Consider the following 115,343-nt stretch of genomic DNA (forward strand, 5'->3'; position numbering starts at 1 on the left):
TCGTACCAAATACCCATATTAACCTATATCAGCTTATTTGGATAGTTCGGTAAGGTCTGCTTTGGAGAATATATGTTCTCCCTTTAGATAGCTATTTGCATCTTTCAGGTAGATATAAATTATTTTTCTAGCTTCTGGATTAGGCAACTTGTATAAGTTATGTACCAGAAACTCTTTATCCCGCAATCTGTCTTTACTATAATTCAAAAAGGATGGTGCATGTGTCTGTACACTCCAACGGATAAAACGTAAATCAATATTATCAGGATATTTGATGATAACCGATTCCAATAATTTCTTACCTTTTTTAAACTGGCCCAGCTTAGAAAAGGGGTTCCCCATATGCTTTGCCCAAAGAATCTCATAAGCAGCAAGATACCCTTTTTCTGTTGCTGTATTTGCGGCTGCTTCCAGTGTTTTCAAATTGGCCTCGCAGAGTTTTTTATCTTTAAATGAATTTAAAGATAAAATGTATCATCATATTAACCAAACAAATCGTTGTGTTCATATAAAATTCATCCTCAGACCATACTCAGTCTTATTCTAGTTCATATAACAATATTTTAAGCGCAAGAGTTTTCTTATTTTTTTCTTTCATCAGAAACCGCTGTCTCATTTTGCCCATCTAAAGCTCATCGCAAACTAGCCTTCCCTTCCCCTTAATTCTGACTTCAATACACATTTATTCTTCAAACATTCTTGCATCATAACTTTTGATCACAAAACCACCATACAAGTATCTCGCTTTTCTCGTAATTTTCCTCCCATCCGATTGGCGATAAAAAGTGTAAGAGATTTCCCTGTTTTTTGCATCGAATTTTATGGGTATTGGTGGATAGGATTTTAAGTGATCCTTACTCGATTGATCACTTTCAAGAGTAGATTTGTTCTGCAACGGGCTTTCATCAACATTTGTCCAGCTACACACAGATAAAAAATGTTTATTCGAATCAACCACATCCAAATTATCTTCATACAGGTAAGCCTTATAACAAGAAAAAGATAACTCATCCATTCTTTTGATTAGTAGGTAATGATGCTGATCAAGCAAATGGAGCTCATAGAAGTAATCAAAGGTTCTTTCTTGCCTATTGATCACATGTTTATTTTTCAACACATAATTCCAGTGCTCAAAATTACTTCGGAGGGTGAACAGCTCATACGCTCCGGATTTTTTCAAGCTAAAATCTGAATTTAAACTATCCAACACCTCTCTAAAACTCTTAAAATTTATTATATCATCTTGCTCAAGTGTTTGAATTAATCGTTCACCAAATTCTTCACAAAGTGCTCTTTTGGTCATCGAATCTTGACTGGAAATCGCTGCATTAAGATCAAGAAATGACTGCACAAGCCTTAACTCTTGGTCGGTCTGTCCATAGGACCCCTGCGTTACTTGAAGTAATAACGTGAACAGCACTAATTTAAGCAGTTTCATCTGTTAGCGTTTCTATCCATTGAGATTCGTAAGACGCGACAGCTCATCAAACTCTGCGGTGATCGTGTCCCCTCCTTTTGTTGCTATGAACTGGGCTCCTTGTTCCGATATTTTATAACCTTTTTTTTCCAAATACCACTGCAAAGCAATCTTATGGTTCATTTCAAATTGGGAAATTAACTGTGGAAAGACAGACAGTATCCGAAGATGATCATCTTGATATTGACGGTCTAAAACATTACTTTTGATCGTCACCAGCATTGCCCCCTGTCCATAATCAGCAATATAATAAGCGCTCGCGTCAAACATTCCGGAGGCGATCAAACCAATGCGGTGCAACTCATCTTTGGAAAAATCAAAGCTATTGTTGCTGAAAAGATCAATCCCTTGATCTTCACCATATTTTTTTAGTTGAAGAGCCTGCTGCGTAATATTTTCAGAAAGACCAGATTTGGTATTTGCCCATGCCCAAAGCCAAGTTTCGGACGAATGCGAAAAAGTCCCTAAGACCTGAATCGGAAAATCAAGGTTTGGCCCAAAACTAATCTCCTCTTTGGTCATATCAATATTCCAATTATTATTACTGATGACCGTTGCAAAATCATACTGTTTATCAAAAGCAATTCCACCAAATCTTTCAATCAATTCCTGTTCTGTGCAACAGGCTAAGCTATTTTCTGGCCCCTTTGTAGACGTAACCTGTTCTACTTTAGCACCTTGCTCTATCTTAGCTCCTTGTTCTGCTTCGGTACCCTGTCCTATTTTAGTACCCTTTCCAAAAAGTTTGTTTAAAAATCCCATAATTGTTTCTCTATTTTTTCAATTCAGCCAGCAATTCTGCCCTTCTAAAACTCTCCCCATTAATTGTCAGTACGATTTCATCGATCTGTTTTAAATCAGCTACTATTTTAAGCAATTCATTTTTTCTATCTATTTTGATTTTCTTATTGATAAAAAATTCATGAATATAAAGTGTGTTCAGTTTGGGAATGGTCTTTAACTCAGTCAGATCTTTCAATTGAAACATATTGGTTAACCGCAATTCGACTAATTGATCCAATTTAGCAAAATCAACTAATTTTTTTGAATTGAGTTCAAACAAAGCAATACGTTCGAGTCCGGAAAAATCACGCAAGAAAGATAAATCACCCATCTTTGATACAGAGGAAATTTCGAGATTTCGTAATGAGGGTACATGAGGCATGATTAGATAATCACTTTTGGAAGTAAAACCTTCCAGTCGCAGCGACTCTAGCTCCAGTTCCTCCACAAAATCTAATGTATTTACTGCTCCCTTCGTACTAATAAACAATTGCTTAAGTGACTTACAATTGGCTAGCGGAGATACATCCTTAACAGTTCCCGCAATTGACAAGTGTTGCAAATTCGTGATTTTCTCGATAAATTTTAGCGAAATGCTCGTATAAAAAAACAGTTCCAATTTCTCAATCTGGTCGATAGGTTGATCTTTGAGAACATCCAAATCTTTTGCGCTATTGATCTCAATCGCTAATTCCATAGTACTTATTTTTATGCTTAACTCAAATATACTGAATGCACTAACCAACCTAATTATGCATTTACAATCCGTCAAAATCGTTTATGATTCGTGAAATTATCGAATATACTGACCGGCGATCTGTATCACATATTGAAAAAAACAGCACAAATTGTAAATGAATAAGATTTTTTTACTCACAATTATTATTTTTACCGAACAGAAAAGTTTGAAAAATGATAACAGTAGCGATAATAGAAGATGAACCCGCTGTCCGTAAGGAAATCAGTTACCTCATACAAGAGGAAACCGACACAGAACTAATTGGTTGGAGCGACAGTGTCAGAACTGCTGTAAAACTAATTGAAGAAAAGAAACCGGATGTGATCCTAATGGACATTCAACTTAAGGATGGTACAGCGTTCGATCTGCTAAAAAAACTCAATGTTATCCCACAAAACGTCATATTCATCACAGCGTATAATCATTTTGCCATCAAAGCGATCAAATATGGTGCTTTAGACTACTTGTTAAAACCTGTTGATCAAACCGAATTAAAAGAAGCATTAGAACGCTACCGTCGTCGCAGCGATAATAATCCGCAATGGATGCAGCAGTTAAACATGGCACAGAATGCAATGCACCATGGCGATTTACCAGAAAGTATTGCCCTGACATCCATTCATAATGTACGTATTGTTGCTGTTCACGACATTGTATACTGTAAAGGTGATGGTCCATATACTTTTTTCTTTCTGAGTGATGGTTCCAAGGAGCTCATATCCAAACCGTTGAAATATTATGAGGAATTGTTACCCGCTCCATATTTCCTACGCACCCATCAGTCCTACCTGGTAAACCGTAAGTACATAACCGGTGTTAACCGTTCTGAGTATATTGTATTGAAAAACAAAGAAGAAATACCTATTTCATCGCGAAGGAAAAACATAATTTTAACCCAGCTTTTCCCAGAGAAATGAGATATCTGTTACAATGTATTTTCTTTTTGCTACTTATTTTACATATTGTAGCTTGCGACAAAAGACCGACTTTTTCTTCCCGAGACCATGATGCTGTTTTAGCACAGATAAAGGAGCTCGAAGACAAAAGGTTGACACCCACGAACGGCGACTCACTCAAAAGAGCCTGGCGACAGCTTGGCGAAAATCCTGATGTAAAAAATGACACCGTATTCTTTGCAAAAGTTAAATACAATACCGCTAGGCTATATGCCATGCTTCAGCAAGATTCCGCAGGCTTTTTTGTAGAGCAGGCACTTGAATTGATCGAACCTACCACCGGTAATCTAAAGTATAAAGCACTTATCTATAATGGTATTGGCAATATCCGCAGTGCCGAAGCAAAAGAACGCGAAGCCGGCTATTACTACAACAAAGCAGCTGCGATCGTTCTCTCGGACAGCACCGCAGGACTTTCTGCAGAAGCGAAATCGGCTATATTGCTCTCTGCGGCACAAAATAACCTAAGTTCGTTTCAATACAATCTCGCTGAAAAAATGAATCGGGCGGCCCTCCATCTCTCAGATTCGCTTCCAAAGGAGCATATCAATCGTCAGCGTGTATTCGTGCAGATGATTTATACACTAAATTCGTTGCAGAGGCCTGCCAAAGAAATAGCGCCATACCTCCACAAACTAGAGCAACTCCACCGACTATTTCCCGATAAGTATAATATCAGTTTTTTATACGATTCGAAAATACAGTACTTTGAAACAACACAGCAGCAAGATTCCTTGCTACATTATCAACTACTGAAAATAGAAATTGATGAGCGACTGAGCAATATCAAAGAGTCTTCTGTCTTGATGAATAATCTGTTTGTAAACTACTGTAATGTTGCAGCGATTTATGTGCTATTTAAGAAGCCCGTGCAAGCAGCTCAATATATTGTAAAAGCCAAACAGCTTAGAACACAATTCTCCAAATTGATCTTTCCGCATAATGAAATACTCTTTCAAAAAAGCTTAGCCGAGCTGTACCGTTTACAGGGCAAAAAGGAAGAAGCAATAGCCGTCCTCAATAATATTGTTCAATTACAGAGAAATGTCTATCATTCGGAAAACACACAAGCTATTGCCGAAATGAATGCATTGTACCAACTACAGGCCAAAGATCAATCCATTCGCACATTGAATGAAAGCATTAAGATCAATAAACTACAGTTACAACAAAATCGCCTGTGGCTGGTAATATCCTCTTTGGGCCTTATCTTATTGATTATTATATTATTCTTTCTATACTATAGTTTCCGTCAGCGACGCCTAAGCCAGGAGAAAGAAAAAGTCCTACTACAACAGCAATTACTGCGCACACAGATGGAACCACATTTTATTTTCAACACCTTAGCAGCAGTACAGAGTTTTGTGCGATTAGATAAGAAAGAAAGCGCCATCAAATATCTCAATCGCTTTAGTCGTTTGTTGCGGAGCAATCTGGAGTTAAGTCGAGAGAATCTAGTGCCTTTAAATGAGGAGATCGAAACACTGGAAAACTATCTGACCTTACAGCAAATGCGTTTTGAAGATGCTTTTACCTATCACATTACTCAGCCAGACGAGCAGGATCTTAGTGCCATCATGTTGCCTCCCATGTTGATACAGCCTTATGTCGAAAATGCCCTACTACATGGTATTGACCTCGAAACCTGTAAAGGCAATATCGACATTCATTTTCAATTGGATGGAGATATTTTATCTGTAGACATCCTTGACAGTGGCAAGTCTGAACCAAATATCCAAGAAACTCCACATCGCTCGCTCTCCGGAACAATCAGTCATGAACGGTTGCAACTCCTTGGCAGGAAAGCAAGCATAAAAATCACGAAAAATCCTGAAGGCGGGACACTGGTCAAATTACAAATACCTGTTACATCCTGACTTTTTTTTGATCGAACTATGCCTGCTCATTACCTTGCTATTTTTTGCAACGAAGGTCGATGCAATGAGTTTATTTCAACAAACGAGCACATAGACCACATATCAAATCTGTAAGATTGATATGTGCGAATCGTAAAAACTATTTACGATTCGTAAATATCACAGTTTTAGCAAGCATTCCTTTCTTAGCTTTGATAAATCAGCAATGGTCTATACATGAAAAATACATTCTCCAATATCGCATGCTTTAGACGAATTATAAGTTTCACTATCCTTATTGTTATAACTAGAAATATTATGGCACAAGAAGTCAATCATTATATCGCAACCGGTAAAGACAGATCCAAAACGATCAGCGGACAATATGGTGATCTCAGTGGCATCTGTCTCTTTGAAGATGGCAAATTCATGTTATATGGCTATGCTACCATGGTTTTTGGATCCTATGTCTTTGAAAAGGATTATCTCCTTTTCTATCCAGACCAGTTACCGCAATTTCAATTATATGCAAACCATAACCCCACTTTAGGAGATACCGTATCTGTCAATTTTAGAGGCTTCGAAGAGGGAAAGACTTTTGTACAGTTTGGAGATGACAATGTGCAACCAGTTTTCAACGATGGGGCCAATTGCTTCGATTTCCCGTATCTCTATGAGCAATCACTCCCGATGTCACAGTTGAAATTCGTTGTACAAAAAGAAGATTTTGATGCAGGTCCTGCATACCAGACATTCCACTATCAAAATGACCAACACCTCAATGACTTCATCGCAATCTATAATAAACCACAGCGAGCGCGGACGAATTTCGCTGCCTACCTGTATCTAACTGAAGATAAAAAGCTTGCCATAAGTCTTTCTAATTATGGCGGCAGGAAGGGTTTTTTAAGAGAAAACCAAGTAGACCCAACGCAAAAGCGCTGGTTTGAAATATTAGCAATGAAAAAAGAATACGAAAATGCGGGAAGCATTGAGTTGACCGCAATATTTTCCAATGCAGAGTATAACATTTCCTATCCCGACCTAGAGGAATATAATTTCGATAAAGCAACAAATCAATACATCAGCAAGTCCACGAAGGATAATGACCAGGAGAGTGATCCGCATGATCGCTATCTGCGTCAATATACCAAACAGCCATTAGTACCCAAGCCAGATAAGTTTGATACCAAAGCTGTCGCTGCCGTAAGTTTATTTTTTACCAGCTGTAGCCAACCTGACGAATCATACAATCACATAAAAAGAAGAAAAGACTAAATGATCAAACAAAGTTTATACCTCATCCTATTGCTATTACTCTCTACGAGTAGTTATGCACAGTTAAATTTGCGAAAAGCGATTTTGCAAAGTGATTTGATTATTTCTATCAATAACCATCGGCAGGACAGCATTTGGGAAAATAGTTTTAACAGCGACACCAGTTCCGCGGATTATATCTTGTGCAATGCATTGACATCCGAAAAGTTTGAAAAATATGAAAAAAGAGATATTATGGTACATTTACTAAAAGTCGCAAGTGAATGGTAATAAGCAATGGTATCAAGTTTGCTTAGCGTAATGAATAAAAAACAGTGATCGACCATGCGTATCCTGAGACGAGTTATTATATTAGTTATATCATGTTTCACCCATATCGTTGCCTATGGACAGCAGCGTACGGTCGAACAGATCGTAGATCAGGTGATTCATTCATATAACAACAAAGACAGTCTCGCGTTTAATGCACTTCTTAACAAAGAGCTTGGTCTCTATTTCATCACCACTTTGGGAGTCAATAATCGTTGGACACATACATCAAAAATTTCTTTTAATCACCATACAGATTGTTCGATCAACAACCCTTACCAAGACTTTCTGGCACAGGATCAGATCTCAATCCCAAAATCAAAAAATATAACGTATAGCGATCGACCTTTTTTCGAGTGCGAAACAATCTACAAAAAAGGCGTATTTGTCGCCAATAAAGGTAAATACCATACCTTATCCGAATCTATTATTTTTTATAGAACACACTATTCAGGCATTATCGGTGAAGAAATTACGTCGAATAAAGCGCAAGAACTAGACCATCTCTATAGCCAGGTAAAGCGTATTGAAAATCAGAGTCGACGCATTATTGTCAACAGCGACACAGGCACTTTTATTTTTTATATTACCAAAATTGACACACAATGGTGGCTAACAATGATAGATTTTGCCAGCGCCGATTGCAGTGTGTAATTGTCCGCATCTGAACAAGAAATGTTCGAATACGAACAGTCCCTCCGCACAACACCAAAACATAAACAACTAAAAATCAAACAACTAAAACAATGGCAAATCAATTGCAATTCTATTTTAACATAAAATAGTCATCTATTGATAATTGATACCGCTATGTTAAAAATCTACATAAAAACTGCTTGGAGAAGTTTAAAAAGTCAGCGCTTCTTCTCATTAATAAAAATAGGCGGATTTGCTTTTAGCATAGCAATCTGTATGCTTATTGTTTTGTACGTAAAGCATGAGTTGAGCTATGATAAATTTTACAAAGATTCCAACCTACTTTTCAGGGTAGTAGGCGTAATCAATAAAGACAATACTGTTCTAAAAGGATTATCGTTACCTGCTCCAGCGGGCGCTACTTTAAAAGAAGAATTTCCAGAAATTATTGCCTCCGGAAGATTATTAACAAACCCTCTTTTTGGTGCTGGAACCAATCAAGTCGCCACAACTGGGAATGCCGAACTATTTTCCGAAGAAGGTTTCTGTTTTGCGGATCAAGCGATCATGGATTTCTTCCCAACCAAAACAATATTTGGTTCATTAAGCCATGCGCTCGACAATCCAAAGACTATTGTAATCACCAAGCGGAAAGCAGCAAAACTATTTAAAGGAAATCCGATCGGAAAACGCATTTATTTAAATAATGAGAAATCAAATGAGTATTCCATTACAGCAGTCATTGACGATATTCCCACAAACTCCAATCTATATGGATTTGATTTCTTTATGACATTAAGTGGTCATGAACCTTATGAAGGTGAAAAATTAAATTGGCTCGCCTCCAACTATACGACCTATTTTAAAGTCAGAGAGGGCACCGATATTCAACAATTGGAAAAGAAAATCACAAAATCCTATATTCAGGATCATTATAAACCCGCTATGATTAAAGCAGGTATGACAGTTAATGAAGAGATTTGGAATACTGCAAGAATGACCTTACAGCCTTTGGAAAAGATTCATCTATATTCCAATGATGTCCAAACTCATAAAATTGAAAGTCAAAATCGTGGTGATATTCGATTGGTCTATATTTTTGGTGGAATAGCGACATTTATATTGATTATCGCAATGATCAATTTTATCAATCTGTCCACTGCCAATGCTGCTACACGTGCAAAAGAAGTTGGTGTCCGAAAGACAATTGGTTCCGGTCGAAAGGCCCTCATTATACAGTTCATGACGGAGTCTTTTTTATACAGTGGAATCTCGATCGCATTTGCCTTATTTTTCGCTGTGATTTTACTTCCCTTTTTCAATCAGATTGCCGGCAAATCCTTAGTTTTTCCTTGGACGACCTGGTATTTCATCCCCACCCTTTTCATCTTCGGTTTATTGATAGCTATTGTATCTGGAATTTATCCTGCGATGTATCTTTCTAAATTTAAGCCGATTGCTGTCTTAAAAGGAAACTTAAATTTAAAATCTAGCCGCAACTGGTTTCGAAATGGACTTGTTATCTTCCAGTTCGCAACATCTATCATCCTGATCATTGGCACCTTGGTCATCAACCAACAAATAAAATATATTTTAAATAGAGACCTAGGATTCAATAAAGAGCAAGTGCTCATATTAAGAGGAACGGGCACTTTGGATGGAAAGCAAAGGTTATTAAAAAACGAATTAAAGGAACTGTCCAGTGTGGCTTCTGTTTCTATAGGCGATTACCTACCAGTTACGATGGATGGCGTAAAACGTAACGGAAATTCATTTTGGAACGATGGTAGACAAAATCAAGACGTGGGTGTAGGCGGTCAGAACTGGATTGTTGATGATGATTATATCTCCACCTTCGGGATCAAAATCCTCGAAGGCCGTAATTTCAACATGAACATGCCAACAGATTCCGCGGCGATAATAGTCAATCAGAAGATGGTAAAAGAGTTGAACATCAAGAATCCAATTGGTGCAAAAATTCGAAATTATGCAACTTATACAATCATTGCTGTGGTCGAAGATTTTATCTTTGGAAACATGCGTAATGAAGATGTTAAACCGCTGGCATTGGTTATTGGTGGTAGTCCGAATATGATGTCCATTAGGCTTAAATCAGACAAAATGGAACAAAGTATTCAGGAAATTACGAACGTTTGGAATAAATTCTCTCCAAATCAAAAGATCCAATACACCTTCTTAGATGAAGGATTTGCCATGTTATATGCAGATGTACAACGGACTCAGGTTATTGTCTCAACTTTTGCAGGGTTAGCTATATTTATTGCCTGTTTGGGCTTATTTGGACTTGCCGCATTTGTGACCCAGCAACGGACAAAAGAGATCGGCATCCGGAAGGTGCTTGGCGCTAGTTTGCCAGGAATTATAAAATTGCTATCCGCTGATTTTATAAAACTTATTTTCATCGCCATTCTAATCGCCTGCCCTATTGGCTGGTGGGCAATGAACACTTGGCTACAGGACTTCAACTACAGAATCAATATCCAGGTTTGGACATTTATACTTGCGGGAATCTCAAGCATGTTAATAGCATTTGGAACCATCTTTTACCATGCGCTAAAAATAGGACGAATAAATCCGGTCAATAGCTTAAAAGACGAATAATTTCCCATTCATACATTTCATCGGCACATGGCATATTACATTGCTGTCGGTGAAATGTTGTTACTACAAAACCTCTCTTAGTAATTTCAATTAAATTACTTAACTTAGCATTTAGACCAAACGATTACGTTTTGAACACAATTCTTAAATTTATAGTTGCTTAGTTAGCCTCACAAACCACAGGCTAATCATTCTTTTATTTGGGTAATCCTATCCAAACAGGTTTTCATTTGATTTTATTATTCACCTTACCGCTGTAGCAAATATTTCCTTTTTGTTATGCAAGCTATCGATACCCTCGTGTTGTGATAGCAGAAACATCGTGAATAATTTCAAAAAAATTAACAAAGAATATTAAGCACGACTATAAATAATGCAACAGGAATATATATGGGCTGTCAGTCCAAACAATACACCACTATTAAAGAAATCATGCAGCCACTGCGATAGTAAACAATTTTATTGCAGTGAAAAATTCAGAATAAATGCACAGAAAAAAAACGTTGACGTATGGTTGATTTATCGATGTGTTAAATGCGATAGCACATACAATTTGACCATATTTTCACGTACTAGACCGACTACAATAGACAGTATATTGTTCAACAAATTTCAAAATAACGATACAGAACTGGCTTGGAAATATGCATTTTCCGAAGAAATGAGAAGAAAAAACAATGTTGATGCCGATTTAGCTACAGTAACCTATGCTTTACAATATGACCAGATTTCAAGCGATGAATTGCTGTCTTTGAATGAAATGATCTTAACATTCGAGGTTGACTATCCCTTTGACTTTCAACTTAGGTTATCATCCCTCATTCGTACCTGTCTCAACCTTTCCTCAAGGCAGCTCGATCAACTAATCATGCAAGAAGCAATTACGGTAACTCGAAAATACTTACAGAAAAAGCATAAGATAAAAGACAAAGATCGCATTGAAATTGATTGTAAAAAACTTAAAAGTGTACTATGTAAAAAGCCCTAAAGTATACGGTAATGGATTGATCTGATCGTTGATTATCTAAAAAAATAGCCTCAATTTCTGGATTTTTTTTAGAGAGCCATAGTCTATCACAAAAAAGGGAACCGTTGGTTCCCTTAATTTTTCATATTATAATGAAGTACTTTTTATAAGCTATTCATATATCTATTTTTGCTGAAGTTTATCCGATAGCATCTTCATATAAAAACCACCTACAACACTACGCGCCTTAAAATTCTCACGTATCCCTGTATTCGCATCGTAAAAATCATTTAGTGGAACACGTGATTCTGTTTGGATCGCGTGGTTGTAAACGGGATGCACCAAAGCTTCGAATTCTTCTCTAGTTGGTGCGAACGTTGCAGTCCACAAAATCCAGTCGTTTTTGGTATATGCTTTTCGGCTATCCAATGGTATTCCAAATCTACTTTGTTTGGTAAGGTAATACTTGATCTCCGTGTTGTAGACTTTCTGTGGAAATAGATTTAGTCCCAGCACCTTGTCCCAAATCAGATTATATTTTTGGCTCCAGGTGTTTTTATCGTCAAATGTCAGCGCGTAATGGTCTCCGGCATCTGCCATTTCCATCCATTTTGGCACCATCTCCTCCGCGATGGCACGATATTTCTTCGCCGTTTCAGTTTCACCGATAGCTTCAGCCATTTGCGCATAACAGGCAATCCCTACAATAGCCTTTACCGATAAGTTTACGTTACGGGCAAGATGGCCCGCAAAATCATCTGTACATAATTGCGTTTTAGGATCAAAACCATCCTTTACAAGATAGTCTACCCAAGTGGTGAGCGTCTTCCAGTGCTTACGTGCATAGCTTGCATCCCCCTGTACTTTTGAAATCGCAGCTGTCAAAATAATCATATTTCCAGACTCTTCGACAGGCATTGGCTCGCCATAAGTCTGTCCATTAGCCAATGGGTATGTACCTAGATCATGCGCCGCCCAAGGGTGAGGATATTTGCCACTTTCACTAAAGTAAAAGATACCAGTCAACATGCCTTTCAACAATTCCGGATTATAGATCAAGTATAAAGGCGCCGATGGATAAGTGACATCGACAGTATTAATAAAACCACCACTGTTGTTCTCTTTGGACAACCAGAGCAATTCATCCTGTGGACTTTTCACCAAGGTATGTGCAGCAATACTCTGACGATAAGCCAGTGTTGTTAAATGTGCATATTCCTTTCCGCCAGATTTTAGCGCATCCGTGTAGACCTGTTTGTCGAAAGCAACACATCTGCCCATTACTGAACGATATTCATTAGCTGCTAAGGTAAGCTGATTTTCAATGGTTTCCTTACCAGAATTATTCCACCAAGGCCGCAGATCTTTTTTGAAATATTGGATAGCATAAATCTCATCATAGCCAAGTTCAACAAAACGTTCGACTTCCTTGTCGCCCACTGTCCCAAAAGGAATGATTGTATTCAATGATAATGCTGTCCCCCTTGTACTTTTTGACTTTGTATTCCCTTTTCTAAAGTCATCCACAGCCGTTGCCATTGGACTTACAAACTGCTGCGACTGATCTTTTTTGAGTGAGGCAACATAAAAATAGCCCCAGTCAATACGCATATCATCGGCTCCTTTTTGCAACATAGGTTGTTCGACTGTTCCTGCTTTCAAAACAGCTAATTTGTCAGTCTCATATTTTTCAGCAACGACCTCTTGTGATGGTTTATAGACCGCAATGTTGGATGCCGCACTTAAAAAGACTTTTACAGCATGTTGCTTTCCATCATTTGCTTTTACCTGATAGGTAATATAAGACACAGGACGAGCCAATAGATTAAGATCATCCATCAATAGCGGCGATGTAAATGTAAGCTTCAGATCGACTTTGCCTGCCTGGAAGTTATATATGGTACGTGTGGCTGTTATTTCCACATCTTTCTGTATGGCAGTTTGTATTTTAGGTCCCCCCTCTTTGAGCCTATCTACTAGGCCAAAATCAAGAAAACGGCCTCCGGCAGTATTGCGCAGATGAATAGCGATCTGATTTTGACCCGCCTTTAGGTCCGACTTATTTATCGGCAAGTATTGGAAGCTGTTTGTCCAACCCGCCTTTTCATAAACCTTTTTCCCATTTAAAAACACTACGACATTATCATCATGATTCAATTTTAAGAAGAGTTCGTTGATGCCTTGGGGGTCGGTCACATTAAATGCACGACGTACCCAGATATCATCCGATTTCCACAAAGTCTTGACATGTTTTTGATCATCTCCTAGAGGAGCAGCACCTGATTTCCAGTCACTGGCTTTATAAGAAGAGGACTGCCACTCTCCTTTGGGTTTAGACTCCGTATATTGTACTGTAAAAGACTGATCTTCCGCAGTGGGAAGAATCGTTTTATAATTGGGTTCCTCCTTACCAAGAAAACGATAAATATTGCCGTCGACATTAATCAGTCCCAAGAGTGAATGATCCGCTTCGGTCCAATGTTTGGTGGTCGATGCATTCAGCTGATCCGTCATCGACCAGATACTAAAGTTTGGATTGTGGGTAATTAATGGGTAAGCTGGAGCTTTTCTTTGTTGCGCCTGTGCATCAAAAAAGCTCGATATACAAGCTAACAAGCAACAAATACTCACTTTTCCGAGTTTGTTCATCTTAAAAATAGATTTTTTAAAGGGTTTGATCATATATTTTGATAAAATTAGCGACGTAGCTGTTTTTCAGGCATAAAAAAATGAATCATTAAAAATGCGTTAAAAATAAACATGAGCTTCACAACAAATAACGTTGGAATAACTGACATTCAGCAGCCTCTTCGTATCATTTTATATGCAATTTATATCATATTGCTGCTGGTCCCCCAAAAGATTAGCGGATAAAAAAGGTAATCGAAAAAGATTGGAACATCCGATAACTGGGTTCCACAAAAAACATTATTATCTTTGGCTATCCGATCAGGATCAGATTGGTTACGCTGAGTGATTGGTATCAATTTTACCTTGGAGAATATGAGAAGATTTTACATTTTTTTCTTTACGATTATACTATGCTTTTGTTCAACAATCGTTGGGCTATATGCGCAAGAAAACGATTCAATCAATAAAAAAGAACTTGGTTTAAGCACCTTGTTAAATGATATCCGACAACAACAGATCAACGATTCACTCGAACGTCAGAAACTACAGCATGAAATCGCCAGTCTCAAAAGTCAGAATAGTCCCAAGAAAGAAAATTTAAAACAACAGCTCAATAATTTTGACGAAGAAAACAACCTGCGCAAGCAACAGTTAAAAATCAAAGTCGACTCGATCAAAAAAAACACCAAGCGTTATGCCGTCGCACCATTTAATGACACCCTTTTTTATATCTATAACAAATTAGGGTCATCACTGGCCAAAGATCGCGCCTACAATGTGGTCAACAGAATTGAGAATCTCTATGAAGATGATTTTGTAAAAGTAGATTCCTTCAAAATCGAAAACAACGAAATCAGCGCCGATATTGTTTACAAAGATCTGATCATTACTTCCATCACAGAACTTGACGCCCTACTGGAGGGTAAAAGTAAAGAAGAGATTGCCAACCAATACCTCAAACGTATCCAACAGGCCATCAGTCAGGAAAGAGCAGACAATAGCATTACCAAAGTGCTGATCCGTACAGGACTTGTCCTCCTAATCCTTGTGGTCTTTTCGATTTTGGTGTATTTTATCAATAGACTAAAAAAATATGGCACTAATCGCCTATTGACCGAACGTACAGCGCGGATCAAAGACGTTAAGATCAAAAATTATGTGTTCCTCACCTCCGTTCAGAAAACCCGTATTTTCATTAGCACAATCAATATTGCGCGTTGGGGACTGATTGTGTTAATCGCTTTCATTATGCTTCCCATTGTTTTCAGCGTCTTTCCCTTTACGCAAAGCTGGGCATCCAATCTGATCGGACTTTTTACCAAACCCCTGAAAAAAGCGGTCTTCGCCATTTGGGATTATATTCCAAATCTGATCACTGTTTTTGTCATTCTATTTGTCATGCGTTATGCGGTAAGGTTTGTAAAATATATTTTTAACGAGATTGATAAAGGTAAGTTAGAGGTCAATGGCTTTCACCGGGAGTTTGCTATGCCTACATTTACCATTGTCCGGTTTCTATTACACGCCTTTACATTGGTACTTGTATTCCCCTATCTCCCTGGCGCCAATTCAGACATCTTCAAAGGAATATCTGTTTTTATCGGAGTGCTATTTTCCCTGGGGTCATCCTCCGCCATTTCCAATATTATTGCAGGTCTTGTCATTACCTATATGCGGCCTTTTCGCATCGGTGACCGAATCACAATTGCGGATAAGACAGGTGTTGTCATTGAAAAATCACCCTTAGTAACCCGGCTAAGGACGATTAAAAATGAGGAAATCACCATTCCGAATTCCTCCATCCTATCGGGCAATACGGTTAATTATTCTACCTTTTCAGAAGAAGGAATATGTTTTCAGGTTGAACTCACAGTAGGCTATGAAGAACCTTGGCAACGGATACACGAATTGCTCTTAAATATTCCATCACGAATAGCACGGGTCAATCAACTTCCGGCACCATTTGTCTTACAAAAAAAACTAGACGACTTTTATGTCCTCTACGAGCTGAATGTTTATATTTCCAAATCAGGTGAAATTGAGCTGGCTAAATCCGAAATTTATCAACATATTCTCAATGACTTCCTAGCTGCAGGTATTGAAATGAATGGCCCACACCTATTTGCAAAAGTGGATCATGTACCACAATACCAGCATAAAAACACGGATACATCGTATTAAGGTATGTGATCTATCTCTGGATCAGTTTTATTGGCATGTAGCATCATTTTGGCTAGATTACCCAACTGTACCAGCGCAAAACGTAGTTCATCCGTCCAGGGTAGCCCTAAGCAGAGACGCATACAATTTTGAAATTGATTTTGCAGGGTGAACATTCTCCCCGGTGCAATACTCATGTTCTTTTTTAATCCGTAGTTGTAAAGCTTTGTCGTGTCAATACTTTTTGGCAATTCGACCCACAGCGCTAGCCCGCCCTGGGGTCTGCTGATCCGCGTTCCTTCCGGAAAAGACTCAGCGATCACATTGGAAAACCGTTGATAGTTTTCTTGCAATGTTTTCCGAAGATGATAGAGATGATGATCATATCTTCCAGTCATTAAAAAATTACCCACTGCCTCGTGAATTAATGTTGTAGACGACAAGGCATGAATTAATTTTAAGCGGAGAATCTGATCCTTGTATTTCCCAGCAGCAACCCAACCCACCCGGTAGCCCGGGGCCAATGTTTTTGAGACCGAGCCACACCATAACACATTGCCCTCTTCGTCAAAGGTTTTACAACATTTGGGTCGTTCGTTACCAAAATAGATATCGCCATAAGTATCATCCTCAATCAGTGGAACAGCGTGCTTAGCAAGTAACCTGACCACTTCCATTTTATTTTTATCGGGCATACAATAGCCCAATGGGGTATTGAAATTGGGCACAAGCAGACAAACATTGATCTCGGGCAGTAAGCGTTCGAGCGCAAGGATATCAATCCCCGACATTGGATTGCAAGTCAATTCAATAACCTTTAATCCCAAACTCAGAACCAACTGCAAAATACCGGGGTAGCAGGGGCTCTCCAACGCAATCGTATCTCCCGGCTTGGTCAATGCCATCAGACAGAGCGACAAAGCATGCATACAACCATTCGTTGTAATGACATCATCCGCTGTCAATCGACCATCCCAGCCCAAGGAACGAGCCGCTACCATCCTACGCAATTTCAAATTCCCCTGTAAAGGTTCATATTCAGCGCCAGCAGCATCTAATTCTCGGGTTGCAAGTACGATTTCCTTTTTTAATTTCGCCAAAGGCAGTAAATCCCCTGAAGGAACACCGATGGAAAACAAGGTGAGGTCTTTACGCCCCATATTCGCGTACACGCTACTGATCAGCTCATTGGGCTCAACACTATCCGCCATAAGCTTTATTTGACCTGTTTCGGGTAGTTGCAATTTATGCTGATTCAATGCGTTAACAAAATACCCTGACTGCGGTATCGAATAAATTAGTGATTGCGCTTCCAAATCGAGGAATACCCGCTTAGCTGTATTCATGCTGATACCATGTTCTTTGCTCAACATACGCACCGATGGTAACCGTTCATTGGGCCTGAGAACACCATTTTTTATTTTACTCGCTATATTTTGAGCCAAAACACTGTATAGAAAGTCTTTTCCCATTTTGTAAATATAACTGTATCCATCAATTAAACAAAAACTGTAACTGTACTCAACCTTAACTATTCACGAGATTTGTATCAAAATTTAGATAATCTGACAATGAGCATCAATACAAAAGTAACGGAATCATCAAATGGCTGGCTAAACGGTTTACTGGGCGTCATTATATTTAGTGGATCATTGCCTGCAACACGGATCGCGGTCTTAGATTTAGATCCATTCTTTGTGACCGTAGCCCGCGCTTCCATTGCAGGTTTGCTCGCCCTTATCGTATTATTGATCAACAAGGAAAAATTGCCTCAAAAAACACAGTTCTTATCCCTTGGTATTGTGGCTTTAGGCGTTGTCATTGGTTTCCCCTTATTGAGCGCATTGGCCCTACGCTATGTGACTTCCGCACATTCCATTGTCTTTGTAGGTATACTTCCCGTATCAACTGCTGTTTTTGGTATCATTCGTGGTGGCGAGCGCCCCCGGCCAGTATTCTGGATCTTTTCGATATTTGGCAGTCTTTTGGTTGTTGGATATGCCCTCAAACAGGGTATAGCTTCCTCTCCTATTGGCGATATACTCATGCTATTATCTGTTATTCTTTGTGGACTGGGGTATGCCGAAGGGGGCAAGCTTTCAAAGACATTGGGAGGCTGGCAAGTAATTTCCTGGGCATTGGTATTTTCATTACCAGTAGCTCTGCCCTTGACTTATATTTTTCTTCCAACCACGGTAGGGCATGTAAGCATCGGAGCCTGGATAAGTCTTGCTTACGTTTCCCTCTTTAGCATGTTTATCGGTTTTATTTTTTGGTATAAAGGATTAGCCCAGGGTGGAATCGCCTCTATTGGACAGCTACAGCTACTTCAACCCTTCTTTGGTCTAATCTTAGCTGCCAGCTTACTTCACGAAGAAGTAAATATCGGCATGCTATTCGTTACCATTGGCGTCATACTCTGCGTGGGTGGTGCTAAAAAATTTGCCAGCTAACAAGGTAAAATAAAACAGGCCTTGTTAGCTGACCATTATAAAACGAACACATACATCAGTTCGGCAGCGACAGTATCATCCGGCCATTCAACCTCACGAGAATGCGTATAGGTATTATCACTGGACTATCCACTTTATTGAATTTGGACCATTTATTCCCTTCACTTTAGCCCTATTTTTGTTGTGATCACAAAAACACCTTTGTATGTACGTACCCAAACATTTTCAATTTGAAGACTATACCGAACAGATCGCATTTATGAAACAATATAGTTTTGCAACTATTGTATCCATAAAAGACCATATCCCGATAGCGACACAACTTCCCTTCCAGATCAATGAACATGCAGATAAGCTATTTTTAAGCTCGCATTTTGCTGTTGCAAATGAGCAAGCAAAGTATATCGTAGAAAACACTTCGTTGGTTATTTTCTCTGAACCACATGCCTACATATCCCCTGTGCATTATGACAAAGAGGAAAGCGTCCCAACCTGGGACTATATCGCTGTACATGCCTACGGAACAGCACGAATTATAAATAATGAAGACGAAAAAATAGAAGTGCTTGAACAGATGATCAAGACCTATGACAGTGCTTATTTAGACCAATGGCGAGAGCTCTCAGATCGTTTTAAAAAGGGCATGTTACGAGGTATCGTCGCCTTCGAACTGGAAGTAACGGATCTACAGGGGCAAAAAAAGATTAGTCAGAACAAAACTGCTGTCGAAAGGGAACGTATCGCTACACATTTAGAGAAAGGGGGCAATTCTGTCGAAAAGAGCATCGCTAAATCTATCAGAAACTTACAGTCTTAATTTATTACACACAGCCACATGGACAAAAATTCAATAAACATAAAAATTCTCAAAGTGAAAATGACTGATATTGATCTATTGCAGAATATAAGTCAGCAGACCTTCATCGAGGCATTTTCCGAAGCCAATACAGCAGCTAATATGGCAAAGTACATGGCGGAAAAATTTTCGAAGGAAACACTATTGGCTGAATTAAGCAATCAAGGGTCGGAGTTTTATTTTGCGCAACTCGATAACAGGATCATTGGCTATCTCAAAATAAACAGTGAAAAGGCGCAAACTGAATTACACCATGAGCATGCACTGGAAATAGAACGTATCTATGTACTACAAGAATTTCATGGAAAAAAAGTAGGACAGCTTCTTTATGAAAAAGCATTGGATATCGCCAGGTTAAAAAATGTCGGGTTTATCTGGCTGGGGGTATGGGAGGAAAATCTTCGTGCAATCAGTTTTTATCAAAAAAATGGCTTTGTCGCCTTCGATAAACATATTTTCAAATTGGGTGATGATGAACAAACCGATATTATGATGAAAAAAAATTGGACCAACAATTAATTCAGAAACATGAATTCAACTATTATCGACAATATAAATGCTGTACGGCGTCGGATCAAAGAATCTTGCCAAAACAACGGCAGAGATCCACAAGAAGTAAAATTATTACTCGCAACAAAAACCGTAACAGCAGAGCGAATTAAAATAGCTCTACAGGCTGGACAGACCTTAATTGCCGAAAACAAGGTGCAGGAACTAAAGGAGAAATACGAAGATCTGAAAGAGCTTCCACACTGCAATCATTTTATTGGACACTTGCAAACCAATAAAATCAAAGAAATCCTTAAATATAATGTTTCCTGTGTACATTCTATAGATCGCTTCGATTTAGCTCAAAAGCTCCACCAGCGACTCACAGCTGAAAATAAAACAATAGATATACTCATTCAAGTAAACACATCTTACGAGGAGAGTAAATATGGTGTTGCTCCGGATCAGGTCATTGATCTTGTCAGACAGATTTCGGTTTTCCATACCTTACACATAAAAGGGCTGATGACGATTGGCCTCCTGAGTGCCGAAGCTGAACAAGTACGTAGGTGTTTCCAGTTGCTCAAACAGATTCAACAACAAATCATTATGCTCGATATTCCGAATGTATCGATGCAAGAATTATCCATGGGAATGAGTGGGGATCTGGAAATAGCAATTGCCGAAGGCGCTACTATTGTACGAGTAGGAACAGCGATATTCGGACAACGAAATACCCCCGATAGTTATTATTGGAACGAGAATTTGATTTAAAAATATAGCTTATGAATGTGCATTTTATACAGCATGAGGATTTTGAAGCTCCAGGAGCCTATTTGCAATGGGCACTAGCACGACACCATAAAACGAGTTTCTCTAGGGTATATCAATATGAAGCGCTACCACAAGACGGCACGATGATAGACTTATTGGTTATTATGGGTGGTCCTCAAAGTCCAGATTCCTCTCAACAAGAATATCCTTATTATGATGCGCGAGCTGAAATTGCCTTAATCAGGCAATGTATACATGCTGGAAAAGCCGTTGTTGGGGTTTGTCTAGGATCACAATTGATCGGTGAAGCCCTAGGGGCAACCTACGAACCTAGTCCGGAAAAAGAAATAGGCGTCTTTGGGATCCAACTTACTCAAGACGGTTTGGCAGATCCGAAAGTTGGGCATTTTGGCGAATTTCTACCTGTCGGTCACTGGCATAACGATATGCCTGGACTTAGCGCAGAAAGTCAAGTTCTTGCAGTCAGTGCAGGTTGTCCAAGACAGATCGTGAAGTACACCGATCTGGTTTATGGCTTTCAATGCCATATGGAAATCAATTCGGAAGTTGTCGAACGGTTGATTCAGGCAGAGAAAGATCTTCTACGCAGAAGCAAACAGCATAAATTCGTGCAGACTCCAGATCAAATCCGCGGTTACGACTACACCGAGATGAACAATAAGTTATTTCAGTTTCTCGATCACCTGGAAGTTGCATATCAACATACAAAAAACAATTTTTAGAACGGGTCACAGCAATCCAACCCTAATTCATCAGCCATACACAGCAATCCAACATTACAGCGCATGTACAACGGCGTTGAAAATGACCTACGGCACAGCGCCTGTAGCAGATTTAGCAGATTTTAAGAACGAGTTGTGAAAAAAAACTGTAGATTTAGTTATCAAACAAAACGTCGATGGATCTTACATTTAAGCATTTTTTGAGAACAACCACACTACTAATCTTCAGTCTTATCTTATTTTCATGTTCGGTCAAAAAGAATGATGAAAATCTAATTTGGTATGAAAACCAGGTTATTGAACAGGCAGTACCCGAACAAGATTCTGTTTACAGAATACAGATTGGTATGATGGCTTCTTCTTTTTGGTTGGATAACAAAGGTGACGAGCGGAAAGATCAGTTATCTCTTTTACAAGAAAGTCTGAAGCAACGGAATCTCCTTACTATTGGCGTTGAAAAAGGAACCAATAAAATCATTCGTGTCACTAAATAGCAATAAACAGCTAGTACTCCGTAACGCTAACACGAATGATTTCAACAGTTTTTAATATAAAAACGCGTCTGATCCCAGTTCAAATTATAAATTTTGTCATCCATATCGAGATGGAATCAGGCTATTTTTTCCATTAAGTAAATCTGTGGTGTCTCTTGCAGCTTCTCCTCAACCATTCGCCCAAATGCGAGGATATAAGGTTGCTGGTTATGTGCATCCAGTCCCGTCCGGCTTTCCCAGATTTCATAAAAGATAAACTGATTCTCATCTTCAGCCAGCTGATGCAGATCATACTGTATACAAGCAGCTTCCTTTCGGCTCTCTTCGACCATACGCTGCAATGTATGCATGACCTCGTTTCGAAATGCTGGATTTGCCTTTAAAATAGCCGTTATATAGATCTTCATGATAACTGAGTTTCAAAATAAAATACCTCTTCCAAATATGCTTTATATTCCTTTTCGTAGTTATCCACACGCTCCTGCGTTGCGCCTTTCTCCATATCATGGAAATGAAAACTTCCAATACTTTCCAGTCCTGCAAATTGATTCATCTTATGAAAGCCAAACAGAACACCTTCATCAACAGAATGCTGATCAAAAAACTCACCTTCCATCGTAAAAGCCGTATCTGGCGCGTTCCAACTTGAGGTTACAAAATACTTTTTCCCATGCATCAATCCACCGGTACCATAATTGATTGCAGGGTTCTTACGCGAACGGCCATCACTCCGATAGATTCCATTATTGTGTCCAGCTGTAAACACTTCATCTATATAAAGCTTTAGACGATTAGGCACCTGAAACCACCATACTGGAAAGTGATAAACAATGATATCCGCCCATTTAAAATTTTCAGCTTCGACCATCGCGTCAAACGCATCATTTACATTGGTCACACGGGTTTCAAATCCATTCTTAACCAAAGTTTGCTCCGTCCAATTTGTAATTGTGGTATTAAAAGAGCCACCTGAGTGTGCGAACTCCTGTCCGCCATTGATAATAAATATATTCATCTCTATTATTTTTATTATTGATAACACAAATTTCTATCATTTTTATGAATCACACAAATAATTTAAATTGTATATTTGTATCATTAAAATAATAGATATGAAATGGAACTTAGAATGGCTTCGTACTTTTAAGGCGATTTATGAGACCGGCACACTGTCAGCGGCCGCACAGGAATTATTTATTTCGCAACCTGGCGTGAGTCTACATCTCAACTCCTTGGAAGCCTTTACAGGGCACAAACTATTCGATCGGTCAGCACGCCGGATGGTACCGACAGAGAAAGGAAAAATTTTATATAATTATATTATTGATCCGCTTAAAAAGCTAGAAATAGGCGAACAACATTTTCACAATCGAGCTCTGGATGAACGTATTACCATCAGCGTTGGTATGTGTTTTGAAACCTTTCAATACACTCTTGAGGAGCATATTGCCCAGCTTCCCTTTAACCTCATTATTAAATTCGGCGAATATCCACAGATGCAACAGGATCTGGACAATGGATTACTCGACTTAATTATTACACCGCAAAAAGGCAATCAGCAGAATTTAGTCTATCAGCCCTTTTCGAAAGAGCGTATCGTGCTGATCGCAGGTTGCCAAACAGATACAACAGAATTGGAAGCTTTATTGCATGGCAATAAGATCAAAGAAGCTTCCGAGCTATTAAAAAAACAGCTATGGTACAGCACTGCCGCAGATATGGATCACCTCAGGAATTTCTGGTCAACACATTTTGGCGAACATCCCGATTTCAGCCCCAATTACATTGTACCCAATATCAGTTCCATTATACGCTGTCTCAGCAATAACAAAGGCTTTTCTATTGTTCCTGATTTTTTATGTGCAGAAGCTATTGCTTCCAGCAAAATAAAACTGGTGTGGGAAGGTCAATCTCCGGTTGAGAATACACTTTATTTTGGCACACGCAAGAAAACAATGTACCAAGAGGAAATCAGCAAATTGGAAACATTGCTACAGGAAAAATGGTAGATTTCCCTTACTGATTCAGCATCTTACTCAAAAATTCTGGGGTCACGCCAATATAGGCGGCCACTTGCTTTTGCGGAAGACAGGCTATTAAGCTAGGATAGCGTGTGCAAAATCGTTCATAACGCTCCTTTGCAGTCAAACGCAGATTTTCCATGGCACGGCTCTGGTAATATACCAGGGCGTTTTCTGCCAACACCCTGAAATAGATATTCAATTTTGGGATCTCCGTATACAATCTATTGAGATCTGTTTTTGCGATCATTGCAATTTCAGAATCAAATACAGCATCAACGGCAAGATATCCCGGTTTACCCGTGACTAGACTATACATATCTCCTATCCACCAACCTTCGGGTGCAAACTGCTGAATATATTGATACCCATTTTCATCTACACAATAACTGCGCAGACAACCCGAAACGACAAATAGCGCATAACGGCTCACATCCCCTTCCAACAACAAAAACTGTTTTTTCTTGACCTTTTTTAATTTGACAAAGGAAAAGAAAAGATCCATTTCCTCCATCGTAAGATCAATCTGTTTCAGGATGCTTTCCGCTAATATATGTTGATCCATGCGACAATACGAATTGATATTTAACAAATATAGTTTATCCCAAACCCCGAACCAAAGTTTCTATCAATTGTTTATTGTTTGCAGAAAGTCACCTACATGACCTTCTGCAAGTCAAATACAGTTAGATATTGATCGATGGTCGTCCTGATGCTATGACATGTGCTTCCTTCATTACTTCGGAATACGTCGGATGGGCATAAGAAATCCTGGCCATACTGTCTGCCGTAATTTCATATTCCAGCCCTACGACTGCCTGCGCAATAAGATCTGCAGCCCTTGCTCCCAGCACATGTACACCCAGCAGTTCACCGTAGACCGGATCCGCCAAAACTTTCACAAAGCCCTGAGTGTCCATTCCCGCACGTGCACGGGCATTGGCAGAAAATGGAAAGCTCCCAACAGTATATTTCATTCCCTTCGCGTTGAGTTCCTCTTCGCTGAAACCTACAGATGCGACTTCAGGCCAGGTATATACAACAGCAGGTATTCGATCATAATGTATATACGGTTTTTGCCCATTGATCTGTTCAACAACAAATATTGCCTCCTCCTCCGCTTTATGGGCCAACATCGCCCCACCGATCACATCTCCGATCGCATAAATATTGGAGGCAGCGGTCTCCAACTGATTATTCACCACAATTGTTCCCCTAGCATCCAATTGAACATCCGTATTTTCCAGCCCCAATCCTTCGGTATAAGCTTTGCGACCTACAGCCACCAACACATAGTCTGCCGTTATTTCCCGCTCCTGCCCAGAACGAGTTTTGAACGAGACCTGCGCGCTATCGCCCAAATTTTCTGCTTTATAAACAGCCTGTTGAAGCATTATGCTGATCCCTTCCTTTGATAGGATTCTTTTGAGCCCATCCCCTAGTTCATGATCCATATTTGCCAGGAGATGATCCGCATATTCGATGATCGTAACTTCAACGCCCAATCTATTGAATATAGAGGCCATTTCCACGCCAATCACACCACCACCAATTATAACCATGTTTTTTGGCTGCGTCTTTAGGGATAAAGCCTCTGTTGAAGTGATGATTCTTTCCTTATCAATCACTACCCCAGGAATAGTAGCCGGTTTCGACCCTGTGGCGATAATGATCTTATTGCCCTGAATAAGCTCAGTAACGTTGTCTTTCTTTACAATGCTCAATGTCGAATTATCCACAAAAGACGCTGCACCCTGCATCACCGTTATCTTATTTTTCCGCATAAGAAAGTTGAGTCCCTGCGTATTTTGCATAACCACTTGGTCTTTACGCGCATACAGCCGTCCAAAGTCTACTGACAAACCATCGACCGTAATTCCATGTGCCGCAAAATGATGCATAGCATCGTGATAATGGTGGGTGCTGTCCAAAATAGCCTTTGTCGGAATACAACCAACATTGGTACATGTTCCACCTAATGTATTGTATTTTTCAACCAATACCGTTTTATACCCCAATTGGGCAGCACGAATCGCCGCAACATATCCGCCGGGTCCAGAGCCAATAATGACTAGATCATATTGTTCCATATCTCAAATTATTTTTATACTTAATTCCTATTTATCACGCTAATACCTGCCTTTTTGAGCTACCTACATTCGACACTAAATAATAATACCATTCGGTATATAAATTATCAAAAAAATCCTATAAAAGTTTAATTAAAAAAATTAAAAAATTTTAAATCGAATAACATGATGCAAATATATACAATAAAATACCATTAAGTATATTTTATTATTAGCAAAAAAAAGAAAAGCATGATCACTACATAAGCAGATTGGCAACTCCGATACCTCTCCATAGACAATTGGAATTTATGGCACGAAATGTCTCTAATATTTTATAACTTCACAAGGAATAAGCAATAAAAACATCATTTTGTCGATGAAAGAACATCAATATAAAGCGACTGCCGAATGGACAGGCAATTTAGGAAGTGGTACAGATCATTATAAAAACTATGAACGAAGTCACCAGATCAGCATAAAGGACAAAGTGATTATCCAGGGCTCTTCTGATCCGGCATTTCGCGGGGATCCCAACAAGCACAATCCCGAAGATCTCTTACTTGCGTCCCTATCCTCCTGCCACATGCTATGGTATCTTCATTTCTGTTCGGTCAACAATATTATCGTGGAATCGTATATTGACCATGCCACAGGGACAATGATGGAAGAGGAAAGTGGCAAGGGCTTTTTTAAAGAGGTCATACTTAGCCCCTCAATCCGTGTACAGCGACCAGAAATGATCGCCAAAGCGATAGCCCTCCACAAAAAAGCCAATGAATATTGTTTTATTGCAAATTCAATGAATTTTCCGGTGCTCCATCAACCCCATGTAAGTGCTGAAGCATGATTTTACCTGTTCCCTAAGCGTTCTTGTAGTTCTCTTCTGAAAGTGATCCCAACAGGCAGACTCATATCATTGATCTGCACCATGCCATGTTCATATTTGCTAACCTTGTTGATGGAGGCAATATACGATTTATGGATGCGGACAAATTTGGAAGCAGGCACCTGCGTTAAGATCTGCTGGGTTGTACTGGCAGTAAGATAAGTCTGTGCCGGTGTCACAATTTTTACATAATTACCAAAACTCTGGATAAAATCGATTTGAGAAAGCTTCACCTCAATCAACCGCCCATCCATACGGATACTAATTGTTTTTGGCTCCTCCTCCTGTGGGATTGTACTCTGGTTAAAAGACAGAAAGCGCTGTACAGCTTTAATAAAACGAGGAAAAGATATGGGTTTCAACAAATAGTCCACCACCCCATAGTCGTAGCTTTCCAATGCGTACTCTGAATAGGCTGTTGTCAAGATCGTTTTGGGTGGATTGTCCAACATTTTCAAGAATTCCATTCCAGTAATTTCGGGCATATCAATATCCAGAAAGATCAGGTCAACCCGATTATTGCGCAGATATTCCAGTGCTTCAAAGGCATTATAGCACTGCGCCACCAATTTCAGATCAGCGCTTCTTTCTATATAATTTACCAATACATAATGTGCAGCTGGTTCGTCGTCAACCACAATACAGCGATTTTTCTCCATGGCTAAAGATTTATAACTAAAGACACCTCAAACTCCTCTTTACTTGCATTTGTATTTAATTGATAGCGGTTGGGATAGAGCAATTTTAATCGCGCTATCGTATTTTCCAAACCTATTTTTGCCGAAAAAACATTCCGTTTTTTCACGGGAACTGAATTTCGTACATGCAAATATAAGTTCCCTTTTTCAATCCTGATCGAAATTGCTACGTAACAATCTTCTATACTACAGGTGCCATGTTTAAAAGCATTCTCTACAAATGTGATCAATAGCATCGGCGCAATCTGGTACTTGACACCCTCTTCCCGTTGATAATCAAAGTCAATCTTGGTTCGATAGCCCAGACGTTCGCGTTCCAATTCGATATAACTCGAAATAAAGTCAATCTCATCATCCATTGAAACAAATTCTTTGTCGCTACTTTCCATCTGATAACGTAGCAATTGTGACACCTTGATAATCAATTCAGAGGTACGTTCCGGAAATTTAAGGCTGATACCATAAATGGTGTTTAAGGTATTAAACAAAAAATGGGGGTTCAGCTGTTTTTTCAAATTAGACAATTGTGTCTGATTGGAGAGCAGTTCCCGTCGCGTTTTCAATCGCTGAAAACGATAGAATTCAATAAATTGGATACTGCCCAAAATACAGATCAACGAGCCCAATAATACGCCGACCTGATAATGAAATGTTTTCTGAGCGATACTTTTATACAAAAAACAGTTCTTATAAATAAAGTTTTCCGTTATTTCTTTTAGCACCAAAGCAAACACCAGTAATATTGCTATCGACGATAAAGCATACAATGTGGCTTTATTCTTTTTAAGCAGAAGAGGCAGCAGAAAAAAACGGTTCACCTGCGCATGGATATATAAGATCAAAAAATAGATCACCCCCATCAAGAAGCCTTTCCAACTCAAAATCAGAATCCAGTCATTCAGCGTAAAGAGGATAAACGAGAAAACCAGCAACATGGTTTCCTGTATGATCTTATTTTCCAGAACCTTTCTCATACTCCCTTATTTTGTTAAAAATCTGTTACAAAGTAAAAGTATTAAGTTTATAACCACCGAAAAATAAATGACGAATTACATTGGTCACTTTTAAACGCCATAGATCATTTTAAACGGACTATACAACAACGTTCAGCACTATCTTCGCTTCCATAAAATGATATATAACCTATGCTGAAATTGAATTTAGTGTTGTCATTGGCTGTATCACTTGCGACCTCAACCTCATTTGCACAAAAGCTTACCATCCGTGATGCCGTAGACCAAGGTCTTGCAAATTATGGAATTATTAAGGCAAAGGCGTATTATGTCCAGTCAGCACTACAGACCAACGAACAGGTAAAACGCGACTTCTGGCCTAATTTGACCGTTGCAGCGCAACAAGATTATGGAACCATCAATGGACAGAATGGTCCACTGTATGGATTTGGCGGACTCGGTGTTGCTTCTTCGGGTGCGGCACTTCCGGAGCAAAATTGGAATTCCGCTTTTGGAGCGCTTTATCTTGCCAACATCAATTGGGATATCTACACCTTTGGTCGCAGGAAAGAGCGCATCGAATTGAGTAAAGCGGACAGTAGACGATTGGAAATTGATCTCCAACAAGAACAATTTCAACATAAGATCAAGATTGCCGCAGTCTATCTGAATCTTCTGGCGAGCCAGCGTCTTCAAAAAAATCAACAGAAGAACCTTGACCGCGCTCTGGTATTCTTTAACATCGCGGCCACCAAAGCCAAGAACGGGATTTTGCCCGGTGTCGATTCAACCTTGGCCTCGGCAGAAGTATCCCGCGCGAAGATCAGTTTGAATCAGGCCGGAGAAAATGTGAAGGAGCAAAACAACAAATTAACGGTACTGATGGGGATCAACGCAACAGACCTTCAGATTGACACTGCGCTGGTAACAAAAACACCCACCCAGCTACTGACGACCGACCCGACACTGGTGGACAATAATCCCGTGCTTCAATATTACAAAAGCCGGATTGAAGTTGGTGAACAACAGCTGCGACTGTCAAACAAGGAATATCTGCCCACCTTATCGGCCTTCGGTGTTTTCCAGGCAAGAGGTTCTGGCTTCAAAAGCGATTACACAACAGACCTCCATGCCTTTACAAGAAACTACTGGGATGGTATCCGTCCCAACCGACAAAACTATCTTTTGGGCTTGGGGATCAATTGGAATTTAACCACGATCGCCCGAATCAACAAAAAAATCAGCGCACAACGGCATACCAACGATGCTTTACGGGAGGAATATCAAACCACCGCAGCAGAGTTTGTTGCACAGTTGGATGCCGCCGACGTTAAGATCAGATTAGCACAACAGAGCGATATCGAAGCCCCCCGACAAGTATCAGCGGCCCAACAGGCCTACAATCAAAAGATGGCTATGTACAAAAACGGTCTAGCGACACTTGTGGATGTCACCCAAACCCTATATACACTTAATAGAGCCGAAACAGATCGCGAAATCGTCCATATCAACCTGTGGCAATCACTTTTGCTGAAAGCCGCAGCAGCTGGAGATTTCGATATTTTCAACAAAGAACTATAAATAACACCGCATGAATTTAATACGTTTTGCCTTACGTAAGCCGATATCCATTCTTGTACTGGTCATGGGACTTATTGTATTTGGAATAGGCGCAGTACGCACCATCAAGGTAGACATTTTACCCAAAATGAACCTTCCTGTTATTTATATTGCGCACCCCTTTGGAGGTTATTCTCCAGATCAGATGGAGTCTTATTTTGCTAAAAACTACGTCAATATCCTGCTTTTTGCCAACGGGGTCAAATCCATTGAGACCAAAAACATCCAGGGGCTGACCTTAATGAAGATCTCATACTACGAAGACACCAACATGGCTCAGGCTGCAGCCGAATTGAGTGCATTGGCTAATCGTATCCAGGCCTCCTTTCCTCCGGGATCACAACCGCCCTTTATTATCCGGTTTGACGCGTCTTCACTCCCTGTAGGGCAGCTTGTACTCAGCAGTGATAAACGTTCCAACAACGAACTACAGGATCTAGCCAATGTCTATGTACGGGCTTCTTTTACCTCCATACCGGGATTACTTTCCCCGCCACCATTTGGAGGTAGTCCGCGTACAATCGAAGTCAATGTTGATCCCGATTTGATGCGCAGTCACAACATGACCCCTGATCAGGTCGTCGAAGCGTTAAAACTCAACAATCAAACCGCACCTGCCGGAAATGTCCGTATAAAAGATAAAAACTATATTACCCCCACCAACAACACCATTCGCGATGTGAAGGATTTTGAGAAAATCCCGCTTTTTAAAGGCGGAGTACAAAATCTGTATCTGGGTGATATAGCTACTGTAAAAGATGGTGCCGATGTCACGGCAGGTTATGCACTCGTCAATGGTAAACGATCGGTCTACGTCAGCATTGCCAAAGCCGGTGATGCCTCCACTTGGGAAGTCGTACAAAATCTGAAGGCCGCACTTCCAAAAATACAGAATACCCTTCCCGAGGATGTCAAACTATCCTATGAGTTTGACCAATCCGTCTATGTCATCAACTCCGTCAAAAGTTTGATTACCGAAGGCGCTATCGGAGCAATACTCACCGGTCTGATGGTCTTATTATTTTTGGGCGACCGTAGAGCAGCTTTAATCGTTATTTTAACAATCCCAATCTCTGTTATTTCGGGCGTGCTCTTCCTGAAACTATTTGGACAGACGATCAATCTAATGTCACTGAGTGGATTGGCACTAGCAATCGGCATCCTCGTTGACGAGAGTACAGTCACGATAGAGAATATACACCAACACCTGGATATGGGCAAACCCAAAGCATTGGCAATCTGGGATGCCTGTAAGGAAATTGCCCTACCAAAACTGTTGATTTTATTGTGTATCCTTGCCGTATTTGCGCCTGCATTTACGATGACAGGTATTCCGGGATCCCTATTCTTACCCTTGGCCCTGTCCATTGGATTCTCCATGATTATCTCCTTCCTGCTGTCACAAACTTTTGTACCGATCATGGCCAACTGGCTTATGAAAGATCATCACAAAACCGGTCCACATAAAATAAATCCAAAAGGACTGAATGCAGATGAAATAAAATTTGCCGAAACGGGTCTATCCGTTGAATCCGAACAAGATACCCTGAATCAAAAGAAACTTCTTGTTGAACGGGAAGATTTTAACAACGATGGCAAGATCAGCCTATTTGAACGCTTTAGAAATCAGTTTATGAAAATGATCGACAGATTGTTCAAGCAGAAGAAAATAATCACCGTCGTCTATCTAGGTGGTGCCATAAGCCTTGTACTCGTTTTGCTCAATACGATTGGACAGGACGTATTTCCAAAGGTCAATTCGAGCCAATTTCAGATGCGTCTGCGTGCGGTTGAAGGGACCCGTATCGAACGTACCGAAGAGAAAGCCAAACGCGCGTTGGCCGAACTTGAAAAACTCGTTGGAAAAGAACATATAGGGATCTCCTCCGTGTACATTGGCCAGCACCCCGGGCAGTTCTCTGTATCACCGATCTATCTATTTATGGCTGGGCCTCATGAGGCAGTTTTTCAAATAGCCCTTAAAGATTACGAGCACGATATGGACAGCTTCCGCGATGAATACAGAAAGCGACTCAAGGCCGCTCTTCCAGATGTGCAAGTTTCCTTTGAACCCATCGAACTCACTGATAAAGTCTTGAGCCAAGGTTCACCAACACCGATCGAGGTGCGAATTGCCGGCAAGAACAAAAAAAATAATGAGAAATATGCAGGCAAATTAATCGAAGAACTGAAAGCTATTCCCTATTTCAGGGATGTGCAGCTAGCGCAATCCATCAAATACCCGTCCTATGACATCAATATTGACCGGGTACGTGCCGCTCAGCTAGGTATTGACCTTGCAGAAGTGACCCGATCATTGATCGCAGCAACATCGTCCTCCCGTTATACTGAGAAAAATACCTGGATTGATGAAAAAGCGGGGCTATCCTACAATGTGCAAGTACAGGTTCCCATTGATAAAATGAAAGACGAGAAAGAGATTGGAGAAATTCCATTGTTAAAAAATTCGTCAAGGCCAATACTGAGCGATATTGCAACCATTACGCCATCTTATACTTATGGCGAGAACGACAACCTAGGTGCCATGCCCTACATTTCTGTCACCGCCAATATCGACCATACGGATCTGAAAACAGCCTCCAATGATGTACAACGTAGTATTAAAGCTTTGGGCGAACTTCCACGCGGTCTTTCGGTGGAGCAAATCGGGTTGGGAAAAGTATTAAATGAAACCATGGATAGCCTACAGGCAGGTCTGGCGGTAGCAATTATTGTGATATTTCTGATGCTTTCGGCCAACTTTCAGTCGTTCAAAGTATCCTTGGTTGTTCTCACCACCGTACCAGCAGTTGTCCTTGGATCCTTACTGATGCTCTTAATGACCGGTTCAACACTCAACATGCAATCCTATATGGGTATTATTATGTCTGTGGGTGTATCCATCGCCAATGCGGTACTATTGATCACCAATGCAGAGCATATTCGCAAGCACAATCAAAATGCATTGGCAGCAGCACGTGAAGCAGCTTCCCTGCGTCTACGTCCAATTATTATGACCAGTTTGGCCATGATTGTCGGGATGTTACCAATGGCCATTGGTCATGGTGAAGGTGGTGAACAAGTATCACCATTGGGACGTGCCGTTATCGGAGGCTTACTCTTCTCCACTTTTGCCGTACTGGTGATTTTACCGTTGATATTTGCTTGGGCACAAGAGAAAAGTAGCACCCAATCGATCTCCTTAGATCCAGAAGACGAAGAAAGTAAACATTATATCGCAGCATTAAAACCTTTATCATGAAACACAATCTCCTAAAAATATTATCCGCAGTAGGCCTACTCGCCTACTTAACCGGATGTCAGTCCGCAGCTGAGGAAAACAGCAAAAAAGTGGCAGCGGTAACGGCAAGTCCAGTAATGGAAACATTTGCGCCGTCTAAACAGAAACTAACAAACAAAATGCAGATACCCGGCGAGATCAGTGGATTTCAACAGGTAGAAATTTATGCCAAAGTGAGCAGCTATGTACGGGCATTAAAAGTTGACATTGGCAGTCGGGTTCAGGCCGGACAGCTGTTAGCTGTACTTGAGGCACCAGAATTGAGTTCACAATTGTCGGCTGCAAAATCAAGATTAAAGTCGCAGGAAGCGATTTACATGGCCACTAAAAGTACCTACGATAGACTATTCGAAACCAGTAAAGTTGAGGGTACCGTAGCACGTCTGGATCTCGAAGTCGCTGAAGCAAAAAAGAATGCTGATTTCGCTCAATTTCAGGCAGCAAAATCAGCCTATGCGGAGGTACAGAACCTACTGAACTACCTCGAAATACGCGCACCATTTGATGGCGTTATCGCTACACGTAATGTCAATCAGGGGGCGTATGTCGGACCAGCGGGCAGAGGTTCGGAGATGCCTATCATGACCATCCAGCAACAGAGCAAGCTCCGCTTGGCTGTTGCCGTACCCGAACAATACGCAGGCTTCCTGGCAGCAGATCAACCGCTGCAGTTTACCGTAAAGTCATTGCCGGGTCAACAGTTTTCAGGTAAGATCGCACGCAAATCCGGGGCGCTGGATAGCAGATTCAGATCTGAAAGAGTTGAAATCGACATTACCAATACCAACAACAAACTCATCCCGGGTATGGTTGCTGAGGTCGAGCTGCCCCTGACTTCTCAGGATAGCACCTTTGTTGTCCCCAAAACAGCAGTCTTTACCTCAGGTGAGGGAAGTTTTGTCATCGCCGTTGTAGACAATAAAACAAGTCGTGTTCCGGTACAAAAAGGACGTAGCATTGATGGACAGGTAGAAATATTTGGCAATCTTAATCCTACCATGCGGCTTGTGAGTAAAGCCGATGAAGAGATCGCGGATGGCACCACTGTTAAATAAAAGCAAGGCAGCTGTCCTAAAAATAAAAAGCGAAGCCCATGAGAACTGACCATTGAAAAGAGGCTCTGGGGAATACAAATGAATTAAAAGCCAATGGGGTGTCCAAAAATATCGGACACCCCATTGGCTTTTATTATTTTTAAACGACTATATACCCATAAATTTAAAGGCGTTGGCAGATTTAAATAGTCCATTTGAGATGCCATTAATTGCTACGCTCTGTTTTAAATCCAGTTTCATTGCAGGGGAGCCCTTTTTCAAATCAAATTTAGTAAGATCCACCCATAAAGTTCCCGGAGTCAACACATTCTCAAAATAATAAACTTTATTCTTTTGATCCGCGACTGACCGCCATCGGGTAGAGGAAATATTAGGTTCAGTTTCCGAGCTGATACCAAATGGGACAGAGCAATTACGAATGACACTAAATACACTCGCGACAGCGGTTCGTGTATCCTCCGTTTGTGGTATGGCATTGATATAATACGAAGCACGCACAAAACGATCTGCAGCCCGATTGGTGCCCGGAAGCATAATTGTCCCCGGGATTCCCTGCCAGTATCTGTTTAAAGCCAGCTGTTCCTCAAATACGGGTGAATTTGTCATCACCGTATATGCTGCATTATGGTGAATAACCAATTTTCCATTGATATATTCAAAGATGGCATTGTCACCCGTTGCATCCGAAAGGGATAAGTGTACGGTTGTAAACTTTTCGGTTCCCGGAATATAGTCACTCACAATTACAAAAGGCTCGTCCTGCAACACCTTCACGGCCTCAGCCACCGTCGCAAAATTGTCAAGTACATATTGTGCCCAAGCTGAGATCGCTACGCCTTTTTTTGTTCCCGTGGGATCAAATTTAGGGTAAGTAGACTCAACCAGCCAAAGTACATTAGCGACCAGTCCCTTTTCATTCAGTCCATCCACGGTCGCAATATCCCATGCGCTAGCAATCACACTTCCATATTGTGATGTCCAGGTCAGCGACTGCGGCCCCACTTCACCACTTCTTTGCATACCTCGCGGAAATACCCAAATATTCGCAGCAATATCATCCTTCCAGTCCATGCTACGTGCTGTAATAACCGTTTGACCGGGTCCCTTATAGACCACCCTGGTGCAGGCATTCGTCTCTCCATGCAGGAGGAACACAATTAAAATAATTGAAAAAAGATACTTCATAAAATAGTTGTTTGATATATTTAACAAATACTTAATGATTTTGTTTAAACAAAACTATTAATCAAAAAAACACCATTAAAAGAAATCCCCCTAAACAATTAACATCTTATCCGCTGAAAGATTTTATTTTCTGGAACACCCCTAGGTCTTTTTTTGCTGTAACCTAAGTCTTTTAGTTTTTAACCCTATTTTTTCCTATTTTCAAAATATGTAGCGACGGTGAATTGTTTAACTAAAAAATCAATTGCTAAAGAACATGTTGAAGATCATTAAATCAGGGATGAAACTTGGGCTTATCGTATTTCTGATCCAAAGTACATTGATTTGCATCGATGGGTTGCGTGACAAAAACACCAAAGCGGCTATCGGTATTGTCCTCGGTAATAAAATCAATCCCGACGGTAGTCCCTCGGAGAGACTGCAGGAACGATTAAACAAATGTATCCAGCTATACAGGGCACACCGAATTCAGATGATTCTTGTCAGTGGTGGCTTTGGAAGTATCTATCCATTCAATCAAAAAGAAGTTTGTTTTATCGTCAAAGCAAATTATATTTACGGCACACTAAACCAATCAAATGAAAGAGAAATTTATTGATAGAAAAGACCAACAGGCAAATAAAATATTTGAGAGACGAACATTAGCAAATGACTATCGGACTATTCTTTCCTTGTTAAAACCCGGTTTAGCTATCCTCGATGTCGGCTGTGGTACCGGAACACTGACAAATGAAGCCGCATCACTTATCGCGGACGGAACAGTGATCGGTTTAGACAACACCCAATCTTTTATAGATATAGGGAATCAACAGTACTGTAACAGCGCCAATCTTAGTCTGGTCTGTGATAATATTTTCAGTTATGAGCCCCCACATCAGTTTGACCTGATTATGACTGCAAGAACAGTGCAATGGTTAAGTGATATTCCTGCAGCCTTACAACGGTTCAAATCCTGGTTGAAACCCGGAGGACAGCTTTCGATCCTGGATTATAACCATACCGCAATTGAATGGAACCCAGCACCACCGACCAGTATGCAGGAGTTTTATCATACATTTCTGAAATGGCGTGCCGATGCGGGCATGAACAATCGTGTCGCAGATGAAATTGCCACTTTACTCCAACAACAGGGATTTACAGCCATTGAGACGATCAACGCCGATCAGACCTATACCAAGGGCGATGATCATTTTCAGACCAATCTTGGAATCTGGATCAAAGTTGCCCAGTCGCAACAAATGGTAATAGAGGGATATATTACAGATGAACTGCGTTTAAAAGCCATCGAAGATTACAGCAACTGGATCGAAACAGAAGCGCTATCAATGACGCTCAAAATGAATGAGGTGAGAGCTAAGATTTAATGAATTCAATATGATCCGTATACACCCTATTTTCTTTTCTATTTTCCTGCTACTCTCCACGTTCGATCTGTTTGCGCAATCGAAAGACACGACAATCAGTGTTGGTCAGCATAGCTTACATTTTAATATTACAGCTGGAAAAGGAATTCCCATCATCTTTGAATCAGGAGCTGGAAACGATGCCTCTGTATGGCAACAGATATTGGCCCCACTATCAGCCAGATTAGATGCACCATTAATCACCTACGATCGGGCGGGTTTCGGAAAAAGTGGTATAGATACCGTAAATGTCAATCTATCAACTGAAGTCGCTGATCTAAAAAGGGCGCTGAATAAATTGGGTTATCACGACCAATATTTCTTTGTCGCACATTCCTTTGGCGGTAATTATACGTTGAAATTTGCCGATGAAAACAAGGGGAAGGTACTTGGTGCGGTGATGATAGATATTGTCTCGCCTTATTTTATGACAATGGAGCGTGGAAAATCATTAAAGATTGAATATGCCGACCGACTTCAGGAGATCAAAAAAGAGAGTTTGGGGTTCTATCATTTGACGATGAATTATGAGAATTCAACAGCCATTTTACATGAAGTAGCGCCACATGCAACCATTCCAATGACAATTATTGGTTCAGGCATTACCCCTTTTGAAGAACCCGACAAAAGTAAATTTGTGGCCGCATTAAAAAAGTTTGCAGACGAAAAGGACAACAGAAAGTATATCTTGGAGCCGAACGCACAACATCATATCTTTTACGATAATCCAGCTTTAGTGATCGAAGAAATCCAGTCATTATACAAAAAAACAACCTCAGCAGAATAATTTGATCTGTTTGGAAATAAATTTATTTGTAGCTTAGTATTATTGTCAATGTCCAATCAACACAATATTTTATGAACAATCAAGCCCAGAATGTTATCGATTCACCCAGCAACAATACCGTTTTCATGGTATGGAATTTTCAGGAAAATAAAGAGCTGAAACCGGTGTTTGAACGGATCTGTGCCCTGGTCGTCAATCTGAATAATTCGGCTCAGGTACGTTCTACTGGTATAAAAGCGAGTATCGTCATGGGGATCAGTTATCATGCCTGGAAAAAATTAGCATTACAGGAGCCATTACCAAAAGAATTGATTCCTTTTGAGCCTATCGTAGGTCAAAAACATGTCGCTGTTGCTACCCCAGGTGATCTCCATTTTCATATCCGAGCTGAAGAACAAAGCTATTGTATTGACATGGCAGCCGAAATTTCCGCTGCACTGGCAGTAGCTACTGATTGCAAGGAAGAAATCCACGGTTTTCGTTATTGGGATGGAAGAAGCATTCTAGGTTTTGTCGACGGCACCGAAAACCCGACAGGTGAAGACCGTCCTTTCTTTGGTATTATTGGAGATGAAGATCAAGCCTATAAAGGGGGCAGCTATCTTTTTGTTCAAAAATACATTCATGACATGAACAGCTGGCGAGCCTTACCGGTATCCGAACAGGAAAAAGTTATTGGCCGAAGTAAAACCAATGATATTGAAATGGCGGATGAGGTAAAACCTACAAATTCGCATTCGGCCTTAGCCAATGTAGGCGATGATCTCAAAATCGTCAGGGACAATATGCCTTTTGGTAATATCGCCAATAATCAAATGGGCACCTATTTTATTGCTTATGCCAGTAGATTTAGTACTGTGACACAAATGCTAAAGCGAATGTTTATCGGTGAGCCTGAAGGTAATTACGACCGTATTCTGGACTTTAGTACAGCCAAGAGTGGCACATTATATTTCTGCCCATCTATTGATATGCTGAAAGATTTTGCCGGATAGAGCAATCTTTAGGGCTTAAAGACAATCATTACTACTCAATATATTACGACTATGCAAATCGACGTTATCCAAGTAAACGATAGAAATATCGCTGAAGTAAAAGACACTGCTATCCTCATCAACAATCTCGATGATGGTTTACAGATCATGGTAGACTGTGGCGCACAGGAAGCATACAAAGCAATCTTATACCAAGAAAATATTTCGGCTGATTTTTTTGAACTCAAAACGAAGTTGGCGGGGGAAATTCTTCAAAAATATACGCAGTACGATTTTGACGTTGCTATTGTTGGTGACTTTTCCATTTATAATAGCAAAAGTTTGAATGATTTTATCTACGAAAGTAATAAAGGCCGTAAGATCAACTTTGTTGCTACGCGGGACGAAGCCATTACTAGACTATCAAAGGGTTAACGGTGCAGCTCGATCCATTCAAGGCTGCCTGTCAACCTCCTTTCATAAAAAATAAGCGGCTAATAAAATAGCCGCTTATTTTTTATTCCTGCTGCAACCAATCCTCGTAAGACATTACCCCCAATTCTGGCCTCCCCTCGCCTTCCAATAGGGCAATAAATTCCAATTGATTTCCATCTGGATCGTTAAAGTAAATTGCCAATGCCGGCATCCAGGCAAATACCATTGGTTTTTCTACACCATCTTTCAAAAAATTGTAAGGCTGCAAATCCCTTTCCTTGAGATAGTCTACTGCGTAATTCAAGATATCTTCTTTACTGGCTCTAAAAGCAAAATGCCGCGGTTGAAAATTTGCTTCCTCCTGCCAGAGTCCCAGCATATATTCCTTACCTGTACCGACCCACAAAAAAACGATAGGTCGATTGGGATCACGATGTGCAATCCGCAGACCAAGCACCTTCGTATAAAAATTGACAGACTCCTCCAGATTACGTACCTGGATATGCGTTTCATATAATCCTGCTATCTTCATTGTTTCAATAGTTAAATGTAATCCGGTTTCCATACATCATTCCAAACTTTTGATGGCATGAACCGATATATTTATTCCTCCATGACAATGTAAGTTAAATTTGTATCTCCCAATTGGCAAAATCAGAAATAAGACAGAAAAATGATTATTTGGAGTCCAACTTTTGATTTAATAGAAAAACAACCTTATCTTGTGTAGAAGACACATTAGCCATGTACAACACACTAGAATTAAAAAAATACACAGCCGAAGATTTCGCTCTTTTTAGAGAACTTACCAAAGACGATGAGATCATGAAATATATTTCAGGCAAGGGATTGACAGCTGAGCAGGCCGAGAAAAAATTCGCTTCAATTCTCGAAATCAATACAGATCCATTATTGGGCTATTTTATGGTGATAGATTCCGATAGCCAATTATTTTTGGGCGACTGCAAATTGGTCAACTATAGAAAAGATCCAACCGTCTTTGAGATCGGTTATTTGCTTAAACAGGAGTTTTGGCGTAAAGGTCTCGGTACCAAAATCTGTGAATCTCTGCTAGCCATGGCCAAAAGCATCGACGCCAATAAGGACGTGATCGGCATCATTGACCCAGATAATGCTGCCTCCAGACAATTACTGACAAAGTTTGGGTTTCAAAGCTACTTTGTTGGTATAGAAGATGAGGTTGCTACAGAAAAGCTTATTTTAAAACGCACATAACCTATTTTATCCAACCGAAAGAATAAGGTCTATTGCACATGACAATCCCCCCTATGAAGTTTAGTATCAAGATCAATCCAAATACACACGACAGCCTACAAGACACTTTATCTTTCTTTGGTGTAGATTGCAATCGCCCTTACTACATCTCATCCGGCAATCCCCTTTTCGAATACCCCAGAAATTCCTTCCGTATTGATTTTTACGCCATTTGCATTTGCACGGCCGGAACGATTACAGTAGAAATTGATAATCAAGAATATACACTAGCACAGCATAGCCTACTTGTTTCAGCTCCTTCCACTATCATCAAATTTACAGCGGTCAGCAAGGATTTCAGAATGAAACTACTTTTCTTTGACAAGTTGTTTCTGCTTAAAAACATTGCCAACCCATTTTTTATAGAAAAACTGGGACTATTCAACAATGCAACATTCGCAATTATACCCGAGGCAGAAAAACTCGTCGGAAAATTATTAAGGCTCCTCGAATATTTAAGCGAGGTGACCCTCAGGGCGACACGTTTTACCCCCGACATTATTCGCACCATTATATTTAACCTGCTGCTAGAAATAGCCGATGTGCTCGCCGTGGAGGACCAACATGCAGTTGAAACAATTCAGGAGGCCAATAGCCTCTACTTTAAGTTTACGGATCTGGTACAGCAACACTGCAGCCAATCCAAAGATGTGAAATATTACGCCGATCGGTTATTTATTTCAAACAAATACCTGATTAGTATTGTTAAGAAGGCATCTGGAAAGACGCCACATGAAATCATAGACGAAAATTTGCTCAAAGAAGCGTATGCCCTACTCGGAAATCCGGAGAAGACCATTTCCGACATCGCCTACGCCATAGGCTTCAATTCGATCTCTGCATTTGGCCGTTTTTTCAAAAAGTACTCCATGTTATCGCCTTCTGAATATCGAAAAAGACAAAATATGTAAAAAAAGGAAATTCGGTAGAACAATAGCGAATTTGAGGGCATAAATGATCTAAGGAGTATAGCTAACTTTACTCAAGAATTAAAAACAATAAGAATCATGAAAGAAATCACCTCAAAATTCGACAAAGTATTAAATGCATCTGCTGAATATGGAAATGTAAATCATGAACCGGATTCAAGCACAGAACAACAACGCAATACGCCCAAAAAGGCCATGCCTTTTTCAGATCAGATAGGAAATTACCAACGCAATAAAGGTATACCGAACAAATCCTACAAGGACAGCAAAATCTATATTGTCGGTAGCGGGATTGCGGGTATGTCCGCAGCATACTATTTCATTCGTGATGGACATGTCCCCGCAGAAAATATCACCTTCCTGGAGCAGTTACATATCGAAGGCGGATCCTTGGATGGTGCCGGTAATGCGAAAGATGGTTATGTCATCCGTGGTGGACGTGAAATGGACATGACTTATGAAAATCTATGGGATATGTTTCAGGATATTCCAGCATTGGAAATGCCAGCTCCTTACAGTGTGCTTGACGAATATAGATTGATCAACGACAACGATTCCAACTATTCAAAAGCACGGCTTATCCACAATCTTGGTGAAATCAAAGATTTTAGCAAATTTGGGTTGGCCAAAAAAGATCAACTTGCAATCATCAAACTCCTGTTGAAAAAGAAAGAAGAATTGGATGACCTGACGATTGAAGATTATTTCAGCGAATCTTTTCTAAGCAGTAATTTTTGGACCTTTTGGCGCACCATGTTCGCCTTTGAAAACTGGCATAGTTTATTGGAATTAAAGCTGTACATGCATCGCTTCCTTCATGCAATTGATGGATTAAACGACCTTTCTTCCCTTGTATTTCCTAAATACAATCAATATGACACCTTTGTCACCCCATTACGCAAGGTGTTACAAGACAAAGGTATTAAGATCCAGTTCAATGTGCTGGTCAAAGATCTTGACATCCAGAGCAATACTGAAGGAAAAACCGTTGAAGGCATCATTACCGAACAAAATGGCAAGGAAGTACGCATTCCACTTGGTCCAAATGACTTTGTGATTGTCACGACCGGCTCAATGACTGAAGACACCTTCTATGGTGATAATACCAATGCACCGATCATCGGTATCGACAATAGCACAAGCGGACAAAGTGCCGGCTGGAAACTCTGGAAGAATTTGGCTGCTAAATCAGCTTTTTTCGGTAAACCAGAAAAATTCTGCAGCAACATTGAAAAGTCAGCCTGGGAATCTGCTACCCTGACCTGTAAACCCTCGGCTTTGATTGAAAAATTAAAGGGCTATTCGGTCAATGACCCCTATTCAGGAAAAACAGTCACCGGCGGTATTATCACAATTACAGACTCCAACTGGTTGATGAGCTTTACCTGTAACAGACAGCCACACTTCCCCGGCCAGCCCGACGATGTCCTTGTACTTTGGGTTTATGCCCTATTTATGGACAAACAAGGAAATTATATTAAAAAGACTATGCCCGAATGTACCGGAGATGAAATTTTGGCCGAACTATGTCATCATCTCGGAATCATTGATCAATTGGATGATGTCATCAAAAATACGATCGTCCGCACGACATTTATGCCCTATATCACCTCTATGTTTATGCCTCGTGCTAAAGGCGATCGCCCAAGAGTAGTTCCAAACGGCTGTAAAAATCTAGGTCTCGTTGGACAGTTCGTCGAAACCAACAACGATGTGGTATTTACCATGGAAAGCTCCGTCAGAACGGCACGTATAGCTGTGTACGAACTCTTGAATCTCAACAAGCAAGTACCTGATATCAATCCTTTACAATATGATATCCGTCATTTGTTGAAGGCCGCACGGACGCTCAATGATGATAAGCCGTTCATAGGCGAAGGACTATTGCGTAAAATTCTGAAGGGGTCCTATTTTGAACATATTCTTCCCGGAGGAGATGAAGAAAGTGAAGATCACGAATCATTTTTGGCCGAGCAGTTCGGTAAATTCAAAGATTGGTTAAAAGGAATTAAAGGATAGTTAGCCTCCTGGACAGGAAACAATTAAGTTTTATAAAAAAGAATAACATGAATTTTAAAAATATAACGATTGCAGGAAGTGGGGTGTTAGGCTATCAGATTGCTTTTCAGACCGCCTTCCATGGGTATCAGGTGACTGTGTACGATATCAATGAGGAAGTGCTCGAAAAGGCTAAATCCAAATTTGGGATGCTGGAGAAAGCTTTCCGACAAGATCTCCATGCAACAGATGAACAGCTGGAAGCGACATTCAAACGTTTATCCTATACATCGGATTTAGCGCAAGCAGTACAAGACAGTGACTTATTGATTGAAGCTGTCCCCGAAAATCCGGCCATTAAAATTGCTTTCTATAAGGAGCTCGCAAAGGTCGCCCCCGAGAAGACCATTTTTGCGACCAACTCTTCGACCCTGCTGCCCAGTCAGTTTGCGCAGGATACGGAAAGACCATCAAAATTTCTGTCCCTGCATTTTGCAAATGAAATCTGGAAACATAATACAGCAGAGATCATGGGGCATCCCGGCACAGATCCCCAGATATTCGATGCAGTAGTTGATTTTGCGAAGTCAATCGGCATGGTGGCCCTTCCATTGAATAAAGAACAACCGGGTTATATCGTCAACTCCTTGTTGGTCCCTTTACTTTCGGCCGCTACAGACCTCTTGGTCAATGAAGTGGCAGACGTGGAGACGATAGATAAAACTTGGATGGTGGCAACAGGAGCACCTACAGGACCATTCGGCATCTTAGATATCGTCGGGATCACCACCGCATACAACATCAACAAGATGTCCGCCGAGGCGACAAAAGACCCTCTAAAAATAAAGACTGTAGCGTACCTCAAGGAACATTTTATTGATAAGAATAAATTGGGGGTTGCGACCGGAGAAGGGTTTTATACTTACCCCAATCCAGCCTATCAAGCTCCGGGCTTTTTGAAATAGCAGGCACTTTAACAGCCTTAATAGCAGATCGCCTATCCCTTCAAAAAGGATAGGCGGTCTTGCTTTTTCAGCAAGAAGACAGGTTAATTCGCATATATCGCATTGAGCCAGCCAAAAACCGATTCATTTTGTCCACTTTCATCCATTGGTTTACGCAGTTTCATCTCCTCCAACAGGGCGTCAAATGCTTCTGCAATCCGAAGATCATCACGATTGCTAAATAAGGTGACAACAAGCTCTTTTCGTTTGTCTAAATAAACGATATTATGGAAGCCCGTTGATTCACCAGAATGGAAGAATACCGTATTTTGATCGAAAGGATAGATAAACCAGCCCAAATTGTAGGAAACGCCATCTTTTACCTGAAAGCGCTCTTTTTCCAACAAATCCCGTATACCGGCCTGCTGAAAACGCTTATGAAGTAAAAAATTGGCCCATTGATGATATTCGATTGCCGATAAGTAGGCACCTCCATCGCCTTGCGTGGCACTGGTCACACTCTGATCTGCAAACACAAAGGCATCCTCCTTAGGATGATAGCCCAAAGCCCGATTGGGGATGTCCGCATCAGCCGTATAGATGGTTCCTTCCACAATACCATTCGGCTGAAATAAATTCTTTTTCACAAAAGTTGTAAATGATTCCTTCGCCACCTGTTCCACAATCAATGCCAGTAGGCAATAACCTGTATTACTATATCTGAATTGGCTCCCTATTGGGAAATAGAGCGTATCTGTCTGCCGGATATACTCCAGTACATCCTGATCTGACACTTGTGCTGTTCGATCTTCGGGTATCAATGCCTCATAGTCCATGATCCCCGATCGGTGCTGGAGTAATTGAGCAACGGTTATACCCCGCAGAGCCATCGGTAAATTATTAAAAAAAAGTCCTAATTGATCCGTTGGATGTAATTTCCCCTGGTCAAATAAGCTACAAATCGCCTGCGCTGTCACCTGCTTACTGACAGAAGCCATCCGAAAATGGGTCTTTTCCGTGATCTTTTGATTCGTTTTCAAATCTGCCATTCCTACTGCATATTGGTAACGGATCTCTCCGTGCTGACTGATTGCGACAACGATTCCCGGTTCATTTCCATTGGGATAATAGTTGGACAGGGTTTTATCGAATAAGGACTTATTGATTTTTTGTCCCATCGCACCGCATGTTACACACATAAAAAATAAGACGAGTTTTAGGTTCTTGATGTTAAAGTGCTGCATTTCTATTTGTTTTTATGTCAAAAACATCGTTTTAACAGGTTTCAATTTACCCATTTTTTAGGCAATACTCAAATCTCCGTTTTAAGTTCCTACTTTTTCCAGTTTTCTATTTTTTCTTTTAAATTTGCCATCCACCTTTATCTCAAAAGGTTTTTGTTAGGACAGCAGCCTATCCTGCTGTTTCATTTGCTTAAATCACAACAACTATGTTATTTATTTACAGTATCTACGACTTTGTACTAGCCGAAAAGACGGTGACAACGACCTTAAAGAATGAAAGTTCAGTCCGAACTTTTACTTTACAGATTATTACGCCTGCACGTAAATTCCTTGGCCTTCCCTTTGGTGGTGGTCTTGTCAAGATCTCACGGTTATATGATGAACGCGGCCAACTCATTCATGCCCGCAATTACTCCGACGAACTAAAAGCAGAGATCAAAACTTATAAAAAGGGATATCCGATCGCTTATTTTCAGTTATGGAAAGGTTTTATTTTCGTATTTGCGGCTATCTTGATCTGGGCCGCCATTTATGGCGTAAAAAACAAAATCGCTGGCCAACAACGTAAAAATGAAAAGGAAAAATTATTCAGTAATCTACAGCATCTGGAAGCCGGCCAACTGTATGGTGTAACGTTTTTTACCAACAGCAGCGGTGGGAATATTAACGGATTACCTTCGGGCTGGATAAAAATTAATAAGATTGTCGCTGACACGATATTCATTCAACGTTCCAAACAACTTGAAACAAGTAAAGCGCTTTTTGAGATGGACAATATCAGTTCCATCAAACCGAAATCCGAAACAGATTGGGAAGAAAAAATAGAGCGGATGAACTATAAACTATTTCTGGAACAACTCAAAGAACCAAATAAAAAAGGAGTGGACCTGCTTTATATCGGTCCTGATCACGATAACTATTCCGGCGTGATCTTCACCATCAAAGGCAGCGAATAATACAGGCATTCATCCAGTCTTCTGAACAACATCTATTCTCAGAAGATTGGATAAACTTTTTCCATAATTACAGTAATTTCTTGAGCTCCCGATTGAGGCTCCTGACCGAAATACCGAGGTAAGCAGCCATATCTTCTTTCTTTATCGCAATATCCTGTTGGGATTGGATTTCCAATAAACGGTGTAAACTATGCTCCAGACTGTATAACTGCTGGTAAGATGCCCGGCTCGAAGTATGCACAATACGTTGCGCCATCACATCCAGCAACATATTGCTCCAGGTAATGTCCCTTTCCAATAGCTCCCTAAAATACGCTTTGGAAAATGCATAGACCATCACATCGGTCATGGCCTGTATGCTACATAGACTGGAAATATGACGAATGCTTTCGATCTCCCCAACGATTTCCCCGACCGAAAGAAATTCCACGATATACTCCTTGTCATTGGCCTCGGTAAAATAACACTTGATTATTCCTTCACTGATAACCATGACCTTGGTGGATGCTGTACCCTGATCATATAAGTTTTGCCCCTTGGTATACTTTCTCAGCACGATATCATCCTGACGCGATTGCTGCGCGTAAAGTGTTGTTGTGCGATCCAAAAATGAGTGATTTGTTCTTAACATAAAGATCCGGGACAAATGTCCTTTTAATAATGATTTCCTTTTGAGAAATTAGCTTTATAAAAATACAAAAGTAGATTTAAAAACAGCATGAATTATTCAAGACGAGTCTTCTATACGAGCGGGTATTGTTAAACATGAATAACCGATCGGAGCGAGCTCATGAAGACCATTGAAAACAATTGATGAACAACTAATGATACAAATGAACAGTAAGATAACAACCATCGCTTTTGATGCCGACGATACCCTCTGGGCCAATGAATCCTATTTTCAGGAAGCAGAAAGACAATTTTGCCTGCTTTTGGAAAACTACCTTCCACAACATACCGTCTCGCAGGAGCTCTTCGCTACCGAGATGAAGAATCTGCACCTATATGGTTATGGGATCAAAGGTTTTATGTTGTGTATGATTGAGACCGCCAATCGAATTTCGGAAAACACGCTGCACGTTGAGATCATTAATCAAATTATAGCGATCGGACATGAGCTCTTGCAGAAGCCCATTGAATTGCTACCGGGGGTGACCGAAACGCTGACACAGCTAAAGGGAAATTACAGACTGGTCGTTGCAACCAAGGGTGACCTCTTGGATCAAGAGCGGAAATTAAAAAATTCCGGATTGGAAGACTATTTTCACCACATCGAAATCATGAGCGATAAAAAAGAAAAAGACTATCGTAAATTGCTCAAGCATCTGGATTGCACACCTGATCGCTTTATGATGTTAGGCAATTCCCTCAAATCCGATATCCTGCCAGTACTCGAGCTCGGTGGTTTTGGTGTTCATATCCCCTATCATGTGACTTGGACACATGAACAGCATGAAGTTAATTTAGAACACGAACGCTTTATTGCCCTTCAACGAGTCGATGAGATCCTGACGCATTTGGGCTAAAGATATTTGAACAGCATAAGCTAGCACATTGTCTACAAAACGCTAGCTTATGTTGTTTGACCCTTAATAGGTCATCTGCTCGTCCATTTCATATTTCATACCCGGATAATTGAGTATACGTCGCATCAATGCCATCTGACCGCAGAGATAATCCTGCCGTCCAATGCACATCCCTATAAAATTAAGTTTGTTCTCCTCGACAAAAGGAACGTTCATATCAATTTTGAAAATCTCCGCCAATTGCGCATCGTCAACTTCCAGCAGACGCTGATATACTTTGGGCGAAATGGCATAGAAACTATCTTTTAATTCTTTTAAACTTGGGTAGTTAAACTGTTCATCCAATGTTTTACCCATAAAAAATAAGTCATGATAGGGATCTTCCTCCTGAAGGCCCAAAATGTATGCGATTCCATAACGTACGTTGACGAAGTTACCGGCCATCCAGACAATGTGGTTGGTCTGCCCGTTGATACGTTGACGTGCATGTTCCTCGGAAATACCGTCCAAAACATTGATAAAACTTTGACTGTGCATCCGATACGCAGGAATAATGACTTCTAATTTTGCTGATTTTGGTTTATCCATTGCTCATTGATCTATAGGTGCCAGGCACCTGGTTATTCATCAAAGTTAACTGATTTAGAGCACGATACTCTTGTCGTATGGCAAGAATATGAACTTATCGAAAAGAGAATCCGTTAAATAGCGAAACCAAGGTAAATTTGATAACTTTGTCCTGTACCATCCATACGCTTTGGTCGAAGTCAATATTGAGGTTGGGTATTAATGAATAATCTTTCACTGTTGTATGAAAATTCTTTTAGTTGAAGATGATGTCCGTGTCGCAGGACTAATAAAACGCGGGCTGGATGAAAACGAATTTCAGACCGACATTGCCTATGATGGTATTTCAGGAAAGAAAATGGCCCTACAGCACGATTTCGACCTGATCATTACCGATATTGTATTACCCAAGATGGATGGGCTTGATCTCTGCAAGGAGATCCGTCATATTAAACCCGACCTGCCCATCATCATGCTTACCGCGCTCGGTACCACAGACGACAAAATCGAGGGTTTTGATGCTGGAGCGGACGATTATCTGGTCAAACCTTTCGAAATGCGGGAGCTATTGGCGCGGATACGGGTGCTGCTCAAACGCTATCAGAAACAGGAAAGCACAACAGGAACCATCCTGCGCTACGCGGATCTGGAAATGAATCTGCATACCAAAAATGTCAGACGCAACAATACCGATATCAGTCTGACACCCAAAGAATTCAAACTACTCCACTACCTGCTACTGCACCCCGAACGTGTATTATCTAGAATGGAGATTGCCGAAAAAGTCTGGGAAACCCATTTCGATACCGGCACTAATTTTATTGATGTCTATATCAATTACCTCCGAAAAAAAGTAGACAAGGATTTTGATAAAAAATATATCCATACCAAATCCGGGATGGGCTTTATTTTAAAACAGGACTAATGCAGATCAGAACGCGAATCACCATACTGTTTACAGTCGTCACAGCGACCATCTTGATGGTATTTGCCTGCACAGTCTATTATTCGGCCGTAGAGAATCGGGAGAATGAATTTTATGCCCTGCTAAAAAAAGAAGCCTACACCAAAGCAAATCTATTTTTAAATGCACAGGTAGACAAAAAAATACTGGAAGATATCTACCACAATAACCGAAAAATTCTCAACGAGGTTGAAGTAGCCATCTATGACACCAGTTTTAAGCTATTGTACCATGATGCCGTAGACATTGATTTCGTCAAGGAGACGCCGGCTATGTTGCGGGATATTGTCAAAAAAAAGGAAATTGGCTTTTATCAGGACAAATGGCAGGTGATCGGCATTACCTATTCGTACAAAAACGCGAATTTCATCATCACCGCTGCCGCTTATGATCAGTATGGTTACAATAAACTTCAAAATCTGTTATCGACCATCATTATTGTTTTTATTTTTGCGGTATTTTTAAGCTATGCCGCCGGAATATTTTTCTCAAGAAAAGTATTCCGTCCGATTCAGGCAATGACACTAAAAGTCAAAAACATATCGGCCAATAGCCTAGATGCAAGACTTCAGAACACGGGCAATAAAGATGAGCTATCCGAACTGGCAAACACCTTTAACGATATGCTGAACCGTCTTGAAAACTCCTTTGATGGCCAAAAGCACTTTGTCTCCAATATTTCCCACGAACTGCGTACGCCTTTGGCTGCGATGATTACCGAACTCGAAATTTCCGCGAATAAAGACCGAAGCACCGCTGAATATAAGGTTATCATTGACAACACGCTAAACGACGCCCAGAAACTTAAAAAACTGTTTAATAGTCTACTGGATTTTGCCAAGGCGAGTTACGATAGTTCGGAGATTTCCTTCAAAGCACTACGTGTCGATGAAATCCTGCTTGATGCCTGCCAGCAGGTCTTGCAGGCCAATCCCGATTATAAGCTCGACATTTTCATTGATCCCGCTATGGAAGACGAGCAGATGATTTCGATTGTTGGCAATGAATACTTGCTCAAGGTCGCTTTTGTGAATTTAATTGAAAATGCCTGTAAATTTTCCGGCAACCAAAAATGTTCCATAGCGATTAAATCAAGTGGAACGTCTATACAGCTGGAATTTAAAGATGACGGCATAGGCATCGATCCTCAGGATCTTGAACGCATATTCACCCCTTTCTATCGAGGCAACAACAAAGCCTACAGTGAAGGGAATGGCATCGGTCTCTCGCTGACCAAAAAGATTATTCTACTGCATCAAGGCGAAGTCCTTGTCCGTTCAACAAAACATATCGGCAGCGTCTTTCAGGTTAACCTCCCCCATTCATCAGCACGCTAATAAAATTCTAATATTTTTCTAAAGCCTCTCTAACGGCCTTTCAGCAAAGGCATGGATAGCTTTGCACCATAATTTTTTAGAAACAGAAACGCCGATCATCAACCGCCCATTCGTTGAACAGTCCTTGAATGGGTAGAAGATTGCCTTTAGAAAAAAAACAATGGTTAACCGCGCTATCAAAATTCCTATCCGCCCCCTTAAATCTATGGGTTGGATCACTGTCTTCACGATCATGCAAGCATGCAATCCACAGTCAACAGTGCCTACAGAAGATTCTGCTGCCCTGCATTTCGCAGGTGATACCCTGACGATCAACGCACATGCGCCACTGCTGTCCAAGATCAAGTGTACTACCGTCATCCAGCAACCACATCAGTTGAAGTTCAACACTGCTGCCATGGTCAAAATCATTCCCAATAGTTATGTTGAAATCCCCATGCCCTTTGCGGGGCGGGTTGTCAGATCCTATGTGAGCCTTGGGCAGAAAGTAGCTGTCAATACAGCGTTATTTTCGATCAGTTCTTCCGATTATTTCGAAGCACAACGGGTCTACCTCGACGCCAAGCAGACCTATACTCTGGCGGCAAGTGTCTTAAAACGGCAAAAAGATTTGCTTAGTCATGGTGTCGGCATTCAAAAGGAACTTGAGGAAGCCGAAACCAATTTTGCCATCAGCAACACAACGCTCAATAATGCAGCAGCTGCCTTAAAAATATATGACAACAACCCTTCACAGACCATACTTGGCCAGCCTCTGCTCGTCCGTTCACCCATCCATGGTGAAATCCTCAGCAATACCATTGTCCTTGGCCAATACAATAAAGAAGACGCTCCAGCTTTACTCCGTATTGCCGAACTATCGAAAGTATGGGTTTCAGCCTACATCAAAGAAAAAGACCTCGGTGTCATAGATCAGATCGGCAGTGTCGAAATACGCATTGACAGCCAGCCCTCAAAAAGACTACAAGGAAAAATTGTCCATATCAATCAGTTTGTCGACGAAGCAAACCGCAATATCGAAGTGCTGGTTGAATGCGACAATAAAGATCGGCTGCTCAAACCCGGTATGTATGTCAATACGCAATTTGAACAGGTAGCTACTGCCAGTATATTTATTCCCGCGAAAGCTGTACTCCAATTTAATGATAAAAGCTTTGTCTGGGTACAGCTAGCTCCCCACACATTTATGAGGCGATATGTACAGACCGGTGTCACCGAAAATGAGCAGATTCAGATTATACAGGGTCTATCCAACGGTGAACAGATCATTAGCGAGGGCGCATTTTATCTGCTAGCAAGCAACTAAATCTTTATCCAAAAATCATATTACAATGAAACAACTTGTTAGCCATATCATCGCCAAGAGATGGGGTATTGCCGCTGCTTTTCTGCTTATCACATTTTTCGGTTATTATGCATGGAAACAGCTTTCAGTTGAAGCTTATCCTGATATCGCAGACGTATCGTCACAAATTGTCACTCAGGTGCCGGGCCTGGCCGCCGAGGAAATGGAGCAACAGATAACAATTCCCATTGAACAGGCCATCAATGGTTTGCCCGGAATGGAAGTCATGCGTAGCAAAACCACCTTTGGACTATCCATGGTCACCATCGTGTTTAAAGACGGTGTTGACGACTACTGGGCCAGGGCCCGCATACAGGAACGCCTTGCAGATCTGAGTCTCCCCTATGGGGCGTTACCAGGCTTAGATCCACTCACCTCGCCGACGGGTGAAATCTTTCGTTATATTCTCGAAAGCAATACCCAAGATCTACGGAAATTGACCGAACTCCAAAACTTTGTCATTATCCCTAAAATCAAACAGGTGGCGGGAGTAGCCGATGTAACCAATTTTGGAGGCATCACGACGCAGTTTCAGGTGGAGCTGGATCCTAAAAAACTCGATCAATATGAAGTTTCCCTAGGGGAAGTGACTGCAAAGATAGAGGCTAACAATACCAATGCCGGCGGAAGCATGATGAATCGGGGCGACCAATCGTATGTGATCCGGGGCATCGGCCTTGTCAAATCATTGGATGACCTCGGCAATATTGTTGTCAAATCGGTCAATGGAAATCGCATCTACATGCGGGATCTGGGTCAGGTAAAACTTGGCAATCTTGCCCGCAAAGGAGCCTTAGGCTACAGCGACAAACGGGGAGCTAATTATTCCGATAATATTGAAGGGATTGTCCTGTTGTTAAAGCATGAAAATCCCTCCACCGTACTCGCAGGTGTAAATGCTGCCGTCGATGAGCTTAACAGTAAAATCCTCCCCAAAGATGTCAAAATACACGTCGTCTTAGATCGCACGAGCTTGGTCGATAATACCCTGCATACGGTATCCAAAACACTGCTCGAAGGTATGGTACTGGTTATCCTAGTACTCATCCTTTTTCTGGGTAGTTGGCGCGGTGCTCTATTGGTTGCCATCACCATTCCACTCTCGCTGTTGATTGCCTTTATACTGATGCATTTTACGGATATACCCGCCAATCTATTATCCCTGGGGGCAATAGATTTCGGAATTATCGTGGATGGTGCCATTGTTATGCTCGAGACCATTCTGAAAAAAAGGGAAGAAAAACCCGACGCTCCATTGGTCGAGCAGACCTTGACAACTAAAATTGCTGAAGTGGCCAAGCCAATTTTCTTTGCTACCATCATTATTATCACGGCCTATCTGCCTCTTTTTGCTTTCGAACGGGTAGAAAAGAAACTGTTTACGCCGATGGCCTATACCGTAGGTTATGCACTATTGGGGGCTCTAGCTGTATCCTTACTATTGATTCCCGGACTGGCTTACCTCATCTACCGCAAGCCACAAAAAGTTTATCACAATAGATGGCTGGAAAAATTAACGGTACTTTACCATCAGCGGATCAAAAAAATAATGCTGCGCCCCAAACGAGTGTTTGTTCCCATCGGTCTTGTTCTTTTAGCGACAGGACTGCTGACAGCATCTGTGGGTAAAGATTTTTTGCCTACGCTCGACGAAGGTTCGATCTGGTTACAGGTCTCCCTCCCTCCGGGCATCACTGTAGAGAAATCCAAAGAAATGAGCGATAGCCTACGTGCACGTACCCTGAAATACGAGGAGATCTCCTATGTCATGGTACAGGCCGGACGTAATGATGATGGTACCGACGCCTGGACCCCTTCACACTTTGAAGTCAGTGTGGGTTTGAAGCCTTACAAAACATGGAAATGGGGCAAAACCAAAGCAGACCTTATCAATGAGCTGGCCGCAGAATATGCCCAGATGCCCGGCTATAATGTGGCATTTTCCCAACCGATGATCGATGGCGTCATGGACAAAATCGCGGGAGCACATAGCGAACTCGTCGTCAAACTTTTTGGAGATGATCTAAAAGAAACCAGGCGTGTTGCCGAAGACCTCGTGACCACACTTAAAGGAGTGGAAGGTGCTGTTGACCTGGCCATTGATCAGGAGCCACCACTCCCACAGTTACAGATCATCGTTGACCGAGACAAAATTGCACAATATGGATTGAATATTTCGGATGTCACCGATCTGATCCAAATCGCCATTGGAGGCAAAGCTGTCTCACAGGTCTATCAGGGGATAAAAGTATACGATATCACCTGTCAGTATGCTGAGAACGAGCGAAACTCGCCTGAAAAAATTGGCAATCTGATGTTGTATCCTGATAATGGCACACGCATACCCTTGTCGCAGGTCGCCACGATCAAACTCAATACCGGAGAAAGTACCATTTCACGCGAGCGCAATAGCCGCCAGCTGACCGTCAGATTGAATGTCCGCGGGCAAGATCTAGGCACTTTCCTGACCAAAGCGCAGCAAGCAATCGCACAAAAACTGAAATACGATCAACAGAAAATCAGACTGCAATGGGGTGGTCAATTTGAAAACCAGCATCGCGCCTACAGCCGACTGGCGGTCATCGTCCCACTGACACTAGCGATTATATTTATCCTGCTGTATAGCACCTTCGGTTCTTTTGGACAGGCTGGATTGCTTATTGGTATCGTACCACTAGCACTCTTTGGTGGAATGCTTGCGCTCAATCTACGGGGCATGACCCTAAATGTATCTTCAGCAGTGGGTTTTATAGCGCTTTTTGGTGTTGCCATACAAAATGGTGTATTGATGCTTTCGCAGTTCAATGTGCTACGAAAAAATGGCATGCCCTTAAAAAAAGCTGTCATTGAAGGCGCTTTCAGTCGATTCCGCCCTGTACTGATGACCGCTACGGTGGCCATACTTGGTCTTCTTCCAGCATCATTGGCGACAGGTATCGGATCAGATGTTCAGCGGCCACTGGCCACCGTGATCGTCTATGGTTTACTCTTTTCTACCCTGCTGACACTGTTTATGCTTCCACCCTTGTATTATCTGATGGAGCGGAGACAGCAAAAAGGTGGGGTCGGATCATCAACCGATCAAATACAAGGGGAGACAAATTCCTAAAATCAAAACCGTACGCTGATTAAAGCAGCTGTACTGCTTTAATCAGAATGACTAAAATAAAATTCCGATGAAAACACAGATCAAACTTCTTCTTTTCCTTTTACTTCCACTTGGAAATGTAGCGGCACAAACGATAGATTCGACTTTTCTACAAAAAAAACTGGATTACAGCAGCTTTATCGCCCAGGTTGGGAAGAACAACCTCGGTTACGCCGCTGAAAAGTTCAACCTTTCAATCGCTGAGGCTAATATCATCAGTGCCAGTATCTTCCCCGATCCTGAATTCACCCTAGGACTCTTTGACAATAGCGAAAGAAGCAAACAACTCGGGCGGGGTTATACCGCCGGATTGAGCTGGACGGTAGAATTGGGGGCAAAACGGCAGGCACGTCGTCAGGTTGCAAAAGATGAGGCTGAAACCACCCGTCTCCTACTCGGAGATTATTTCCGAAATCTACGTGCCGATGCCACCCTTGCTTTTTTATCAGCAAGGTACAACCAGCAACTGGTAGCAACCTACCACAGTTCCTATCAACAACTCGCTCAGCTTGCCAGCTCAGACAGTATACGTTATCAACTGGGTGCTATTCCACAAATAGACTTCCGACAGTCAAAATTGGAAGCAGCCCATATGCGCAATACGCTATCGGCGGCCGAAGCGACAGCCAATTACTCCCTAGCGGGGTTATCACTGCTTATGGGAGATAAGAGCCCGGTTCTTTGGCTCCCACAGGGATCTGATGTTTCTTTTGATCGCAACTTTTTATTAAGTACACTTATTTCAACCGCAGTACGAGAACGTGCTGATCTTAAGGCTGCGCTACAGAACAAGCAGCTCTCCCATAGTCTGCTCCAGCTGGCAAAGGCAAACCGTATCCTAGATCTCGGTATTTCCATCGGCTTTACCTCCAATGGTGAGGCCAGAAATGAAACCGCCCCGACACCACAGTTTAATGCCATCAATGCCGGTCTAGCCATACCACTAAAATTTTCCAATTTTAATAAAGGGGGGCTGAAATCTGCTCAGTTCAAAATTGAGCAAGACGAATTGATCTATCAAGATGCAGCACTACGCATCCAGACTGAGGTGAATCAAGCTTATATGCAATATAAAGCCACTCAAAAACAGGTACAGCAATTTAATAATACGATGCTACTCGAGGCAAAAGCAATCCTGGAAGGAAAGATCTACAGTTACAATCGGGGCGAAACCGCCCTGCTGGAAGTGATCAACGCACAACGCTCCTACAATGAAACCCAGCTGGCTTATGATGAAGCACGCTACAATTATGCAGTCGCATTGGTGGAATTACAACGTGCCGCAGCCATTTGGGATATTGATCAATTGTGACGCCGTTATACCGGTGAAATCTGATTCTTTTTAAGCTTCTTATACATACTTTTCAAGGAAGGGGAAATCAGTATCAGCAGCAAGATGCTGATACTGATTATGGACATCAATTCATAGTAGTCCATACCATACCGGACGAAAGACTGTATATTAACCCGCTCGCTGATGAGCTTCAATCCCGCGGTATGCTCCTTGTAATGCAATCCATGTTGCAATACCCTGTGAGATTCCCGCTGAATATAGTCTTCAAATATCAGATTGCTTGACTGCAGCTGATCTCGAAAAACCTCCCGGTGCTGGGCATGTTCAAATAATTTAAAGAAATTCTGCAGACCAATACTACTGGTATAGCCAAGGTAACGGACAGCCAAACAAGCTGCCGCCGCTGAGGCTCCCAAATGAGGACGTACACTTGCAATCACAAATAAGATTGTCGGAACCATAATCAGACCAACACACAGTCCATGCAATATCAATGGTAGCCAAAAATGATCTTCATTGCCCTCACTTTCAAATGAAAAAAACATATATTGATGAAAGACCAACAGGCAACAATAACCAACAATCCAGATCCATTTCACTGTGCGTCGTTTTAATAACCAGTAAAAGGATAGCATAACACCACATACAATCCCGAGAATATTAAACCATTGGATATAGGATAGGTGAATGGGATCCAAGCGGATGACCTGTAGAAAATACTGATTGGAGATCGCCAGCGAAAACCGTTCAATATACATCATATACAAGACCAGGATTCCAAGCAGGAATTTCCGATTTCCAAAGATGGACAACTCGATATAAACACGTTTAATTGCTTTCTGTCTAATCATAAACAGGCCTAGACATAAAATTCCACCGATCAGTACGGTCAGCATGGAGGTATCCGAAAACCAATAAAGTTCCTGTCCATAGACCATCAGATAACCGAAACTTATAACAATGAAACTGTAAAGGATAAAACTGGCCCAGTCCAAGGAAAATAAAGGGTACGGTCGATTATGTCGGATGGGTTTCATTGTGACGATGATCAGCAGTAGCCCCGGCACAAAAGATAAGGCAGCATAGAGATAAAGTTCATCAAAGTTAAATGAATCAATGAATTCCGCTGTCACAAAGGTATTGAAAGGCGAACTACAGAGCAGCATACAAAAAAATATGGCATAACTTCCCTCCTTGGCCCTTTCGGTTTTTAGGCGGGAAAATATCATGGATATAGAGAGGTTGACAGCCGATGCGAACAGCATACCCTGAAAAAAGCGTAAGCCATATATCCAACTAATCTCGTTGATGCGATACATCAGGTAACAATTGAGCAGCTGTAAGAGATTGAAAATGACATAGTACTGCTTGACAGGGAAATACTGAAAAAAGCGTCGTTCCAGGACATAGAATCCGACAAATCCCGCGTAGAAAAGAATAATGAGGAATTGGACATCACTGGGCTGTGCACCGTAGAAACCAGCAGTGACATTGACATTGGCACCGGGCAGAAAAAACAAGACCATACTAGGCATCAATCCGCTGAATAAAATCAGCTTAATCAGCCATTCAGGTACCCAGTCTTTGAAAATCCCTTTCACTGTTATTGATTTTTTGAGACCGAAACATTGACGTTCATTCCTGAGAGTAATTTTGCAGCTCCCTTACCCCTATCCAGTTCAATACGAACCGGAACGCGCTGTACGATCTTCACAAAATTGCCGGTCGCATTATCTGGTGGGAGTAGCGAAAAAGAGGAACCTGTTGCCGGGGAAATAGAAATTATCTTTCCATAGAATGTTTCATCCGGGTAAGCATCCGCAACAACCTCTACACGCCCACCAAGGTGGAGATAACGCAATTGCGTTTCCTTAAAGTTGGCTGTCACCCAAGTTGGTGTCTCTGCATTGACAATAAATCCCAGCACCTCGCCAGGATTTACCATCTGTCCCTTTTCAATGCTACGTTTCCCTACCCGACCATCATAGGGAGCCCGGATTACGGTATATCCCACATCAAGATGCTTTCGGTTTGCTGCAGCCGACAACCGTGCTTTCTCTGCGTTAATCACCCCTTTTTTCACATCAACATCATTCACCCGATCCCGCGAGGCCTCCAACTTATGCTGCAATGCGGCGAGCTCACTTTTGTACACCTCCAGTGTGGCTTTAATATCTTCCAGTTGCTGCGCCGTAGCAGATTTTTCATCAAACAGAAACTTATAGCGATCGTATTCCAGTTGCTGTTTCGTCACCCGCGCTTCGGCAGCAGCAATGGATTTTTCCAACGATTCGTGTTCGGCCTGCAATATTTCCTTTTGGCTGCCCAGCACGTTGATTTCTGCATTTTCTTTGTTTATCGAAGCCGAAGCTTGCTCTGCTTCAAATTTGTACTCCCGATTGTCGATAAGCAGTAAGGTATCGCCGCGCTTGACCGATTGATGATCTTTAAAGTGAACCGAAACAATGTAACCGCCCACACGGGAGATGATGGGATTAATATACTGGGTCACTTGGGCATCATTGGTATAGGTATAGCGTATGCGCAGCCAAAGTATCCTTCCGCCCCATAGTAAAAGTGCTAACAAAGCAATCCCAGCCAACCAATTGGTGATTCTGGTCAATTGTACATCGGTCATTGACCGGCCTGATTTAGGTTTCATTAGATAGTCCCCTTCAAAAATTCAATAAAATAATAATGTTTCTGTACCGCGATTCGGGCGGATTCCAGATCAAAGTTTGTCTTGAGGCATTGCATATCTGCATCCAATAGATCCGTAATCAGTGCCGAAGACTTGAAATACCTATTTTTTATAATACGGGCATTTTCTTTGGCCAGCGTTAGATTTTTTTGGCAGACAGCCTGTTGTTCCAGCGCTAGATTATAATCTAAATAAGCCTGCAACAGTTCATTTTCCACCACTTCCTCCTCATGGTGGTGTTTGACCTCCTCTCGCTTTAAAGCAACCTGAGCTCCCCGGACAATATTTTTATTGAGGTACAATGCGGATATTGGGATGTTCAATTTAAGTCCTACGATATTTAAATTGTACCAGCTCCCATTATATGGATATAGAAATACCTGTGGATTCGCAAAAGTAAATGTATTGGTCAGGCCTAGTTCGGGCAGGTAGTTTGACTTCGCCTGTTTGATACTCAGTTTTTTCAACGCAACTTCCTGTTCGGATTTCAGCAGTACAAAAGCTTGATGTTTGGCAACAGCAACGATTTCCGCATAGTTCAGCGGATGACTTTCCATCGTGGCATACATCGGGATAATTTCTTGTCGTATATCGGCGATGAGTTGCAATTTTTGGTTGATGATCTTGATATCATTAGCGATCTGTACCAGCAGCAGTTCACGCTTGGACAATTCGAGGGAAATCCTTAAGACATCACTATGCAGCACAACACCGGCTGTATAACGGTGTTCGATCTCTTTCAATTGTGTCCGCTGATCTTTGATATCCTGCTCGATCAGCAATTTGTTGCGATAGGCTAAATCCAGATCCAGAAACAAGTTACAGATCTCCAGCTTAATCTGCGCCGTGGAACTTTTCCAATCAATATTGGCCAGTTCCATTTCGAGTTTTTTTGATTCGATTTTCATAAGATCCCGATGACCGTTGTAGAGATTCAAGTAGAAATCGAGTCCGGTATCATACAGGTAATGGATAACATTGTGTTGTGATGGTTTGGCAAATATTCCTTTATCGTAGACAGGCATATTGCTCGCATAACTGGCGGAAGCCCTGATACTGATTTTCGGCAGCAATTCCATCCGTTGCTGCTGTACGGCGATCACCTTTTCCTGAAGTTGCAAATGTGACTGTTCAATGTATTTACTGTTTTGCAGCGACTTACTGATCAAATCAGCCAGCGAGATACGTAGCGAGTCCTGGGCCTGCGTTTCTAAAACCGAGCATACGAGCACCGCAATAGTGCTTATTACTTTTGTCCAATGCGACGAAAAAAAGTTCAATGTCTTTCTGTTATTTTTTTGCGTTGCAAACTTAGATACTAATTGGAAAATGCATTTCTTCACAAACGCCAATATGTTATGTAAAAAAGACATTTTTCAATCAATTTTAAACAAAAGGACAAAATCCGCCAAAACCCATCCCAAGGTATCCTTGGTATCACCCTCCTCTAACGGCAATTCTCCTCATGCCAATTGGCTAAAAAACAGCGCAACAGCGCCAGGTTTGCATGCAAATACAAGATCTAACAGAAAATTCTTCGAAATAATTTAGCTGGGGAGTTTTTGTTATTACAGGATCTTCTCCTGATAGTTCCATTTTGGGAAAATGGAGGCTTAAAACTGTATGAAATTTATTTTCAACAAATAAAAATACATATTTTATACAGAATACAATGACCGCGGGTCAGACAGCTCAACAAAAAAATAGAAGATTCCTTATAGGGAATCTTCTATTGCGTTCCAGAGTTCAATACGCTTTTGAAGCGCTTCTTTACTTACTATTTTCATTTCTTCCCACTTCTCATCATCCTCTTTGGCTAGATCAGAGATCATCTGCATTGCCAAAGGACCATGCTCATCACCGTCCAGATCAATATGACGTTGGAAATAATAGATAAAATTATCCAAGCTCGATTCTGGGAAGTTGGTTTTTAGCTCCTGCAAAATAGAGGTAAACATACCTGGGATAAGATCCTCACGTCCGAATGTAAAAGCTGCGGCAATTTTATGTACCTGTCCCTCTTCGATCAGTTCAAAAGTAAAATTCAGAAAATCTTTAATTCGTTTGTCCAAAGTTGTCAAAGCAATGGCATCGAAAATACTTTTGGATTTCTTGGCATGGACAATAAATTTATTGATCAGGTGCAGATCTGCTCCCATTTCACTCATTGCGTCCAGATACATTTCAAAATGGCTCAAACGGCGACCATCGATATATTCGTCAGATTCTTCCGCTAATACAATTTCGTTGATCAGATAGCGTGTCGATGGATGCTCGCTCGCAAACCAAGGTAAAGTCGTACAGGTCAATTTAATCTGCAAAGCTTTTAGTAAAGACATAAAATCCCATACAGCGTACACATGCCCTTCGGTAAAAGAACGTAGATTCCTGATCGTTTTGATTTTACGATACAAAGGGTGTTGCAATAATACTTCGCGTTCGGCAGCTATGTATTCGTTAATTTCCGCAATTCTATTCATGGCGCAAAAGTATTGTCTTATCTCTGTTTTTTAAAGTATTTTCAATGAGATTACAGTAACATGATAAATTATCTATCCAGTTATCCACTTCATAACCAAATCACAAACAACAGCCCGCCCCAGCTTTTTGACCTCCCCAGTCCTGTTGTTAACGCTCATTTACAGTTAAAAACAAAAATATTTTTTATTATAAAAAATAATCCACTATATTTGTAGAGTATTCAGAATTGCATGATGCAATACCAACCGAGTGTAGGCACCGCGGTGGTAAATTAATACGGGTTTCGACCAAAATAAACGTCGCAGAACGATTATTTTCCCAAAAAGATCTGGATACAGTTTATGGTTTAATCCTTTAAATTTTTAAATTGTATGGCTACTACAACAAATCTTTACCAACACTTACTGGAAAAATTCAGTTATTATTCAACAGATGAACTGATACAGCTCAACAATGACACGATTTTGGGTCAAGGCTGGGGATCGGCTAAAGCTACCTTTAGAACAGCTTTGATCAGTACGTTCTCCAAAAGAGGACTGGATCTTTCCAACATCATTTCCAAGGAAGACGGTTTTACCTCGGTGAAGCATGTCCCGGTACGTTTGGAACACAATGTCCTGATTCCTTTACAGTAATCGTTATCGGCAAAAAAAGCGCGCATCGAAAGGACTTCGTGCGCGCTGCTGTGGTTGGTTTAGGAAATTGCCGATCAAAAGAAGGCGATAATCTTATTATTTGTAATTTGGATTCTGAATTAACACACCTGCGCTCTTTTCAATTTCTGTTTGTGGTAATGGCCAGCGGTAAAATTTGTCTTCAAAATGATAGGGCACTTTACTGTCTTTGACCGCATTGAGTACTTCACCTGCGATATGCCAACGGATCAGGTCGTAATGCCGTAGTCCTTCGAAAGCAAGTTCTACCCTCCTTTCGTGGCGGATACGTTCGCGCATTTTTTCCTTGGTATAACCGGCAGGGAACCCGGGCATCTGGACGCGGCTCCTCAGGGTTTTCATGGCATCGTAAACCGATTGATCTGGCCCGGCGATTTCATTTTGTGCTTCGGCATACATCAATAACACCTCCCCAAACCGTAATACAACCGCATCCTGTTGGCTCAATGTTGAAAAGCCAAAAGGTAAGTTGGCCGGATCCAGAAATTTCAGCACCCCATAACCTGTAGGCCGCGGATTGGACGGTGTATGGATCTTACCGCCACCAAAGTCGGGATGATCCACAAAAAGTGTTTTGCTCAAGCGCGGATCCCTATCTTTGAAGGGATTGGCTCGGTCAGTCAACGGTGATTCACCAAAAGGTAGACCATCTTTGCATTCATAGGTATCCACGAGGTTTTGTAAAGGTGAAGCAGCGATCCAGTCGCCTAGGTACATGTCCCAGGGGGCTGTATTATTCGGTGCCAGAAAATTGACCGAAAAGATAATCTCGGTATTGTTCTTCTGTGTTGCATCGCGAAAGACATTTTCAAAAGCCGTACTCAGGGTATACTCTTTCATGACATCGGTGCATAAGTCTTTTACCTCTTTCAAGATTGCTAAATCTGGCACCCCTTTGTCACCATAAGCCGCAAACAATAAAACTCGTGCTTTCAAGGTTTTTGCTGAACTTGCGGTCGCATGTCCCCCATTATTGAAATAAGGTTTAGCCGCTAAGTTGGCGATCCCAAAATCCAGATCAGCCCGAATCTGTTTTAGAATATTCTCCGCACTTTCCTTTGGCTGACGCTGATCCTCCAGACTGAGGGGAGTCAGCACAAGCGGCACCTCACCATAAATACTGTACAATTGGAAATAAACAAAAGCACGGATAAAGCGGGCTTCGGCTTCCATATTTTTCTTCTCTGCATCGTTCATATCGGAGCCGTTATAACCCTGAAGCTTCACGATCAGGCGATTGGCACGTCCTATTCCCACATAAGCATCGTTATAAATACCGGTTTCGTAGCCCCCTGTGGTCGGATTTAAATTCCCACCTACGATTTCATTGACGCTACCTGAATTGAACTGATTGTAGCCATTGTCGGTCAGACAGTCCCGAAAAGGCATCCCATAGGAGAACGTCTCGCTCTGCAGCGAGGCATATACACCGGCCAATGCATTATCAAAATCCGATTTTTTGCTAAAATAGTTATCCGAAGCAATCTGATCCAAAGGATTGAGGTCCAAGGCACTGTTACAGGAACCAAAAAATAGACCGGATAGCATCAACGCTGTTATAAATTTCTTTTTCATAGCACTTAAAAATTAACTTGTACACCAAATGAATAAATCTTGTTTTGTGGATACTGCACCACATCACCATTTCCATAGCGTTCAGGATCCAATCCCTTAAATTTGGTCGCAGTAAGGAGGTTATCACCCGAAAAGTAAACCCGTAGGCGGTCAATTTTATATTTTTTCAATAGCCCTTCAGGTAAAGTGTATCCTAACACAAGATTTTTCAACCTGAAGTATGAAGCTTCCTGTATAAAATAGCTGGAAGCACGGCTGAATTTCTCCGGAGCACTCCAACCCCAATAAATACGGGGCATCGTTGTCGAAGGGTTTTCAGGTGTCCAACGGTCTAACCAGTCTTTTGTCGGCGGACTACCCTGTACAAATGGGGTTACGCCCCAGCCCGAAACATAGGATTTGACACCATATACCCCTTGTAATAGAGCCGAAAAGTCAAAGCCCTTAAAACTTGCACTTAGATTAAAACTATAGTTCAGCTTTGGATCCACACCGGAAATAATTGTTCTGTCGTTCGCATCTATTTTTCCGTCCCCATTGACATCCCGATACTTAAGATCTCCTGGCAGTGTATTATCATTAAACTGCTTAGGCGACCCCGCTATTTCAGCATCGGATTGAAATATGCCGATGACTTCGTAGGTATAAAAGCTGTCCATCGCATAGCCATTTTTCTTGATCGTATAGCCGCCGATTTCAGGCTCGCCAAATTTCACCAGCTTGTTTTTGAAACGATCGAGGTTTGCACCTAGCTGATAACGTAACCCTTCCAATGCCCCAGTAGTAATCTGATTACGATAAGTAATGCCCAATTCAACACCTTTATTCTCGACAATCCCATCATTTACGTAAGGAGCACCCAAACCAACGATTGCAGTAATCTGTGACTGCCTTAGAATATCGGTCGTTCTCTTTTTATACCAGTCAAAGGTGATATCTAAATTTTTAAACAGACTTAAGTCCAACCCCACATCGGTCATCGTTGTTGTTTCCCATTTAATAATCGGGTTGTTTAATGCCTGTTGAGCAACACCGGAATTTAGCGTACTATTGTCAAAAGAATAATTTCCGGTAAGTCCCAATACTGGCTGATACGGATAGTTACCGGTGTTCTGATTTCCGAGTTGGCCCCAGGATCCACGGATCTTCAAATTATCCAGCCAACCGGAAGCGAATTCCTTGACAAACGATTCTTCAGATACACGCCAGCCTGCAGAGAAAGAAGGAAACGCTGCCCAACGGTTTTTACCGTAAAACTTCGAACTACCGTCGTAACGCATATTGGCTTCCAAGAGGTATTTCCCTTGATAATCATAGTTCAATCGGCCGAAATACGAGATCAGCGCCCATTGGTTGGCTGTTCCGTTTGCCCGTTGAATATCCGATCCACCGGCATTTAATTCTGTTAGTGTATCGTCGACAAAATTCTGTCGGAAGCCCTGGAGGTAGGTATACTTGCTTTTTTCAATGCTATATCCGGCCTGAGCCTTGAGGTGGTGTGCTCCAAACGCGCGATCATAGTTCAGGTAAGTAAATAAATTGGTGTATATTGTTTGCTGATCCTGATCCGTAAGGCCCTTTCCAAGATCCAGTGTTGTTCCGAGCGTACCTGTATGGTAGTAATATTCATCCAACGTTGATTTATAATCCTTGTACTTGTCCATATTGAAGTTATAGGCACCTTTGGTATACCAAGAAAGACCTTTAAACAGCTGAACCTCCATCCAGGCCTGTAGATTGGCAGCATAGTCATCGGTATTGTACGTGAATTTCCGATCCAATACAGCCATTGGGTTTTTATTGTTGTACTCCCAGTCGTAAGCTTTGTAAGTATATCGCCCGCTACCATCCGGCAAAAATGGGCCATAGGTTGGCGCCTGCGACATTGCCGACAGGAACAGGTCTTTGGATCCCCCTGGAATAGATTCGGTATGTCCTGTTTTGAGCAAGATATTTGTTCCGAATTTAATACCCTCCGAGATTTTTGTCGTCAGATTGAGGCGGGCGGAATAACGGTCGTAGTTAAAACCTTTGATCATTCCATCCTGATTGACGTAGCCCAAACCAACATTAAAGGTTGTCTTCTCATTTCCGCCCTGGATACCGAGATTATGGGTATAAGTCGGTTTAGTTTGGAAAATAAGCCCCAGCCAGTCCGTATTTGGATATTTTACAAGATCGTTGCTATTGCGATAGGCCGCGATCACATCGGCGGGATATAGGCCATCGTTGAGATTGGAATTCTTACGCGCTTCGTTGTATAATTCCATATACTGCGCCGAATTGGTGATCAGATCAAACATTTTCGTAGGCTTATAGATACCCACATTTCCGTCATACTGAACCGTTGTCTTTCCCGATTTCCCTTGTTTTGTCGTGATCAGAATAACGCCATTGGCTGCACGCGAACCGTAGATTGCTGCGGAGGCTGCATCTTTTAGTACGCTGACATTTTCGATATCATTGGGATTGACGTCGGAGAATTTGCCCTGCACACCATCAATGAGCACCAGGGGATCCGATCCGGCACCGCTAAAGGTGCCCTTGCCCCGAATACGGATGGATACGCCTTCATTGCCCGGTTCTCCCGAGCCCTGATTGATTTGTACGCCCGGGATTGCCCCCTGCAGCATGGAAGCCGTATTGACAACGGGCCGTTTGATCATATCTTTGCCACTCACTGTAGCCACAGCACCGGTTAGGTTTACTTTCTTTTGCGTACCGTAACCGACCACAACGACCTCTTCCAAACTCGACGAAGCGTCATTCAGCTGCACATTCACGGTTCCCTCATTAGCAGCAACAGACATTTCCCTGGTTTCAAATCCCAGTGAAGAGAACGTCAGTACAGCAGTTCCACCCGTCAGGCTGAGCTCGAATTGCCCCTGCTGATCCGTTTGTGTTTCCTGCGTTGTATTTTTGACCCGTACTGTCACACCGGGTAGCGGGCGCCCTGTATTGTCCAGCACTTTTCCTTTTATTGTACGCTGTTGACCTATCCTATCGAGGACAGTGGAAGGGGCTTTTTCTGTTGGGGCAAAACGACGGTCTGTCGTCCTTAGTGATGCTGCTGAGCCCGTGTAGGGTACAGCTATCGAAAGACAGAGTGCCATTATACTGGCCTCAGGACCGAAGGACAGGCCCTTGATCAAAGGCCATTGTCTTGTCTTTTCTGTTTTCATATTTACTTTTTTTGTTTATAAGGTGCTTTTATCTTGAAATTTTTGACACAAAGCATCCCCTATCATGCAAAAAATTGCATGATCCAATTCGGTTGAGGACGCTATGTTTTGTTATTTTTCTTTTGTACGATAGGCGATCCAGTTATGATCTATACATACGTTAAGTTGTTGTGATTTGGGTGAATAAATCTGATAGTTCAGTATCTTACCATCTTTCCATTCCATATCTAGCGTGTGATTTCCCTTGATGCGCATACCCCTCACCCGGCCTTCTTTTTTCCAGGCCTGAGGAACCGCCGGTAGAAGATACACCGTATCCTGATGGGACTGCACCAGCATCTCGGCGATACCCGCTGCTCCACCAAAATTACCATCGATCTGAAATGGGGGCCCTGCTGTTAGCAAATTGGCGTAAACACCACCACCGGCGCCATAATTGATATGTGTATCGACACGTGGAGTCATGAGTTGCCGAAATAATTTATAAGCCCGCTCGCCTTCATGCAATCTGGTCCAAAACAGTAGTTTATGGGCAATGGCCCAACTCGGTCCATCATCCCCCCGTACATCCAGGCTTTTTTTAGCGGCAAGCTGCCAGTCTGGATGTTCATCATAACGGATCAGATAGCCCGGATACAAGCCATACAAATGCGAGATATGCCGATGCTGCGGATCCACCTCTTCATAATCTTCGATCCATTCCATGATACGGCCATCTTTGGCTAGCTGCACCGCTGGTGCTAAGCGTTTCAGTTGCGCCGCAACCTTCGTTAAAAAAGGATCCGATTGATTGCCCAATAATCCCGCTGCATGAATGATATTTTCAAATAATTCGCGTACGATCTGATTATCTATTGTTGGCCCCATCGTGACGTTTGCCTGCTGCCCATTAGGGAGCTTGAAGGAATTTTCGGGAGATACAGAAGGCGAAGTCAACAGCCAGCCCTTGGTTGGGTGTTCGGTCAGGGCACTGGAGTAAAACTGTGCTGCCCCATAGAGAATCGGGTATATCCGCCGTAGATAGCCCATATCTTCAGTATAGAGGTAATGTTCCCAGAGGTTATTGCAGAGCCAGCCCGAGCCCGCATTGGCAATTCCCCAGGAAGCAGACTCTCCCGGTTCGGTATAGCCCCATACATTGGTGATCACATGGGCTACCCAGCCCGGTGCATTATAGTACGCTTTCGCGGTCTTTGCTCCCGGGGCCATAAGGCCTTCCACAAGACCCACCAAGGGTTCATTGAGCTCCCCCAGATTAGCCGCCCCGAGGTGCCAATGGTTCATCTGCACATTGATATCCAGGTGGTAGTCCCCATTCCAGGGCGTCTGAATCTGATTTGCCCATAAGCCCTGTAAGTTTGGTGGTAGCAAGCCTAAACGCGTACTGCTGATACTCAGGTAGCGACCATACTGATAGAATAGCGCCGCTAATCCTGGATCCTGATCCGGTTCTTTACCGAAAGCCACCAAACGCTGATCGGTCGGTAAGTCATCTTTCGACTGCCCCAATCGGAGCGACAAACGGTTGAACTTTGCCAAATAGTTTTGCAGATGTTCAGCATACTGCTGGCTATAGGATTTTTTCAAAGCCCTTGTTAGCGTTTCAGCTGTCGTACGCTCAAAATCCTTACCTTTAAAATCAGTATCTGTTGACACGTAAATTAGCACTTCGTCAGCCTGTTGAATAACAATAGATTGTCCTTTTACCAGCTGTTTTCCTCCTTTTATCTGCGCGCGGACACGTGTTTTGAACTGCATTCCTTTACCATCTACACCATTGTCCAATTGTCCTACCAAAACAAGCTCGCCATCCTCGGTCTTGGAAGTAGCCCTTTCGGGACGTTCAATCTTGATTTCCAGGCTAATCTGTCCTTTTTTGCTGCTCTGTAAACGAATAACGCCCAGGTCATCAGCAAAGCTTGTCCAATATTCGCGGCTATACCTGACGCCTTTGAGCTCATAGCTTGTTTTTGCCATCGCCTTATTGAGGTCCAGTTCCCGGCGATAGTTCTGCACTGCGGTGAGATCCGTTTCTCCGTCAAATGCAAGCATCAGATTGCCGAGTACTTGATAACAGCCCCATTGCTTGCCGCCCGATCCCGGGCCTTTGCAGATAAAATGCTGGTCTATCAGACGCTGAGCAAGGTCGTTTTTCCCGTTTTTGATCAGATTTCGAATACTATCCAAATACCTGCTGGCCTCATAATTATTGGCATCCTGAGGACTTCCCGACCATAGGGTGATATCATTGAGTACAATATGGTCATTCTTCAATCCACCATCGGGCATCATGCCAATTTTTCCATTGCCCAGGGGTAAGGTCTCCTCCCATTGTTTTGCCGGCTGCCGATACCAAAGTTTGCCCCCCTGCACTTGCCCAAATAAGTTGCCCGAAAAAAAGAAAACCACAAGCGTGCAGAGTAACTTACCTTTCCGAAGATTTATTTTTGATGATCTACTCATGTGGTTTTAGTTTTTTGTCCAGTCATCGGTTCGGAAGGGAGATCCAGGTACACCGGCTTCGTTGTATAAAATCAGGTCTGGGTTATCCGCCCAGCCATAACGCACTGCGACGGGTGATGGTACTTCTTTGGCAGATACGATCAGCTTATTTCCGACCTGTTTGACTTCTGCAGGATAAAAGACCTGATCGGCACCAGCAATTGTGAAACTACCGCTACGTTTATCCGCTTCTTTCAGCACAAGCTTTTTGCCCATAGGGTTAAAGCTAAGTTCCATTTCTGCAGCTTTTGTCGTCCAATGCTCAAGAACAGGGCCCGAATAAGGGATCTTCTTACCATACAGCTGCGCTGTTGCGATCCAGCCAAGCCTTCTACCGACATCCTGCTTGTTTTTCGGATGGATATCCTGTGCATCGCCGATATCTGCAATGACTGCCATACCTGTATAAGGCAATTTGAGTGTTTGGCGCTGCGCTTCCCGTAATCTCGCCCAGGAAGAAGGCTGCGGTGTTAAACTTTTCGCTTTAAAGTTGGCCAGTTGAACAAAATAAAAAGGCATCTTTTCATTGTTCCACTGCTGGCGCCAGTCCTGAATCAGTGCGGGCAGCAGTTGCTGATAAGGAGCGTCTTTTGAATCCGCGTTACTTTCACCCTGGTACCAAATGGCACCTTTTATTTTAAAATCCACAAAAGGCTTAACCATAGCATTATAGAGCACAGTAGGTCTATTGGGACCCTCCATCGCATTAGGTTTTGCCGGCAGCTTCGCCAGATCATAACCAACTTTGCATTTCCAGTCTCCAACGAGAGATAGCTGTTCGCCATTTGGTCCTTCCAGTCGCGGCTGTTCTGTACCGCCATATATTCCGCCATCGCCGGCTCCATCAAATACGCGAACGGCGATATGCAATAGGCTGCCATTATTGGCCGTTGCAGGAATGGTATACTTCCGAATCTGATCATAACCGACAGTTTCGCCCACCTTTGTACCATTGACATAGGTTATGTCGTTGTCATCAATTGCTCCCAAAATCAACTTGAGGGGTTTACCTTGCCAATGTGCCGGTAGTGCAACGTCTTTGCCAAAATAAACGACACCATCCATTCCCGGAAACAGGTTCCTGTCAAAAAAACTAGGAATTGTAATCGTGAACCAGGTACTCTTATCCAGTTGTGGTGCAAACCACTCGCCCTGCGTTGCTGTCTTCACCTGATCCTGCTGTTCGGCGACGCGATTCCATTCAGCCAGATCTTTCGCATAGATTTCCTGTGCATCCGGACGTTGGATTTTCTCAATGGCTGCCGTATAGGTTGAAAAAGGTGAAAGTGCCTCCCGGCTCATCCAGGCTTCAATGATTGTTCCGCCCCAGGAGGAATGGATCAGGCCAATGGGAATGCCTGTTTTCTCGTAGATCTCACGTGCAAAAAAATAGGCTGTCGCCGAAAACTCCGGAATACTTTGTGGCGTCACCGGATTCCATCCACCGGATTCCACCTGCACTGCTGTGGTAGGTTGATTGGCGGTTGCTTTTGGAATCTGCAAAATACGAATATTAGGGAAGTTGGCTGCTTTGATTTCCTGCTCAAAGTTGTCGATCTTGCCCCAGCCCGCCAGGGGCATTTCCATATTTGACTGTCCTGAACAAAACCAGACTTCACCGATCAGAATATTCTTTAGGATCAATTGATCACCATCGTTGATGGTAATTTGGTAGGGTCCACCGTATTTCGGCGTCTCCAGATAGACTTGCCAGCCTCCTTGCTGATCGACCTCAACCTGATAGCTCTTGTTGTTCCAGCTGGTGTTTACGCTAAGTTCCTTGCCTACTGCTGTACTGGTTCCCCATATCTTGACCTTTTCTTTCTGCTGCAGCACCATATTGTCGCCAATAAAAGCCGGCAGCTGTACTTTGGCCTGTAGGGCAGAAAATCCACTGGCAACGCTGAGTAGCAGGGCCAACAAAGTCCGTTTATACTGTTTAGGTTTTATCATGATTTTTGAGTTTGTTGCTCAATTGGGTTTATACATTTGGCGCATCCGAAGTCCAGACTCTTGGAGTCGGAGCTTCGGATGTGCCACAGTTATTTTTTTAAAGTGCCGATATTTTTAGTAAAACACTGGTACGGTTGCTATTCAGGTCAGGATTTACGCCAACTTTCATCAGGTAGTCCCCCGAATAAGTTTGTCCCTGGCCTAAGCTCGACTTGGTTCCCGGATACAAGTTGATCTCCTCCACCCGATATTGCTTTTGGGCATCCAGTCCTTTTAAACGGACGGGATCGGTTGTTCCGACACCATAGCGGTTATTGACCAGGTAGTTGAAGATGACAGCCTCAGTTTTTTCGCTATTCACGTAGCTCAGGGCGGCAAAGTCACCTTCACGTGGATCGGCCAAACGATACTGCTCCCCATGCCAGATTGTTGCTTTAAGCGCGTCGTAATTCTTTACCGCCTGCTGGCAGAATAACAGATCCTGTTCTTTCAGATGGCTCACCACAATATCAAAACCCAGTTTACCCATCATGGCTACATCCGTCCGGAATTTGAGCGGTTGTTTTCCCCAGTCTGTCACATGGTTTGAAGTGCTGATTGCCGGGAAAAAGTAAGAATACTCGTACTGCATAAAAATACGCTCCAAAGGGTCTGTATTGTCCGAAGGCCAGAATTCGGTAAAGTACCGAAGTGCCGCATAGTCCACGCGTCCACCCCCGCCCGAACATAACATCATCGGCACCTTCGGATACTTCGAACGAATACGTTCCAATACCTTATATAAGCCTTCCACATAAGAAACATAGAAAGCACCCTGGTCTTTTAGAAATGCGGAATGCGCATTGTAAATGACCGCATTACAGTCCCATTTGATATAGGCCAATGCCGGATTTTTGGTAAACAGGTCGTCCAGGATGTTAAAGACAAAATCCTGCACCTTGGGATTTGTCAGATCCAGGATCAACTGATTGCGGAAGTAATGTTCTTCCCGCTGCGGCTGTTTGACGACCCAGTCCGGATGTTGTTCGTAGAGTTCGGATTTGGGGCTAACCATTTCGGGTTCTACCCAGATACCGAATTTAACGCCCTGCTTAGTCGCTTCTTCCACGAGTGTCGCGATACCATTGGGCAGTTTTGTCCGGTTCGGTTGCCAATCTCCTAGACTGGAGTGATCGCTGTTACGCGGATATTTATTTCCAAACCAGCCATCATCCAATAAAAATAGGTCTACCCCTAGTTTTTTGGTATCCTGGAGCAAACCTTTTAATTTTTGCTCATTAAAATCAAAATAAGTCGCCTCCCAATTATTGAGTAAAGTCAGGCGTTCGCCATTTCCATCCAGCAGCTGATATTTACGGGCCCAATTGTGCAAATTTCGGGAGGCGGTGCCTTTTCCCTTTGTTGACAAGGTATAGATCAATTTGGGTGTTGTAAACTCCTGGTTGCTGGCCAATTTCACATTGGAAGCATAGTTGTTTATTCCGGCAATAATACGTAGGTTATTGAGGTAATCCACTTCAAAATCCACCTTAAAATTTCCACTATACCCTAGGCTTGCCATCAGGACCGTTCCTTCATCTTCGGATGCCGCCTTGCCCAATGACACCATAAAGGAAGGTGGCTGGAATAAATTCGCTCGTGTTCCGAGCTTACTGTCCAGCACTTTAATGCCATGTGTTAACGGAGCCTCTTCCACCTGCATTTCTTTTGCCCAGTCTCCATGGTACTGCCGTAGCCAATATGCGTTGGAGCGCAAGGTCAGGTTGGCCGAAGCAAATTTTTCCAGCGTGACGACTTTCTTTTCCTTATTTTGGATGGTTGTCCACTGCTCGATGATATCCTCATTCAAAAACGATTTGTAGTGTAAAACGACATAAATATCGTATACCGGATCTTTTAGGGTGATATCAAGCTGTTTGACATTGGCATCCAGGTTGTTCACCGCATGCTTTTCATAGCGCAGGTCGAGAGAGCGGTTACCGTCCGCATGGACGATACTAATCGCTGGTTCCAGCAAATTTTTTGAACCGGAAGGCGTATAAGCCGCATTGGACAGTCCACTATAATCTGTCAATTGTCGATAGCTGCTTGCAATGGTCGAATACTCTTTTGAATCACGCAATTTTTCACCGTAATAGAGCATTTTCAACGTTTTCGTGGAATCGTACTCCAACACAAGCGCATTCGACCTGGTTTCTATGGGAATCTGTCCGGACTGCGCCTGTGCTTCGAGATGGACAAGCCCCTGGGTCATCAAAAGCCCGAGTACAACATGTTTAAAATGAAGGGTTGGCATATATAAAAAGATTTAGGATTTGTTAACGAACTTGACTATTTTGTTTGCTTTCAATTGAATCTTGTAAAGGTATTTACCATTGATTTCCTGCTCTGGGCTTAGACCTGCCAATTGGGAAGGGCTTAATACCTGAATCGTTTGATCCTGCGGCGATGAAAGAATAAGCTGCCTAATGCTACTGTTATTCCATTCCATCTTTTCAATGTGTACATTGCCCCGGGCTTTGAGCCCCTTGACTATTCCGGCCGACCAGCGATCAGGCAGGGCAGGAAGTAATTCCAGTACATCCGTTTGCGATTGCAGCAACATTTCACTCAGGGCAGCCACATAACCCAGGTTGCCATCAATCTGAAACGGTGGATGCGCGCAGAGCAAGTTGGCGTATACGCCACCGCCATTATTGTAGTCAATACCATCGCCGCCAACGAGGTTAATGAAATTAGTCAGGATTTTATAGGCGTGATTTCCATCCTGCAAGCGGGCCCAAAAAGCCACCTTCCAGGCCATGGACCAACCTGTAGATTCGTCGCCACGCGCGGTCAGGGTGACTTTTGCCGCCTTGGCAAGTTCCGGTGTTTTTAAAACAGAGAATTGGTTGCCAGGATACAGACCAAACAGATGCGAGACATGGCGATGCTTGTCCTGTGGATCATCACGATCCGTTTCCCACTCCTGCAACTGTCCCCATTTACCGATTTTGGGTTTGAGCAGCGCATCGCGAAGTGCCGTGATATGTTTACGGTAATCGGCGTCCATATTTAAAACAGTACTCGCCTGGATGTAGTTATTAAAGAGATCGTAAATAATCTGATGGTCATAGCTCACGGCATCCTCTGTAGGGCCATGTTCCGGCGACCAGCCCTGAGGCGCCACCACAGTTCCGTCCGGTCTTCGAACCAGACGATCATCCCAAAACTCACTTATTTCTTTTAAAATCGGATAGGCAAACTCGCGTAGATATTTCTCGTCCTTGTTAAAGGCATAATGCTCCCAGAGAGCCTGTGTATACCAGGCACTTCCGGGGGTGTTCCAAAGAAAGCTCTCGCCACCGAAGATATTATTTTCGGTCTTTACGGTCCAGCCCCGTACGCCCGGAAATTCCTTTTGTGTATTTATTTTTTTCACCTCACGCATGCTATTGATATAATCGAGGTAAGGCCAGGCCGATTCACTTAAATTGGCAACTTCTACTGGCCAATAGTTCATCTGTACATTGATATTGGAATGGTAATCTGAGCGCCATGGTGGATTGTTACTGTTATTCCAGAGTCCCTGCAGATTTGCAGGCAAGCCACCTTTTCGTGAGGAACTGATCAGAAGATAACGTCCATATTGGTATACCAATGCTTCCAGAGCCGGGATCGGCTGTTTTTTATAGGCTTCCAACAGCGCTTTTGTTGTTTGCTTGCTGTCCAGCTGGCTATGGTCGAGATCAAGCTCCACCCGGTTGAACAGCGCTGTATAATCTGCAACGTGACGTGCCAATAGTTTATTTACGCCATATTTTTCCGCTTGCTGCAGATACCGTTCATTGACCTTCATCGGTTCCTCGGGCGACTTCCATTTGGTAGCCCGTGTATTGGCATAATCTGTTGCTGCACTCAGCAGCAGAACAATTCGATCGGCAGACTTTACCGTAAGGACAGCCTGTCCTTTTTCATCTGTCGTTTTGGAAAGTGAACCACCTACGACCTGTACGCGTACCTGTGCGGCATACCGCATGCCATTGTCGAGCGTTCCCTGAAACCACAGATGACCATCTTCTACCTGCGCCGCCTGCCCATGTGCATCGAGAAGTGCGATCTGGGCATTGAGTTTCCCTTTTTTACTGTTCGCATAATCAAATACCATGACCTGATCGGGCTGACTCGCAAAATACCGACGGTTGATTTGCTGTCCATCCTGCTGGTAGGCTATTTCATGCAGGCCTTTATCCAAATTCAATTTCCGGCTATATGCGGTAAAGGATTTATTGACGTCGGCGTCAAAGCGAACAAAAAGATCACCGAAAGCCTGATAGGCACCTGTTTCCTGTTCATCACCTGTCCATAGGCTATTTTCATTAAATTGAATATGTTCCTGATTTACTCCGGCAAAGATCATGGCACCAATTCGTCCATTTCCGATGGGATATGCTTCGGTCATCCAATCCGTTGCGGGCTTATTATCCCAGAGGTAATAGCGTTGTGCATACGATGTGGCCGAGCAAAGTGTTAAACATATAAAGATGAGGCATTTAATTTTTCTGTGCATTAACATAGCGACTATTACAATTTATTGAGCGATGCCCAATGGTGAAAAAACAAAATAGATGACAATCATCAATAGGATGAGAAAGGCGCCGATCCGGTATCTTCCCTTCCAATAGGTGCCTTTGTCCTGGCCCGAAAACTCAAATTGATACTCCGATAGATAGTCTGGCTGGCTCAATTTACTTCCCCCCCAGATGACCAGCGCCACCGCGATAAACAACAGCGCGAACAAATGCAGATAGTGCAGCTCTGTCTTCCAGACAAACACCAGGATGAAATAGCTGAACATGTACAGGAACAGGCCGATTTGCGCCATCCTCGGCGTCACACGGCGCGATAGAATCCCCAAGATCATAATGGTGAAGATCGGCATGTTGAACAGCCCCGATACGGTTTGCAGGTATGTATAAAACCCATCGTGGGCAAAAAGAATAAAAGGAGCAATAAACATCGCCGAGGTGGAAATAATCAATTCAAACAGTTTCCCTTTTCTGACCAATTCTTTTTCACTAAGATCTCTTTTTTTATATTCCAAATAAGGCTTGTAGATATTAAAAATAAATAAGCTGCCACAGCTCTGAAGGCCAGCAGTATAGGTCGTCATTGCGGCACCAAAGACCAATGCCAGGGAAAAACCAATCAGCACATCGGGAAAGATCAGTACAATAAGTTTTGGAAAAACAGAAGCTGTAGGCTGCACATGCGGCAATAAGTGTACGGCCAGAAGACCCGGTAAATTGATCAGCAGCGGCATCAGAAGTTTGCCCCCCGCAGCCAAAGTCATTCCTTTCTGTGCTTCTTTTAAGTTTTTGGCGCTTAATGCCTGTTGTGCGATATAGGGTTCCATTCCCCAATAGTAAAAGTTGATCAGGAGCATCCCAGTAAACAAGGTAGAGAAGGGCACAGCATCCTGTTTGGATCCCACGGCATTGAGATGTTCTTTTTTGTCGTGAAATAACTGGAGCACCCCCGCCCAGATATCGCCATTACCCAGATACCAAAAAGCGAAAATCGGGATGAGCACAGCAAGTATAAACAAACAGAGCCCCAGCCCCATGTCGGACAAAGAAATCAGTTTCAATCCCCCCAATATGCTGTATAAGCTCCCGATGATCCCCAGGGCCCAGACCAGTATCCAGATACTCTGCCAATAACTGATGTGGAGCAGTCCGGGCACATCAAACATCGTGGTCAGGCTTAGTGCACCACCGTATAATACCGGTGGCAATAAGTTAACGATGTATCCGATCAGAATCAGAATAGATACCAATATTTTAGTTTTCGGATCAAATCGCAGCGCAAGAAAGTCCGGCACTGTCCGAAAACCATGTTTAAAATAGATAGGCAGCAGAAATTCCGAAACCAGGAGCATGGCGACCACCGAGCTCACGCCCCAGCCGATGACCGATAGGTTGTTAATATAGACCGATTCATTTTCACCAATAAACTGGTTGGCGCTCAGGTTGGTCAACAGCAAAGCCGAGCCCACCATCCAAAAACTATTGCTCTTTCCTGCAAGAAAAAAGCCGTTTAAGGTATTGGAATAGTTGGTTTTAAACTTCCATAAGGATCCCAAAGCAACCAAACCGGTAAAAAGACAAAAACTAAAAACTATCATCTTAAAAACTTCCCTATTTTAGACAGAATTGCGGTCTGCCAATGTCGTTGGCACCACTTCCTTGATCAATGTTCTTTCGAGCACAAACTTGGCTGCTTCCGATCCGATCCGTGCAAAACTTGTCGAAAAGGTGGTAATGCCACCGCTGATAATTTCTTTGATAACATCATCATTATGCGATAGAATGCCCAGATCCTGCCCTAAGGTCCAGCCTTTTTGTAAAACTTCCTTCAGCATCTGATAGAGCTCCGGATTATGAATGGTAAAATACAGTTTTCCCTTTTTTAGGTCACCTACATGGTATTGCTTTTCGATACGTCCTTTTACTTTATACTCCTTCAAAAAGCGTAAGAAAGCATCTTTGATTTCATTGGGTTCAGCCGTATTTTCCCTAAAATAGAAGATCACTTCTTTATACTTTTTGATCTTTGGATAAAGTTCCTGAAACACCGCGTAGGTGGCTGCTTCAAATTCCTGGGACACGTAGGAATAATCTTCTCCGAGATCCATCAAGCGATCAATAATCAATAATTTGGAAGCCGGGATGGAACGAAGCAGCATTTCGGAATCTTTATTTTCAATCGGAGCGACAATATATACTGTATATCGCCCCTGAATACGATTGAAAATATCTTCAAAGGTTTCCATATTGTTGTGATGGAAAAAGAGGTCCACCGTTACTTCCTCCGGAAGGTTAGTTCGCAGTTCATTCACCAAGGTATCTTGAAAGGTATCGTATGCATACAGCAGGACCGCAACTTTCTGTTTCATCTGCGTATTGTTGCTCACCACAAAATATCCTTTTCTGTTTTTCGATTCCACGACTCCGTGGGCAATCAGATCACGGTAAGCCTTAGCGAAAGTTTCGCGTGCATAGCCCAGGTATTGGATCAAGTTATTGACAGAAGGTAAACTGGCATGCACCTCCAGTTCGTTGGCATCAATGGCATCCAACACGCCCTGCACAATACATTCATGTTTAGAGAGCGTATTCAATGCCTCCAGGCGTTTGATCCGATCGATCAATACTTTAAAATTTTCTTCTTTGCTTATCTTCATATGTTGTGATTAAAACAGGGCAACCTTAAATAATTTTGCACCTGCCTGCTCAAAGGCAATGGATTTCTCAGCGCTAAATTCCTGCGCTGTTTTTTCAAATAGTTCCACCGCCTTATATTTTGTATTTGGCGCCAGGCCAATCTGTTTAAAATCTATGTTTATTGCTGCCGGGGTGGTATTGTAATTAAATATGGCCACATACAGCGCTGTTCCAAGCTTTTTGTAATAATACGTATTTGCCGCTTTTCCTTCTACAAATCCTGCCGGACGGAAGCTTTTACCGTCGGCTATGATCTTTAAAATTTCGGGATCCTGCAGATATTGATTCATCTTAGGCTGCCAGTTTTCCTTTTTCGACAAGTCGTCACCAAGGATAATGGTACCCGTTACCACACCCGAAAGCAATCTTGCCTTATTGATTTCAGGGCTTTCATCATGAAAAACAAGGTGGTCGGCATCGATAAAGTCGTAGAGGTAGGTCTGCCACCAACCGTAGCTGACACTATTTAAGGTATACTGTGTTTGGTCGATCGTTTTCCAGGCATCACAGGCTATTCTGCGCATGTGTGCAAATTGGGCTGTCGCCAGGGAAGGAGAAATCGCTGCGTAGATCAGCATCTTACCCTGCAGCACGTCGACGAGATGTTTCATCCCCACAGCATAAGCCTGCATACCCGTCTGAATTTTCTTGTCGTAAAAACCGGTGGATTCGATTGCCGCATGCGAAAGGAAGTCAACCTTGATCATTCGGAAGCCACAGTCGACCAATTTCCCCAAGATCACATCCATACGGGCCAAGGTACCGGGATGTGTCGGATCCAAGGCACGTCCACCGTCTAAATTGTGGTAGCCTTTTTGGGTTTTGGTCCACAGTTGGCCAAAGGTAAACTGGCTTCCCTCCGCCTTGCGGTCGGGGCCACTTCCATGCCCCCAGTCTGTAAAAGGAGCCCAATACACCCCGGGCTTGAGGCCCAAAGAATCACAATAGCGAACAAATTGCTTCAGCTGCGTGTAATCGCCTGACATACCTCCAGGCGTCATATTATCCCAGAAAGAGTCAAGATCTATAAAAGCCTCACCATCTGCGTTCCGGAAATAAGGAATATCTTTTGCAAAATAGTCTGCCGTGCCCGTGGCATTCTGAAAATTAAGTTTTTCCTGAATCACGCCCCAGCTGTTCCAGCCGACAGGCGTGGCGCCTTGCCAAGATTTCACATAGGCGGGCGATAGCTTCCGGTGGATTTTAGCATAGTTTTCAAGCCCAATGCGCCAATCCTTGTCATAAGATACGAGGTATTTTGGGGAGCGAATCACATCCCCCTTTACAGCTCCATGCGCCATGGAATCCCGTGTGATATTTACATCTGTAAATCCGACCTGTGCTGCTAAGTGGGTATATTGCCCCTGATCTCCTTTGATCGCAATACCCGATTTCCAAACGGATTGATCCAATGAACCAATCAACAGACCTTTTCCGCTGTCCTTATCGTATACAACTCCGACCTCTGCGCTGCTCTTACTATTCATTGCAAGGACATTGTTTTCATACGAAATAAAGGTATCGTTATCAAAAGGAACAGCCAGCTGGTACAAGGATTTTCCCAGGCCGGTAATTGAGGCATTTGACCAGATAGGCACAAGTTCATTACTGGCTATATTTTTACCCCTAACTTCCAGTTCAAGGATGACACCATCTATTGTGTCGTAGAAATAAAAATGCTGCAGCAATGTGATGCCCTGTTGGGTTTTAACAGAAATGGTATACTGTATGCCTTTGCCCAAATTATCCTGAATGGGCTTTTCTGTGATGCTGCGGGTTCCTGTCAGTTTAGCTGTACTAATTTTCTGTCCATTAGCAAGTGCCAAATAGGCACTTGCTTGATGTATATAGGCGACTTGATCTTTACTTAGTGAATATGTTCCATCTTGTTTGTTATAGGTCAACGTTAGGCCATTTTTCTTGACCTGAAAAGGCTGTGCGTACAACATGAAGGTACATAGCATAAAACTTAGCGCGAAAATAATTGTCTTCATTCTGCTTGATATTATTGTATATTGATTTGAAACGCGTTGATCTTCATGTAATGGTCAGGTTGAAAATTGACCAGCATCCCCATATTGACAGTAACCTTTTCTTTGATTTCAAAATAAACGCCATCCGATTTAACATCAGCATGGGCCATTGCCTGTTGAATCTGCTCAAGATCTGGAATTCCACTGTTTGCTTTGCTGACAACCAGTTTTGCTGGCGGTTGATCATAATTTGTCCAAGATAAGTTACAAAAAAAACGATATTTACCGGGGAATAAGGTTACTTTTTGCTCAATTTTACCATTTACGATCGCAGGAGCGCCCCATCCGGCTTCAATATTAACCACACCACCATCATCCGAACCAAAGCCACCATAGCCATTGTGGTTTTTCATGCTCGTATTGGTTATCCAATGATCCAGATTTCCCCAACGGTTGCCATCGAAAGCCGTCGCTGTAAACGGAGTTTTGTAATTCTTCAGACACCAAATACTGATGTCGCCTTTTTTTATCGGTAGTTTGTTGCGCTGCACCATAAAGGTATCAATCGCATTGCTATCGGGCCGAAATACAGTCTGGTAAGCAATCTCCTGATTCGGTAGATAGTCCAAGAGGTTAATTTTCTCATTCAGCTCTTTCGTCCGCACCACGGTGTCCGTAGTTGTATTGTTCTGATTCTTATAAGTCATGCGAACGGCATAGAATCCCACACTTGGTGTCACATCCTGTAAGGCAAGTTGAAATTGTTGATCAGCCATAAAATTCTGTTCCAATATTGTTCGCTGGAAAAGTCCTTCACGATAACGATCGCCATAAACGTTTCCGACAAGAAAGGTCGGAACCGAAAACCTTCCTTGGCTATCTACTGTACGGATTTCGAAATTCATGGGCCCCTCCGGCAGATTTTCAATCACATAATGTACGGTATCGATAGCATCCGTCAATTTTACCGGAAACTTCATGGAATCCTGTTTACTGTTCCAATACACACGCAGCTCGGAAACTCCGGCATTTACCCGAAAGATGCCATCGACTTGTACACGATATTTTCCCGAACGTATTTTGATGGAATCTAGCTTCGCAGGATATACTATTTCCTGTCCATCGGTGAATTTGGTAAATTCATCCATCTTGGAACATGCGCCGAATAAACAAACGCCGAACAAGGCCAGTATGCATAGATATGTTCTCATCTTCATTTTCTTTTTAATAGTTAATAAACACCCCATACTTGTACTTGGGCAATCTGGATAAAGTAACTACCTCGCCAGTTGCGCAGATTGCGAATACGCAGGTATTTGTATTTTGGCGCATCTTCGGGCATATCAAAAGACCAGCCTGCGATGCCATACACTTCATCTGCGTTGGTATTTGTTCCAGCTGGAGTACCCGAAGGTTTTCGCACGGTACAGGTTGCCAGTTTAGACCAAGATTCCCAGGAGCCATCCAGATTTGGACTATTACTTCCCCAGACTTCAAATTCACGCATGTTACCCTTATCGTAAAAACCATTTTCACGACGCGGGAAAATCACGACACGGCTTAATTTTGCTTCCTTACCGATAGAAAAAGTCAGGGATTGCGGAGCACCGGCACTTTCAACCGTATATAAGGCCGGCCATCGTGAGGGATTCATGTTGCCGTCCCACATCATTTCCGAAGTCGTCCCGTACATATACTGCGCATCCCCCGGTAAATGCAGCGCTGAAAACTGCTGTCTTGGAAAAAGATTTTCTTCCAGAGGTGTCAGCGAGGTATATAAGGTATCCGATTTGTTTAACCATCGGTCACGCACATAAAAGGCAAATTTCATTTCACGGGATTTGAGCCCGCGGATATTATATAAGATCAGGGAATCCTGGCTATAATAGTTGTCCAAAGGCAAATATTCCCCATTATTCAGGGAGTCAACCATCGGAACAATCACCACATCGCCTTTTTCCTGATTGATTGAACTGATCCGGACGCCGCCAAATGTCGGCGCAATTTTCATTTGCCCGAATACAAGATCAAAAATCGGTGTTTTAGGTTCTACTGTAACGTCCACAGCATCTGAAGCCACTTCGGCCTTGTTTACGGCATAAAGTTTCACCGTATGTTTTTGCGTATCGGGGAAACCGTCTATTAAGATCTCATTTTTATAGGTTGATGATTTTACGATCCGTGTCTGTCCATTGGCCATGACATATTCTGCCTTTACATACAATACATTTTGACTGGACGGTAAACTGTAATGTATCGTTGCCTGTCCGTAGCCGTTGGTCACAGAGGTATTTTGCACAACACCTGGTTTCGTTTGGTCATCTTCCAGCAGCGTCCATCCCTTTTCCTCTTTACAACCAGCCAATAGATAAAAAAGGCCGATCAGGAAATAGCAATAGTTTAAATATTTTAGATTTTTCATAATTTCTCTATTTAATAAGGGATTACCAACCTGGGTTCTGTACTAAGTTGGGATTGACCAAAAGGTTGTTTTCCCTTATCGGCCAGAAGTAATCCCGCGGTGCCACAAAACGTTGTTGAAAAAAGGTCTGTTCTTTATAGAAAAGTTCGGGATGATCTTTATCCTGGTTTCTATCCCAGCCGGTAATGTTTTTATTCAGTTCCTGTGCCGCCAGCTTCCAGCGTTTCAGATCCCAAAAACGTGATCCCTCAAAGCTCATTTCAATATTCCGTTCACGTTGGATAATGCTGCGTAAGCCTTCCTTGCTTGCCGGTTTAGCAGGATTTAACGCATACTTAGACCAGGATTCTTGGATACCTTCCAACCCAGCCCTTTTCCGAATTTTATCGAGGTATAAAAAGACATCAGCTGTTGGTCCCTCGCTTTCGTTCAAGGCTTCGGCATACATCAGGTACAGATCCGCCAGGCGCATCATCGGCCAAGGATATTCTTCAATGTGTGAACTATTGCCATCTTTGAAAGCAAATTTCCAGTTTACCAATTTTTTGGGATAGTACGTCGTCACTGGAATAGAGAGTCCGCTGCCAAATAATCCCAGGCGCAACTGTGTGGTCCAGGTATTTTCATCACTGCGGCTCGGACTATTTTCCATAAACCAGATGCCCCCGTCAAAGCCAACATTTGCATAAAACCTATTTTCGCGATCAAAATGTACACGTGCAGTCTGATAATTCTGAATATTATTGAACCGCTCTGCATAGTTACCCGAACGAAGCTGATTCTTATTACTAAAATCCAAGGTTTTATCTTCGTCCATTGGTACGCCATTTCGGGTATAGAACTGGTCAACAATTTTTAAGGAAGGTGCCAAAGTACCATGCACACTGTTATTACCTGCATTGTTGGGATCAATATGTGCCATGGATGAATACTGCATCTGCCAGGCCCGTGAAGTCGGATTAGCCCAGATAATTTCTCTGTTCCATTTTTCAGTGACAGCATTGCGAACGCTCATTTGAATCATTGTCGTATCGGAGAGCGGAAATACAGTACCAGGAAATTGGTATAACCCCATTCCCAGGTTCTCGCATGCGGTAATCGCTTCCTTTGCAGCACGAGCAGCCTTCTGCCATTTTTCCAACTGAAAACTCTGGTTGAAAAACAGCGTACCATCGACATTTTTAAAGGTCGCATAATCCGCATTACCGTTGAACAGCGGACTCGCGGCATACAATAATACTTTTGCTTTAATCCCTAAGGCAATAGGCTTGGTAATACGGCCCAAATCCGTAACCGGAGACTGGACCGTATTGGGTAGTTTAGGAATTGCCTCGTCAAGAACCTTGACTATATAATCGACAACCTCATCAATAGGCTGGCGTTTAACTTTTGCATCCTCGATAGAAGTATTTACAGATAAGTTGACATCCATTGTAGGAATAGGTCCGTAATGCCGCATCAACATAAAGTGATAGTATGCTTTTAAGAACATGACCTCCCCTTCCCAGGTGGTACGCTCGTCCTGTGTCATATCTCGTACTTTCTCAGGATTACGAATATTTTCCAGAAAAATATTACAGTCGCGAATGGCATTATACATATAACCATCCCAATAGTTTACATAGGGATTGGTGACGTTCTGATTTCCACGGGCAATATTCCAATTTGTCCCATCAATGCTGAGGGTTGGGTAGTCCAGCCAGAATTCATCCCCAGCTAGGTAAGCTGGATTTCTGGTCGGATCACCATCCGGGGGGAGGTATGAATAACAGGTAGCCAAGTACTTTATCGCCTCGCTACGCATGGTAAATGCATTATCTATTGTCGCCACATTGTCCGGCACGACATCCAAATAGTTGCAGGATTGAAAGAACAATAAACCCGATGCAACCAGTAATTTAATTAATCTTAGATTTTTCATGATAAATTGCCTTTTAAAATCCGACGTTAATACCGACGTTATATACAGCCTGTACAGGATAGCCTAATCCTTCGCCGCCCATTTCAGGATCCCACATCTTAAATTTACTCCATACGGCAAGGTTGAGGGCGTTGACATAAAAACGCACATTGGACATCTTAAACTTGTTGAGAAACTGATTTGGTAGATTGTAGCCCAATTCAACAGATTTCAATCGTAAGAATGCGCCGTTACGCATCCACCAGGTTGAAAACTGATTATTATTGTTGTTAAAACCATCCGTCAAGCGTGGCCACAGGGCCCTTACGTCTTGGTTATCTTCGGACCAATAGCTGTTGGCCACTTCCTGCAGCAAGCCATTCTGATACGGTCCGTTGATTGCAAAAGGTGTAATATTTCCCGGATCAATAAAAAATGAGGAACGCGCCGAGCCCTGTAGGAATGCACTGACATCAAAGCCTTTGAAACCCACAGAAAAACCCATTCCATAAATAATCTGTGGATCTGTTGGATAACCGATCGGCACTTTGTCTAAATCGGTGATTTTACCATCACCATTGATATCCCGGTATTTAATATCTCCGCCCATCGTCTTAAAAGCGCCACCAAAATTCTGTAGCGGCGAGTTTTCCGCTTCGATATCATCGACAAACAGACGTTCGGCAATCAGCCCATACGATTGTTTGATCGGATGCCCCAATCGAGACAGGTAGGATAAATTTGCCGGGTAGTCCGGTTCTTCGTTCACCAGCAATTTATTGGTTGCATAGGTCATGTTCGCCCGCAACTGAGTCCACCAGGTATTTTGAAAAGATTTGTTGTAATCCAGGGCCAGGTCAAATCCTCGACTCTGCGCCTTGCCTATATTAGCTTGGATGTCAGCCTGAAAACCAGTTGTAGAAGGAATATTCGAACGGACCATCAGAATATTACTGCGAGTAGAGTTGTAATAATCAAACACCACGCCCAGGCCATTTTTTAGATTCAGGTCAAATCCAGCATCGAAGGTTTTTGCCCGTTCCCAGGTAATATCACGATTTTCATACCGCGATATGGAATAACCAGGCCGTGTGTAATCCCAGTTATTTCCCCAGGAGAAACCTCGGCCACCGTTACTCGGGTTCACTTGCGATAAGTAGAAGAAACGATCACGGTCCTCACCGATCTGATCGTTACCCACCAGACCATAGGTAGCCCTCAATTTTAAGCGGGAAACCACGGGATTCATAAATTCAAACATCTTTTCTTCATTCAGATTCCACCCCACACCAAAAGATGGGAAGAAACCAAAACGATGATCTTTGGAGAAACGTTCGGAACCATTATAGCCAAAGTTGAACTCAAAAAGGTAGCGGTTTTTGTAGGCATAGGTCGCTCGACCTGACACCCCGAGGTTACGGGCCGGCAATGAAGCCTGCAAATCACCACCGTTAGCGGTCTGATAATTACGGATAATACCGATCAACATCCCAGTGATGTCGTGGTCTTCAGCGATGGTGCGGTTGTAATTGACAGCAAACTCACCGTACGTCGTGGTATTTAGGATTTTATTTCCCTGGTTGTAATCCAGGTATTCTGTACCCTCATTTTCGTTGAGCAGACTTAAAACTGTATTGCTTGTACCCGGGATTCGGACCAGATTGTAATAAAATGGTTTAAAGCTCCGCGTGACAGAAAAATAAGAATAGCGTTGTGTATAAGCCATTAAGCGAGCGGATAAACCTTTTGTAATGAAATCGAAATTCTGCTTCAGTTCCAATTGCACATTGACCGTGGAGCTATTATACTCCTGAAAACCATTGACCATATTAGCGTAGGGATTGTTATACAGCGTTTTGGTCGTTGGAATAAAGTTATTTCCGAAAAGCGGATGTGTCGCAAATGGAGAATAGGAGGATGGATAAATTGCCGGAAACATTACCGGGTTGGACCAAATTGCTTCACGAAATACGCGCTGTCCACCATTGATCAGATTTCCCCATTTATCATAACCACCTATTGGCCCTGTATAGTCATCAAATTGAGCCGAAGTACGGATAATACCAATCGTCGTTGGCGTAACATTTAAGGTAATATTAGAACGTAAGGAGTAGTTTTTCAGGTTGATGTTATTATCAAAGCTATTGCCATTTTCGGATCGCAGAATTCCCTTATCGTTATTAAAGGTACCGGCGACATAATATTGAGCCAGGTTCCCTCCACCGGTAACATTGAAGTTAAAGCGTTGGTTGTTGGTATAATCCTTTATCAGCTGGTCGATCCAGTTATTATTGGGATAAAGCAACGGATCGTCTCCCCGTTCGGTATGGTCTATTTTATTTTGGTTGTAAGGTAGCGTACCTTTAGGGTCTCTAGTCAACACGGCCTCATTAGCCATTTTCATATAGGTAATATTATCGGCGAATTTAAAATTACGGGTATTGGTTGAGATGGAGTTCTCAAAACGTGCATTAAATTTTGCCTTACCAACAATACCACTTTTGGTGTTGACCAAAACAACCCCATTTGCCCCTCTAGCGCCATATAACGAAGAGGCTGCGGCATCTTTCAATACGGAAAAACCAGCGATATCATCCGGCTGTAAGCGTGCCAGTGCGGTGGTATTGGATTCTATTCCGTCGATCAGAATCAAAGGATCCTTTTTCCCTGCGCCAAAGGAACCAACGCCACGGATAAAGAAGGAAGCGTTGTCATTACCTGGTTCCCCACTCCGTTGGTAAGCAATTAGCCCAGCTACCCGCCCCGCCAGCATGGAGGTCAGATTGGATGTTGGTCCCTTAATTTCTTTCGGGTTTATCGAGGTAATGGAGGCCACCATACTCGTTTTTTTCTGTGTGCCGTAGGCCACGACAGTTACTTCATCCAGATTGGAACTTGATGAGGATAAGTAAATGGTCATACGATTGGTACTCGTGACCTGAACAGTTTTGCGGTCGAATCCGACCGAAGTTAGGACAAGCTGATCGTTGATGTGCGCATCTTTGATCAGGAATTGTCCCTGTGCATCCGTTGATACAACTGCATTCTTTCCCATAAAGGCAATTGTAACATTGGAAATGGGTAAATGTCCGACGCTATCCAATACAACTCCTCTCAACTCAAACGATTGGGGCTGTGCACTTGCAAAGCCGGCAATCAGAAGAAAGAGGAAGACAAGACTACATCGCTGCCATTTACAGATTCGGTAATACATGTGGTAGATCATAAATTGGTCTTCTTATAGATTGGTTATTATTGCGTAGCATAGTAGTCTTTAATCTATACTATTCTATACTACTATACAATAGTAAAAACATTTTCCGACATCCACAAATATTTTTTCAAATAATGGGTTCTAACTGTGCATTATAGCTATTCGACCGAACGGCTGTTAGCTGTGTGGAGTTATGGAAAAAATAAAGCGGGATATATTATCATGACTGATAATATATCCCGCTTAGTAAATAATTTAAAAAATTTTGATCACAAAAAAAGGTAGGCCTAGCCTACCCTTTTGTCAATGAGTGATGATATTTTAAGGTATGATTGAGTGAATGTGCGGTCTGCCGGGCATCGTCCTGATAGGACGATAAATCTTGGCAGGCTCTGATATCTGCTACATCCACCTTGTTTCTTACTTTGCTGATGACCTGATTTAATTCCGATTTCCAGTTGCCCGGATCGCCAAAATCGTCCACCCAATTTTTGTTGATAAACCTTTTATAGTTCAAAAGCAAAATATACAATTCCTCACCACTACCGGCGCGATTGATTGACGTGCGCCAGTTCTCTAATTTTTCTTTAAAACTCATAACCAGCAATATACAAAAAAATATTGGTATTTCAAAATAGTTGCATTTAAAATGGATAAGTATTATTAAAAAATTAAATGATAGAATGATTAAACCTTCGGTTAATTATTCTGGTCATAAAGTAAAGATCCGATATAAATAGATATTACAAAACAGATTAAATTATGGCCTTTTTTCACTTAAAAAATATGCTTGTTATTTCCTTTGCATTGCTATGTATATTGGATAAAAGTATTGCTCAACAAGTTGGCGACAATAAAAGATCTACGTCTCAAACGACATTTCGACATGATAGAGAAAACGATTACGTTAACATAGGCAATCGGATTTTCTACAGGGATAAGATGGTCGAAGGTGTTGATGCACAATCTTTCAAAGACCTCGGTAATGCTTATGCAAGAGACAACTGGAATGCCTATTATCGGGGCATTAAGATCAAAGATGTATCGCCACATTCATTCCAGTCACTTGGTTGGGGATATGCCAAGGATAGTTGGAATGCCTATTATCGGGGTGTTAAAATTAAAGATGTCTCTGCGGCTAGCTTTAAAGTATTGGATGAAGGATACGCCAAAGATAGTTGGAATGTCTATTATAGAGGCAATCAAATAAAAAATGTATCCGCCCCAAGCTTTGTTCTTGTTGGGGACGGATACAGCAAGGATAGCTGGAAAGTCTATTATTTTGGTCAAGAGATAAAAGATGCAACTGCCTTTACATTTAAATATTTAGGTAAAGGTTATGCGAAGGATAGCTGGAATAAATATTATAGAGGAAAAAAATTAGATTGATTTAACACCGCTCTACAATATCCCGCCCGAGTCAAAGCTTCGCATCGAAATGACGAAAGAACTGGATGACCTTGTTTACAATTCCAATTTTTTCGAAATACCCCGTCGCGTTTCTGATATCATCCGACAACTGAATGCCAACAAAGAACAAAGCAATAAATTTTCTGTTTATCTTAGCTGTTATTGTGAGGAAGGTACGCTGGAATACGAAAAACATGGAAATTATAAAGAATACCGAAAAAAGCATTCTCCAAAACCTGTCAAAAAATATAAATGAAAAATGCCAAACTTGCATATCTGTGAGTGCAAGAGCTTTATATACCTTTCCCATCATCAAATGAAACAACGGTCAATCTGGTTAAAGACCGGGCCTTGGGATCTTTTACTATAAGCCTTTGCTATTCTTTTCCACAAGCGTGGCTTTTCCCTTTTTTCGCAATAATTTTTCGCTGCAACAAATCAGGATCAGGTGGTGGCCAAATTAGCCCTTTTAACAGAGCTTGTTCAGTGATTGTTCAGTGCTCGTTCAGTGATTGCTCAGTGTAGACTGAATAAACATTGACTAATTACTGTCTAAATACTGATTTAAAATTGTCTTTAGGTATAATTTGGTATTAGTAGATTTCCGTATATATACGGTAAATACAAGCATTATTTACAGCAAAAAATGCGGAGAATAAGCTATTTATTCTCCGCTTAAAATAATATTCAGGATCGTTAAGGATTAATAACCAAGCTATTTCCCAATCCCGTCATAAATCCCGGACCGATATTTTGTGCTTTCAGTAAATCCCGATGTTTAACGTCCAATTTTGGAGCACCAGCATCTGCCGCGGCAGCAAAAGGATAGTTACCAACAAAAGCACCCAACACCGGACTGGTACTAGTCGGTTCATAGATTCCATCAGCTGTCAATGTATATTGCGGATTCTGACGTGTAAAACCGGCTGGAAGCTGTTGGCTTGTCGGCACATCAAACACGATATTCCCCTGGTAGGTAAAATTAATGGGTTGATCTGTAAAGGTCAGCATGGTTGACGTCGAAGCTTGCGACACCACATTATTGGCAATATGTCCATCTGTTGGTGGCAAGGTGCGGTTGTTTCCCCCTTTTCCCGAACCGATATCGAATGATTGCTTACATTTGATCATGGTGTTGGCCACCACCTTCACACGTTTTACTTGATAGTAACCACTTAACGGTGAGTTAGGTACACCGTCCATTACAGCCAAAGGTGCTTTTTGTCCTGTTCCCGCCATATTTTGGAAGTAATTGTTGTAGACAATGTGATCCTCTCCGATTATCCGGATACCACCAGCTGCACTATTGCCGTTACCGACAAAATAGTTACCGTAAACAGCAGAACCATTTCCATGTCTCAAGCACAGTGTCCCCTGACTCTCGTGGAAGAAGTTATTGCGGATGGTATCGCCCCCCATCTTGTTCGAGATAATTTCAGTTTCGCCATTGCAACGTTGAAAGATGTTGTCTTCAATCGTCGTGAATGCACTGGTTATAGACCAATCACTTGTCCCGATACGGATGGTTTCACCACCGTTATTCGGTAGTTCCGCCCGCTCCCCAAAGAAATTGTGATCGATCCGGTGCTTCATCGTTTTATTTGTCCCCCAAACCACCATCGTAGGTCCCTGATGCAATTTCCCCTTGAGATAACAATGATCAATACGATGATTGGATCCGTTAATGGAGACCCATCTATAATCAGTAGTCGCTGTCGGTGGATTATAGTCCACAATAGCCGTATTTGTCAACCGACAATTTGATGAAGAAGAGGTGAAATCAACCACATTTTTTCCGGAGGTATATCCATTTTGGAAGACCAGCCCATTAACCACGAGCCATTTACCCGTAATACTAATAGAGGAAGTACCTTTCATGATCACTGCTCCAGGCTGTTCAGCGAGCAGCACAATAGGCTGTTGGCTTGTTCCCTGCACATTAAATGTCAGTTCCTGATTTGTCCATTGCCCCGATTTCATGATCACCGTGTCGCCCGGCTGTAGACTTAAAGCCTGCAAATCCGCAGCCGATTGAATGGTATGGCATTGCAGACAGGCGATACCGTTTAGTTGCAATTTTACCGCAGCTGGTTTTTCACAGCTACTCCCCATCACTAATAAAAGTGATAAAGCGGATAATACTGAAAAGTTTCTCATCATATTTACATTTGTTTATAAGGTTCATTTTGTGCCGCAGTACCTAAAAAGGATATACTGTGGTATTTCCTTTGGATCCAAAAACATGGACCACGCCATTCGTTGTCACGTAACCACCAGATCTATTGGTTGTTTTATCGTTGATCTGAATCGGCGCCAGATCATTGTTATTGACTAGTTTTAGATACATCACACCCTCCTGATTAAAACCTTTCCCTTCGTTCATGTACCCCAACAGGGAGCTTTTGCTTGCCACTGTATTTACCGGAAGCAATGTTTTGGCTTTGACATTGGATATAGTCAATTTATCAAAGTTGTAATTTCCCTGTAAAATGAGATAAAGAAAATAATTACGGACATCATCGCGGTTATAATCTTCCCACTTCGTAGCTGGTCTGGTAATAGGCTTACCTGTACCATCCACCCCAGTCACGATAGGTACATCGAAGAAAAGTCCAGCAGTAACCTTTTTCGTTTTGGCATCCCATGTCTTTATTGCCTCATTGTGTAAAAAGATAAATGTGCGATCCGTTTTATCCAATTCCTCAAGACCTATACCGGCATACTCTAATCCTTTACGCATCCATTTAAAAATCGTATCCGATGGATTCTCTGTAGTTTCATAGGAACGATTTTCCAAAAATTTACGTGCACTGATCCCTATATTGGGATCCAGAGTTTTATGCTTGTAATCGTAATTTTCCTGTAATTCCAAATCGAAAAGCGAACATCCTGTCAGCAGCAAACTTGCTGCAATAACCATATATTGTGTCCATTTTATATTACATATTCTTTTCATCTGTCTAATTTTTTTATTCAATTGTGATAATACTATCAGATTTATTCATCGAGTGTATGTTTTAAGCGGTATTCATGAGCTCGCTTTGCTCGGTTATTTACTCCCCCATTGTGGTTGAATAAATCGTGATGGTTTCATGACTCTTTGATTTATATACATCTATTAATCAGTATATCCCGGATTTTGAACCAATAGCGTATTGGAGTTTAACACATTTCGATGAACTGGCCAATACACCCTTCGTTGTGGATCCAGGAAGCCTGGTTTGTCTAAACTCCCAGCATCTTCTTGTCTACGTTTCAGAATAGGATCCATCACTTCTTTTACACGGCCAGTACGCACCAGGTCAAACCAGCGTTTCCCCTCACCATATAATTCCATGCGGCGTTCATTGAGAATCGCAGTTTCTAGCTGATAAGCAGTTGCCAAATCAGGATTACTTGCTTCGTACTCTGGGAGATTGGCTCGTTTACGTACAAAATTGAGGTATTTTAAGGCATTCGTTTTGTCACCCAATCCATTTAAAGCTTCAGCGTATAAGAGGTAAATATCAGCCAATCTATAGATTGTCAAATAGACAGGAACCATTTGATTGGTTGCTGGCCAAGGATCTTCTTTAGTCGGAGTCGCACTTGTAGGGTACCATTTTATAAAGCGGTCCCGCTTGTTATTCGGTAAACCGTAATAAACATCGAGGGTCTGCTGCGGACGGATATCAGGACTTGGTGTGCCGGTCGTCTGTGGTTGGAACAAATCCGCCCATGCTGTTTCGTCCACAACAATCGGTTTATTATTAGGCGCCCATGAGGTCTGCATACAAGCACATCCGTTTTTCGTATAATCCCAATGTATACTCCAAATGGCTTCCTTACTATTCAATGGCCCAGTGAAAATTGCTTTCCAGGTAGCAGCGTCCTGCAAATTTTTCTCATTGGTACCCGCATAGCTCGCACCGGTAGGAGATTTGGCCAAAAACAATTTTTCGATCCATATCTTCGCATTTGGATAATCTTTCTTCCACATGTAGACATCAGCCATCATAGCACAGACCCCTGCACTACCGATCGTCCATAGTGGGTTTTTGGCATCCTTATCCACCTGAGCATATGCTTTTTCCAGATCTGGGATAATCACTTCATCCATGATCTTTTCCTTTTTATCCCTTGGACGTGATGCCGGCAGGTTAATATCTTCATAAGGTTCCAACCAGATCGGAGCATCTCCCCATACGCGAACCAGGTAGAAATAACACATTGCCCGGAGGGCATAACATTGTGCCAAATAATCATCAACCATTTGTGGTGTAATCCGGCTATCTAATTTAGCCGCCTGAGGAATATATTTAATATTCAGATTGGCTCTTCCGATGATGTTGTACAAACCACTCCAGTCTGAAAATTGATTAGTTGGAGTAATACCATTTAATACAATCTCATCAATAAAATCTTTGGTATAACTAATGGCCCGGTCAAAATTATCCGACCGATATTCTCCCCAATACAAGTATTTTTCCAAAAAATTATCTTTTGCATTACCTACGCCAATCATTTCTATCTGAAATCCACTGTACATCCCTGCCATTGCAGCCTGTACATCATATAGATTTTTAAAATGCTGATCTAATGCAACTTCTGCCAAAGGTTTTTCCTCCAGAAATTTACTACATCCCCCTAATGTTGCCGACAAAAGTAATAGTGCTAAAATCTTTGTTTTCATCTGTATAATTTTTTCTTAAAAGTGATGAAGCAATCTGATTTACTTTTCATTTGGATAAATCGTGATGGTTTCATAACTAAAATCTCTTAAAAATTGATATTTACTCCAAATCCATATTCTCTTCTTCTTGGATAACGCCCGTCATCCTCACCCGGTGTCAATGGATTCGTTGTACTGAATTCTGGATCATAGCCCTTATAATTGGTCCAGGTCAATAGATTCGTTCCATACACATAAGCTGTAAGCCCTTTCATTTTCAACTTACTGATCAGTTGCTGATCAAATGTGTAGGATAAGCGTGCACTGGCAAGACGCACAAACGAACCGTCTTCGATATATAGGCTATTTTGATTGGTTTTCATATTTCCGCGGTTATTTTTTTCCAAATAGTAAGGATATTTGGCCTGATCACCTGGCTTGCGCCATACATTATAGACCATATCCGGCGAACCCGCCCCTGTATTTGTAGGGTAATTCTGGCGCTGTAATAGTGCATTGTACACCTCGCGCCCAAAGGAACCATTGAAAAGAACATTTAGTGAAAACCGTTTATAGGTAAAAGTCTGCATGAAACCAAAGTAGAAATCGGGAGTTGCATTACCGAGAACCATCCGGTCTTCATCGTTGATCAAACTATCTTTTTTATTATTAAGCCATTCAGCATCTCCTCCTTTTAATTTGCCATCAGGCGCATATAACTGCTGTACAGTTCCGTTATAATCACGGCCATCGAAGGTATAGACAGGCTTTCCATCACGGTATAAAGGTTTACCTTGATCGTCCAACGCCAGCGTTAACTTATCCCAATTATCATTGTAGGCATTCGATTCATCCCAGGCATAGACACCCAGATTGCGCCAACCATAAAAATTACCAATACGACCGCCCTCTTCTACATACCATTTATTGCCCGCAAATGTCGGTACACCATCCGCCAGTTTCAAGATCTTGTTACGTTCAAAAGATATATTTCCACTAACTTCCCAAGTAAAATCGCGCGTCACAATCGGCTTACCATTCACGATCAATTCCACTCCTTTGGAACGAATCGAACCAAAATTCACGTTAACTTTTGAAAATCCAGCTTCTTTAGCCAACTCTCTTGGATATAGTAAATCTGTGGTTGTTTTCACGTAATAATCAGCTGTAACTCCTAAGCGTCCACTTAAGAAGGTCAGATCCAACCCTGCATTATGCTGTGTTGTCTTTTCCCATCTGATCAAGTTATTTCCGAATGTCGGTGTCAATGAAGCTCCACCAATCCCGTTGTAATTACCACCAAATTTTACTTTCGTATAGGACTCATAATCTCCGATCTGATCATTTCCAAGCTGACCAATACTATATCTGATCTTAGCATCCTGTAACGCAGGCTTTGCCCACTTCATAAAGTTTTCATCCGAGAATCGCCATGCCGCTGATCCCGAGAAAAAATTCACCCATTTATTGGCCTGAGCAAAACGCGAGGAGCCATCTCTTCTGAAGGAACCCTGTACCAAATAGCGACCTTTATAGTTGTAACCAACCCGACCAAATATGGATGCCGTCGCATTGGCTGTCGCCCAGGTGTTTGTATTTGCTAAAACCAAATAATCAGGCAAGCTAACCCGGATTTCCTCGTTGACGCTATTCATGTACTCCGAATGAAAGCGATCTGTTCTTCTTCGATCAGCACTAAACCCCAGTAAAGCATACACATTGTGATCCTGTGCAAAGGTTTTGTTATAATTCAGATACGATTGAAACTCCCATGTAAAGATTTTGTTGAACTCGTTTGTTCCGTAATTTTGATCCAATTTGGCAGACAGAAAGCGAGGCGAAAATTCTGTAGTCTGCGTATTGTCTAATCGCGCATTAAATAATGTTGTGAATTTCAGATCATCTCTTATTTGATAATCAAGCTGATTATTGAATTGTCCTGCATAGGTCTGAATCAGATTTTCTTCATACAGCGCATTGGCAATAGGGTTTCGCTTCGATCCGATATAACTCGTCAACGATCCATCTGGATAATAAATTAAAGAATAAGCAGGTCGATCCATAAGGACACGGATGGTATTTCCAATTGGTGTAGCGTTTGTTTTTTGCCAAGAAAAGGAAATATTATTAGAATAGCGCAATTTGGATGACATCTGATACTCGACATTAATGCGCGATTGCAATCTTTTTGCATAGCTGTTTAACATAATGGATTTATCATCCAAATAGTTCAAACTGCTGTAGTAGCGAAGATTTTTCTGACCACCACCAATACTCAATTTAATCTCTTTCTTTTGAGCGAGGTTCCCCAACAACAAACGCTGAAGATCATTATCGGCATTGAAACTTGGATTTATGGAATCCGTATTGGTAGCGTTACCCTGTATATTTCTGAACTCACGAACCTCAGCCGAATTGCTAACTGGTATGTAATGTGACAAGCGACCAAAAAGATGATTGTAATTTAAATTGATCAATGGTCTCCCTTCCGATCCACGTTTGGTCGTAATCAAAATTACCCCATTGGCACCCCGTGTACCATAAATTGACGCCGAACCAGCATCTTTTAGGACCTCAATACTCTCAATATCTGTGGGGTTGATATTTGCACCTTCAGGATTAATAATACCGTCCACCAAATACAAAGGGCCATTACCACCATTTAATGTCGAAGTCCCCCGCACCTGGATACTACCAGTTGCTCCGGGAGCACCACCACCATCATTGGTTACGAGTACCCCTGCTGCTTGTCCCTGTAAGGCATCAAAAATGTTGATCGGCTGGCGCTCTTCAATCTTTTTTGCACTGACAGAAGAGATCGCTCCAGTCAGATCGCGCTTTTTAACAGCACTACCGTAGCCCGTTACGACAATTTCATCCAAGGCATTGTCATTTTCAACCAGCTGTACGTCGATCTGTCGTTGAGCACCGACGGTACGCTCCTCGGCTTTCATTCCCACCTGACTAAAAACGAGTATACTTGCCGGAGCAGCCTCAATCTGATACTTCCCTGCAGCATCTGTACTTGTTCCCTGGCTCTTTCCTTTTACCCGGACGCTCACCCCCTGTAGTGCGTCACCTTTACTATTACTCACTTTGCCGGAAAGCCGAACATTTTGTTGGGCAAAGAGCGGTAAGCCCATACTTCCCATTATTAAAAATAGGCAGAGTACAAAGCACCCCATTTTTGTGATACTTTTCATCATAAGTTAGATATTTATTAATTGGTTATTTATTATACTAGGTATTCTGGCCATCAAGGCCCCATTTCGTCTTAGCTTCTATATTGATCGAAACTAAAGACAGATTCATCCGTATGCCCTTATTTGGTTATTTGTTTATAATTCGTTATTACCCAAATATCGCTTACTTCCTCTTGTCAAAGGGTGTAAATTTTGCTCTTTTTAGCAGTAAAAAATGGTCATTTAACTTCAAAAATCACCCTATTAAACCCTCAGGGGTAAGCTATTTTATTTTTTTCTATTTTGTCATAAATTCAAATTGAACCCGCCCAAACGTATTGGGTTTTCCTGGCTGTGATTTGGATATTTCTCCACTCAGGCTCCCTTTTGCATTTTTTTTGACCAACACCCGACGCCAGACATAACTTCCTTTTTCGTAGTCAAAGCTTACACCATCATCGTCATATAGCTGATAGTTCCCCTCCTTCTCCCCATAGTGACGGATGGTTAAATCAACTTTCTCATTGGGGAGCGGCGCGTGTAAACGACTGCCCGTCATGGGTATAATACCGCCATCTTTGACGTAGACCGGTATGCGGTCCATACCCGGATCGGCAACGATCTCTTCTCCATTGCCCACATATTTTCCTGTATAGAAATCATACCAGTTGCCTTTTGGCAACAGCACCTTTCGGGATGACTCTCCAGCGAATAGTGGCGCGACCAATATATATTCACCACACATATATTGATCCTTCACTTCCCTATTGACTGCTTCCAGGTAAGGATTTGTTTCCAGATCCTGATTGCCCGCCACAGCTTTAGCCTGCCCTTGGAAGCCTTCTTCCAATACCATCGCCCGGAAAGGAGGTGTGCCATCAAAATGATACTTCGCAAATTCGGAATATAAGTACGGCATCAGTTCCATCCTTAATTGCGCATAGTATTTCACCTGATCAGCGACTTCGGGAAAAGACCATGGCTTCGTCCCACTGGACCAGGCATTGATCATGGCCATTGGCGAAAAGACAACAGACTGAAAGCGACGTAGCCATTCCTGCCCTGTCTTTGATCCCCGCACTTCCGGTGTCCATAGTACACCGCAAAATCCACTATTGACCAGTGCGGTAATAAAATCTTGATGACTGTAATAATCATTGTAGATGACATAAGGCAAATTATTGGCTCCGGCATTCGATGCACGCACCAATCCATACGTGCGTTTATTCTGGTTTCTATATAAACTATCGGTCAGTTTCTGCGCAAGTACACCATAGGTTTGCCGCATTTGGATACCACTGATACCCGATGGAAATTTGGCCATATCGGGCCAAAGATAATAATCGTAGCCGTCCACCTCATCCATTTTATAACCGCTGACGCCAATGTTGAGCTGGGCATCCATAAATTGTTTAGCGAGGATTTTTTTTGCTTCGGGATGGTTCAAATCAGGTACTGTCCCATTCCAGACGGTATGAGAACCTGTATAAGGTTCGATCGCCTTACTGATACCTGCTTCTGGCGAGACATAAGGATTTGTCCAAAGATTTAGACGGATTCCCTTCGTGGCCAATTTCTTTATCAAGGCAGCCGGATCCGGAAAACGCCCTTTGTCCCATTCAAAGGTACATGGATAAGCGCGCGACTGCCATCCGGGCTCAAGACCAATGAAATCAAGCGGAAAACCGTGTTCCTCGAACTGGGCGGCTTCATTCAGTACCTCTTCGGCCGTATAGAGTTTTTGTACCCGCTGTGTAAATCCCAACCCCCATCGTGGCGGCAATGTACCACCGCCGCAGAATAGATTATACCGTTTGATTGCATCCAAGGGATTGATACCTGCAAAGACATAAATTTCCACACCCGCAGCTGGGATATAAATCTCTACCGCATCCGAATAAGGACGTGAGTTCCAGCTTTTATCCGTATTACGATCCTTGGGTTCTGCCGGCTCCTTAGCATCTTTACGAACACCTGTACCCACGTAGTAGGTCAAATACTGCGCAGAATTAACAAGTACACCATAACCCTTGGAGGATACATAAAAAGGAACGGGGGCATGCGTACGACCATTATCTTTGCCACCATAGTGGTCGACATGCAGATTAAGTATCTTACCACGTTGGTGAACAGTTTGAAAATTCAGGCCTAAACCATAGATCTGCTCATTTTTTGTCAATGGCATCCGCACATAAGTTTTCCCGTCTATCAGTTCCGCATGAACTTCCATTTTCGGAAATGGAAAATCAGTTGATTGCAGCTGTTCAAGTGTTGCAGCGCGCGGTTTACTATCAGCCGCACCCAGCAAGGTATATTTCTCAGGCTGACCAAAGGTACCTTTCCATACACCGGGATACTGTTCCTTCCACTGAATAGGTTGCGCTTTTGCCTGACTACAAAGCAGCAGCAAGAGGATAATCAGAATTTTCTGCATAATAAGTTATTTTTTCAACAAAGCATTTACACACCAGAGTATCGGTGCCTGTCCATGCATGTCACCCGTCTTTTGTTTTCGATCCAGGTAGTATTGATAATCATTTTTTCGGTTTGTCCCTTCACAGACATTGGCAATATCCCCTTGTTCGTTGATATAACCAACAAGTGCCAACCAAGCCTTACGTGCGATAGGCGTATATTCTTTTACATCAAGCCAGCCATTTCTCACACCAGTAATCAGTGCGTAGGTAAACATGGCTGACCCCGAAGTCTCGACCCAGGATTCTGGTTTATCGATCAGCTGGCCCCACAGACCATCTTTACGTTGATACTTTTTGAGGCTAGCCATCATTTTTTTGTAAGAGGCTAATATCGCAGATCTATTGGGGTTATCGGTAGGTAAGGAAGACAGCAGCTCACTCATCCCTGCCGCCATCCAGCCATTCCCCCTTCCCCAAAAGAAGGGCGCATCCGGGGCATGGTAGAATAAACCGTTTTCCTTTTGAATGGTATCGAGATAGACCAGCATTTCATGGGCGGCCCGGTCAATGTATTTACGTTCCCCGCTCACCTGAAATGCCTTGGACTGCACCATGGTAATCATATACATATCGTCTATCCAATAACGTGTCTGCCAGGTGAGTCCTTTATCCAAAAACTTTTGGTAGGCATCTTTCACGGTTTGGGGCGAATCAATGGGGATGCTCCATTGGGCATCGGCAAAACGCATTCCCATTTCGCGAAAAGTCTTGTTTTTTGTCTGCTGATAAAGTTCAAGGGGAACGGTTCCAAATACCGCGAAATCCACATGCCAGGGTCGTGGCACCAAATGTTTCTCTGTATCAAAAAGAGGCATAAAGCGTTGGGTAAGTTGCTCAAGTAGTCCCTTGTCATGGCTGATGTCGGCAAACTTCAGTGCGCCGTACCAGGTACATACTTCGGGATAAGTAATGGATCTCGGGGGTGCTGGAGGTTTAAAGCTGTTATGTGGACTTTCGACAAAACGCTGTGCGACCAAACGGCCAACGGTTAGGGGATTGGCTTTTTCGGGCCAATTTTTTAAATCTATGCTTTGTGCCTGACCATATAGTGCCAAGGACACAGCAATACCCGAAAGTATTGACCTCACAATAGTTATCATTAGCTGGGTTTATATTTAGTTATTATACCAAATATCGCTATGCAGCTACTTTTTTGAGGGGTAATTTTCGACCATTTAGGTGGAAATATTGACGGCTGTGATCTGACACCAGAAAGAATTACAAATCCATTAGCACCCGTAGACTCATAAACGCCATTAACACAACGATTGTTGCACCAATCAATGTCAGCAGAACCGGTTGTTTATAGACGCCCACAATAGCAGGTTTGTAAGCTGCTATCAGCATCACCGTTAGTGAGATCGGCAATATAATACCATTCACAGCACCAGCGATAATCAATAGATGGACAGGCTTACCAACAAAAACAAATATTAGGGTGGAAATCAATATAAAGGCAATAATAATCCAATTTTCATTTTTAGCAATCCGTGCACTGAATGTTTTTATAAATGAAACAGAAGTATAAGCTGATCCGATAATGGAGGTAATAGAAGCCGCGAACATCACCACACCAAACAGGCGATAACCAAAATTGCCTGCCGCAAGTTGGAAAACTGATGCTGTAGGATTACTATCGTCAATCGAGAAACCTTGGCTCAGCACACCCAAGGCAGCCAAAAATAGACATACCCTGACTAGCGAAGCGACAGATATTCCCATTACTGCACTTCTATTGACGGTCGGTAAGGCATCAAATCCTTTTACCCCAGCATCAATCAAGCGATGACCACCCGCAAAAGTAATATATCCGCCGACGGTGCCCCCTACCAGTGTAATGATCGAAACAAAGTCGATCTTTGCTGGAGCTACTGTACGCAGTACAGCCTCACTCAACGGCGGCGAAGAGATCAATGTGATGTAGATAAATGCCAATATCATAATTGCCCCCATAAGCTGTGTAAAGCGGTCCATGGCTTTGCCGATCTGTTTGTTTACAAAAACAGCTATGGCAATGAATGCGGAGATACAAGCCCCGGTCATGACATTTATACCAAAGAGTGCCTCCAACCCCAATCCAGCTCCGGCGACATTGCCAATATTGAATGCTAGGCCACCGAGGATAATAAGTAGCGAGATAAAACCACCTAAGCCGGGCAATAGTTTATTCGCGATATCCTGTGCCCTCATTTCAGATACGGCGATCACACGCCAGATATTCAACTGAACACCGATATCAATTAGGATGGATACCAGAATTACGAATCCAAAGCTGGCGCCCAGCGATTTTGTAAAAACTGTCGTTTGCGTCAGGAAGCCCGGGCCAATAGCCGATGTCGCCATCAACAATGCAGCACCAATAAGCGCTGAAGTATTTTTTTGTTTCATCGGATCAGTATATCGTGGTCTTGTAAAGTTTGGTTGATTGTCTTGGCAAATTGCAAGGCTTCTGGGCTATCGCCATGGAGGCAGACGGTATCGGCTTGGATATCCACTTCCGGCCCTTGTAGGGAAGCCACTTTTCCTGTTCTGATCATTCGCAGCACCTGTTCTGCTGCTCGCTCAGGTTCATGAATAAGCGCATTTTTATCCGACCTTGTTGTCAATGTGCCATCCTGTTGGTAAGTGCGGTCGGCAAAGACCTCACTATATACCTTCAACCCTTTGTTCCGACCAGCTTTAATCAATTCGCTGCCCGAAAGACCATATAGGATGAGGTTTGGATCGATCGCGTAGATCGCTGTTGCAATGGCATCTGCCAATTCAGGTTTTCGCGCCGCCATGTTATAGAGGGCTCCATGTGGTTTCACATGTTGTAATGTTGTCTGTTGTACCTTGGCACATGCTGCAAGTGCACCAATCTGATAGACGACCAGTTCGTAAACTTCCCGGGCAGTAGTCTGAACCTCCCTTCTCCCAAAACCTACCAGGTCATGAAAACCGGGGTGGGCGCCTATTTTGACATTATATTTCAGGGCCAGCTGAATGGTTTTCATCATTGTCGAAGGATCTCCGGCGTGTAAACCACAGGCAATATTTACAGCGGAAACATAGGGCATTATCGCCTCATCATTGCCCATTGTCCAAGCGCCAAAACTCTCGCCCATATCGCAATTTAAATCTATAGTCAGTTGGTTATTCATATTTCAATGCGATTGCTCTTTTCAATTTAATTAATTGTATTTGCCGCTGTTTCAATAAATTTTGGGCATCATCCAGTTCGATCCGTTCAAAACGGATGTTATCCTCGGGTCCCTTTTGCGCCAGGAGCGGAAGATCTACAGTAGCAACCTGGCCAATGACGGGATAACCGCCTGTGGTCGGATGGTCAGCCATTAAGATAATTGCATTGCCATCAGGAGGTACCTGGATACTACCAAAGGTAACGGCCGTTGACAACAATTCCTTTTTTTCTTTTAATTGCAATGGACTCGCTTGTAGACGGTAGCCCATCCGATCCGAGTTTTTGCTAACCGTAAATACATCCGCAAAGAAGCTTTGCAATGAGTCGCTTTCAAACTGATCCCGCTGTGGGCCATCCATCACTCGAATGACTTCAGCCGAAAGGTCGGGATATAGTCTGGGATCCATGCTCCAGGAGAATGATCCCTCTCCCCCGTCATAGGGATGGTTGAAGGCAATCCGATCCTGTTCTTTGAGTGGCCGACCTTGCCAGCCACCTATTTGTCCTTTGCTATAAGTCGACCTGCTGCCCATTACTTTGGGGATATCAAGTCCACCGCCAAAACAAATATAAGCCCGGCAGCCCGAATTTGGTCTCCCGAAGGAGAGCAACGATCCAGCCTCAATCAGGACAGGTTTCCACATCGGTAATGGCTGACCATCAACCTTAGGCGACAGGTCCGCTCCTGTCACAACGATCAGCTGTGTCTGTTCGAAATAAATCGACGGTCCGAGGACGGTACATTCTATTGCGGCTTCGTTGTCTGCATTCCCTAGTATACTGTTGCCCAGAAGTAAAGCATAGCTATCCATCGCCCCACTAACCGCCATACCGTAGCGCTGTAGACCATAACGTCCCAAGTCCTGTATCGTAGTCAACATGCCCGCCTTGATGATCTTAATACCCATAGGACTCTGTTTTTAGTTTTACAAACTCATCATAAGCTATAGGTACAAAACATACAAGATCCCCCACTTCAAGCAAGGAGGGCTTTTCACGTTTGAGATCAAACAGCTGCAATGGTGTATGCCCAATGATCTGCCAGCCTCCGGGTGTCGCGATCGGATATACCCCAGTCTGCTGTCCAGCTATCCCTACCGCTCCAGACTCGATCTTCAAGCGGGGCACTTCTTTTCGCGGTGTCGCGATCCGGCTGTCCATACCGCCCAAATAGGGGAATCCAGGAACAAAACCGATCATATATACCCGATATTCTGAGGCACTATGGATATGGATAACATCTTCTTCCGTCACCCCATTATATTGGGCTACATAAGCGAGATCATCCCCATTGTAATAGACCGGGATTTCCTTTTTTACGCCCTTATATTTCGGATCATCGGGTATATCTTGTACGATTGTTTGAAGGTCAGCTAATAGTTCCTGATAGGTAATCGTCAGTGGATCATAGTAAATCGTGATCGTCGTGTAGGCCGGAACATACTCGATTACACCTGGCTGCGACCATTTTTCGATACAGGTCACGACCTTGCGAACTTGTGTATTGACCGCTTCGGAAAGTGTATCACCAAAAGAAAGGACAATCGCCTGATCTCCCATGGGATAATGCCGAATGATATTTGGCAAAGCTATACCTAAAGACTGCTCGTAGGAGCTTCCCATAATCTGTATGTTATAATCTATACAAAGATTATAAATACCGAACGATAATCAAAAAATAATCGGGTGGTTAATGTAGCAGGCTACATGACTAAAGTTTTTTCAATTTCTTCGGCAGCGAAGGGATAGCGCCGATTCAACAAACACTTTCCTCCTATAATTTCCTAGCTTCGTTTTAAGTTTCACCTACTGCCTTCCTACATTTTTCCTACTGTTGGCCTACTAGAGTAGGCCAACAGTAGGAAAAATGTAGACCAAAAGTGGATCAAGGAGTGAATGAGGTTAGGAAAAATGACAAAGAAAGCAGGAAGTTAGTGCGATAAAATTTTCCACCAATTGTTTCCCCTCTCTTCAGTACTCATTCGGAACCGCTTCGCCCCTTATTCGCCTATCACCTTACTTTTCCCTACTCATTCTCCACTGATTCCCTACTTATTATATAGGGAATCAGTGGAGAATGAGTAGAGAATATATTAGAGCATGCCGAATATGGTACGAACAAAGGGCGAAGTAATGGTGAATATAAAGTGAAGCGCTATAACCTGCCAACCAAATTTATTCGATCAAATAATTCCAGTTTTCTAACACATTCGGCATTTTCCAAGTCTCGGATTTGGTTTTGTAGTTATACATAACTCGCGCGTTCTTTTAGAACTACTATTCACCAATAAGATTTATACCGACCATTTCGGCTTTATACTTAATCTTTTCGATAAGACCATAATAGCTCCAAGTTAATACCAGCCAGTACGCGATATAAAATTTGGACTTTTCTCTCAAAAGACATACATTCCAGTTTATGGATCAATAAATAACTACACGGAGTCTAACTCAGGGCCTCTGGAATATTCAATGTGGATGGAAATGATCTAAGATTAAATAATTTACAGATTAATCCTGATATCGGATTAACGCTTAAATCCATACGGATAAAAGAAACATATTTTCCGAGAATTTTTAACAAGCAACTATAGAAAGAAGGAAGACTATCCTCTTTATGTTGCTTACAGCAAAAACATATTATCCACTCATAAAAAAATGCCTCCAAAGACTTCTGGAGGCATTTTTCTAAGAAATATTGTCTTAGTATTAATTGAAGATATAACGAATACCTAATTGCATTTGATATCTAGAATCTATACCTGTATTATTTCTAAACGTCTGCTCTTTAAGATTTTGACTAACAGTATACGTAGGTTTATTGTCAGTTACACCCTGATATTGCATAAAGTTTGTAATATTAGGTGTTTTTGTAACACCCCATTTGCTACTCAATAAGTTACCTACATTGATAATATCAAAGGAAACTTGCAATCTGTGATTATCTTTTGTTTTCAACACTTTAGATAGTTCTTGCATAATCCGAATATCGAAACGATTCATCCAAGGGTACTCCGCACCATTTCTTTCTGCATATTGCCCTCTTCTTGTGCTTAAATATTTGTCTTGGCTAATAAAGGCATCAAGTCTTGCCCATTGTGCGTCTGCGGTTTCAGCTTTAGTTTTACCAGCAACCTCCTTGATATCAACTAAGGCTATATCGGCGCGATCTTTAGGCACATACATTAAAGCGTTAGAGAAGCGTCTATCTGCATTAAGGATATCACCACTAACTACATAGTTATATCTTGTTGCTCCAAAGACATCCCCATACGGTCTTCCTTCATAGACTAAACCAATTCTAGTAGGCAATTGAGGAGTAATATTGAAGTTCACATTTACTGCTGCGATGATACGATTTCTAACAACAAAACTCGAATATGCTAAAACTGGACTATTCGGATTGTCTACAATTGCATTTCCTGCAAAAGCGGAGTTTGCTTGCGAACCTGGATTCGATGTGATGTCTTTTGCACTACTATGGGTATAGGCAATCATCGCATCCCCATATTTGCCAAAACGTTTCTCCAATTGCGCAGTAATACTATATGCATTTCCTTTGGAAGTATTATCCAATACAATAGCGCGTGTAATAGATGGATTGATTTGTCTGGCATTATCTGTTGCCAACCAATATGCTCTTGTATCACCAGTACCAGTAAATCTTCCTCTTGGATCTGTTAGGTTTGCATCCCGATGATACACTTCATTAATAGATTTGGTGTAAATCCCTTCTAAAGTAGCCTTCAGATCCCATGGCAAGCTATACTCTATAGCCAGATTCGAACGCCAGATTTGTGGCATTTTAAAATCTCGTGAAGTCACATCAATTTCATAGGTCGCCGGATTCTGGCGGTCGGCCGGTAAGTATGCATTAGGATCTGGATTAAACGGTCTATTTATCGTACCTTTATTTTCAAGAATATTACCAAATGTCATACCCGTCTGACCAGCCTGATTGGTTAACCAAACGCCCGGTACTCCCCCTGTGAAGATCCCCGTTCCGCCACGTAATACAAATGACCGATCTTGTCTAATATCCCAATCAAATCCTGCTCTTGGTGACACCAATACTCTGGCTTTCGGTAAACGGGATACATCTAATTTCTCTCCATTCGCGAAGGTCATACCAAGAACTTTCTCATTCGTTACGAGATCCGTGGTATATACTGGAATATCTGCTCTGATACCATAACTTAATTTAAAGTTTGATTTCACAAACCATTCATCTTGCGCATACAGAGCAATCGGCATCATACTAAAATCAGCTGATGGTCTTTCATTACCAGGAACTACCGAATAGGTTAATTGATATTGTGTAGGAAGTGCTGTTTTATCACCTTTAGCAGCGGCAATAAAATCGTCCATATTTTTATAACGGAACTGACCATTCATAAATTGAGCAAAAGAATTGCTAAATTTTTGATAGCTTAATGACCCTCCAAAAGTAAAGGTATGGGTTCCAGCAAAAATATTAAAGTTATCGGTGATACTAAATAGATTTTGATCTAGCTTATTTAGGATTGAAAAAGGTTCTGAACCAAAAGAAATGTAATTAGCACCAGAACCATTCTCAATATCCACTGTTGGAAAGAGACTGCCTTTAGGGTCACGGAAATCTCTAAATGCCGAATAAACAACCTGAATCTGATTCGCGTACTTACTATTAAATGTAGAGTTTAACTCCGCAGTAATGGAATTAATATTGTTATTTTGACGATAACGGAGATTAGAGAAAATCAAGGATGTTGTACTAGGCCCACGTCCACTATTACTATTGGATGTGCTCGGGTTAATATCTCTGTAAGAATCTAAGTGATTATAACGGAGTGTAAACTTATGTTTTTCATTAATATTCCAGTCAATTTTTGCAGTAATATTATTTGCTTTTTGATCATTATTAAATCCTTCGTAAACTCCCGGATCATAACCAAATTGCTCCATTAAAGTTTTCTGAACCAAATCCAAATCCGAAGCCTTTACAAGTGACTCATTTGCTGCCCCTGTACCTCTATTGGCTAAAAAGTTTGAGCCAGGCGTAGTTCTTTTGGTAGTTTCACCGTTCAAAAAGAAAAACAACTTATTCTTAATAATTGGGCCGCCTACACTAAAACCCAATTGATTATTTTTATAACTTTCTGTTTTAGCTAATTTTTCACCATCAACTTTATAACCTTGTAAATCTTGATTCTTAAAATACCAATAGGCAGATCCGGTCACTGTATTGGTACCTGATTTTGTAATCGCATTGACACCTGCTCCTGTAAATCCACCTTGTTTCACATCATATGGCGAAAGGTTGATCTGAATAGACTCAATCGCGTCTAATGAAAACGGCTGTGCATTTGTCTGACCTCCCGGTAAAGATGACAAACCAAATGCATTGTTCATTTGTGCACCATCCAAGGTCAACGAGTTGAATAAGCTGTTTCTACCAGCAAACGAAAAACCGTCACCCTGAGAGTTTGCCTGTGGATTTAATTTTGTTAAATCCGTAATACTTCTGGAAATAGCAGGCATTTCCTCAATTTTCTTTCTACTTACAATAGTAGATACCCCAGTTTTTGTGGCACCTCTACGGGCAGTAACAGTTACTTCCTCTAAAGTAGTATTCTTATCCGCAAATACAGGATTCAATACAAAAGGTTGCCCTAACTGCAAATAAACATCATTATAAATAATTGGGTCTTGTCCAACATACGTTACTTCAATCGTGTAAGGTCCCCCAACCCGCATATTTGCCAAGTTAAACCTTCCAGCAGCATTTGCAGATCCAGTATAAACTGTTCCCGATGGCACATGTGTTGCCTTGATAGTAGCTCCCGAAGTTAGACTGCCGTTCGCTTCTTTTACAATACCTGTAACGCTACTTGTCGTGACCTGAGCTTGTACAGCACCATAACTGGCTATTACAAGAGCGAAAAAGAGTAAAGATCTTTTCATATAATGTGATTTGTTAAAAAATGTTAAGCAAAATTACTAAGAGATTTCAAATAACAAAGGACTTAATATAAACTTAACATACTATAGCACATCTACTTCCTTCCATCTATTCGAAAATCCGTACTTTCGCACATAATTTTTTAACAAAAAAAACGTTATAACACCTTTTAAACCACCATTTCCAAAGAACCAACTCTATATAAAATAGTTTTCCACAGTCAATCCCTCCGACTTATTTGTAACAACATTCTTCCTTTGCGTACTTGAACTTTTCGAAAAAAATTCATTAACTTTCTATCAAGCGAGAATTTTATTGATCAACTCGTTTTTTGTAGCAATTGCGCTACTACGCCTTGTATTTATTTAAAAATTAGAAACTATTGTCCGAGCGAACTGGTTTTCTATAAAAATCTGTTTTAAAAAACGGAGAACTTTTTAGAAATTCGCACACCTTTATAATTCAACTTTTTTCATGGAAGTCGGTATTCAAAATTCTTCTTTTCAGGAACCCGCAGACATTAAATTGTCTCCAGCGGGACTTTCCTTCTTAGCTTCAGCAGCTAAATGGGCCAATTTTTTGGCCATTCTCTGTTTTATCCTTATTGGGTTATCGGCCGTAACCATGATTAGTTTGATGTTCGGAGCGAGTGCACTATCATTAGATCAAGGTGAATATATCTCAGCCGGTACGATATCAACGTTCGGCATACTTTACCTGCTGATGATGGCTTTCTCCTGTCTCCCGATCTATTTCCTCTATAATTTTGGATCCAAAGCAAAAAAAGCAGTCGAAAATCGCGATAGCATCCAGCTCGAACTCTGCCTCGAGGCTCTAAAAAAACATTATAAGTTTATCGGGATCATAGCCATCATCACCATCGGATTTAATTTCTTGGGGCTTGTAGTAGGCGTTATATTAGGTATCCATGACGCAATCGCTGGCGTATAGATTGGAATTAACAGAACAATATCTTCATAAGCATTTCCAAGGCTAGCAACGGAATAGCTTCGCTATTCCGTTGTCTATCGATACCCTCCTCTTTCTTCTCCTACTTATACCAATCCTAACAATACGATCAGAGAAACAAATTGTTTCGAAGTTTTTTTTGGTAATATTTTTCATTTAATTTAATTTTTTCCAAACAATATCTTGCTTAAATCGTTATAGCAATAATGAAAGGAAAAATAAGATCAACAGTTCTTATACTTTCAGTTTGAAAACAACCAATTTGTATAATCTAAAACCTAACCTTTATGCAAAAAAATAGCGCATTCATTTACTATTACATCCTGTTTTAGCTAATTAGGGAACTAGCTAAAACAGACAGTCAAGGCTGTACAGAAAACCTGAACAAGAAGAAATAACCAAATTATTTAAACAAACTTAAACCATTTTTATTTTTTTAGGGCAACTCCTGTCTTGGGGGCTCCTTGTCTTTAAAAAGGAAGAATTGATGAGCGCATTATGCCTAATCTTCCCAGAAGTAAATAAACCAATTAATTCACCTAATTACCTAACATTATGCAAAAACGAAAAGAAAAACTGTTTCTTTTCCTATTGCTCTTTACCCTACCCATGCTGTCTTTTGCTCAAAAGCAGCTTACCGGTATTGTGAAAGATGCATCAAATGGAGAAAAAATCGAAGGCGTTACCATTCTCAAGAACAGGGTTCCGCTAACGAAGACCAACGCGAATGGAGAGTTTCAGCTCTCCGGTATTGTGGGCGACAGCCTAATCTTTAAGTTTGTGGGAAAGAAAGATGAAACCCGTGTCATCGGTCCACAGAACATTATTGAAGTATTATTATACGATGATGGAAAGAGTCTTGATGAAGTTACCGTCGTCGCCTTCGGAACGCAGAAAAAAGCAACAGTAGTTGGTGCCATTACCACTGTAAAAGCTTCGGAGTTGAGAATTCCGGCAACCAACCTCACTAGCGCCTTCGCGGGGCGCATACCCGGTGTGATTTCCTTTCAGAACTCAGGCGAACCGGGTGCAGATAATGCCCAGTTCTTCGTCCGAGGGGTAACAACATTCGGCTATCAGGCTTCCCCATTGATCCTAATTGACGGTTTTGAATCGACCGCTGACAATCTCGCCCGGATGCAGCCCGATGATATTGAAAGCTTCTCCATATTAAAAGATGCCTCAGCAACCGTACTCTATGGAGCCCGTGGTGCGAATGGTATTATCATGGTCACGACCAAAGCGGGAAGAGAGGGTCCTGTAGGATTGAATGCCCGTGTAGATGTCAATACCGCATCACCGACCCGAATGATTAAAATGGTTGATGGTATTGACTACATGAAACTCTATAATGAGGCGCGCATGACCAGAGATCCTATTCTTGGTCCTTATTATTCCCAGCAGAAAATACAGTCGACTATAGATAACGAAAATCCCATGATCTTCCCTAATATTGACTGGTACAATACCCTGCTCAAAAACTATACGGTCAATACCAAAGCCAATGTCAATCTCAGCGGTGGTGGACAGGTCGCGACATACTATGTATCAGGTGGTTTTGATAAAGAGTCTGGCTTGCTTAAAGTCGATGATCGAAATAATTTCAATAATAATATCAATATCAATCGTTTTTTTATTCGGTCAAATGTGATCTTTAAACTGACAAAAACGACCACCTTAGACACCCGGATCCAAGGTCGGTTTGAGCGTTATAACGGGCCTTTCAGATCGGCAAGCGATATCTTCCGGATGGTCATGAACAGCAATCCTGTTGATTTTCCGGCAGTGTTTTCCCCTGATGCCAAAAACGAATTTGCGCAACACACTTTATTTGGAAACACCTTTGTAACAGGATCACTCAAAAACAATCCCTATGCCGAGATGGTGCGGGGTTATGAAGACCGCAATGAAAATACTATCACAGCGCAGGCTACCTTGATGCAGGATCTGGCTTTTCTGACACCGGGTCTGAAACTCCAAGGCCGGGCTTCGGTGACAACTTGGAGCAAATATGCTGGTACCAGGAGCTATGATCCCTTTTATTACGATCTGGAAAATTACAACCAGATTACAGGCGAATACAGTCTCTATAGTCTCAACCCGACAACAGGTCGAGCAACGCTGGGCGATGTAGAGCCCAAAAGAGATGCCAGCTCCAATTATTATTTCGAGGCTCGTTTTAACTGGAACCGTAGTTTTGGTAATCACAACTTAGGCGCCATGACCGTAGGTATGATCGAGGAAAAATTGCTGACATCCGGAAATAGCAACTCCATTTACGAAACCTTACCCGAACGCAATATGGGTAACTCGGGACGTCTAACCTATGATTTCGACAATAAATACTTTGCGGAATTTGCCTATGGTTTAAATGGCTCGGAAAAATTTATGGGACAAAAACGCTTCGGTTTTTTCCCTTCCTTGGGTGGAGGCTGGATGGTCTCGAGCGAGCGCTTTTTTGAACCACTCAAATCTGTCGTCAGTACATTAAAACTGCGCGGTACCTGGGGACGTGTCGGAAACGACGCCATTGCCGAACGGAAAGATCGTTTCTTTTACCTATCGGATATTTCAAGGGGTAATAATGCTATGTATCGTTGGGGAACCGATTTTATGAATGCTTATAATGGATTTAATGTAAACCGCTACGCTAATCCAGATATCACCTGGGAAGAGTCCGAAAAATGGAATGTTGGTGTGGAAGTCAATTTCTTTAATGAGTCGCTCAAATTGCAGGGGGACTTTTTTAAAGATGTGCGGAACAAAATCTACATGCGACGGGAAAACTTCCCTGCATCTGCAGGACTTGAAGCGGCCATCAGTGGTAATGTGGGCAAAGTCAGTTCACAGGGATTTGATGGCTCGCTGACCTATCAAAAATTCTTCGGTACGGATCTCTGGCTCTCGGCCCGGGCCAATTTCACCTATGCTACCAATAAATACCTTGCACTGGACGAGAAAAACTATGCAGATACCTACCTCAAAAAACTCGGCCACAATTTGAGGCAAGAATGGGGATTACTTGCTGAGCGGCTATTTGTCGATCAGTATGAAATTGATAATTCTCCAAGGCAGGATTTTGGCGAATACATGGCCGGCGATATCAAATACAAGGATATCAATGGTGACGGCATTATCAATGATAACGACAGGATCCCAATGGGATACCCTACTGTTCCGGAGATCCAATACGGTTTCGGTATGTCTGCAGGTTATAAAGCTTTTGATTTTTCCTTCTTCTTTCAGGGAAATAAAAATGTCTCTTTCTTTATTAACTCCACCGCTGAATCTAATCCAAACACTGGATCTTATGGAATAGCTCCCTTTGCTTTCCGCAGAAATGCATTGGCTATTATTGCCGAAGACTACTGGAGCGAAACTAATCCCAATACCCATGCATTCTGGCCGCGTCTGTCTACAGACCCCATCAATAATAATACACAGCAATCTTCCTGGTGGTTGCGCGATGGCTCTTTTATCCGTCTCAAATCACTCGAAATCGGTTACAGTCCGCGAAATTTAGAACGTTTTGGCTTCGGCAAAGGCAGCCGGATCTATATCAGTGGCGAAAATCTGGCTGTATTCAGCCCATTCAAACTCTGGGATCCGGAATCGGGACGAAATGGACTCGGCTATCCGCCAAACCGACGGTTTAATGTTGGTATTCAATTATCATTTTAACGCATAACGGACTTACACATGAAAACAATAAAATACATCGCAATCGCAATAGCTTTCGTTTTGGGTTCCTGCTCCAAGTACCTTGATGTGGTGCCTGACAATACCCTAAAACTGGAAGATATATTCAACATCAAAGTTGAAGCTTACAATGCACTAGCCAAAGTATACAGCTACCTGCCCAATGATGATCAGACGCATGTCACTTCCTGGTCGCTGGGAGACGAATGGCTCGGCCGGCTAGATCTTAACACCAATACAGGCAATCTGCGGGCAATCCGTATTATGCGGGGTTTACAATCGCAGACCTCACCTCAACTCGGACTTTGGTCCGGTACCGAAGGTGGCAAACCGCTCTATCAGGGTATACGTCAATGTGAGGTCTTCCTGGCCAATATTGATAAAGTACGTGATATGACCGAAGGGGAAAAAGCAGAATGGAAGGCGCAAGTCAAATTTCTAAAAGGCTATTTTGCTTTTTTGCTGATTCAGCGTTATGGTCCTATCGTTCTACCTACGGGCCTCGCTTCCCCAACATCCACGCCAGAGGAATTATTTTTGAGCCGATCCAAAGTAGAGGATTGCTTTAATTACGTATTAAACCTGATGAATGAGGCTATTCCGAATCTGACCGAACGTGTATCTTCCAACAACCTCGGACAGATTGATCAGGTGGCAGCCAAAGCAATCAAAGCAAGGGTACTTGTGTTCAGAGCAAGTCCATTTTTCAATGGTAACCGTGAGTACTTTGGCGACTTTATGGATAGTGATGGCCAGCCGTTCTTTCCGCAGGCTGAAGATAAGGAGAAGTGGAAGGCGGCCATCGATGCACTTAATGAAGCCATCACACTATGTGAAGCAAACGGATT

The 115,343-nt window shown here is 42.1% G+C and carries 88 protein-coding genes and 1 riboswitch (2 of these 89 running past the window's edge); of the genes, 42 read left to right on the forward strand and 46 right to left on the reverse strand.

The features are described 5' to 3' along the window. On the forward strand, positions 1-22 hold the 3' end of the coding sequence (locus OGI71_RS13690; protein WP_282256054.1) for a hypothetical protein. The gene continues 362 nt to the left of window position 1, outside the view; the window shows 22 of its 384 coding nt (coding positions 363-384); its start codon lies off the left edge, out of view; its stop codon occupies positions 20-22. Between the two features lie 11 nt (positions 23-33). On the opposite strand, the gene OGI71_RS13695 is transcribed toward OGI71_RS13690, so the two are convergent. From OGI71_RS13695 to OGI71_RS13710, 4 genes are all read right to left on the reverse strand, one after another. Further along, on the reverse strand, positions 34-423 hold the full coding sequence (locus tag OGI71_RS13695; RefSeq protein ID WP_282256055.1) for a hypothetical protein: 390 nt from the start codon (positions 421-423) through the stop codon (positions 34-36). 259 nt (positions 424-682) lie between these two features. Further along, positions 683-1,438 (reverse strand): hypothetical protein, encoded by a 756-nt coding sequence (locus OGI71_RS13700; RefSeq protein ID WP_282256056.1) that lies wholly within the window; start codon positions 1,436-1,438, stop codon positions 683-685. Between the two features lie 12 nt (positions 1,439-1,450). Then, positions 1,451-2,239 carry a DUF6882 domain-containing protein gene (locus tag OGI71_RS13705; RefSeq protein ID WP_282256057.1) on the reverse strand — a complete coding sequence of 263 codons (789 nt, stop codon included), beginning with the start codon at positions 2,237-2,239 and terminating at the stop codon, positions 1,451-1,453. A 10-nt stretch (positions 2,240-2,249) separates the two neighbouring features. Beyond that, the gene (locus tag OGI71_RS13710; protein ID WP_282256058.1) at positions 2,250-2,957 is read right to left on the reverse strand and encodes a hypothetical protein; all 708 of its coding nucleotides are present in this window, start codon (positions 2,955-2,957) and stop codon (positions 2,250-2,252) included. 215 nt (positions 2,958-3,172) lie between these two features. Here OGI71_RS13710 and OGI71_RS13715 point away from each other — a divergent pair, with 215 nt between their 5' ends. The 7 genes from OGI71_RS13715 (at position 3,173) to OGI71_RS13745 (ending at position 11,644) form a co-directional block, all read left to right on the forward strand. Then, the gene (locus OGI71_RS13715) at positions 3,173-3,916 is read left to right on the forward strand and encodes a LytTR family DNA-binding domain-containing protein (RefSeq protein ID WP_259183248.1); all 744 of its coding nucleotides are present in this window, start codon (positions 3,173-3,175) and stop codon (positions 3,914-3,916) included. After that, a complete protein-coding gene (locus OGI71_RS13720; RefSeq protein ID WP_282256062.1) occupies positions 3,913-5,832 on the forward strand; it encodes a histidine kinase in 1,920 nt (639 codons plus the stop codon). The genes OGI71_RS13715 and OGI71_RS13720 overlap by 4 nt, the downstream gene beginning before the upstream one ends. A gap of 297 nt (positions 5,833-6,129) precedes the next feature. Further along, a complete protein-coding gene (locus tag OGI71_RS13725) occupies positions 6,130-7,089 on the forward strand; it encodes a preprotein translocase subunit SecD (RefSeq protein WP_282256064.1) in 960 nt (319 codons plus the stop codon). Further along, positions 7,090-7,359 carry a hypothetical protein gene (locus OGI71_RS13730; RefSeq protein WP_282256065.1) on the forward strand — a complete coding sequence of 90 codons (270 nt, stop codon included), beginning with the start codon at positions 7,090-7,092 and terminating at the stop codon, positions 7,357-7,359. It abuts the gene before it with no gap. Positions 7,360-7,413: 54 nt separating this feature from the next. Continuing rightward, entirely contained in the window at positions 7,414-8,052 is a 639-nt protein-coding gene (locus tag OGI71_RS13735) for a hypothetical protein (protein WP_282256067.1), read from the forward strand. Positions 8,053-8,208: 156 nt separating this feature from the next. After that, positions 8,209-10,656 (forward strand): ABC transporter permease, encoded by a 2,448-nt coding sequence (locus OGI71_RS13740; RefSeq protein WP_282256068.1) that lies wholly within the window; start codon positions 8,209-8,211, stop codon positions 10,654-10,656. 373 nt (positions 10,657-11,029) lie between these two features. Next, on the forward strand, positions 11,030-11,644 hold the full coding sequence (locus OGI71_RS13745; RefSeq protein WP_282256069.1) for a DUF1062 domain-containing protein: 615 nt from the start codon (positions 11,030-11,032) through the stop codon (positions 11,642-11,644). A 162-nt stretch (positions 11,645-11,806) separates the two neighbouring features. Here the strand turns inward: OGI71_RS13745 and OGI71_RS13750 are convergent, their stop codons facing one another. Continuing rightward, a complete protein-coding gene (locus tag OGI71_RS13750) occupies positions 11,807-14,272 on the reverse strand; it encodes a glutaminase family protein (RefSeq protein ID WP_282256070.1) in 2,466 nt (821 codons plus the stop codon). 354 nt (positions 14,273-14,626) lie between these two features. Here OGI71_RS13750 and OGI71_RS13755 point away from each other — a divergent pair, with 354 nt between their 5' ends. Beyond that, positions 14,627-16,435 carry a mechanosensitive ion channel domain-containing protein gene (locus OGI71_RS13755; protein WP_282256072.1) on the forward strand — a complete coding sequence of 603 codons (1,809 nt, stop codon included), beginning with the start codon at positions 14,627-14,629 and terminating at the stop codon, positions 16,433-16,435. On the opposite strand, the gene OGI71_RS13760 is transcribed toward OGI71_RS13755, so the two are convergent. Next, a complete protein-coding gene (locus OGI71_RS13760) occupies positions 16,432-17,886 on the reverse strand; it encodes a PLP-dependent aminotransferase family protein (protein WP_282256073.1) in 1,455 nt (484 codons plus the stop codon). The genes OGI71_RS13755 and OGI71_RS13760 overlap by 4 nt on opposite strands. A gap of 99 nt (positions 17,887-17,985) precedes the next feature. On the opposite strand from OGI71_RS13760, the gene OGI71_RS13765 reads away from it, so the two are divergent. The 6 genes from OGI71_RS13765 to OGI71_RS13790 all read left to right on the forward strand — a co-directional run bounded on the left by OGI71_RS13765 (position 17,986) and on the right by OGI71_RS13790 (position 22,223). Next, positions 17,986-18,867 (forward strand): DMT family transporter, encoded by an 882-nt coding sequence (locus OGI71_RS13765; RefSeq protein ID WP_282256074.1) that lies wholly within the window; start codon positions 17,986-17,988, stop codon positions 18,865-18,867. A gap of 205 nt (positions 18,868-19,072) precedes the next feature. Beyond that, a complete protein-coding gene (locus tag OGI71_RS13770) occupies positions 19,073-19,684 on the forward strand; it encodes an FMN-binding negative transcriptional regulator (protein ID WP_282256075.1) in 612 nt (203 codons plus the stop codon). 18 nt (positions 19,685-19,702) lie between these two features. Next, the gene (locus OGI71_RS13775; protein WP_282256077.1) at positions 19,703-20,242 is read left to right on the forward strand and encodes a GNAT family N-acetyltransferase; all 540 of its coding nucleotides are present in this window, start codon (positions 19,703-19,705) and stop codon (positions 20,240-20,242) included. A gap of 9 nt (positions 20,243-20,251) precedes the next feature. Further along, the gene (locus OGI71_RS13780; protein WP_282256078.1) at positions 20,252-20,986 is read left to right on the forward strand and encodes a YggS family pyridoxal phosphate-dependent enzyme; all 735 of its coding nucleotides are present in this window, start codon (positions 20,252-20,254) and stop codon (positions 20,984-20,986) included. A gap of 11 nt (positions 20,987-20,997) precedes the next feature. Continuing rightward, positions 20,998-21,729 carry a gamma-glutamyl-gamma-aminobutyrate hydrolase family protein gene (locus OGI71_RS13785; protein ID WP_282256079.1) on the forward strand — a complete coding sequence of 244 codons (732 nt, stop codon included), beginning with the start codon at positions 20,998-21,000 and terminating at the stop codon, positions 21,727-21,729. 176 nt (positions 21,730-21,905) lie between these two features. Next, on the forward strand, positions 21,906-22,223 hold the full coding sequence (locus tag OGI71_RS13790) for a hypothetical protein (protein WP_282256080.1): 318 nt from the start codon (positions 21,906-21,908) through the stop codon (positions 22,221-22,223). A gap of 116 nt (positions 22,224-22,339) precedes the next feature. On the opposite strand, the gene OGI71_RS13795 is transcribed toward OGI71_RS13790, so the two are convergent. Both OGI71_RS13795 and OGI71_RS13800 read right to left on the reverse strand, forming a co-directional pair. Then, a complete protein-coding gene (locus OGI71_RS13795) occupies positions 22,340-22,630 on the reverse strand; it encodes a putative quinol monooxygenase (protein ID WP_282256081.1) in 291 nt (96 codons plus the stop codon). Beyond that, positions 22,627-23,238 carry an NAD(P)H-dependent oxidoreductase gene (locus OGI71_RS13800; protein WP_282256082.1) on the reverse strand — a complete coding sequence of 204 codons (612 nt, stop codon included), beginning with the start codon at positions 23,236-23,238 and terminating at the stop codon, positions 22,627-22,629. The genes OGI71_RS13795 and OGI71_RS13800 overlap by 4 nt, the downstream gene beginning before the upstream one ends. Before the next feature lie 97 nt (positions 23,239-23,335). Here OGI71_RS13800 and OGI71_RS13805 point away from each other — a divergent pair, with 97 nt between their 5' ends. Beyond that, positions 23,336-24,232, forward strand: coding sequence for a LysR family transcriptional regulator (locus OGI71_RS13805; protein ID WP_282256083.1), 897 nt, complete (start codon positions 23,336-23,338; stop codon positions 24,230-24,232). Positions 24,233-24,239: 7 nt separating this feature from the next. On the opposite strand, the gene OGI71_RS13810 is transcribed toward OGI71_RS13805, so the two are convergent. Next, positions 24,240-24,809, reverse strand: coding sequence for a Crp/Fnr family transcriptional regulator (locus OGI71_RS13810; protein ID WP_282256084.1), 570 nt, complete (start codon positions 24,807-24,809; stop codon positions 24,240-24,242). Positions 24,810-24,930: 121 nt separating this feature from the next. Continuing rightward, entirely contained in the window at positions 24,931-26,334 is a 1,404-nt protein-coding gene (lpdA, locus tag OGI71_RS13815; protein ID WP_282256085.1) for a dihydrolipoyl dehydrogenase, read from the reverse strand. Between the two features lie 358 nt (positions 26,335-26,692). Here lpdA and OGI71_RS13820 point away from each other — a divergent pair, with 358 nt between their 5' ends. Next, positions 26,693-27,163, forward strand: coding sequence for an OsmC family protein (locus OGI71_RS13820; RefSeq protein WP_282256086.1), 471 nt, complete (start codon positions 26,693-26,695; stop codon positions 27,161-27,163). Between the two features lie 2 nt (positions 27,164-27,165). Here the strand turns inward: OGI71_RS13820 and OGI71_RS13825 are convergent, their stop codons facing one another. Then, on the reverse strand, positions 27,166-27,861 hold the full coding sequence (locus OGI71_RS13825; RefSeq protein WP_282256087.1) for a response regulator transcription factor: 696 nt from the start codon (positions 27,859-27,861) through the stop codon (positions 27,166-27,168). A gap of 2 nt (positions 27,862-27,863) precedes the next feature. Next, complete coding sequence (locus OGI71_RS13830; RefSeq protein WP_282256088.1) at positions 27,864-28,874, reverse strand: histidine kinase; 1,011 nt, start codon at positions 28,872-28,874, stop codon at positions 27,864-27,866. Positions 28,875-29,045: 171 nt separating this feature from the next. Between OGI71_RS13830 and OGI71_RS13835 the strand changes: the two genes are divergently transcribed. From OGI71_RS13835 to OGI71_RS13845, 3 genes are read left to right on the forward strand one after another with little or no spacing between them, the layout of a single operon-like run. Next, the gene (locus OGI71_RS13835; protein WP_282256090.1) at positions 29,046-30,434 is read left to right on the forward strand and encodes a TolC family protein; all 1,389 of its coding nucleotides are present in this window, start codon (positions 29,046-29,048) and stop codon (positions 30,432-30,434) included. 10 nt (positions 30,435-30,444) lie between these two features. Then, entirely contained in the window at positions 30,445-33,735 is a 3,291-nt protein-coding gene (locus OGI71_RS13840) for an efflux RND transporter permease subunit (RefSeq protein WP_282256091.1), read from the forward strand. After that, a complete protein-coding gene (locus OGI71_RS13845; protein WP_282256092.1) occupies positions 33,732-34,829 on the forward strand; it encodes an efflux RND transporter periplasmic adaptor subunit in 1,098 nt (365 codons plus the stop codon). The genes OGI71_RS13840 and OGI71_RS13845 overlap by 4 nt, the downstream gene beginning before the upstream one ends. Positions 34,830-34,976: 147 nt before the next feature. Here OGI71_RS13845 and OGI71_RS13850 read toward each other — a convergent pair whose 3' ends face one another. Beyond that, a complete protein-coding gene (locus tag OGI71_RS13850) occupies positions 34,977-36,014 on the reverse strand; it encodes a linear amide C-N hydrolase (RefSeq protein ID WP_282256095.1) in 1,038 nt (345 codons plus the stop codon). A gap of 256 nt (positions 36,015-36,270) precedes the next feature. Between OGI71_RS13850 and OGI71_RS13855 the strand changes: the two genes are divergently transcribed. From OGI71_RS13855 to OGI71_RS13875, 5 genes are all read left to right on the forward strand, one after another. Continuing rightward, complete coding sequence (locus tag OGI71_RS13855) at positions 36,271-36,612, forward strand: hypothetical protein (protein WP_282256097.1); 342 nt, start codon at positions 36,271-36,273, stop codon at positions 36,610-36,612. Then, entirely contained in the window at positions 36,593-37,378 is a 786-nt protein-coding gene (locus tag OGI71_RS13860; RefSeq protein WP_282256098.1) for a methyltransferase domain-containing protein, read from the forward strand. Before OGI71_RS13855 ends, OGI71_RS13860 begins: the two co-directional genes overlap by 20 nt. A gap of 10 nt (positions 37,379-37,388) precedes the next feature. Then, complete coding sequence (locus OGI71_RS13865; RefSeq protein WP_282256099.1) at positions 37,389-38,204, forward strand: alpha/beta hydrolase; 816 nt, start codon at positions 37,389-37,391, stop codon at positions 38,202-38,204. Between the two features lie 71 nt (positions 38,205-38,275). Further along, a complete protein-coding gene (locus OGI71_RS13870) occupies positions 38,276-39,199 on the forward strand; it encodes a Dyp-type peroxidase (RefSeq protein ID WP_282256100.1) in 924 nt (307 codons plus the stop codon). Between the two features lie 51 nt (positions 39,200-39,250). Beyond that, positions 39,251-39,613: a DUF4180 domain-containing protein gene (locus tag OGI71_RS13875; protein WP_120259014.1), complete on the forward strand. Its 363-nt coding sequence runs from the start codon at positions 39,251-39,253 to the stop codon at positions 39,611-39,613. A gap of 82 nt (positions 39,614-39,695) precedes the next feature. Here the strand turns inward: OGI71_RS13875 and OGI71_RS13880 are convergent, their stop codons facing one another. After that, entirely contained in the window at positions 39,696-40,145 is a 450-nt protein-coding gene (locus OGI71_RS13880) for a VOC family protein (RefSeq protein ID WP_282256101.1), read from the reverse strand. A 212-nt stretch (positions 40,146-40,357) separates the two neighbouring features. Between OGI71_RS13880 and OGI71_RS13885 the strand changes: the two genes are divergently transcribed. From OGI71_RS13885 to OGI71_RS13900, 4 genes are all read left to right on the forward strand, one after another. Continuing rightward, positions 40,358-40,849: a GNAT family N-acetyltransferase gene (locus OGI71_RS13885; protein ID WP_282256102.1), complete on the forward strand. Its 492-nt coding sequence runs from the start codon at positions 40,358-40,360 to the stop codon at positions 40,847-40,849. A 53-nt stretch (positions 40,850-40,902) separates the two neighbouring features. After that, entirely contained in the window at positions 40,903-41,799 is an 897-nt protein-coding gene (locus tag OGI71_RS13890; RefSeq protein ID WP_282256103.1) for a helix-turn-helix domain-containing protein, read from the forward strand. A gap of 96 nt (positions 41,800-41,895) precedes the next feature. After that, positions 41,896-43,836: an oleate hydratase gene (locus OGI71_RS13895; RefSeq protein ID WP_282256104.1), complete on the forward strand. Its 1,941-nt coding sequence runs from the start codon at positions 41,896-41,898 to the stop codon at positions 43,834-43,836. 47 nt (positions 43,837-43,883) lie between these two features. Then, a complete protein-coding gene (locus OGI71_RS13900; protein WP_282256105.1) occupies positions 43,884-44,780 on the forward strand; it encodes a 3-hydroxyacyl-CoA dehydrogenase in 897 nt (298 codons plus the stop codon). An 83-nt stretch (positions 44,781-44,863) separates the two neighbouring features. Here the strand turns inward: OGI71_RS13900 and OGI71_RS13905 are convergent, their stop codons facing one another. Continuing rightward, complete coding sequence (locus OGI71_RS13905) at positions 44,864-46,003, reverse strand: serine hydrolase domain-containing protein (RefSeq protein ID WP_282256107.1); 1,140 nt, start codon at positions 46,001-46,003, stop codon at positions 44,864-44,866. Positions 46,004-46,209: 206 nt separating this feature from the next. Between OGI71_RS13905 and OGI71_RS13910 the strand changes: the two genes are divergently transcribed. Beyond that, on the forward strand, positions 46,210-46,959 hold the full coding sequence (locus tag OGI71_RS13910; protein WP_282256108.1) for a hypothetical protein: 750 nt from the start codon (positions 46,210-46,212) through the stop codon (positions 46,957-46,959). A 67-nt stretch (positions 46,960-47,026) separates the two neighbouring features. On the opposite strand, the gene OGI71_RS13915 is transcribed toward OGI71_RS13910, so the two are convergent. Then, entirely contained in the window at positions 47,027-47,590 is a 564-nt protein-coding gene (locus OGI71_RS13915) for a Crp/Fnr family transcriptional regulator (RefSeq protein WP_282256109.1), read from the reverse strand. 202 nt (positions 47,591-47,792) lie between these two features. On the opposite strand from OGI71_RS13915, the gene OGI71_RS13920 reads away from it, so the two are divergent. Then, positions 47,793-48,485 carry an HAD family hydrolase gene (locus OGI71_RS13920; protein ID WP_282256110.1) on the forward strand — a complete coding sequence of 231 codons (693 nt, stop codon included), beginning with the start codon at positions 47,793-47,795 and terminating at the stop codon, positions 48,483-48,485. A 63-nt stretch (positions 48,486-48,548) separates the two neighbouring features. Here the strand turns inward: OGI71_RS13920 and OGI71_RS13925 are convergent, their stop codons facing one another. Next, complete coding sequence (locus tag OGI71_RS13925) at positions 48,549-49,073, reverse strand: DinB family protein (protein WP_282249705.1); 525 nt, start codon at positions 49,071-49,073, stop codon at positions 48,549-48,551. Between the two features lie 223 nt (positions 49,074-49,296). Between OGI71_RS13925 and OGI71_RS13930 the strand changes: the two genes are divergently transcribed. The 5 genes from OGI71_RS13930 (at position 49,297) to OGI71_RS13950 (ending at position 57,158) form a co-directional block, all read left to right on the forward strand. Beyond that, complete coding sequence (locus OGI71_RS13930; protein ID WP_282249706.1) at positions 49,297-49,977, forward strand: response regulator transcription factor; 681 nt, start codon at positions 49,297-49,299, stop codon at positions 49,975-49,977. Beyond that, positions 49,977-51,353 carry a HAMP domain-containing sensor histidine kinase gene (locus OGI71_RS13935; RefSeq protein ID WP_282249708.1) on the forward strand — a complete coding sequence of 459 codons (1,377 nt, stop codon included), beginning with the start codon at positions 49,977-49,979 and terminating at the stop codon, positions 51,351-51,353. The genes OGI71_RS13930 and OGI71_RS13935 overlap by 1 nt, the downstream gene beginning before the upstream one ends. A gap of 160 nt (positions 51,354-51,513) precedes the next feature. Next, on the forward strand, positions 51,514-52,659 hold the full coding sequence (locus OGI71_RS13940; RefSeq protein ID WP_282249710.1) for an efflux RND transporter periplasmic adaptor subunit: 1,146 nt from the start codon (positions 51,514-51,516) through the stop codon (positions 52,657-52,659). Between the two features lie 25 nt (positions 52,660-52,684). Continuing rightward, a complete protein-coding gene (locus OGI71_RS13945) occupies positions 52,685-55,807 on the forward strand; it encodes a CusA/CzcA family heavy metal efflux RND transporter (protein WP_282249712.1) in 3,123 nt (1,040 codons plus the stop codon). A 67-nt stretch (positions 55,808-55,874) separates the two neighbouring features. After that, positions 55,875-57,158, forward strand: coding sequence for a TolC family protein (locus OGI71_RS13950; RefSeq protein ID WP_282249714.1), 1,284 nt, complete (start codon positions 55,875-55,877; stop codon positions 57,156-57,158). Between the two features lie 5 nt (positions 57,159-57,163). On the opposite strand, the gene OGI71_RS13955 is transcribed toward OGI71_RS13950, so the two are convergent. The 4 genes from OGI71_RS13955 to OGI71_RS13970 form a co-directional block, all read right to left on the reverse strand. After that, positions 57,164-58,741 carry a hypothetical protein gene (locus OGI71_RS13955; protein WP_282249715.1) on the reverse strand — a complete coding sequence of 526 codons (1,578 nt, stop codon included), beginning with the start codon at positions 58,739-58,741 and terminating at the stop codon, positions 57,164-57,166. A 2-nt stretch (positions 58,742-58,743) separates the two neighbouring features. Continuing rightward, positions 58,744-59,802, reverse strand: coding sequence for an HlyD family secretion protein (locus OGI71_RS13960; RefSeq protein ID WP_282249716.1), 1,059 nt, complete (start codon positions 59,800-59,802; stop codon positions 58,744-58,746). After that, positions 59,802-61,121 carry a TolC family protein gene (locus OGI71_RS13965; protein WP_282249718.1) on the reverse strand — a complete coding sequence of 440 codons (1,320 nt, stop codon included), beginning with the start codon at positions 61,119-61,121 and terminating at the stop codon, positions 59,802-59,804. The genes OGI71_RS13960 and OGI71_RS13965 overlap by 1 nt, the downstream gene beginning before the upstream one ends. A gap of 435 nt (positions 61,122-61,556) precedes the next feature. After that, on the reverse strand, positions 61,557-62,321 hold the full coding sequence (locus tag OGI71_RS13970) for a DUF3050 domain-containing protein (protein WP_282249720.1): 765 nt from the start codon (positions 62,319-62,321) through the stop codon (positions 61,557-61,559). A 212-nt stretch (positions 62,322-62,533) separates the two neighbouring features. Further along, positions 62,534-62,627, forward strand: a riboswitch (SAM-I-IV-variant riboswitch). Between the two features lie 66 nt (positions 62,628-62,693). Between OGI71_RS13970 and OGI71_RS13975 the strand changes: the two genes are divergently transcribed. Beyond that, positions 62,694-62,957 carry a 5-oxoprolinase gene (locus OGI71_RS13975; RefSeq protein ID WP_282249722.1) on the forward strand — a complete coding sequence of 88 codons (264 nt, stop codon included), beginning with the start codon at positions 62,694-62,696 and terminating at the stop codon, positions 62,955-62,957. A gap of 96 nt (positions 62,958-63,053) precedes the next feature. On the opposite strand, the gene OGI71_RS13980 is transcribed toward OGI71_RS13975, so the two are convergent. The 14 genes from OGI71_RS13980 to OGI71_RS14045 form a co-directional block, all read right to left on the reverse strand. Next, complete coding sequence (locus OGI71_RS13980) at positions 63,054-64,571, reverse strand: RagB/SusD family nutrient uptake outer membrane protein (RefSeq protein WP_282249723.1); 1,518 nt, start codon at positions 64,569-64,571, stop codon at positions 63,054-63,056. A gap of 5 nt (positions 64,572-64,576) precedes the next feature. Then, positions 64,577-67,753 carry a TonB-dependent receptor gene (locus tag OGI71_RS13985; RefSeq protein ID WP_282249724.1) on the reverse strand — a complete coding sequence of 1,059 codons (3,177 nt, stop codon included), beginning with the start codon at positions 67,751-67,753 and terminating at the stop codon, positions 64,577-64,579. Between the two features lie 111 nt (positions 67,754-67,864). Beyond that, complete coding sequence (locus OGI71_RS13990; RefSeq protein WP_282249725.1) at positions 67,865-70,216, reverse strand: glycoside hydrolase family 95 protein; 2,352 nt, start codon at positions 70,214-70,216, stop codon at positions 67,865-67,867. A 6-nt stretch (positions 70,217-70,222) separates the two neighbouring features. Further along, positions 70,223-72,208 (reverse strand): sialate O-acetylesterase, encoded by a 1,986-nt coding sequence (locus OGI71_RS13995; protein WP_282249726.1) that lies wholly within the window; start codon positions 72,206-72,208, stop codon positions 70,223-70,225. 97 nt (positions 72,209-72,305) lie between these two features. Continuing rightward, positions 72,306-74,504, reverse strand: a complete 2,199-nt coding sequence (locus OGI71_RS14000) for an alpha-galactosidase (RefSeq protein WP_282249727.1) — start codon at positions 74,502-74,504, stop codon at positions 72,306-72,308. A 12-nt stretch (positions 74,505-74,516) separates the two neighbouring features. Then, complete coding sequence (locus tag OGI71_RS14005) at positions 74,517-76,757, reverse strand: glycoside hydrolase family 95 protein (RefSeq protein WP_282249728.1); 2,241 nt, start codon at positions 76,755-76,757, stop codon at positions 74,517-74,519. 21 nt (positions 76,758-76,778) lie between these two features. Continuing rightward, positions 76,779-78,374, reverse strand: coding sequence for a solute:sodium symporter family transporter (locus OGI71_RS14010; protein ID WP_282249729.1), 1,596 nt, complete (start codon positions 78,372-78,374; stop codon positions 76,779-76,781). A gap of 18 nt (positions 78,375-78,392) precedes the next feature. Further along, complete coding sequence (locus tag OGI71_RS14015) at positions 78,393-79,433, reverse strand: GntR family transcriptional regulator (RefSeq protein ID WP_282249730.1); 1,041 nt, start codon at positions 79,431-79,433, stop codon at positions 78,393-78,395. A 9-nt stretch (positions 79,434-79,442) separates the two neighbouring features. Beyond that, positions 79,443-81,467 (reverse strand): alpha-galactosidase, encoded by a 2,025-nt coding sequence (locus OGI71_RS14020; RefSeq protein ID WP_282249731.1) that lies wholly within the window; start codon positions 81,465-81,467, stop codon positions 79,443-79,445. A gap of 11 nt (positions 81,468-81,478) precedes the next feature. After that, positions 81,479-82,657: a DUF4998 domain-containing protein gene (locus OGI71_RS14025; RefSeq protein ID WP_282249732.1), complete on the reverse strand. Its 1,179-nt coding sequence runs from the start codon at positions 82,655-82,657 to the stop codon at positions 81,479-81,481. A gap of 20 nt (positions 82,658-82,677) precedes the next feature. Next, positions 82,678-83,868, reverse strand: coding sequence for a DUF5000 domain-containing lipoprotein (locus tag OGI71_RS14030; RefSeq protein ID WP_282249733.1), 1,191 nt, complete (start codon positions 83,866-83,868; stop codon positions 82,678-82,680). A 22-nt stretch (positions 83,869-83,890) separates the two neighbouring features. Continuing rightward, positions 83,891-85,789 carry a RagB/SusD family nutrient uptake outer membrane protein gene (locus tag OGI71_RS14035; protein ID WP_282249734.1) on the reverse strand — a complete coding sequence of 633 codons (1,899 nt, stop codon included), beginning with the start codon at positions 85,787-85,789 and terminating at the stop codon, positions 83,891-83,893. Between the two features lie 13 nt (positions 85,790-85,802). Then, entirely contained in the window at positions 85,803-88,994 is a 3,192-nt protein-coding gene (locus OGI71_RS14040; RefSeq protein ID WP_282249736.1) for a TonB-dependent receptor, read from the reverse strand. 280 nt (positions 88,995-89,274) lie between these two features. Continuing rightward, positions 89,275-89,580, reverse strand: coding sequence for a hypothetical protein (locus OGI71_RS14045; protein WP_075993880.1), 306 nt, complete (start codon positions 89,578-89,580; stop codon positions 89,275-89,277). A 164-nt stretch (positions 89,581-89,744) separates the two neighbouring features. On the opposite strand from OGI71_RS14045, the gene OGI71_RS14050 reads away from it, so the two are divergent. Further along, positions 89,745-90,371: a DKNYY domain-containing protein gene (locus OGI71_RS14050; protein WP_282249744.1), complete on the forward strand. Its 627-nt coding sequence runs from the start codon at positions 89,745-89,747 to the stop codon at positions 90,369-90,371. A gap of 49 nt (positions 90,372-90,420) precedes the next feature. Continuing rightward, positions 90,421-90,648, forward strand: coding sequence for a hypothetical protein (locus tag OGI71_RS14055; RefSeq protein ID WP_282249745.1), 228 nt, complete (start codon positions 90,421-90,423; stop codon positions 90,646-90,648). Between the two features lie 440 nt (positions 90,649-91,088). Here the strand turns inward: OGI71_RS14055 and OGI71_RS14060 are convergent, their stop codons facing one another. The 11 genes from OGI71_RS14060 to OGI71_RS14110 all read right to left on the reverse strand — a co-directional run bounded on the left by OGI71_RS14060 (position 91,089) and on the right by OGI71_RS14110 (position 109,829). After that, the gene (locus tag OGI71_RS14060; protein WP_282249747.1) at positions 91,089-92,552 is read right to left on the reverse strand and encodes a polysaccharide lyase 6 family protein; all 1,464 of its coding nucleotides are present in this window, start codon (positions 92,550-92,552) and stop codon (positions 91,089-91,091) included. 40 nt (positions 92,553-92,592) lie between these two features. After that, entirely contained in the window at positions 92,593-93,348 is a 756-nt protein-coding gene (locus OGI71_RS14065; protein WP_282249748.1) for a hypothetical protein, read from the reverse strand. Positions 93,349-93,510: 162 nt separating this feature from the next. Next, a complete protein-coding gene (locus tag OGI71_RS14070; RefSeq protein WP_282249749.1) occupies positions 93,511-95,064 on the reverse strand; it encodes a RagB/SusD family nutrient uptake outer membrane protein in 1,554 nt (517 codons plus the stop codon). An 86-nt stretch (positions 95,065-95,150) separates the two neighbouring features. After that, positions 95,151-98,249 carry a TonB-dependent receptor gene (locus OGI71_RS14075; RefSeq protein ID WP_282249750.1) on the reverse strand — a complete coding sequence of 1,033 codons (3,099 nt, stop codon included), beginning with the start codon at positions 98,247-98,249 and terminating at the stop codon, positions 95,151-95,153. 274 nt (positions 98,250-98,523) lie between these two features. Then, complete coding sequence (locus OGI71_RS14080) at positions 98,524-100,659, reverse strand: TIM-barrel domain-containing protein (RefSeq protein WP_282249751.1); 2,136 nt, start codon at positions 100,657-100,659, stop codon at positions 98,524-98,526. A 6-nt stretch (positions 100,660-100,665) separates the two neighbouring features. Continuing rightward, positions 100,666-101,802, reverse strand: a complete 1,137-nt coding sequence (locus tag OGI71_RS14085) for a glycoside hydrolase family 88 protein (protein WP_282249753.1) — start codon at positions 101,800-101,802, stop codon at positions 100,666-100,668. Between the two features lie 118 nt (positions 101,803-101,920). Beyond that, a complete protein-coding gene (locus OGI71_RS14090) occupies positions 101,921-103,090 on the reverse strand; it encodes an NRAMP family divalent metal transporter (RefSeq protein WP_282249754.1) in 1,170 nt (389 codons plus the stop codon). Further along, positions 103,087-103,845: a 5-oxoprolinase subunit PxpA gene (locus OGI71_RS14095; RefSeq protein WP_282249755.1), complete on the reverse strand. Its 759-nt coding sequence runs from the start codon at positions 103,843-103,845 to the stop codon at positions 103,087-103,089. Before OGI71_RS14095 ends, OGI71_RS14090 begins: the two co-directional genes overlap by 4 nt. After that, positions 103,838-104,794 (reverse strand): biotin-dependent carboxyltransferase family protein, encoded by a 957-nt coding sequence (locus OGI71_RS14100; protein ID WP_282249756.1) that lies wholly within the window; start codon positions 104,792-104,794, stop codon positions 103,838-103,840. The genes OGI71_RS14095 and OGI71_RS14100 overlap by 8 nt, the downstream gene beginning before the upstream one ends. After that, complete coding sequence (gene pxpB / locus OGI71_RS14105; protein ID WP_282249758.1) at positions 104,784-105,509, reverse strand: 5-oxoprolinase subunit PxpB; 726 nt, start codon at positions 105,507-105,509, stop codon at positions 104,784-104,786. The genes OGI71_RS14100 and pxpB overlap by 11 nt, the downstream gene beginning before the upstream one ends. Positions 105,510-106,595: 1,086 nt before the next feature. Continuing rightward, the gene (locus tag OGI71_RS14110) at positions 106,596-109,829 is read right to left on the reverse strand and encodes a TonB-dependent receptor (protein ID WP_282249760.1); all 3,234 of its coding nucleotides are present in this window, start codon (positions 109,827-109,829) and stop codon (positions 106,596-106,598) included. A 472-nt stretch (positions 109,830-110,301) separates the two neighbouring features. On the opposite strand from OGI71_RS14110, the gene OGI71_RS14115 reads away from it, so the two are divergent. The 3 genes from OGI71_RS14115 to OGI71_RS14125 form a co-directional block, all read left to right on the forward strand. Continuing rightward, complete coding sequence (locus OGI71_RS14115; RefSeq protein WP_282249761.1) at positions 110,302-110,778, forward strand: hypothetical protein; 477 nt, start codon at positions 110,302-110,304, stop codon at positions 110,776-110,778. Between the two features lie 573 nt (positions 110,779-111,351). Continuing rightward, entirely contained in the window at positions 111,352-114,477 is a 3,126-nt protein-coding gene (locus OGI71_RS14120; protein WP_282249762.1) for a TonB-dependent receptor, read from the forward strand. A gap of 18 nt (positions 114,478-114,495) precedes the next feature. Beyond that, on the forward strand, positions 114,496-115,343 hold the start of the coding sequence (locus tag OGI71_RS14125; RefSeq protein ID WP_282249763.1) for a RagB/SusD family nutrient uptake outer membrane protein. Its footprint extends 1,108 nt past the window's final position; 848 of the gene's 1,956 nt are visible here — the first part of the coding sequence; the start codon lies at positions 114,496-114,498; the stop codon falls past the right edge of the window.

This window comes from Sphingobacterium sp. ML3W (assembly GCF_029542085.1).
In the GTDB taxonomy this organism is placed as follows: Bacteria; Bacteroidota; Bacteroidia; order Sphingobacteriales; family Sphingobacteriaceae; genus Sphingobacterium.

Excerpts from the sequence above, each read along its gene's own strand:
- OGI71_RS13700 (WP_282256056.1), bottom strand. The coding sequence starts at position 1,438 with ATGAAACTGCTTAAATTAGTGCTGTTCACGTTATTACTTCAAGTAACG.
- OGI71_RS13705 (WP_282256057.1), bottom strand. The coding sequence starts at position 2,239 with ATGGGATTTTTAAACAAACTTTTTGGAAAGGGTACTAAAATAGGACAG.
- OGI71_RS13710 (WP_282256058.1), bottom strand. The coding sequence starts at position 2,957 with ATGGAATTAGCGATTGAGATCAATAGCGCAAAAGATTTGGATGTTCTC.
- OGI71_RS13715 (WP_259183248.1), top strand. The coding sequence starts at position 3,173 with ATGATAACAGTAGCGATAATAGAAGATGAACCCGCTGTCCGTAAGGAA.
- OGI71_RS13720 (WP_282256062.1), top strand. The coding sequence starts at position 3,913 with ATGAGATATCTGTTACAATGTATTTTCTTTTTGCTACTTATTTTACAT.
- OGI71_RS13725 (WP_282256064.1), top strand. The coding sequence starts at position 6,130 with ATGGCACAAGAAGTCAATCATTATATCGCAACCGGTAAAGACAGATCC.
- OGI71_RS13730 (WP_282256065.1), top strand. The coding sequence starts at position 7,090 with ATGATCAAACAAAGTTTATACCTCATCCTATTGCTATTACTCTCTACG.
- OGI71_RS13735 (WP_282256067.1), top strand. The coding sequence starts at position 7,414 with ATGCGTATCCTGAGACGAGTTATTATATTAGTTATATCATGTTTCACC.
- OGI71_RS13740 (WP_282256068.1), top strand. The coding sequence starts at position 8,209 with ATGTTAAAAATCTACATAAAAACTGCTTGGAGAAGTTTAAAAAGTCAG.
- OGI71_RS13745 (WP_282256069.1), top strand. The coding sequence starts at position 11,030 with ATGCAACAGGAATATATATGGGCTGTCAGTCCAAACAATACACCACTA.
- OGI71_RS13750 (WP_282256070.1), bottom strand. The coding sequence starts at position 14,272 with ATGAACAAACTCGGAAAAGTGAGTATTTGTTGCTTGTTAGCTTGTATA.
- OGI71_RS13755 (WP_282256072.1), top strand. The coding sequence starts at position 14,627 with ATGAGAAGATTTTACATTTTTTTCTTTACGATTATACTATGCTTTTGT.
- OGI71_RS13760 (WP_282256073.1), bottom strand. The coding sequence starts at position 17,886 with ATGGGAAAAGACTTTCTATACAGTGTTTTGGCTCAAAATATAGCGAGT.
- OGI71_RS13765 (WP_282256074.1), top strand. The coding sequence starts at position 17,986 with ATGAGCATCAATACAAAAGTAACGGAATCATCAAATGGCTGGCTAAAC.
- OGI71_RS13770 (WP_282256075.1), top strand. The coding sequence starts at position 19,073 with ATGTACGTACCCAAACATTTTCAATTTGAAGACTATACCGAACAGATC.
- OGI71_RS13775 (WP_282256077.1), top strand. The coding sequence starts at position 19,703 with ATGGACAAAAATTCAATAAACATAAAAATTCTCAAAGTGAAAATGACT.
- OGI71_RS13780 (WP_282256078.1), top strand. The coding sequence starts at position 20,252 with ATGAATTCAACTATTATCGACAATATAAATGCTGTACGGCGTCGGATC.
- OGI71_RS13785 (WP_282256079.1), top strand. The coding sequence starts at position 20,998 with ATGAATGTGCATTTTATACAGCATGAGGATTTTGAAGCTCCAGGAGCC.
- OGI71_RS13790 (WP_282256080.1), top strand. The coding sequence starts at position 21,906 with ATGGATCTTACATTTAAGCATTTTTTGAGAACAACCACACTACTAATC.
- OGI71_RS13795 (WP_282256081.1), bottom strand. The coding sequence starts at position 22,630 with ATGAAGATCTATATAACGGCTATTTTAAAGGCAAATCCAGCATTTCGA.
- OGI71_RS13800 (WP_282256082.1), bottom strand. The coding sequence starts at position 23,238 with ATGAATATATTTATTATCAATGGCGGACAGGAGTTCGCACACTCAGGT.
- OGI71_RS13805 (WP_282256083.1), top strand. The coding sequence starts at position 23,336 with ATGAAATGGAACTTAGAATGGCTTCGTACTTTTAAGGCGATTTATGAG.
- OGI71_RS13810 (WP_282256084.1), bottom strand. The coding sequence starts at position 24,809 with ATGGATCAACATATATTAGCGGAAAGCATCCTGAAACAGATTGATCTT.
- lpdA (WP_282256085.1), bottom strand. The coding sequence starts at position 26,334 with ATGGAACAATATGATCTAGTCATTATTGGCTCTGGACCCGGCGGATAT.
- OGI71_RS13820 (WP_282256086.1), top strand. The coding sequence starts at position 26,693 with ATGAAAGAACATCAATATAAAGCGACTGCCGAATGGACAGGCAATTTA.
- OGI71_RS13825 (WP_282256087.1), bottom strand. The coding sequence starts at position 27,861 with ATGGAGAAAAATCGCTGTATTGTGGTTGACGACGAACCAGCTGCACAT.
- OGI71_RS13830 (WP_282256088.1), bottom strand. The coding sequence starts at position 28,874 with ATGAGAAAGGTTCTGGAAAATAAGATCATACAGGAAACCATGTTGCTG.
- OGI71_RS13835 (WP_282256090.1), top strand. The coding sequence starts at position 29,046 with ATGCTGAAATTGAATTTAGTGTTGTCATTGGCTGTATCACTTGCGACC.
- OGI71_RS13840 (WP_282256091.1), top strand. The coding sequence starts at position 30,445 with ATGAATTTAATACGTTTTGCCTTACGTAAGCCGATATCCATTCTTGTA.
- OGI71_RS13845 (WP_282256092.1), top strand. The coding sequence starts at position 33,732 with ATGAAACACAATCTCCTAAAAATATTATCCGCAGTAGGCCTACTCGCC.
- OGI71_RS13850 (WP_282256095.1), bottom strand. The coding sequence starts at position 36,014 with ATGAAGTATCTTTTTTCAATTATTTTAATTGTGTTCCTCCTGCATGGA.
- OGI71_RS13855 (WP_282256097.1), top strand. The coding sequence starts at position 36,271 with ATGTTGAAGATCATTAAATCAGGGATGAAACTTGGGCTTATCGTATTT.
- OGI71_RS13860 (WP_282256098.1), top strand. The coding sequence starts at position 36,593 with ATGAAAGAGAAATTTATTGATAGAAAAGACCAACAGGCAAATAAAATA.
- OGI71_RS13865 (WP_282256099.1), top strand. The coding sequence starts at position 37,389 with ATGATCCGTATACACCCTATTTTCTTTTCTATTTTCCTGCTACTCTCC.
- OGI71_RS13870 (WP_282256100.1), top strand. The coding sequence starts at position 38,276 with ATGAACAATCAAGCCCAGAATGTTATCGATTCACCCAGCAACAATACC.
- OGI71_RS13875 (WP_120259014.1), top strand. The coding sequence starts at position 39,251 with ATGCAAATCGACGTTATCCAAGTAAACGATAGAAATATCGCTGAAGTA.
- OGI71_RS13880 (WP_282256101.1), bottom strand. The coding sequence starts at position 40,145 with ATGAAGATAGCAGGATTATATGAAACGCATATCCAGGTACGTAATCTG.
- OGI71_RS13885 (WP_282256102.1), top strand. The coding sequence starts at position 40,358 with ATGTACAACACACTAGAATTAAAAAAATACACAGCCGAAGATTTCGCT.
- OGI71_RS13890 (WP_282256103.1), top strand. The coding sequence starts at position 40,903 with ATGAAGTTTAGTATCAAGATCAATCCAAATACACACGACAGCCTACAA.
- OGI71_RS13895 (WP_282256104.1), top strand. The coding sequence starts at position 41,896 with ATGAAAGAAATCACCTCAAAATTCGACAAAGTATTAAATGCATCTGCT.
- OGI71_RS13900 (WP_282256105.1), top strand. The coding sequence starts at position 43,884 with ATGAATTTTAAAAATATAACGATTGCAGGAAGTGGGGTGTTAGGCTAT.
- OGI71_RS13905 (WP_282256107.1), bottom strand. The coding sequence starts at position 46,003 with ATGCAGCACTTTAACATCAAGAACCTAAAACTCGTCTTATTTTTTATG.
- OGI71_RS13910 (WP_282256108.1), top strand. The coding sequence starts at position 46,210 with ATGTTATTTATTTACAGTATCTACGACTTTGTACTAGCCGAAAAGACG.
- OGI71_RS13915 (WP_282256109.1), bottom strand. The coding sequence starts at position 47,590 with ATGTTAAGAACAAATCACTCATTTTTGGATCGCACAACAACACTTTAC.
- OGI71_RS13920 (WP_282256110.1), top strand. The coding sequence starts at position 47,793 with ATGAACAGTAAGATAACAACCATCGCTTTTGATGCCGACGATACCCTC.
- OGI71_RS13925 (WP_282249705.1), bottom strand. The coding sequence starts at position 49,073 with ATGGATAAACCAAAATCAGCAAAATTAGAAGTCATTATTCCTGCGTAT.
- OGI71_RS13930 (WP_282249706.1), top strand. The coding sequence starts at position 49,297 with ATGAAAATTCTTTTAGTTGAAGATGATGTCCGTGTCGCAGGACTAATA.
- OGI71_RS13935 (WP_282249708.1), top strand. The coding sequence starts at position 49,977 with ATGCAGATCAGAACGCGAATCACCATACTGTTTACAGTCGTCACAGCG.
- OGI71_RS13940 (WP_282249710.1), top strand. The coding sequence starts at position 51,514 with ATGGTTAACCGCGCTATCAAAATTCCTATCCGCCCCCTTAAATCTATG.
- OGI71_RS13945 (WP_282249712.1), top strand. The coding sequence starts at position 52,685 with ATGAAACAACTTGTTAGCCATATCATCGCCAAGAGATGGGGTATTGCC.
- OGI71_RS13950 (WP_282249714.1), top strand. The coding sequence starts at position 55,875 with ATGAAAACACAGATCAAACTTCTTCTTTTCCTTTTACTTCCACTTGGA.
- OGI71_RS13960 (WP_282249716.1), bottom strand. The coding sequence starts at position 59,802 with ATGAAACCTAAATCAGGCCGGTCAATGACCGATGTACAATTGACCAGA.
- OGI71_RS13970 (WP_282249720.1), bottom strand. The coding sequence starts at position 62,321 with ATGAATAGAATTGCGGAAATTAACGAATACATAGCTGCCGAACGCGAA.
- OGI71_RS13975 (WP_282249722.1), top strand. The coding sequence starts at position 62,694 with ATGGCTACTACAACAAATCTTTACCAACACTTACTGGAAAAATTCAGT.
- OGI71_RS13980 (WP_282249723.1), bottom strand. The coding sequence starts at position 64,571 with ATGAAAAAGAAATTTATAACAGCGTTGATGCTATCCGGTCTATTTTTT.
- OGI71_RS13985 (WP_282249724.1), bottom strand. The coding sequence starts at position 67,753 with ATGAAAACAGAAAAGACAAGACAATGGCCTTTGATCAAGGGCCTGTCC.
- OGI71_RS13990 (WP_282249725.1), bottom strand. The coding sequence starts at position 70,216 with ATGAGTAGATCATCAAAAATAAATCTTCGGAAAGGTAAGTTACTCTGC.
- OGI71_RS13995 (WP_282249726.1), bottom strand. The coding sequence starts at position 72,208 with ATGATAAAACCTAAACAGTATAAACGGACTTTGTTGGCCCTGCTACTC.
- OGI71_RS14000 (WP_282249727.1), bottom strand. The coding sequence starts at position 74,504 with ATGCCAACCCTTCATTTTAAACATGTTGTACTCGGGCTTTTGATGACC.
- OGI71_RS14005 (WP_282249728.1), bottom strand. The coding sequence starts at position 76,757 with ATGCACAGAAAAATTAAATGCCTCATCTTTATATGTTTAACACTTTGC.
- OGI71_RS14010 (WP_282249729.1), bottom strand. The coding sequence starts at position 78,374 with ATGATAGTTTTTAGTTTTTGTCTTTTTACCGGTTTGGTTGCTTTGGGA.
- OGI71_RS14015 (WP_282249730.1), bottom strand. The coding sequence starts at position 79,433 with ATGAAGATAAGCAAAGAAGAAAATTTTAAAGTATTGATCGATCGGATC.
- OGI71_RS14020 (WP_282249731.1), bottom strand. The coding sequence starts at position 81,467 with ATGAAGACAATTATTTTCGCGCTAAGTTTTATGCTATGTACCTTCATG.
- OGI71_RS14025 (WP_282249732.1), bottom strand. The coding sequence starts at position 82,657 with ATGAGAACATATCTATGCATACTGGCCTTGTTCGGCGTTTGTTTATTC.
- OGI71_RS14030 (WP_282249733.1), bottom strand. The coding sequence starts at position 83,868 with ATGAAAAATCTAAAATATTTAAACTATTGCTATTTCCTGATCGGCCTT.
- OGI71_RS14035 (WP_282249734.1), bottom strand. The coding sequence starts at position 85,789 with ATGAAAAATCTAAGATTAATTAAATTACTGGTTGCATCGGGTTTATTG.
- OGI71_RS14040 (WP_282249736.1), bottom strand. The coding sequence starts at position 88,994 with ATGATCTACCACATGTATTACCGAATCTGTAAATGGCAGCGATGTAGT.
- OGI71_RS14045 (WP_075993880.1), bottom strand. The coding sequence starts at position 89,580 with ATGAGTTTTAAAGAAAAATTAGAGAACTGGCGCACGTCAATCAATCGC.
- OGI71_RS14050 (WP_282249744.1), top strand. The coding sequence starts at position 89,745 with ATGGCCTTTTTTCACTTAAAAAATATGCTTGTTATTTCCTTTGCATTG.
- OGI71_RS14055 (WP_282249745.1), top strand. The coding sequence starts at position 90,421 with ATGACGAAAGAACTGGATGACCTTGTTTACAATTCCAATTTTTTCGAA.
- OGI71_RS14060 (WP_282249747.1), bottom strand. The coding sequence starts at position 92,552 with ATGATGAGAAACTTTTCAGTATTATCCGCTTTATCACTTTTATTAGTG.
- OGI71_RS14065 (WP_282249748.1), bottom strand. The coding sequence starts at position 93,348 with ATGAAAAGAATATGTAATATAAAATGGACACAATATATGGTTATTGCA.
- OGI71_RS14070 (WP_282249749.1), bottom strand. The coding sequence starts at position 95,064 with ATGAAAACAAAGATTTTAGCACTATTACTTTTGTCGGCAACATTAGGG.
- OGI71_RS14075 (WP_282249750.1), bottom strand. The coding sequence starts at position 98,249 with ATGATGAAAAGTATCACAAAAATGGGGTGCTTTGTACTCTGCCTATTT.
- OGI71_RS14080 (WP_282249751.1), bottom strand. The coding sequence starts at position 100,659 with ATGCAGAAAATTCTGATTATCCTCTTGCTGCTGCTTTGTAGTCAGGCA.
- OGI71_RS14085 (WP_282249753.1), bottom strand. The coding sequence starts at position 101,802 with ATGATAACTATTGTGAGGTCAATACTTTCGGGTATTGCTGTGTCCTTG.
- OGI71_RS14090 (WP_282249754.1), bottom strand. The coding sequence starts at position 103,090 with ATGAAACAAAAAAATACTTCAGCGCTTATTGGTGCTGCATTGTTGATG.
- OGI71_RS14095 (WP_282249755.1), bottom strand. The coding sequence starts at position 103,845 with ATGAATAACCAACTGACTATAGATTTAAATTGCGATATGGGCGAGAGT.
- OGI71_RS14100 (WP_282249756.1), bottom strand. The coding sequence starts at position 104,794 with ATGGGTATTAAGATCATCAAGGCGGGCATGTTGACTACGATACAGGAC.
- pxpB (WP_282249758.1), bottom strand. The coding sequence starts at position 105,509 with ATGGGAAGCTCCTACGAGCAGTCTTTAGGTATAGCTTTGCCAAATATC.
- OGI71_RS14110 (WP_282249760.1), bottom strand. The coding sequence starts at position 109,829 with ATGAAAAGATCTTTACTCTTTTTCGCTCTTGTAATAGCCAGTTATGGT.
- OGI71_RS14115 (WP_282249761.1), top strand. The coding sequence starts at position 110,302 with ATGGAAGTCGGTATTCAAAATTCTTCTTTTCAGGAACCCGCAGACATT.
- OGI71_RS14120 (WP_282249762.1), top strand. The coding sequence starts at position 111,352 with ATGCAAAAACGAAAAGAAAAACTGTTTCTTTTCCTATTGCTCTTTACC.